A 115,343-nucleotide genomic window follows, 5' to 3' on the forward strand; every position below is an offset into this window, starting at 1 on the left:
GAGCTTTCACTAAAGGCCCTTCGACCTTCATGGAATTTTTCTCTTGCACTTCCTCGCCCGCGTAGCCCAGAAGTTTATCCAGCACACCGCGCGCCGCGCGCGTTTCTCGCAAAATAGACTCCGTGCTTTGTACGATGTCTGTTTCGGGAGACTTCGCCAGAATCATTTGCGAATAACCCAAGATAGAAGCCAAAGGTCCGCGCATTTCGTGCGCTAAGGCCGAAGCCACTTTCATCGAAGCTTGAACCTTTTCTTTTTGTACGATTTCAGGATCCTGCGCGATCACTTTTTCAGGAACCGGAGGCGCTAACGGACGAGACTTTGCCGCTTGCAATTCCTCTTCAAGGGTTGTGATTTGTTTTTCTGTCGTCGTTGTTAACCACAACAAAGCTGCCGCCGCAACGGTCATCAAGCCCGCGCCCATCAGAAGGAACTGCCACCACAACCCTGCACGCCCCTTCATCGCTTCCTTCAAAGGAGCCGAGCTCAACACAAGCAAATTACTTTGCGGAATCATCTCGTACATTCCGTAAAGATCACCCGATTTTAACTGAAACGTATTGCTGCCGTGAGAGGACCCGCTTTTTTGGGCCTCTTTGAAAACTGGATCATCGCGCATCACTGTTCCCAAATACTCGGGCACAGAATGACCCACGGTAAGACCGGTCGAAGTCACAATTGAAAACGAACTGAGGGCGCCTCTTTGCGCATCAATCACGGATTGAAAAATTTCGCCCGAACCAAATAATGCGTAAGCCTTGCTGCCCTCTAAAAATACCAACGCGACATAACGTCCACGTTGAGAATCCTGAAAAGGCTTCACATAAAAACGCAAATCCGAAGTTCTGTTCGCGATATTACCTACCGCGGATTTTACAAACTCCGTGGTCCAATTTGCGGCTTTGGAATTTTCTTTAGCGACGATGACTTGAGGCTCAAGATTGCCACCATTGACGGAAAAGGAAGCCGCCGCATAGTAAGGCGCCATTGCATTCCAGTTGAGCTTTCCTTTTTGGAAATTTTCTGAATTCAAAGTCGCGACAACTCTTTGCAGAGTTTTCAACTCTGTCGCCAAGGAATGATTGATCGCACCGACTTGTGTGCGCGTTTGGGCTTCCACCCAGCTCATTCTGTCACCGTAGACGAAGCTATCTGTGCGCCACAAAACAGCTCCGATAAAAATCGCGGCAACAGCAACGAGGACGGCGATGAGTTTTACTTTCATTGAGACGGTTCCTTCCCTGTAACAGTCCTCCGGCGGGGCCCAAAGCATCTTGCCTTGTCACTTCCGCTCGACGTCTTTGATTTTATTGTAGTTTTAGAAACTGGTAAGAATCAAGCAAGAGTCCTTTGCAAATGCCAACAAAAGCGGTAAGAAGATGCCACTATGAGTACTCATCGCTCGGATGTTTTGATTATTGGTTCTGGCTCTGCAGGATTGGCGCTGGCTTTAAAACTTTCCTCATTGGGAAAAGTGATCGTGCTTGCCAAAGAATCTGCGGGCGGAACGAACTCTGCCATGGCTCAGGGGGGAATCTCTGCCGTTATGTCAGAGGAGGACAGCTTCGAGTCGCATATCCAGGATACACTGGTTGCGGGCGCTGGCTTGTGCAAAGAAACTGTAGTTCGCAATTATGTAGAGCAAGCCCCTGAACGCATTCAGGATTTACAAAACTGGGGTGTTCATTTCGACGTTAAAAAAAGAGGCTCAGAAGAGACCAATGAAATCGATTTGACGCGCGAAGGCGGACACAGCTTCCGTCGCATTCTTCACTTCGAAGACCAAACGGGATTAGAAATTCACCGCACTCTTTTGGCCCGCGTTCGCGAAAATCCCAACATCACTTTGCTTGAACGCTTTTACGCCATTGATCTGATTGTGAACAAAGAAGTCGATCCGAATGACATGAACCCGGTTCATTGCATCGGTGCCTACGCTTTGAACAAAAATGATGGCGAGGTGCATACATTTTTAGCGAAGAACACCATTCTGGCTACAGGTGGTGCGGGAAAAGTTTACCTGTACACTTCGAACTGGAGTGGCGCGACAGGTGACGGCATCGCCATGGCTTACCGTGTGGGTGCTCGTATCGCGAATCTAGAATTCATGCAATTTCATCCCACCTGCCTTTTCCATCGCGAATCGCGCAATTTTTTAATTTCAGAAGCTCTTCGCGGTGAAGGTGGCGAATTGATCGATGCCGCTGGCCACCCTTTCATGCAGAAATATCACAAGCTCGGATCACTGGCTCCTCGCGACGTTGTGGCTCGTTCCATCGACAAAGAGATGAAAAAAACCGGTGCCGAATGTGTTTATCTCGACATGACAAAACTGGATCGCGAATTTTTGAAAAGTCGCTTTCCCACAATTTTCAACAAGTGCCTTGAGTACGGCATCGACATGAGTGAATCCCCGATTCCGGTGGTTCCCGCAGCCCACTACTTGTGTGGTGGCGTGCTGACAGACCTCCATGGTCGCACGGATGTTCCCGGCCTCTGGGCGGTTGGAGAAACGGCTTGCACGGGCTTGCATGGCGCAAATCGATTGGCCTCGAATTCCTTACTTGAGTGTTTAACGATGGCCCACAATTGTTCAGAGCAAATCAAGCAGCAATGGGACACGGATAAGTTCTTCCCGATGGATCCCAAACCTTGGACTCACCCCGAAGAATCGAATGATGACGAGATGATCGTTATCAACCACATGTGGGACGAGATTCGCCGCCTGATGTGGAACTACATGGGAATTGTCCGCTCTAACAAACGTCTGGAACGCGCTCAACATCGCTTGCAGAATATTTTGGCAGAGACGAAAGAATACTATTCTCACATGAAGATTCATTCGGACATCTTAGAGCTGCGCAATATCGCCATCGTTGCCAACTTGTCAGTGGAATGCGCCCTTCGCCGCCAAGAATCGCGAGGCATCCATTTCAATATCGATTATCCTGAATCCAGTCCGGAACCGCACGATACAATCGTGGTCCGGGGCCTGATTTGACTTGCCCGCTGATTGCTCTCGCGGCAATCTAAAGGGTATGTACAAAAGATCTGAAGGCTTTTTTAAAGGTTATCAGGACATCAACCTGTTCTTTCAAATTTGGGACAACCCCAATGCTCGTGGAACCGTTATAATCAATCACGGCCAAGGAGAACACTCGGAATCTTACCACCGCCTGATCAAAGCATTTGAAAATGATCAGTGGAGTTTTTATGGGTGGGACTTACGAGGGCACGGCCGCTCTGAAGGTCGTCGCGGTTACGTTGCGCAGTTTGATGATTACTGCAAAGACTATAAAATCTTTTTGGACATGGTTCTTAAGAACGAAAAAGTGAAACAAGGCCCGGTGATTCTTTTCTGTCACTCGATGGGTGCCTTGATTGAGCTTAAAACTCTTTTACGCAATCCCGATACTCGCTGCGATGGCATTGTTGTCAGCTCTCCGCTTTTGGGAGTTTCTGTTCCGGTGCCTGTTTATAAATCCAAAGGTGCGGTGATCTTAAACTCATTGCTGCCAACGATCACGATGGGCAACGAGCTCACAAATGATATGCTCACGCGCGATCCGGATGTGATTCGCGAATTTGAACAAGACGCTCTTCGCCACAATCGTATTTCCCCAGGGGCGTTCTTGGGTTTCCTTGAATCTTTTGAATACGTTCTGCCTCGTGCGAACGAAATCAAAAAGCCTGCTTTATTTGTCATCGCTGAAAACGATCCCGTAGTCAGCAGTTTGGAAGCAAAAAAGTTTTACGATAAGTTAGGCAGTCAGAAAAAAGAAATTTATATTTACCCTGAAGCAAAACATGAAGTCGTCAACGATATCATGCGCACGACAGTTTTTGCAGATATCAAAAAATTCTTAGACGGTTTCTTGGAGTCTAAATAATGAAATACCTTTTGAGCCTTTGTTTTTTACTCTCTGCATGTGCCAGCACTTACGAAGTCACTCCCGCAGGTCACACGATCAAAACTAAAGATGACTATATGGAAGTGATCGAAAAGTATTCCGATCAAGTGCGCCAGTATTCGGGCTTTTACAACACTTTGGATTTCCAAGCGACCTTGTTGAATTCAACAGTGGCTCAGGCCCAACTAGCTCAAAGCAGTATGCTTTATCAGTGGGATGAAAAACGTTTCACTGAAGAAAAAGGAAAGTACGAAAACCGCCTGAGCAAAGAAGCGGAAGTGTTTTTGAGCTTTTACACTCCAGAAAGAAAGAACGATGATCTTTTTAAAGATACGACGATTTGGAAAATCTTTTTGGATGTCGATGGCCGTCGCTACGAAGGCAAGGCTAAGAAACTTAAATTGCAGTTAGCAGAAATCGAAGGTCTTTATCCTTACCACAACCGTTTTTACACACCCTACTCTGTGATCTTCCCGGTTCCTATGCGCTCTATCGAAGGTAAACCGATGAAAATGACTATCACGGGTGCTGTCGGCTCTGGCGTTTTAAATTTCCAACCTTAATAAGTTTTTCTAGGAAGTCCGTCTGAAAAGGACGGACTTTTTTTTGCCTTAATTGCGCTTAAAGCGTCTTCCCACTTCAATATCAAAAAGTGGCTTCACGAATTTCGCAATCTTCAATCCGACACCCGTTAATCCGCTAGGTTCTAAAACCTCGATATCATGAAGAATCGCTTCACGAATCATTTGCGCGTATTTTGCGGGAGAAATCGACTCCGTCGGAATCACAAAATTCTTCGAGTACAAGGTCTCGATCTCATCAAACATGCGCGTCTTGATTCCCGGAGTGACCAACAACAATGTCGTTACGCCCGTGTCTTTCAGCTCCATACGAATGCAGTCGGTGAACGCCATGACAGCCGCCTTCGAAGCTGCGTAGGTCGAAGCACAGGGAAAATGCATATAGGCCGAAACGCTGGAGTTATTGATGATTTTACCGCGCTTACGCTCAAGCATTCCTGGCAACAATCCGTGCGTCAAATGAACTAAGGCATTCACGTTCACCTGAAACATTTTGTAGATGTCATCTAAGGGCTGTTCTTCTATCAAGCCACCGGTCAACATTCCCGCATTATTAAACAGGATATCAATCGAGGTTTCTTTTAGATTATGCAAAAGCGCATCGACACCTTGACGTGTCGAAAGATCCGCCTCCCACACTGTGACTGATTTAGCACCTGCCGCCTGAAGCTCTTTCACCAGACTGTCATCAGACTGCCTCATCACCAGATGAAGATTCGCTTTGTCTTCGGCGCACATTTTAGCAAAAGCTTTTCCAATCCCACGACTGGCACCTGTGATAAGAATATGACGGTTTGTGATTTCCATGCGGACTATCCTTCTTTGATGACGGTCTGAGGACTTAATCCCCAGGATTTCAGAATTTCGATTTCATCGGCGGCAGAAGTCGCTTTTTTAAACTTGGCTCCAGATTTTCCGCTCACGCGATTCTGACACGAAGGCCAGTTCTTGTGACGATACACCAAGCCTCCGATATTGCTTAAGTAACTGAAAGCTTCTTTCTTTTCACCCGGTGCGCGCATTTCTGGCAAAGCGGTGTCGGCCGGAACTTCCAGCATGTTGATCGGATAAGAGCTCAACGGCCCTTGATACAAGGACACGTAATCATTTTTTGAAAAGGCGACAGCGATGCGATCGCAGCGTTCATTACCAGGCGTGCCCACGTGGCCTCGAGAATATTTCCATTCGATTTTGTTTCCGGGACCGCGCGCTTGAATGATTTGCGCCAGTTCTTCCCAGATATCTCGATTAGAAACATCCGCACCTTCCGCGGTTTTCCAACCGCGCTTTTTCCAGCCCCAAATCCATTGCGTGATTCCACGAATCAAGTAAGTGGAGTCCGTATAGAAATGCACAGGACCTGGCACAGCAGAAATAAACTTTAGCGCCTCAACAGCGGCTGTCATCTCCATGCGGTTGTTCGTCGTAGAGCGCTCACCCGCTCCCAGTTCTTGCACCTGATCGTTCGGTAAAAGCACAATGCTTCCCCAACCTCCGGGACCGGGATTTCCAGAACAAGCGCCATCAGAGAATATCAAAATATAATCGCGTACTTTTATTGCCACAGCTCATGGTCATCGCGCGCTTTTCTTATGTCAATGCGCTGGATGCCAGAGACGGGCCTCTGACCAATACTTAGACAGGTAAATCTTATCAGGCTGCAATTTAAGGCCGTTGGCTTCTGGCACCCTCCCTGCAAAATAATCCCGAAGGAGAGTGTTTATGTCTTTTGCTATGCGCCCCCTTATCGGATTTTTGACGACAGTCTTGCTGGCAAGCCAAGCCTTTGCCAATGCATCTGTCACCTCTTCGACGACGCTAGTGCAACAACCGAAAAAACAAGGGCGCATGTGGAGTGGTTTTGTAAATGCCAGTCGCTCGACAAGTCCTTATGACTTTGAAGATGGCACTCGCCAGGACGCGATGGACTATATGATGCGTCTGAATCTGAAATTTAATGACAAGTTTTCTATGCGCGTTCAGGGTGGTTATTCACAAGACTTAAAATATCCTGAAAACAATGATTTCTCTGACACGTCCGTCAGTTTAGGACGCGCGCCAATGGCTTTAGGTAAAACAATCATGTTGGGTTACCGTGTGGCTACAGGTCTTCCTACTTCCAAAGATTCTCACACCCGTCAGAATCTGATTGCTTCTGTTTCCACAACAGTGAATGGCATGATCAATCCAGACCGTCTTATTTCGGGACTCGATATCGCCGGTTCTATTTCAGCAGGTCGCAACTTCCATCAGTACGAAACTGCTTTAGATGGCCGTGTGAACACGCAGTGGACCTCTTCGCAAATGTTTTCGATGGCGTACACTTTTACGACGGGTATTTCTGTCTCTGCAGAATTTCTTCACCGAAACACATGGTCTTACCAAAATGTGATGCGCGACACTTTTGAAATGACTCAAGAGATCGGCTACGAAATCAACTCCACCTTTTCCATCGCTGCGGGACACACAAACTCAGGTTCTTCTTTAAAACCTAACGGTGATGATTCCAATGTGCAGTTGATCAATGAAAACACTTCACTTGTTTACGCCTCTGCAACTGTAGTCTTCTAGGACTGCCATGAAAGCCTGGTTGGTAGCACTTCTTCTTATTCTAAGCTTCCAACCCTCCTGGGCCGGCACTCCTCTGGATATTGTCTTTGATATCGACTGGACCACCTTTTATACCGTTCACCCCGAAGACGCGAATGAACGCAGCTCCAAGAGTATTCAAATTGAGGGAAAAACCTACCGCCCCACCGATCATTTAACTGAAGTCATCGAACACTTATTGAAGACCCATCCAGATATACGCATCAGTTTTTTTAGTGGTGGAACGAAGTCACGTAATATGACTTTACTGGACAGCGTGAAGCTTTCTGATGGTCGGTCCCTCGTGGATATCAGTCACCGTATTCTCTCTTATGAGGATCTGACAATAGTGTCTCAAAACAAGACTTTGAAATTCTCTGAGCAGCATAAAAAAGTTTTGAATCAGGGAATTCCCGACTGGAATCCCAAGAACACTCTTCTGATCGACGATCAGCCTGAGTTCGCCGTGAAACCTTTAAAATCCGTTTCCTCTTTGGGTCATTTCAACTTCCAACAGAAATTTGATGTTTCACGTGCTGGAGAAAAATTCTTTCCGGCATCCGAGATCGAATGGAAGATGGAGCGCAACAAAGCCCTTGTCTGGTTGGCTCTTTTAGAAAACGCCATTGCAGAGTCTGCAAGCACAGGAAAAGATTTTTCATCCGTCGCCCAAGAGCTGTGGACTCGGGACTCAAAAAATCCTTTCATTTTAAAACAAGGGCAAGACCTGCTTCCTTCCTCAAAGGGACAGGCCTGCCGCAAGATTTTCGCACTCTAAATTTACTGCATTTCTTTTAAATACTTCAGAGTTATAAAGTGCATTGCCCGTGTCTTATCAAAATGTATCGAATACTTTTGCGGATAATAGCCTAAATGGGTGAAGGTCTTTGGCAACATCAGCTCTTGCTCGAATTTCTTTTTCTTTAGCAAAAACTCTCGCGTGATCATCGGCTCGATAAAAATCAGATTGGCGTCGTAGTAGCCATAGATGTAAGTCGTCGTAAAAGGCTTGCCGTTGTATTCGGGCGAACGCATATCCACCCAGTGCCAGCCCATCTGAGGAACACCTTCTGGGCCTCCGACATAGAACGGAGGAAGCTTATCGGGATCCGGCTGCTTCAAACAGATTTCGCGATCGGCGCCCATACAGGTGATAGCTTTGCGGGTCGCCTCATCAATGAAGTAGAAATGAAAATCAAAATGAGGTCGGTTGTAAATACCATCAGGCTCATGACCGTGCGGCATCCAGTCGATGACCATGTGATTGTAAGGCGGGATGTTCAAAACGGATGGAAGTTTGAGTGTGTATTCCCCTGGCTCATGTTGAGGCAAAGCATTCAGGGCACCCTCTGTTAAAGCCAATCCGACCGAGTACGGCGTACCATCTTCACCAATGTCCGCGAATGCCTTTGCCGTGCCCTCACCGAGCGCGACCTCTTCGCCGTAAACGATGAATCCATGGGCGTATATCGCTAGAAAAAACAGACCACAAAAGACAAAAATCCCTCTCATAAATCCCCCTGCTTTTCAGAATGAAATCCGAGATTTAATTCCAGGACAAGCTTCCACATGAACCGGTGTTTTAAATCAGAAAAACGGTGTCTCATTTTGAGATCTCCCTGAATTGTCCCCTGTATATTCTGTGGACGGCTTATCTGCCTGTAATGCATTTAATTCACGGCCGCAACCGGAAGCTCGTGGCACTTTCAGTGCATTTATATCCCTTAAGGAGAGTGTCTTTGTTCTAGGCCCATATATTCGATGTGGCGTCATGAGCAGTGACAATTTAGGAATGGAGAGAAAAATGGCTCACAAACCTCAGTACACAAAAGCATTTACGGCTTTGTTGACCTTCGCCCTCGTGGCCGCGGGTTGTACGAAAAAGCGTGATGCGACTTTACCGGATTCAGAAGCTCTAGAGATCTTTGCGATTTCTGACTTCGCGACCCCGTCGAGTGAAGGTTTTAAAGCCATCGCAAAATCCAGCGCGCGCGAGAAGTCTTTAGTTGAAGCAACTAGCAACAAGGCTTCAAACGAAAAAGGCTTGGTTGCAGTCGATACATCAGATTCTTCCATCCCTCAACGTTTGCGCTTCATGTTTGAAAACCTAGAAGTTTCCGGTCAGGAAGCTCAAGACTTCAAAATCGTGTTCGGCGTAGACTCTAAATACGTAACGGCGTACAAGCTGACAAATAATGTTGAAGGCTTAACTCGTCTTGAAAAGCAACTCGCTGTCTCTCCAAGCGAAGTTCAGCTTTCTATTGATTTACAAAAAGCCACTTCCTCTCAAGCTAAAAAAGAAATCATGAATAAGATGGCAACGGCGCAAAAAGCCCGTTCAGCTTCCTTATTGAACCGCGCTAACATCAACGTGCTAGTGCCTCTTTTCAAATATGACATCGCTCAAAAAGGTGTTCTTGAAAGAACAAAGAATGAATTAAGAGAAAGCACTTCGACATTGAAGCTGCGCGAAACTGAGTTCAGCCAAGCGACTCACATTCGTTTGAACATCACTTCAGACTCTCGTAAAGACGTGGGCAGCGTAGACCAAAAAGTCGAAATGGACCAAATCTTCACGATGGAGTCTTTGGATAACAAAATCCACAGAGCTGCAGACCTTCAATCTCGCTACAACTTCAACATGAAGTTCGTGGCTGACGATTCGCAAGTTCTTACGAAGCTTGATTCTGACGACATGAAAGTTTACGAACTAACAACGGTTGGTTCTTTGTCTGACGATGAAAAACGTCTTATCAATACAGGTCGCGCAGCGGGCGAAATCATCCGTTGCTCTGACTCTGGCGTGACTTCTGCGGATAAGAACTGTGTTCTTCGCTTGGTGGCGAAAGTTCCAGTGACTTATAAAAATGCTCGTCTAGTACTTGCTGACTCTAAAGAAAACACTTCTAACACGATCGAACTTCAAAAGGTCACTAAAGCGCAAGCTCAAGGCCTGGTTGAAATCGCTCGCGAAGTGCGTGCAGAGCGCGCTCGTCCAACAGGTATCATCGATCCTTTGAATACAATCAAAGTTGCGGATCTTAAGGGTGAGTTCTACTTCAGAAGAACTTTCGAAGATGCTTCTAATATGATGCTTATCGGTAAATCCGGAACAAGCGGTGATCTTTCAGTAGTAAAATTCGAACTTGAAAAAGACCGTTTGGTTGTTCGCAATCAAAAAGCCTTGATCAAGTACGAAGGTCAAACAGCGAAAGACAAAGAAGAGTTGATGTCTGTTCCTGTTAAATACTTCAAACTTGAGACTGTCGATGCTGATGGTGTGGCTCTTCACGTTCCAAAGTTGATTGACGCGAAAAAAGAAGATGCTGAATACGTAGAAATCGACTGGACGAAAAATACAATCCCAGTTGCAAACTCTCCGTTGGCTTTCTTCGACGCCGGTGAATGCTGGGCTGCAGAGACTTCTCAACAAGTCACTGATATGGATATGCGTTTAAACAACGATGGTATCTTGAACTTCTCTTTGTCTGGTTCTTACACGGTTAAACCAGGTTGCCATAATGCCCCAACAACGAACAACTACGCTTTGGGTTGGAATGTTCAATTCAACTACAACGTGATCGAGCGTCTTTCATTCAAGAAACGCACGAACGCGCAAGTTGACGATGCTCAATGGGCACCAAACATTGCACCGAACGTTCAAAGCTCTTTGAATTTCGCAACATTCACTATGGGTGAAACAATCACTTCAACTGATGTTCGTCCAGGCCGTGAAAACAGCGAAGTGTACCGTCCCGTTGTTCATGACTTCCGTAACGGCAAAGTATTGCACTACTGGGTTGGTGGTTTGAAAAATGCTCCTTCTGACAGAAAAGCTCTTATCACTCAAGCGGCAGTGGAAGTTGTTGCCGAATGGAATGAAGCTTTCCGCAAAGCTTTCAAAGGTACGAACCTTGAGCGCTCTGGTGACTACATCGTTCTTCACACAGGTGATGATGACACAGGCCACTTGGGTGACTTGGACCGCAACTACTTGTGGTTCTTTGACCAACCGACTGAAAACGGTCTTTTGGGTGTAGCACAACCGGCTCCAAATCCATACTCTGGTACCATCATCGCGAACAACGTGATGGTTTACTCTGGAAACTCTGAGATGGAAATCCGTCGCATGATGGAATCTTACAAAGAGTCTCGTGAATACGAAAAAATGTTGGACGAAGCAAAACAAGAGGCTTTGGCTGAATTCCAAAAAGAATTGGCAGCTCAACAGCAGCAACAAGGCTCTTCAGCAGCGGCTGAAGGTTCTGCGGGTGCAGCTTCGGGATCTGCAGCAGCTGAAAAAGTAAGATCTTTGACGAAATCTTACGGTTCCTTCGTACAGAAACTAGTGTTGTCTTCACGCCCAGTGGCGGCTCAACGCTTCTCTTCTAAGTACGCTTCGAACGTGGCTGTTAAGAAAGCTGGTAAGTCTTTGCAAGCTAAGGTTCTTAAAGGCAGAAACGTAGTTTCTGATGCGAAAGTGACTTCGAACAAAGATTTCACTCGCAGTGTATTGCAAGCCGCTCTTTCTCAAGAGTTAAAAAACGATCCAATCATGATGGAAGCGATCATCGCTCGTGAGTTGGCTCGCACTGAAAATGGCATGTCTCAACAAATGAAACAACTGTTGTTGAAACAAGCACAAATGAAAGAGATGTCTGCAAGATTTGACCAACAAGCTAAAAAACGTGGCGGTTGCTTCTTGTACACTCGTACTGAGTACAACGACAAGTTCTTGAACTCGGACTTCAACACTTTATTCAAGAAAGAGATCAAAGCGACACTATTGCATGAAGTAGGTCACGCGATCGGTCTTGTGCACAACTTCAAAGGTTCTTTCGATAAAGCAAACTTCAACTTTGCTGGCGAAGAAACAAACCGCAACTATACATCCATCATGGATTATATCGCGGCTCCAGAGATGGAATACCAGGGTCCAGGTACATACGACGTGCATGCATTGCGCGCGGCTTACACAGGTTTGGTTGAGTTGAGTGATGACATCAAAGCGATGGTTGCTAAAACAGGTGGTGTTTTGACGAACCAATCTAAAGTGTCTGTAAACACGGTAGGTGGTCAGTTCATCGCATTCCAAGATGTTAAGAAGATCCTAGGCTTCAGATATTTCTCTGATATGGCGAAACAAACTGTTGCTCAAACAGGTCTTTTGAAGCACTACGGTCAATGTAACGATATGGAAGTGGGTCTAGAGCCAGGTTGTGCGCGCTATGACCAAGGTGCTTCTGCGGTTGAAGTTGTTAAAAACGAAATCCAGAACTACCACAGATCTTACGCGACTTCTTACCACGCGTCTGATCGTTTGAACTTCGGATGGCCACAAAAAGTAAACGTGATCAGAAACTCTATCTCTAGATTCTCTACGATCCGCGCTTACTTGGATGACTACTTCAGAATGGTGATCTACCGTACGGCATTGTCAGACGCTGAAATGGCTGACTTCCGTGAGGCTTCTCACCTTGGATACGATTTCTTCCACGAAGTGATCCGTATCCCTGACACGAACTTGGCTTTCGGTAACTCGAAAGAAGAAATCAAACAACGTTTGATCCCAGTTCCATACATGTTGAACGAACCCGTTGTTCAAAACGGCCAGCAAGCTGTCGATGCTAATGGTCAGCCGGTGTTTAAACAAACTCCTGACGTGCGCATCCTTGAAGCTCGCCGTGTTTACGATGCGGCTCCGGCTCCGATGAGCGATCGTTTGGATACTTTGGGTATCGGTTACGACAAGCAGTTTGCCCTTCAGTTCTTGTTGACTGCAAATCCAGCAGCTATGACTGATGACTCGCAAACGGGTTGGATTGGTTACAACGAATTCGAACAATACTTCATGGGAGTTCAACATGCGGCTCAGTCTCAAAACATGTTGACGCTTCTTGAAATCATCTCTGGCACATTGAACGCGGGCTTCATGGACAAATACCACAACTTGCAGACAGTAGAATTGCCAGTGAATGTGAACAGAAACTTGCTTGATTCTGCAACTTTGGGTGGTTTGGCTGATACGAACCAATACCGTTACCCAGGTTTGGACACTTTCGCAGAGTTCTTCAAAGTGGGAACTTTGAAAGGTGGAAAAACAGTTAAAGATCGTTTGATGGCGACTCGTTACGGTCAAAGTTCAAAATCAGCTGCGGGTGTTAAGTTCTTCGCTGCTGATAACGCGATCGGTGCGCAGGTTCTAGTAAGCAAAGCGGCGCGCAAAGGCGCGCTTCTAGAAAACAAAGATACTTTGGCTCAAGGTATGATCCAAATGATCCAAGCAGATATGGAATTGAGTGCGAAAGTAGCTGCAGTTAAGAAAGCAGACGAAAAATTGAAAGACAAGGCGTTTGCTGACATCGTGGCTTCTTCTGAAGAGTTAAAAGCGGTAGCCGCAAAGGGTGATGCAGCAGCAGCCGAGCTCGTGAAGACATTGACAGCTTTGAACCAAAACGGCGCGATCGTGTCGGCTGAAGAGATCAAAGCAAATCCAAACTTCGCTTTGGATAAGCAAGTGTTGATGTTAAGAAGCATGACTAGCAGATCTATGTCGTACTTCACGCAAGTAAAACCAATGCTTGAGCAAGTTCCTCTAGAGCAGTTGAACAACGTATTGCAACAGTTGGCGGGTTTGAAATCAAACAACACGACTCTTGCAAATTCTTTGGATTTGCTAGCGCTAGGTCAGGAAGTTTTAGTTCAAGCCGTGTCTTCAGTACAAATCGTACTTAAAGACCGTGGCCCAGTGTCGGGTGATGTGGTGATGGGATTGATGATGGATGCGTCTCCATTGTCGAGCTCACAGCAAAACTTGATGTACGCGATCGAAGATCTTGCTCGCTACACAAGCATCTTAAACCCTGAGTACATCTACTAATACGAATTTTATATACGCGGCCCCGCTCTCTCCTGGGGTCGCGTTTTTTATTTTCCAAACCACGGAGTCCATAATGAAAAAAACAGTTCTCTTGGGTCTTTTATTGTTAGGAAGTTCTTCTGCATTTGCCAGCATACAGGACTATATCGGCCGCTATGATTTACAGCGCGAAGAACTTAAGGACGGGACATTCTGTTATGAAGGCCTGATTGTTAGCAAAGAGGGAAAAGAAATTTCTCTTTATCGTTCGGACATTACTGAGTTCGCGTTGGTCAAGAGTGAACTCAACTCATCTCGTGAAGTACGCAGCTCTCATGGGGAGGCGATGACGACAACCAAAGGTAAAGACTCCGTGACTTTGAAGGACGACGGCACTCTGGTTTTTCAATTTAGCGGTATTGAAAGCATTTTGGGTGTTCCCGCTTCCCGAGTGAAGGACGCTGTAGCTTTGAAACTTTCAGACGACAAGAGCACCCTGTTTGCGGTTCGTAAAACGGCGGACGGACTTGCGGGCTTAAATCGCGGTGAAGCTCGTTGCGTTTACAAACGTCAGTAATTCTCAATAAAAAAAGGGAGCTTTCGGCTCCCTTTTTTTATGACTTAAATTTAGGAAACAGTCCTTCGCCCTTCGTTACGAGCTTTTTCAACCAAGCTCCGAAACTGTCTTCAGGCCCCGGCAATCGCTCTGCTACAATCTTATTATCCGAATGCAACTTATCAATCGCGCGCTTCACCTGTTTTTGGCTTTCGTTGGTATGTTCAAAACGAACTCCCCAACCTTCACTGCCTGGATGATTCACACGATAGACAACCAGCCCTGAAACAACAGTTTCGTAATCATCAAACTTCCAGTAAACGTCGACCTTGTCACCCTCAGCAAGCTCTGGTCCCGCCGTCAGAAACAAACCACCTTGCGAAAGATTTTTAATGAAAGCTTTTGCGCCATTAACCGTTCCTTCTTGATTGAAGTTATAACGAGGAGCTGCTTCCCACCAACGCATGCGGGGATCGAAGTAAACTTGCTGTACAGAAGGCACGACAAAGTAGGCAACAATCAGAACATCGACAAGAAGAACTGCGATCAGAACCACCAACGTATTCCAGTTCATGCTTGTCCAATAACTATAAAGATTCGACAGCAGAACTAAAGCGATACAAGCAAGATACGCCCAGTAGCTCCAGCGGCGGCAGATGTAAATGAAGATGCCCGCAAGAATCGGTACGCCCACGTATAGAAGCAACAAAGGCTTCGGTAAAATCTCAAACCAATAAGTCCACTGCTGCGGAAGCGTACGTCCCGAGCGGAGGGCATTAAGAATAAGATTTCCAATGGGTGCGAAAACATGAAGAAGTGCAAGAACGATCAAGGACCAGGGTTTTCTTTTCATATACCCAAATGATAAGAAAGCCCTTGGTACTAGACAAGGGAAAACAAAAGTCAGGACTCCGACGACTGTATGTACTCGAGAAGTCTTTTTTCCATTCGAGAATTCATCTCTGCCAGACTGCGGACATTCTCTATCTTCACCAATCCCTCCATCGGATAAACAACAGCAAGATTGATTTTATGAACGCCGTCTAAATACTTCATTTGATAAAGAGCCCATGCATAGGCTTCTAACTGTTTAAACGCGGTCTCTGAATACCGTTGAGAGCCAGTTTTATAGTCCACCATCCACAAAGTATCATCAACGATGCCCCAAAGATCGATCTGACCTTGCATCAGAGCATCTTTAAAACTCAAAGCAAAACCCCACTCGACATGTCCCTTTTCAATGATCTCTAAAAGAGGAATGTCTTTGGTTTCAGTTAAGAACTGCAAAGGCTTTTTTAAATCTTCATCTGAAACCTTTAGTAGTTCTTCGTAAGAGGTGTATTTTAAGGCTTCAAACAATCTATGGGCATTCGTACCCTGCTGAGCCCGAGCTAGACCTTGCCCTAAAGCACCAGCTTTCGGAGTGTAAGCAGAGCCCGAGATCGCTTCCGGTGCTACGAGTTCCGTGACAGAGATAAATTTGCGTTTAGCTTCTACGTCTTCGCCTTGCCATGCCGGACGAAGATTCTTATGTTCCAATGCCTCGCTTTGCATTTTCTTTGGCAATAGGTTTTCCACGCGCACCACATAAGAAAAATCTTTTTCCTGATGCAGACCTTCTTCCAGGTTCAAAGGACATTGCGCGGCCCATGACTTCTTCCCGATCTTTCGGTCCCAAATTAAAGAGACACCGGATTTGGCGCGAGTCATGGCTACGTAAAGCACTCGATTGAACTCTTCACTTTCACGCTGACGAAGCTCTTCCGTGATTTGATCAGCTAGAATACTTCCGGTCATCGCTTGAGTTTCTTCATTGCGAACTTTCAGGGACCACAAACCATCTTGTTCTCTGATACTGAGCACAGGGGCGTGACTAGCGCGAGGATCTTGTCCCATGCCTGGTAAAATCACTTGATCAAATTGCAACCCTTTGGAGGCATGCACGGTCATGAAGTTCACACGCTTAGGCTCAATCACCGGCGTCGCATCAGCATCTTCCCCGCCTTCGTCCGTCGACAAAGTTTCAAGGCTAGAGTCTAAGAAATCTAAAAAGTTAAAGCCCGGTCGGCGTTCCTCTTGGCTAAGAAGTGCTACGACCTTCCACAGATTGGCCTCGCGACGTCCCGTTGAATCAATTTTTGCGGAATAATCAAAAAGTCCCAGGTCAATCAAAGCACGCTTAAAGGTCCAAGACAGTCCCTTGGTTTCACTTTGCGCAATCAAAGTTCTAAGAATGCGCAACGGATGAGTTTCATCTTTTTGCTCCAAAGGCTTTTGCGCCTCTTTCCAAAAGGAATGCTTGAAGCTGTGACAGTAACTTGCAATTTCACTATCCGACAACGCCAACCATGGGGATCTTAACAAAGCCACGAAATTGGCATTATCATGAGGATTCACCAAGAATTTCAAAATAGCCAAGGCGTCTAAAACTTCGCGACGCTCATAAAAACCACTGCCACTATGAAGCTGCAAGGGAACACCGTACTCTTGGGCCACCTTCGCAATATCTTCCAAAGTTTTATGAGTACGTCCTAACACGCAGATCTGTTCAGGGCTCACGCCTTCCGCCAGAAGCTCTTGGATACGGGCCACTGTCGTTAAAACCTCGGCGGAGGTTTCATCTTCCTCGCCTGTTTCGGAAAGTAAAACTTGCACAACAGGATCGTCATTTCCTTTGCGAATTTTATCTGGAGCCGGAGTCATAGCGGCAAACTGCTTGCTCAGCTTCGTAAAGTAGTGATTGAAGAATTCTAACACTTCTGGCGATGAGCGGTAGTTCGTCAGTTTGATCTGCACATCACCGTTTTGGCTTTGGATTTCGCTGACCTTTTCCTGGAAGACTTCCGAACGGGCTCCACGGAAAAGATAGATACTTTGTTGAGGATCTCCCACCACAAACAAAGGACGCTCGCCGATAAGGTGACGCAACAACCGCACTTGCACAGGGCTTGTATCCTGGTATTCGTCGACCATCCAAAAATCCCACTCTTGCGAAAACTTCACGGCAGCGTCTGGGGACTCTTGAATGATTTTGTACGATAGAGTCTCAAGATCACTCATAGAAAGCAGACCCTGCTCTAGTTTCGTACTCATAAAGTCACGACAGAAGAAAGCCGCGAGTTCATCAAAAAGTTCACAGTTCTTTTGATGCTTTTCCCAAAATACGGGACGATAGCGGGGCTCTTCTAAGAGCTTATCAATACGCTCACGCAATTCTTCTAATTCTTCATGAAGAGTGAGCGAAAATGGCGGCGTCGCTTTTCTGAACTGAGGTTTCGAAGTGTGTTCCCAGAAACTCTCCAGGCGTGCAAAGAATTCATCCCAAGACGACACTGTCCAAGAGAAGTTCGCTAAAGATTGAGCGTATTCCTGCCACTTTTCATTGGAGGCTTCTTGTCCGATCTCAGTGCAGACTCGCTTCAGCTTACCTGCGATATCTTTGACGACTTTTTCAGTTTCCTTTTGCATGTCCCCTTTTTCAATAAAGGTCATGTTGGGAAAGATCACATTTTCAGAGAAATACTTTAGCAAGGCGCTTTCCAGGGTTTGAAAGTCGTATTCTTCCAGAAGCTCTTGCAAAGAAGGATTTTCTAACAAGTACTTGCGCATGATTTTACGCGCGCCCTTGCGGATCTCGGAATCGCTCATGATTTTATAATCAGGCGTCAGTCCGATGCTCGAACCATAACGAGATAAGAACAGACTTAAAACCCCGTGAATAGTTGAAATCTGAACTTGCGACTTTGCACTGACATAGTGGAAAAGATCTTCACGTCCTTCGGATAAAGCTTTACTTAAAAGACGTTCTTTCAGTTCTTGCGTGGCTTTGCGCGTGAAGGTTGTCACGACGATGCGTGGAAACTTGCCGTTTCTTTCTTTAAAGTCGCTAGCAAACTTCAAAAAAGTTTGAGTCAACGTTGTGGTTTTACCCGCACCGGCACCTGCGCGCAGAATGGTGTTTTTTAATTCAGATGTGGGGCTCGACATTGTCGCCTCCATTCACAACCAGAACAGGTCTTAAAGTCCGCAGGTTTTGCCTGACTTTCACCTTTTTTGATGCGATCTAAAGTTCCCATAAGAACTGTGCTGAATTCAGAAAGATATTTTTCTTTGGATTCAGCCGTGGCATTTTTATCTTTCCGTTTTGAAGACGGAAACAAACCTCCGGCAAAATCTTCGATTTTAAATCCTTTGCGTTCGAAGTTCCTAAAGACGTAATAAAAAAGACCGATGACTTCTCCGCCAACGTCTTCTAGCAGGCCTTTTTCAATCACCCACATGTAAAACAAAAGTTGCAGCTCGCGGTTTTTAAACCACGAAGCATGAGAAGAGATTCCACCTGCGGAACTCTTATAATCCAGAACAACCAACTGACTGACACCATCCCCGTCAATACGGTCGATTTGACCAGAGATACGGAAACAGTTGTCTTTGGGTTCTCGAGAAATTTCTTCGGTCACTGGATCTAGATAAAATTCGAAACGCTTTTCTCGGGCCAAAGTACGTGTTTTCTTAAACTCATCCCGCCAACGCTTTTCAAACTCTAAAAAGCGCTGTCCTAAATGAATGTGTTTTTTCTTGAATGGTTTCCAAAGACGATCATCAGCGAAAAGAAGTTTCTTTTCCGTTTTGATTTCTTCTAGAACCTGGTCCAACTCTTCCGTGGTCCAATTAAAGCGCATCGGCTCTGCCGTCAGTTTTTCAAATAGAGCATGGGCCAACTGACCACGAGTTCGATGATCCACATCCAGATCAATATCAGGAAGGTCTTTTAATTTAAAATATCTTTGCGCTGCAAACACGAAAGGACACTCTAGGAAGCTTTCTACAGAGGACGCAGAGATTCGCGGTAAATTTGGCACTTGAATATTTTCAAGCTCCATCTTTCCCATATCCTGTTGAATGCGTCTTTCGATATTTTCTTTACGTGCATCCACCCAAGGACGCCCCGCAGTTTGATCAGAGTGCTGCAATTCATCCCAACGAGTTTCTTTAGGAAGATTTAAAGATTCGTGATCGCCAGATAAGCTCATCCAGAATGTGCAAGGAGAACAGAGGCTACCGCTTAAATCTGTAGCACCAAAACAGAAAATGTCGTGAGTGCTTTCAGCTTCTGCCAACAAACGAAGTTCAAAATCCAAATCACTTTGATCTGGATTATCCAAGTAGAAACCAATGTCTTTTGCTAACTCAAAATAGTCTTGACCCGAAAGCTGCGTTTTATTTCTGGCACGCAAAGCCTCGTCAGTCAGACCTACGAAGATACGGTACTGCGCCTTTTCACTATGCGCTGACATCAGCTTTGTCACCATGATGCCGCGAGGATGGCCTTTTTCTAAAGTGTACTCTTTAGCGGCCACGATGCTTTCAAGATAACTCAGCCATTCTTTCCAAATAAGTTTGGTCGAGCTAATGGCATTTTGTAAGAGCTCGCGCAAGATTACTTGCACAATGTCAGTCTCGGCTGAGTTCCAGTACATCAAGGCTTTGGCGACAAACTCGTCGCGACTTAAAACTCCAGTAAGATCCAATTGCTCGTGGAAGACCTTATAGACTGTTTCATTGCGGGCAAGATCTTCATTCACGTAAAGGCTCTTAAACAACGAACGGAATTCTTCATAGCGAAGCTCTTGAGATTCTTCTTTATCGAAGAAAGAAATTTCAAGGTCCGAGCTGGAAAGCCGTCCGCTCTTAGAGCGAAGTAAAGCCAGCCAACGTGTGACTGAGGGAAGACTTTGCGCTTTGTGCGTAATATCCTTTTGAACCGGAATGCCTTCTTCTTGCAAATACGACTGCAAAACCGGCCAGTAGGTTTCGATATCAGGAGCAACGATGGCAATAGATTCGGGGGACTTTCCTTCATCCAACCATTCGCGCACCTGCCCGACACTGTGTTTGATTTCGGCTAGCATTCCCGAAAAACGCATCACATCCTGGCGCTTTTCCTTTTTTACGACAGAAGGAAGCTCTTGCACCTTCTGACTTTGTTGGCGCAGATCTTCGTAAGGCTTTAGAAGGAAATGGAAATCTTTTTTCCAAGATGGATTCGGCTCTAAAACAATCACGTCCACGGAACGAGAAAGCACGCGCAGGATTTCGGCCTCGACACGTGAGATTTCCCCGCTCAGATCGACGATCAAAGGAATGTCCCAGACGCGTTCAAGCTCATTGAAGTTTTGCAAATAAGCCGTGATCCAGTCCGCAGTGATCACGCGGTGGTCTTGAAGGAGTTTCAGCGCACAGAAACGAGCGCGCAGATACCAATCACGCCAACGGTTCTTAGATTCAGGGTGAGTTTCAAACCACTCTTCAAGGCGGGACGTTCCCTCCGGATGGAAAAGCACCGCCGCCATTTGGTCGATATAAGAAAAGACCGTGTCCTCTGCGGAAGAGTTGACGCCAAGAACTTCGGCATTTTCATCCATAATGGTTCGCAGAAGAGATCGTGCAAAAGGATCGCTCACCAAACGCAAACCCGGATCTAAACGCTTCAACAGAATTTTCCAAAGATCACTGGCGCGCAAAACAGACTCATCAACATACTGTCTTTCGCGTGCCAGAATTTTTTGTTGAAGTTCGAATTTTGTGCGCAAGTCAGAGACCAACCACGATTGTGAACGTGGATTGTAGTTCGCAAAAATCTGTGCGATCTGAGTTCGACTTTCTATAGGAATGACTTGCAACATTTACGAATTACCGGCGTTGTTTAAGTTTACGTCTCTTGCCGTTATTATCCGTGAATTTGAAGTTTGCATCAAAGCTTAAATCAATACTGAGACTCGCCATATAACGGGAATCCCCGTCTTGGCCTGGATAAAGACCGGTCTCTTCAGTGTAACTTACAGCATCAAGATGGAATATGAGAAAATTCACACCCACACCGTAACTGAGGTAACCTTGATTATATCCCGCGCGCAAGTCGATCAGTGGAAGAGAGATCTCCGTTCCGACGTGCAGTTTCTTACCTATTTCGATTTCAGGATTCAAGAGTCTGCGGCCCTCGACGCCTATCACCCAATCAAGGCCAGGCAAATCCATTCCAACGCCCGCACCAAAGACTAAATTCTGCTCGATATGAACGGGCGCATCGTCGCCCTCTGTTTTCTTAAATGCCGTGTTACCGACGTCCTGCCACACAAGCGTGAGTGTTGGCTTTAAAATCGGCAAAGGAATCTCATGCAAGATCGCGAGATCCGCACCATACCCTTGCCCTTTGTTGGCAAAGCGATCACCTATATCCGACAAACTGCTCGAGTCTGCAATATCACTGATGCTCAACTCTTGCGTCGAGCCCCCTTGACGAGACACCCTCTTCACACTCATTCCAAAATAGGTGGAGGGGCCTAAAGAAAAGGCTGTCCCCAAATAAATGGCTTGATCACTGCGGAAGTAGGTTTCGAACTGCGGGAACGCTGGATTGTGAAGTTCGGCCGTCACTTCCGTATCGTACAAATAGCCGGCAGAAATTAAAGGCAACGAAATCGCCGCTTTCCCTACGCCTTGGGCCCACAGTTTTTTCCCATAGAACTGGTTGAATGTGGAAGGGTCATTGGCATCGATATTTTGCAAGTCATCCAAACTGTCGACCAAGGTTTTATTCGCTCCGGCCATTAAATCAATCAGCTTGATATCAATGGCGGCGGCTCTTTTTAAAGCTGCGGGATTAACGAACAAGGCATCCGCATCACTTACAAACGGCACTAACACTCCCCCCATCCCGCGTGCGCGAATAGAGCGTGTTGTTTCACCCAAAGACTGCGCGAAACTCTGTGCACTGAATGTCAGGATAAGTGCGGCAAAAATCAACTTCATGGAGCTTGCATCCCCGGACAACAATCCGCATTCACAGAAATAGTAGGAGGAGATCCCATCGTGTAGTTCACGACGATATCGGCGATATCACAAGCTCCTACACCAAGACTGCTGCTTTCAATCATACGACGAAAAATTCGACGCAATTTTGGAGTGACATCCGCATCTTGAGTTGTCGTACATACAATAGGATCTGCCACGTCTGCACCCAAACCGAAATCTTGATAAGTCGGTGTGTTTGAAGGCATTCCTAAATCAACCCAAGTCACTCCCATCGGAGCGCCATGATCTTGAGGCGTTCCAATAGGTGGAATAACCACGTCTGTTTGACAAAGGGTTTGGGCATCACCAAAAGAATCCCCTGCGGTTCCAGACGTCAATTCATCGCCTAAAGCGGTTAAGTTTTCAAAGACCAAACCGACACCCGTAACAATGCGATCGACTTCCGCGTCGCTGAGTTTTCCGGCGGCAGCACTGACAGTACAGGCTTCGACTCCCCCATCGGGCGAGCCGTCTCCAAGACCCGCAGCATCAGTATCAAATTTTGATTTTAATGTCGTCGCCATGCGAGTAAGTCCCAGGATGGCAGCAAAAAGATTTTGATCATTTGTTCGTTGTGCCGCCGTGGTTCCGATACTCATTAGAATGCCGATGGCGTTATCACAGGCCGCAACATCCGTCGCTTTTCCCGCGAAAATTTGCAGTGCAATTTCAAACATTTTCGTCGAAGAAACACCTTTAAGCGCACTGACTAAATCGAAGAACGAAATACCACATTTACCGCCATACGCATGCATTAAACTGGTTTTCACGTCATTGCGGGCCTGATAATCCGCTGACAATTGCGTCGTCATAATCGAGATCGCATCGTCCCAAGCAGAATCATCCATTTTCTTTTTTGCTTCCAAATAAAGAGCAGCATCTGAATCCGTAGATGCATATTCGGTCAAAACGTTTTCCTGATTACTACAAGAAGTCGCCACCGACAGAGAAATTAGAATGATAAAGAGATGTCTAAAATATTTCATGCCTCATCCTTAAAACCGGTAAGCAAACTTCATAGTATAACGTCTGTCTTCTTTAGGTTCGTCTTGAGTGCCGACTTCTTCGCCGTAAGATGCAAGCTGCCATTGAAAGTGTTCTGTAGAATACTCAAAGCCTGCGGTCCAGTATCTTTGATTATATCCTCCACGGAAAAAGAAGGCATCCCCGAAGTTCAATTCGAAACCACCGTGAATCAATTTGGCCTTATCCTCTTCATCACCTGATGTTAATAAGCCACGGTACTCTACCGTCCAAGCGGAACGAATGTTGTTCGAGTGAATCGGAAAGAGAGCCGCTGCCACATCGATGTCTTGCTTTATCAAATTGGGACGGTTGACTGTGTCTAATCGGATACCACTTGCTTGATCGAAGCTCGTGCCGCCCACATCACGCACGACGGCTGTCACCGTCGGCAGAAACTTCCAAGGCGCCGCCAGGATCAACCCAACATCCGTTGAAAGGCCGACCCCCTCACTTGCGATGGAATCATAATCCAGTGGACCTGTGGCACTCAAAGTTTGATTGTCCACTTCGATGCGGTTGATAAGTTTCGTGTTAAAGCCAAGCTTGATTCGTCCATCCCAGAAACGGAAGTTAAATCCCAGAATGAAGGCCACGTCATTACGATAGTAAGTGTCGATCGTCGTTCCATCGCCGGACATCTCAGCATCTAACAGATAATTTCCGTAAAGTCCCACACCGAAATTTCTGCCAACAAATGAAGGAAACACTTGAGCTTTGGCGTGATAGTACGAACTGCGCTTTTTGTCCAAGGCAGGCGCAACGTCTTCTAATGAAAAAGGATTAGAAAAGGCTTCTTCGCTGTAGAATCCAGGAGCGTTGTAACCCAGTTCAATTTCGGGGTCGATGATGGTGCCATAAAAATCTCGAAGTTTTCCCAAGGCTGCAGGATTTACTATCAATGCGGTTTCATCATTGGTAACAGCAATACAGGCCCCACCCATTGCTTGGCAGCGAACACCTGAATAAAAACTACGACGCTCTCGTGCATTCACTTCGTAAGTGAACGCCATCAATGCAAAAATTTGAAAGAGCGCGATCCACAAAATCCTTTTCATAGATACCTCGCTAAAAACACGTGGAATATATCAAAAGGCTTATCGGTTCAATGGGGGCTCATATTGAGACAAGAAGGAAAAATAAGGTCCTTGGTCGTGTAGAAGGGCTCTCTTCCGACTTTAAAAGCCAAGAAGAGAGTTGATGCGCGAAAGACGATTCAAGGTTTCCAACTGAGGTTTGCTGCGACCAGGTTGCAAATCTTCAGGCTGAAGGTCTTGCTCTTTCATGAATGCGCAGATGGATTGAGCAAAGTCCTCTTGAGACATTTCATCTTCCAATTGAAATTCAATTTCATATTTCTTTTGAATGAATGTACTACCGACAAAGTCTTCACCTTGAGTGATAGAAACTTCCACGCGTCCCCAACCCATATCTTGCAGGGCCGTCCACTTGATCTTTTTCGTCAAATGGCTCGCCGTAAAGTACCAGTGGTTATTTGCGGGCACAGAAAGCAGTTTGTCTAAAAGAGGAAGCTTGAGTCCCACAATTTGCTGGTGAAGTTTTTGAACATCATGCACAGCCTTTGATAAATCCGCTCCATTCAAAGCATCTAATTGCTCCACGACGGCACGCGCGAATTTTTCGCGATCATGGCTGTTCAATTTCAACTCTCCGACAGCTTTTTCTTTAACTTTGAAAGTCCACCCCTCGGAACACACTGAAGGCAGAATCGAGATCTTCGTGTTGGCCTGAAGAACAGCTTTCCCTTTCGTAGTTTTCAGACGGAACTTATACATCTCGGGATTGGGGATTAATAGGAAGCTTCTGCCATCATATATGTCTGCGTAATAGTCGATGCGCTCTTCGCCAGTGAAAGCATATTTTTTCAAAATCTTTTGAGCGGCGGCTTCTTTGAGGTTGAAACCCGCTTCGACTTGATTTTTTATACTGTCATCTTTCGCGTTCGCTAACGACGAGCTTACGACAACAGAAAGTATCGGTCCCAGCAAAGCCTTAGTCAGAGTCCTCATCACTTGCTTTCCTCTTTTTTGATTACGAACAAATAGTTTTTACTTCCGACCTCGGCATCATGCACGCCAAAGTCATTGTCGTTAACGATATAGACTTGACCATCCTTATCCGTCGTCATGCCTTCTAATTTTTCAAAATCTTGTAAGCCTTTTTCAGTCAGGTTCAAGACTTCGGTTTTTTCAATAGCTTTGACGTCTTTAGGAATTTTAAAAGATTCCAAAGCCAAAGATTCATGCACGACGTTGCTGGCTTTCGTGCGATCCATGGCAAAAACTCTTTGCCACGCTTTTTTGCCGGTCTTCCCGTTTTGCTCCAAGACCCAAATACGCTCGTCAGGTCCCACAGTCGCCGCTCCAATTTTACCGCCCTCTTTGCTAAGAGGATAAAAGTAAACGCCCACTGTTTTTTCTTTGATTGGATCAAACTCTAAGACCGGAGCCCGATTTTTATCAAGATCAGGAACGCCACTTTGCAGGAACACCAATAAGGTTTTTTCTGGTGTAAAGACCAAGGCTTCAAATCCACGGTTCAATTTTCTTTTAGCATAGAAATACGGAAGTTCCTCAATCCCCGTGCGCTCTTTGGAAGACCCCTTAGGAAGAAATCTTTTTTGCACAAGCCCGTCGGCATTCACCTTCAAAAGTGACGGCCCATACTCTTCACTCACCCAGAAATTCTTTTGCTCGTCTAGTGCCAAACCTTCTGGATCAAGTCCGATAGCATCGAACTTTAAAACAGTGCCTTTGGCATCCATCGGAGTTTCGTCGGCACCCGTTGGATTGACCTTAGGGTTCACATTCGGCAGACCGGTGATTAAAATCGGTTCAGGTTTCAATGTCACTTTGACCTTGAGACCAACGCTTTGAATGAGCTTCACTTCACCGTTTTTAAATTCAAACTTAAGAATTTGCGGATTGTAAGCGGGATGAAGAAAAGCTCTTTCAGGAGTTTTCTTATCACCCTTTTCTTTCCCGTTGGGTCCGCGATCCGTGATAGAGTAAAAAACACGTTTTTCTTTTGAGGACTCTGTCGGAGCATAGACAAGATCTGAAAGCCCTCCTAATAACACCTTACCTTCCGAATTTTCAAACAGGGGCTTTTCAGATTGGATCAAGTATTTCTCTGCCGGCGCCGCCTGAGCCACCGTCGAAACAAGCAGTGTTAATGCAATGTATTTACGCATTTTTGTCCCCATTAGTCTGGTATATGTGGTCAAGGACTTATCGACAATAACTAATCTGTCGACTGATAAAACTCTGACTGAATCCTAACAATAATTTTGGTGAATTTTCCAATATAAAAAGGCCATGAAGCTGACTTTCCGCCATCTCATTCTATTTTTGTTCTTTTTGATGTGCCGACCTGGTTTTGCACAAGAGGCGGTCAGCGTTATCAGGGATCCATCACCAAAAAAATCGTGGAATATCAAAGTCGAAATGGAAGCCAAGTCAACCTTCGATAAAGATAAGAACGTGAACGGATACACGACAGAGGCCGATCTTCAAATAACACGTATGTGGTCTGAAAATTACGGAACAGTTTTCGGTGCTCAAGTCGGACACAAAGTCGATGACGAAGAAACAAGGTCCCAAATGGAAGAAGCGACTTTAGGTCTACGAGTCGTTCAAGAGTTCTGGGAACTAAAATGGCGCACCCAACTGACATACAATTACATTCTTCGAGAAGAACAGCGCCTTAAAGACTTCCGCGATGGCTCTTTAATGTTAGATATTCGCACGAATATTCCGTTGCAACGCTGGGGTAAAGCGCGATTGCGATTGAAGCACGCCGAGTATCTTCCAACAAAGACGGAAGACGATATTGAAATTCGCCAAACCAAGCTCGAGCTTTCACCCTCTTATCTTTGGGGAAGATTTGCGACCGGATTTAAAAATCAAATCAGCCGTCTTTCCACATTTGCCGAGAACCTCCATACACTAGATGTGGCTCCTTTTATAAAATATGAAGGAGCTCATTTTGAGCCTATGCTTAAAATCATCTACCGCCCTGTGGAAAAATCCGCACAGTTTCACACAGCTCAAAACTGGGAATCACATCCCATTTATGCTTTAGAAATGGAAATGAATTTCTAGCGTCTCAAGTTAAGACGAAACTACATTCTTTTAATCAAAATCTGAGTTAAGGCCCCCCTTCGGATTCCGATAAGTACTAAGTACTTTCAAGACTTCATGAAGGAGACTTCAATGCAAATCCATAAATCTGCAGCTGTGCTAGCGACATTAAGTTTGGCTTTGGTCCTTACGGGATGTGAGGGTGAACAAACTGAAAAGGACATGATCGCAGAAGCCCAGTTCTGCCTTGATAAGGCCACAGATGAAGCTTCGGCGATGGCATGTACAAGTAAGATCACAGGTCTTAGTTCTCCACGTGCTTATGCACTTCGTTGTGCGGCTGGTTTCATCGCTGCCGAAGTGACGGACCCTGCAAATCTTTCCAATGCTCTGAATGCTATTCAAGACAACCAAGGCACGACAGCTCTTCTGTCGGCTTTAACATTTCCGCGCCAAGATCTTATGAATGATACTTTTGCCGCCTGCAATGCTTCCGGCCAAGATGGTTTAGCGTTGATTGGTGCCATGGCAAAAAGTGCGACCTTGCTTTCAAACCTTTCAGGTGGAGCCTTCGGTTCTTGCACTTCCATTTCTGACTGCGACGCGGCTCAAATCGAATCGACAATCAACAACTTGATCGCGGGCCTCACGTCTGGCGACCCTACTGAAGTGGCGGATGCCGAAGAAGCTATCACTCAGGTCACTGAGGTGGTACAGACAGTTTATACGACAACTTGCGGTGGTACACAGACAGCTAACGATGATATTTGTGGACAGATTAATACAGCTTTGGGTCAAGCCGGAGTTGATATCGCAACGACAGATCCAGCCGAAATCGTAGAGCTTGGAAAAAAGCTTTTGGAGCAATGGACTCAATAGTTCCCAAGTCAAAAGCCACAAAAAAAGGCTTCCCTGTGGAAGCCTTTTTTATTTTTAGACTCTGTGAGCTTAAAAATCCAGGTTCAATCTTGTCGCATACACCCGACTTTCAATCGGCGTATTTCTTGTCCCTACGTCGTCGGCGTAAGAAACAACATCCAAGTTAAAGATCCCTAGTTCGGCAGACAATCCCGCAGTCCAGAAACCTTGGCTCATGCCGACGCGGTATTGCCCTTTCCACCAGCTTGTCACTGTCCAATCAAACTCAAAACCTAAGTGAATGCCTTTTCTCCACGTGAAATCAGGATGTCCTAAATCACGCACATCAAGCACTCCGCGGCCGCCAAAGATCCACATAGACGGATATTCCCAGCGAGAGCCTAAGTCGAACACGCGGTGCAATTTTTCCGGCGTGCCGTTTTGTTTTTCTTTATTTACTAGTTGCATAGACTGGCCAAAGCCGGTTTCAGCAACGTTACGAACAACCGCACCGAAGGTGGGATGAGCTAGGCGAAGAACCGACCAAAACCCGGAATCAGGTAGCTCTGGCGTCCACAAGACACCAAGGTCCGCGTCGATGGTATAACCTTCCAAAAGATCTTCTTTAGAAACAATCTCGTCGCTAGCGGCTAAGTCTGTCGCACTGATCGGCTGACTGAAAAATCCACGGTTCACAAATTTCCCCGTAATACCCCATGAAAGGCGGCCATGATCGAACCAATGAAGATCATCGCCGTAAGCAAGACCCAAAGTGGTGTCTGCGTAAACCGTCGCATTTAAAGTCGGACCGACTTGTTGATGCATGGCCATTTCCACGCTGACATCCATCGGGATTAAAGCCACTCCCCAATTGGGGCGGACCCAAAAGCCTTCTAACGGAGCCAGTCTTAAAGAATAAACATCTCCATAGTGCTTTTGAATAAGTTCCAAATACGCCGTTTGCTTGTCGGTCTCGGACTGATTCGAAGATTCAATCTTTGAATACTCGTCATAGAAATCCAAAGCGCCCGGAGTCCCGGCGGCACTCAATGAAAGATTGATCTGACCGTCGTCTCTTCTGGCGAGACCCGCGGGATTATAAAAAATCGCGGAATAGTCATTGGCTACGGCAACAAAGGCATCACCCATCCCTAAAGCGCGAGGAGCTTGATAATGGTGATGAATAGTGGTGCTGATGCTTTCTGCCTGGGCAACAGGTCCAGTTAACAGCGCAAAAAGACCCGTGAGGAATAAAGATCCCCGGTTCGACATAAATTTGCCTCCAAATTTGTTAACAATGATTGTAGTCCTAAATTATACTTTGTCTTATGCGAGTTATTCTTTCTCTCCTTTTTTTGACCTTGGTCTTGAGCGTCTCTGTCTCTCAGGCAGCGCCGCAAACAACGACGACTTTAGAAACTCAACCCTTAAGTGGGGAAGATGATCCGTTGTTGGCAACACGAGATCCTGAGGCGCGTGCTTCCATCCCAACATTTTTGTTAGGAACATATTTGGGATTTGAAGGTGGAAACTACTTAGAAAGTGATGAGTGGGATCAGGGACCTTTTTTATCTGTCCGTTTTATCCCCGTCCAAGATGACTCTATCTATTGGGATTACGAAGTCGCGGTGAACACGGCAAACTTCGTAGGTTTGGGAGCCGGTTATCGCTGGTACTGCTGCCCTGATGACAGATTCAACCCTTATCTTCGCGCTTCCGCGAATCTGTATTTAGAAGGCGCCGATGAAATTGCAGGCCTGGTGGAAATTCGCCGCTGGCGCGCGCGGGCCTCTGTGGGCATGGGTGAGACTTTCAATGCTGAATTCGGAGTCGGTGCTGCCGTCACGGGGCCAGATTTATTTGCTCAGTTTGGTTATCAATTCGCGTTTTAAGCTTTCTCGGTTTTTAAGGTTTCTAACCACGCCAGCAACCTTTCGATTTCTTTCAAGAGGTGCTGTTCGTCCCGATTGTTATGCAAAATAAAATCGGCCTGCTGCTCTTTAAACTGAATAGGGATCTGCGAAGCGATGCGCATATCAATTTCATCATCCGTCCAATTCTGACGACGACGTAAACGCTCTTTTTGTTGTCCTTTTGTGCATGACACGACGACGACCGCATCGAACTGATCTTGTGCCTTGGTTTCGAAAAGCAATGGGATGTCGTACACCGCGACGGGATGATTCATATCTTCAAGAAGTCGACGACGGCGACGAGTTTCCTCTCGAATCAAAGGATGTAAGATAGATTCAAGACGATGCAAAAGCTCAGGATGACCGAAAACATGCTGTCCTAATTTGCGACGATCCAAAGATCCATCGGGTAAAAGGAAGTCTTGGCCAAAGACATCAATCACAGACTTCAGTCCAGGTGATCCGGACTTCACGACCTCTTTGGCAATTTCGTCCGCATCTACAACTGGAATAGAATGATCTTTAAGCGCACGGCTTACAGTGCTCTTACCGCAAGCTATACCTCCGGTCAGTCCTATCCATTTCATAGACAATTCTCCTTAAGGATTAGTTTTATTTTACCGATAGACCTCACAAAGGGGAATCAGTTTTCATGTCTCAAGCCGTAGAGCAGTTTGGTAAGTACATCCTTCTTGAGCGTCTCGCCGCAGGCGGTATGGCGGAAGTGTACCTATCTAAGTCAACGGGTGCCGTGGGCGTCAACAAGTTTGTCGCTATTAAACGTATTCTTCCCCAATATTCCGACCATCAAGAATTTATTGAGATGTTTAAAGAAGAGGCGAAGATCGCCGTGAACTTGAATCACGGGAACGTCGTCTCTATTTACGACTTCGGGGTTGAAAGAAGTCAGTTCTTCCTGGTGATGGAATACGTCGAAGGCCGAAACCTTCGCCAAATTCTGAATGAACTAAAAAAGTCCAACACGCAATTCACTATCGAGCAGATCGTCTACATGATGAAAGAGGTTGCGGCGGGATTGGATCACGCTCACCGTTGCCTTGACGGCACAACGGGCAAACCTTTGAACATCGTTCACCGTGACATGAGTCCGCAAAACATCATGGTGAGCTTCGAAGGCGAAGTTAAAATCATCGATTTCGGTATCGCTAAAGCAGAAACTCAATTGGAAGCAACAAAAGCTGGAACCCTCAAAGGGAAATACGGCTACATGAGTCCAGAGCAAGCCGACGGTCAATCCATCGACACGCGCACGGATATTTTCTCTTTGGGTATCGTTCTGTGGGAACTGTTGGCGAATGACCGCCTTTTCACTTCAAACAGTGAAGCGGCGATTCTTCGTAAGATTCGTGAGTGTCAGGTTCCTTCTATTCGTAAGATCAATCCTTCTGTTCCTCCGGAATTAGAAAGAATTGTTAATAAGGCTCTCGCAAAAGATAAAAGCCTTCGCTATCAAACAGCTGCGGCCTTGCACCGTGACTTAAACCGTTTCCTAAATACGCAGTATCCGGAGTTTTCTCCGCATGACTTCAGCGTGTTCATGAAAAATGCGTTCTCGGCGGCCTTCCTAGAGCAACGCCGTAAACTTGTTGAGTTTGCAAAAATCCAGGCGACAAACCCGGATGATAAAACCGTGGTCACGCAGACGGACATGCGCACACAAGCTCGTGCGATTCCTCAAGCGGCCCCGCCGATTGCTGACGAAGCCGAAGAAAAATTAAATATTGATACTTCGACAGATATTCGTGTGAATCTTGATAATCTGAAGACACCACCTAAACCGGCGATGCCTTCAGCGGGTCAAACGAACACGAACATCACACAAACTCGTACTTCCGCAACAGGAGCTTATGCTTCTGGCACAGGAACCATGACTCGCACACCATCAGCGATTTCACAAGGTGGCACTCGCACTTCGATTCCAAGATCGGCCTCTTCGTCTTCTATGGAGGACATGACAGGTCTTGTGATGAAGGCCGTGATTGGCTTGGTTGTGGTTGTGGGCGGCTGGTGGGTTTATAATAACTTCGTTGCTAAGAAGACTCCGAAAGCTCCTGCGGTGAGCGGTACTGTGACCGCACCGAATACTCCGAATACCGCTGCGAACGGTGGCACACAGCAGTTAGACATGGCCGCGACGTCTCCGGAATACACTGTGACTATTTACAGCAGTCCAGATCGTGCGCGTGTTGTGATTGATGGTGTTGATACAGGAGAATTCACTCCCGCTCGTAAAACGGTGAAAGCCAATACTCCATTCAGCCTTCGTTTGGTGAAAGAGGGCTACACAGATTTAGTGACAACGATCACCCCGACTTACGAAGCTTATTCTTTTAACGGCACTTTACAAAGACTTCCTCGTGTCGCATCCGTGATTATTAACATCGTCAACGGTGGAGCGAATCCAGAGCTTCGCATTGCCGGAGTTCCTGTTAATATTAAACCCACAGGTGATGCCTACTTGATTCAAGCGGAAGTGGGAGTAAAAATCCAAGCCCTCAACAAAACAACAGGGCTTTCTGCTGAGACCACTGTCACAGTGCCAGCAGACCAACGTAAAATTTTAGACTTGTATTTGAAGTAATCCCCTTCGTTATACATTGGGCAGCTAGGGAGTTTTCATCATGACGAAGCCAACCACTTTGGGCCATTCTATTCTTTCCATGCGCAACAGAAACCCTGCGCACGTGGCCGTGAAATTTAAAACTAACAACACTTGGCAGTCTAAAACCTGGGCCGAATACTATCGCGATATTGAGAATGTCGGTGCCGCTTTACTTTCCTTGGGAATTAAAGAAGGTGATCGCGTAGCTATTATGGCGAACACCCGTTATGAATGGTCCGTCATGGATTTAGCGATCTTTGGCATCAAAGCTATCACCGTTCCTATCTATCAAAATAATACCGCCGAAGATGTGGAATACATTCTTAATAATTGCGGAGCTAAAGTTTTGGTTTGCGAAAGTCGCGGGCCTTTAAAAACTTTCGAATCCGTGAAACACAATTGTCCCAAGGTTGAAAAACTGATTGTGTTTGAAAACACCTGCCCGAATCCCGATGCCATTACATGGAATCGCGTGCATCAAATGGGCGAAAGTCATTTGAAGAAACATGCGGATAGTTATCGTCGTCTGTGCGAAACAATTAAACCAGAAGATACCGCAACCATTCTTTACACTTCAGGAACCACCGGGCGACCTAAAGGCGTGATCCTGACTCACCTTCAAGCGTTTAGCGAAGTTTCAGAGGCTTTCCCTTACTGTGGCGCGAATGAAAAAGATATTTCTTTGAGCTTTCTTCCTTACGCCCACATCTTAGGTCGCATTGAACACTGGGGTCATCTGTATATTGGTTTCACGATGGCCTTTGCTGAAAGCTTAGAAAAGATTCGCGGGAATTTGACGGAAATCCGTCCTACGATTTTGGTTTCAGTACCGCGTATCTTTGAAAAAATCTATGCGGCAATTTGGGCGCAAGTTCAAACGCAACCCTTGAAAATGAAAGTGTTCTCGTGGGCCCTAGAAATTGGTCGTCAAGTTGGCGAGCACAAACTGAGCGGTCAGATTCTTCCCTTGGACTTATTAGTTAAGTACGAGTTGGCCCGCAAGCTGGTTTTAGGAAAAATCACAGACGCCTTCGGGGGCCGCTTGCGCTTTGCGATCAGTGGTGGAGCTCCGATTTCCAAAGACATCGCTCTGTTCTTTCATTCAGCTGGAATCCTGGTTTTAGAAGGCTATGGCTTAACAGAAACGACGGCCGCTATCACCGTGAATACTCCTTTTAACTATCGCTTTGGTTCTGTAGGTCGCCCAATTGGCGAAGTGAAGCTGAAGATCGCTGAAGACGGCGAGATTTTAGTGAAAAGTGATAAGGTCATGAAAGAGTACTACAACAATCCGGAAGCCACGAAAGAGGTCTTTACGGACGGTTGGTTCCACACCGGCGACATTGGTGAAATTCTTCCTGGTGGTGATCTTAAGATCACGGATCGCAAAAAAGATTTGATCAAGACTGCGGGCGGTAAATACGTGGCTCCTCAGAAACTGGATGGTCTTTTGAAATTGTCTCCTTACGTTGCTCACGTACATGTTCACGGAGATCAAAAGAAGTATATCGTAGCGCTATTAACTTTGGATCGACCTTCGGTTGAAAATTTGGCGAAAGAAAAAAACATCAGTTATACCGACTGGAATTCTTTGGTCGCCTCCCCTTTTGTACAAGAAATTGCACGTAAGGCCGTGGCCGATGCCAATTCACAATTGGCTAGCTATGAGGCCATAAAAAAGTATGCAGTTCTTCCCAACGAGTTTACTATCGAGGGTGGTGAATTAACGCCGTCTTTAAAAGTAAAACGTAAAGTCTTAGATCAAAAATTCAAGGATAAGATCGAGGAACTTTACTCATAGGGAGACCTGTGACTCTTGTCCCTCTGTTTCTTGTCGTCTTTGTAGATATTCTGGGAATGATGATGATCATTCCCCTTCTGCCATTCTTTGCGATGAAGATGGGGGCCTCTGTCTTCGAGACCGGTCTTATCACCGCCGCCTATGCTGTCATGCAAATTCTTTTTAGTCCCGTTCTTGGCAGGCTTTCAGACCGTTATGGCCGTAAGAAACTCTTGCTGCTGAGTCAGGTGTTTTTGGCAGCGGGATTCTTTCTTTTAGCTTCCTCCAGCAGTGTGACGATGGTGTTTATGGCACGCATTCTCTCGGGAGTGGGCGCTGGCAATTTATCTTTAGTGCAAGCTATGATCGCTGACTCCACTCGGGAAGAGGAGCGCACCCGCGCTTTTGGATTGTTCGGCGCTATCGTAGGATTGGGTCTTACGATCGGCCCGGCTTTAACAGGAATTTTTGCCAAAATTGACTGGACAGTTCCTATCTACGTGAGTTTTTCGCTCGCTTGTTTGAGTTTTCTTTTATGTGCGACATTGCTTCCGAACAAAATGCCGGCGACTGTCGCCAGGAAATCAATCAAAGAAACTTTGCGCAGTTTCTGGAAAACAACCGGCACGCGCCAGTGCTATTTACAATTCCTGCTTTTCTTCTGTTCGTTTGCTTTTCTTGTATCCGGTTTGGGTCTGATTATGGAAAGCCGGTTCTTCACTTCAGAGGGACGTCGCTATGGGCCTTCTGAGATCGGCTATCTTTTTGGAGTTCTGGGAGTGATCGGGATTGTTGTTCAAGGGCTACTTCTTCCTCGTTTAGAAAAAACTTTTGGCAATCACAATCTGACTTTGTCGGGATTCCTTTTAACCATCCTGGGATATTTGGGTGTAGGCTTCTTTCATAATGTCTATTTTTTCTTTTTTGCCTGCGGACTTTTCGGAATTGGGAATTCTTTGATACGTCCGACAATCACCAGTCGGCTGACAAAGTCTTTGCACAACTCAGATGAAGGCATCGCCTTGGGATTTTCCAGTTCTCTGCAGTCGTTCGCCCATGTGATCTGTCCTCCCCTTGGCGCATTCCTAATTCAACATCACTGGGTTCCCCAATTAGGTGTGCTGATGGCCCTTCTTTCTTTGATGGGTTACGTCATTGGGTTGCGAAATCAAGACACCGTTTCGACCCTGTGATAGCCTTTTTCTATGCTTCCTAAAAGACACCCCGTTCATATATTTGTTTGGATTGCCGTTGTGATCGGCCTTGCACTTTTTCTGCGGGCTTCGGTTCAACATTCTGCTCATGTCTTCACGAACATCTTTGTTTTCTTATTGAACCTGTTTATCTGGCTTGCCGTTTTGAACTTGAATTATCTGACTCAGAAGTTTGCGTTTAAAAAAATCGTTTGGATTTTACTGTTCATGCAGGCACTTACGATCTTTTCAGCCTATCATATGACCCAGCAAGTACTGCTTTTTGGATTGATCGCAAGTTTAAGCCTGAATCTGCTCGCTTACTTCGTGTATATGGCGAATGAGAAAAAGGTCGCAACAGTTGTAGTTCTTGCATCGCTGGCTTTTTTGGTCAGTCTTCTGACAACGCCGTTAGAATTTTGGCTGACGGCGGGATAGTTCTTTTTGTTATTACCCCAAGCTGATACTTTTACTTCCACGGTGGAAGTAAGCGTGAACGTCATGCTAGTTCCCGATTCAACTATACGGTCGTTCAATGTTTTCCAAGCTCAGAGCGATTCAGATTTAACATTCATTCCAAAAAAAAAGCGCAGTTCAAACTGCGCTTTTTTCTTCACCTTTTTAAATGCGAATTACAACTTCAGCTGTCCCGCTTCGAAAAGATCCAGACCTTTCATGATCTGTCTCATTTGATCGCTGAACACTGTGGACTTCGTGTCATCCAAATCAACGGTCTTACAAGGAACCGCGCCGACAACAGCTTTAAGCACGTTACATTTCACGATTGTCGCGCAAGTCGTATTACCACAAGCCACCGGAGTTCCGCTGAAGAAATTCACTGTGCGGTTAGACTCGTAAGCTTTGGTTTCAATCGCTTCACGGCATGCATTGCGTTTTTTGCTACTCTTATCCACCGGGCACATCCAGTCGACAACCGCGTTAATCATCTCTTGGCGAGAAGACTGTTTTGAAAGTGGCGTCACGGTCGGGCTTAGCAATGTATAGTGAATCAATGCTTGAGGGATCAAGCTTTCCACCGGTGAAAACACCTTATAAAAACCCAAACCTTTGCTGAATCTTCCAAAATCATCGTAATAAGCCGTATTCACAGGACGAAGACGAAGACACTTACGAGTTCCGCAATCAAGACTTTCACGGATCACACTCGTTGTTTGACCTATACGAGAAAGGTTTTCTGGGAAAGAACCAGGATTGTGCTCGTACCACTGACCATCACTCATCGGCTCGTGGAAGTCTGAAGACGTCATACTTCCAAACACAGGACGACGCCACAATTTCGCACCCGTTGGTGCCAACAACCAGCCTGAGTTGCAAGAGTTGAAAACAACGATCGCGTTCGGAGCTAAAAGACTGCCGATTTGCGCGAACTCTTCGTCTTCGTGATTGATACGATCACGTTTGTCTTGCAGACGAAAACCATTATATGTATTCGCGTGCCCGAAGAACTGCAGAGAACTAATAGGCGCATTTAAATATTTCATTGCCAAAATGAGACGGCTCTTCACAAGCTCATCCTTATCAGCCTTGCGGAAGCCAAAGCCCGCGCTAGAAAGCATAGAACGCTCAGCCTCGAAGTATTCATTTACCGGGCTGATAATCACACGCTGGCGCTCAGGAAAACGGTCTCTTGAGACTTTAGCCGCCAATATAGCGGTTTTCAAAAACTGGTTGCCCTGGTCTGCACCAAAACCCGCTACAAACACGTCTGTTGGTACGCCCGCACGGATCGTAGCCGGCTCAGAGGCAATAAAGTAGGCGTGTGCTTTTGGGGTAGCGATTCCTGAAAGGCACAGGAAAGCTCCAAGAATAAATTTGAAATTCATACGACCTCACTTCGTGATTTAAAAAGTGAGGCATTAACTATCATATATTGGGGAACATCTAAAGAACCGGTGACAAAGTCCGCCACCGCGATGAAAGATCTTCAAAGCCAAAAAGAAAGTGTCTAGAGACTAGACACTTTCTCGAGTGAAAAGCTTATAAATTACGGCAATAAAACGATTTGCGAGCTGATGACCTTGCGACCGTCTTTATCGATCGAGATCGCTTGTGCTAAGTAGTAAATACCGTGAACAAGCCCATCTAAGTTCACTGTGTGATCCGTCACTAAGTTCGCATCCACCGGAGTATAAATCTCTTCCCCGGTATACACATTAAGAATTCTCAACTGACTGTTGGCTGGAAGATTGGTCTTCCAAGTTAAAACCGCCGTTGGAGCCGCCGCAGAGACAACGACGAAATCAGACAATGCTAAGTCCACTTGCGGTTCTTCAGGGGGACATGGGTTCGTTGTTTGCGCAGGCATTTTGTAATTTGCCGCCGCAATTGTAGACCAACCCAATTGCTCTAAGAATTTCACCGGCAGCAATTTCTTACCGTTATCAGGATTGTAGAAGTACTTGTTCGACGCCACACCACACAATGGATTGCTGTTCTGTTTCTTCCAAGTATGTGCTTTTTTATGATGCTTCCAGATCATCACGTTGGCGATGTGATAGCGAGGCCCTTGGTAATAAAGGATCTTAATAGGGAGCTCTGTTTCTTTCTTCATTTCCACCGTGCGGAAAGCGCAACCCATGCGTGTCGAATGGTCTCCATCGTTGTTGATGATTTCATTCCACTGATTATTCTCTTTCACAAACACACGAGAACCGTCGTCAGACAACGTCGCAATTTCGTAGTGACCTTCTTTATCTTTGTCGGAAAGTTTGAGGACAGAAGTGTATTCGATAGCAAAGTTCTCAATCAACTTATGGCCTTGAGCATCCACCAAGAATTCACCATTCACGTTTTTAAAACCCGCCGTAAATGGCGACGTAGGAACATTCACGTCAGCAAAGTAAAGCTTGGCATCTAGCTTTAAACCTTTGTTGTAATAGTCCATCACCCCTGAAATCTTTTGACCCATCTCTGGAGTTCTTAGAATCAGCTTTCCCAATAATCCACTTTCGGGTGTCGTCCCCGCATTTTGAGAAAGCGGAGTACACACGGTGTTTGCTGGATCTTCAAAGGTTACATTTTCAAGGGGCTTTGAAGCCGGTGCTCTATTAACGCCCGAAAAGGAGCATTTAATTTTTTTAAGGTGCCCACGCTCATAGCGGATGTCTTTTATAAGCCAGCCCGCCTCGGCCGAAAAGGATAATAGCAATGCCATTACTATCAGTGATTTTCCCATTACACGTACCTCTTGGTTTTTCCTATATCTATAAGTTTAACAAATAAGGAAAAATCATGGAGATAAAATGATGATGCTGTTTGAAGATGAGATGACTCCGTCTACGACTGAGACGGAAATTAGAGGCCTAACTTCTGTTTGATCAATTCGAGATCTTTTTTCAGAGCCGCATTTTCTTTTTCTAAGTTCTGCATGCGCTGTTCGTTTACGACTTTGGCTTCTTCTAAAGATGCGATCTTACGCTCGAGTGCCACGATCTGTGATTCCTGCGCTTTGCACATGCCGTAAAGTTCGTGAGTGCTTTCGATCAGTGGTGCGACGAGTTTGGAGTACGCAACCGATTTGTATCCATCAATGTCCGTGTTCACAGCCTCTGGATAAACGGCTTCAACTTCTTGGGCAATCACGCCAATGTCTCGCGCGTCCGAAAAATTCCTTTCAGGGAAAGCTTCTTTATCCCAATTATAGGAAACACCACGGAGTTGAAGAACCTTGGTGAGGGCTCCATTTAAAATACTAATATTCTTTTTGAAACGACGGTCTGATGTCGATGTCCAAGCGGACGTGCCTCCCGCGGCACCGTTAACGTAGAGCTTGTTTGACGTCGCGCCGACATGATTGATCACCACTCCACCGTCTGGATTCATAGAAAGTACAGGTCCTCCCGAAATTCCGTCATGCCTGAACGATAAAGCCCCGGGCGAACCATACGTACCGCCTGCACTGCCAACTTGATAGACGCTCCAGCCTCCTCCCGCACTCTGCGACCAGAGTCTCACGCCAGCACCAGCCGTATTCGATGCAGTTCCTACAACAGCTAGAGGCGTGATTGCGGAATCATCGGTTACATGGAGTTTATAAGCCGGAGCCCCTGCGCCTATTCCGACTTTACCGTCATTTGCAACACGCAATCCATAAATAGGAGTCGTTCCTCCATTAGGATTCACTACTAAATCAAGCCCCATCCCTTGCGCAGAAGCAGAATGATTTTCTGTCGCGTAAATTCTCACACCCGCGTACCCAACTGGATCAATAGCATTACGACCATAGAATACACTGATGCCCTCGTTTGCCAACGGATGCAGAGGGGCTGCGCGAGTCCCACGTGCAGTATATCCGTAGAATGCAGAGTAATGAGTGGCCGTGTTAGATACCGTCGTAGAAGAGATGATAGAAGAGGCACCTTCATCAAGTACATCCAGCGTTGTTTGCGGGTCAGTTCTACCTATTCCGACAAGCCCAGAAGGAGTAATTGTTACCTTCGTGCCACCCGCAGTTTCCAAATTCAGCGGATAGCTGTCATTAGTTCCAAGCGTAACCGCAGAAGCAAAAGAGTTTCCATCCTTAACAATAGCTCCTGTATTTCCAATATTCGCACACGTCGCCATGCCGGTCGCATCAAACGAAACTAGTTGGCCAACTGTACAACTAAAACCATTGATTGCGGATCCCGATCCGTTAGCGATCAAAAGTCTATTTGCAGGTAACGAAGCAGCGCCTGTTCCCCCTTGAGTGACAGGCAAAGTTCCAGTCACATCGGCAAAACTCATCATCACCGGTGACCAGTTTGTTCCATTGTATTTTAAAAACTGTCCGTTACTAGGCGTTGTTGCTGCGATATCACGTCCTTGCAGCTTCACCACTGTCGGGTTCGGATAAGTGCCCGATAAATCCCCGCCGGCAGTCCCCGTGGCGCCGGTAGATATGCCAGAGCTTAAAAGCTCCCAGCTGGAACCACTATCACGATAAATTTTTTGCGTGTCCGTCGTCACGTAAAGGCGACCCGCCGTTCCCGCAGTTGGTTTTCCTGTATCTGTACCCGATTGAATACTCGGAGTGCTGCCCGCGTTTCTCACTGCATCGGTGATACCGTAGCCAGCTAAAGATGTCGGCGTCCCGCCGGTGATTTGCGACCACGGAAGACCCGGAATGTCCGTCGCAGTTAAACTTCCACCTGAAGTCACGCGCCCTTTTCCGTCGACTGTCACCTTGGAATAAGTTCCGGCAGTTCCCACTGAGCTCAAAGTTAAAATACCGTTTGTTGCCAATGAGGCGTCACCACTTAATGGCACCGCCATCGCCTTATTACTGCCATCACCTACAAATATATTTCCGGCAGGCAGGGTCCCTGAAAGTTTATTATTAAACGTATTCCAATCACCCATACTCAGGTAACCACTTTCGGTTCCACTGGCCTGAGCAATGGAAATCTGCGGAGTCGTCGTCGGAGTCGTCACACTCAAGGGAGCGGTTGCAGCCACGTTCGTGACCGTTCCCGTGCCTCCACCGCCTGTTGCAGAGATCGTAATTGAACCCGCTCCGCTTGTGATATTGATACCTGTTCCCGCAGTCAAAACCCCGGGCTGATAAACCGAACCATTTCCTATCAAGATGCTTCCGTTTGCCGGTGCCGTGGTCGGGAAAATATTTAGAATAGAATCCAGAGTTGTATAACGAGCAAAAAGGCTATCCACATTCGCTTGAGTCGTTGTCGCGTTGACATTCACAAAATCAGACGCCTGCTTATCTCCCAAACGCTGTGCTTGAATCGCGTAAGGAACAGAAGTGATTGTCACATCAGGAGTTAAAACTGTCGCTCCGACGGTAATACGCAAAGAACGAGATGAGGAGTTGCCGGCAGCTACAGATGATGAACCTTCGCAGTTCACCGTTCCACTTTGCGCAAAAACACGCTCTAAAGTATTCGACGTTGAGTCGGACCTATTTCCCGTTCCCACGATCACGCTGAACTGCCCCACAGAACCGGGAGTCACCGTTTGCGTTTCACGATATAAAACACAAGATCCACTTTGCAAAATTTCAAAGGTCACTGTTTGTGCTGTCGTGATGGGAGTGTCCGTTGCATCCGTCAAAATACCTTCATACGTCAACATCGGCCCCGGGCCGGTTGCCGCCACGGCTTGAACACTTAAAGAAAGAAGAAGCGCTAAGATCGACTTCATTGAGTGATCCTTCCGCGAATCTTATATCCCCCGCCTGAAGCCACATGCTGATCTTGCGCGCGCACACGACCACGTAAATGCAAGCCCGTTCCGGTTTGCACCTGTGATCCAGCTAAAATCTCGTGAGACATAGGCGAAGACGGAACGTATTTCACATTGACGGTGCGATAGATGAAATCACCCACGCGTGGTTGGGCGCGGAACTTCACCGACACGGTATCCCCATTCGCGAAAGTCATCGAACTCCAAGGAGCTTTTGCGTCAGAAAGGGTGATTTCGAATTTTCCGTTTTCGCAGGAGTTCTTCGCCGTCGCTTGGTAATCCGCAGGATTTAACCACGTCGTACCACCATCAAAACTCATTTGCACTTGGCCTACAAAAGCGGAGCACTCTGCCTGCAAAGCCACGGAATTCATGCTCGCAGTGATCACATGATTGTTGGTGAAATTGAAGCCATCAATAGAACGTAAGATAGAGACCGTTGGATTCGTATCCGTACAGCCCGCCACCAAAAGAAAGATGCTCAAAATGTTGATCTTACTGACGTTCCAATTTTTCATCGACCCCTCATTTATCGGTAAAAACGAGGGGAAGCTTTAAGTTTCAAACTGAAACGATCTCGGAATGAAACACTATTTTTTACGGAAAATATGAAACTGATAGACCCCAGTGCCGTCTTTGCTTTGGGCCCAAAGATTACGATCAGACAATGGCTCCCAATTTTTCGTATCAATGGCTGTCGGCGCTCTCATAAACGAGCGAATGACCATCTGACTTTGGCTTCGAGTCTCAGGTGAAAGCTTTTGTAAAATCTGATTGGCGTCAAGCTCTGACAGATAAGAAATCGTGTCTGACAAAGAGATAAAATCATAAGCATGCTTAGGAAGCTCTTCCAAAAGATTCCCGTGAAGATAACGGACTTGTGTACTGGACTTTTTGACAGCCTCTACGGTTTCAAAGTGTGCTTCTAACGGCAAACCTTCCTCATAAGCAATTCGGCCTAAAAACAGAATTTGCATGAAGTAGTTTTTACGAACCAACTGAGTCCTGAAAATACGATCGAACTCTTCCATAATAAATTGAGAAGGCGCGCGCTGCTCTGTTCTATGCTCGGACTTCCCGCTGAAATGTCCCTTGTATAAGAACTTATTGAAAACATACTCGCTGGCAGCGACTTTGATAAAACTATTCCAACGGATTTTCGGCCAATGTTTTTCATAAAGCTCGATTTGTTCTTCCAAGCTTTGCGCCGCAAAAACTTTGCTGAAATCGCATTGCAATACTTCGCGAAAAAGATATCCCAGTTTTTGGAAGTGCGACTCCCAACGTCCCAGCAAGATGAAACCTCTGGGCTTCCAGCCCGACACACGTTCGTTCCAATATTTTTTTGCGTCCTCTGACAAGGTCAGCTTTTTATAAAGGGCTTCACGATCGTCGCCTTTATCACTCCCCGCCTGCAAAGCTCCACGATATCCCATAAAGAAAAGATACTCTTCATATGTTAACGTCTTCATGGCTTGTAAACGCAGTTCACAAAGATAAAGCTGACTGACCGACATGTCGATCACATCCAAATACTTCGGATTTTTCGCCATCAAAGGCAAACAGCGCGCCCCAGAGCCGGCGATACTGAACACTCTTTCCACCGCATTTGGCAGAAGATCATACTCGATACGCGTGTCTTCATTGGACAAGGTGTAATTCAAATCAGAAAAATATTCTTTTGCCATGAATGCTCCTTAAAACGCTAAATTTCCACTTAATTCTAAACGTAAACCCACCACAGTGCCACCGGTGATCTCTTCATAAATCTTATATAGACCACTGACGCCGGCATAATTCTGCACAAAGCCCGACACCGTAAAATAATCCGTAATATTGTAACCGTAACTAAAACTTCCGAAATTGCTTTCCGCATCCGGGTTATAGAATGCCTGAAGCTGCACATCGTGACGGTTTGGGTTCCACTGTCCCGTCAGGTAATAAGATGTCTCGTAAGCCAATCCGTTCGTCACCAAAGTTTCATAACGACTGACTTGAGTCAGCAAGATCCAGTTCCCCCAAAAGATATCACAACCCAATGTTGCAAACTTTCGGTCCTGTTGATTTTCTAAGGCTTTCCGATCATGAACGTATCCCAATTCAAATTTTGGAACAGCGTTTTCAAACGCATAGTTCCCCGTGACGCCGTAGTGATCGGTGGTAAGGACTTGCGCAGATAAAGCCGAAAATGCAAAGTTTCCCCAATTCCATTTCACGCGCCCACCGAAGCTGGTGTTCTCTTCGACATCGGGTTGAGGAATAGGTACAGGATAATAAGACTCAGCAAGCTCCCCCACACCCACAAACTCCAAAGAGTAAGTTTCCCGCGCATACGAAAAAACAACTCCGGTGGAATGAGTGAGCTGATCGGCCAAGGGATCAAAGAACAAGCGGTTCCATCGGCGTCCCGTCCACACATCCAAGGAGGGAACAGTCCAACTTTCGCTCCAACGCAAAGCCTGACGTCCCACCCGCACATAAAAAGAATCGAGGTTGAATTCAAAGTAAGCTTCTTGCAGATATCCATGGGAAGGCGACCTGCGCACGAAAGCCTGATCTTCATTTCCTTCAAACTCGCCAAAGCCTTCGATGAAAATTCCGAAAGGCCCGACAGTCGAGTTCAGCTTCCCTTTGACAATCAAGCGGTTGGCCAACTCTTCTTCTGTACCTTGAATATACTCATAGCGAGGCGCGACCGTGAGGTCCGCCATCGCGACGGCTGAATTTAAAAGAAGGATCAGAAGAAGGCCAAATCTCACTACTTCATGCTTTCCATGTTACGAACGGTAAAAAAGGATTCACCGAAAGTCTTTTTACCCATGGCAAGAATGCGCACGAAGCTGACTTGTTTATTTGTATCTTCGATTTTTAAAGTCGTCGGGCGCGTCGCACCGGCGATACTTTTGTAGTCTTCAAAAAAGGCTCTTTTAAGAACGGTTTTTCCGTTCAATCCCAAATATTCCGCACGCAATGGTTCGAAGTTCCCTTTTTTCAACCAAAGACGAATCCACGCATAAGTCAGATTGTCTTTGTTGCCTTTAAGAAGAAGCTGCACTTCTTTGCCGTTGTCGGCTTCTTTCGTCACATCGTAATCGCCGTACCAGCGCGTGCGCGAGATATCGCCATTAGAAACTTGACCTGAAAGTTTTTGCGCCAAGGACAAACGCATTGAGCGCTTCAAGTTAGGAACATAAGCGTGGAAGTCACGATCCAACATCAACATATTGCGACCCTTGTCCCGAGCCGGTTCTTTAGTAACGATCAAGGTTTTATCTTGGCCCTGCAAAAAAACTTGGAATACTGAATTGTTTTCCGGAGTCTCTACACGGATTTTCATTTCATAAGATTCTGCAGGATTGCGAATATTGTCGGCCTTTTTAACCCACTCTGCGGGATTTTCTTCCGCGACCGCATGAACTGCAAATACAAAGGTGCACAAGGCTAAAAGTGTCTTCATGACATCTCCTATTTATTTCTTTTTGAAAGAGCCAGTTGTCGTGTGAGTTCAATTTCCTTATCCGTGATAATTCCTGTATGACCTTGAATCGCCGCCAATTGAACTCCGTGGCGACGGGCCATTCTATAGATCTGCTTAACCTTATTCCATTCAATATCGCGGCCCATGGTAAAGGCCTCGAATTGTCCTTCCAAAGTCAGCAACGCCGTTTCCGCTAAGCACGCATAAACCGCTTTACCTGGAAGTCCCATATCAAAATCAATTTCCACCGGGCCCGGCAAAATCACTTCGCCCGATTCGATGATTAAAACATCCGGTCTTTTCTTCGCGTCTTCAATGTCAAAATCCAAAGGGCGAGAACAATCACAAACAACCGCGCCCGGTTTTAGCAACATGACGTCCACGATTTTATGATCGAACGCGGACGTCGCCGTCACAAGAACATCCGCCTGTGGAGCAAGCTCGTTGGCATCTGTAGCAATTGTGATTTCACAATCCGGAGCCATTTTCTGAATCGTCTCTTTCAGTTCTTGCAGACGATTCATACGTGGCGCAACCAGGCACAATTTCTTAAATACCAATGAAAGAAGTTTTGCAGAAACTTGCCCAATAGAACCCGTGGCACCAATGACCATCGCCATCCCGTCAACCATACCCGTTCGCGGATCTTGATTCAAAAGACGCATCTTCTTAACGACGTCATTTAATGCCCAGAGAGTCGCTGAAGCACTTAAACTATTTCCCGTTGTGACTGGAATCGGACTGTTTTGATTAATTGTGATACCTTGGTCACCGACAATCTTCGTGTAAGCGCCAAGGCCGATCATTTTTGCACCGCGATTGGCGGCATCGTAGCAGATGCCTTCGATCTTGCGGTACACGACTTCAGGATCCGTATTCTTCAAAACTTTCGGGGTCGCCGGCAAAGCATAAATAATACCATTGATCTCTTTACCCGATTCTTCGCTGATAACATGTTTCACGTGACCATGAACGAAAGGTGGAACCTTCGATGCCATTTTATCAAATGAATCATTCCACTCTTTCGGCATGTACTTCAGTGCAGAAAGTCCCGGCACACGCATAAAGTCACTATGAGAAAGAGCATGAATGACAAACGCAAAGTCCGGTTCTTTTTCACTTAAAATTTTATTCTTAACGACGTTGATGCCCTTAGAGATCTTGGCTTGGGTGGATGTATTGCGAGTCATGACATACTTGCGCGCCACTTGACGGATTTCTGTATCTTCCGTCATCAATTGTTCCCACTCTTCAATACTTAAAGGCGCGGTGCGGTTGTGCACCAATCGCAAAGTCGCATCCAAAACCGAATAGTTCATGTAAGGATGAACGCGGTAATTTTCTGGAAACAGATTAATAATGCTGCGAGGATTGTACTTCTTCACTTCAGCTTCCATCAAAGGATGCGAAGACCAGATGACCAGATCTTTTCCGCGTACAAACTCTGTCGCTGCCGAATCAAACAGCAGTAAAAATGGAAGATCGCAGAAAACGTACTGAACATTTTCAACTTGCGCCGCTAAAGAAGAGCGACTCATTTTTTGCAACTTCGTTTCTGCCAAAGGAGTATTGTTACGAAGATCCTTGAAGTTTGCGACATTCAAAACCAGCTTTGAAAGTGTCATCAAACCCGGAAAAGGTTGAATCAACCAAGGCACACCTAAAAGAGAATAAGCATCACCAATATAAACGGACTTGCGATAGCGATGACGGATGTACTCTTCCAATTCGGCACAGAAAACCGCAGATGGAAAAAAGATGCCGCCTTCAGGTTGAATCTTCCCGGACTCAATATTTTTAACTAAGGAATTGATGTTCGCAATTTCACGAAGTCCCGTCCCGTCGCACAAAGGTACCGGCGAAGGAATCCCCATGATTTCTAAATACTGGCGATGAACATAGCTTTTTTGCTCAAGCTTGATCACCGGAGGCAGACTGGTTAAAGCAAAGGCATCCACTTGATTACGAAGCGTTTCAATCAGACGGCGCACACCATCCACAGAGAAATTCACACTGAAGCGCTGAACCTCAAAGTGACTGCCATTGAATTCAAATTCATAAGCCGCATCCCAGTGCGGTCGGCCGAAACTAATTTCGGCGATTCGATACGAATGCTTCATACCCGCTCCAAAATGCTTGTTCATACTCTTTAAACTCAGGACACCATGAAGGACCTAAAACTTTGCGAGTCGCTTCGGTGTCGTAAGTTGGAAAATTCATAAGATAAAAAAGTTCTTCTTCAGGAAAACGCGCCACCAAACTTGAAACCTTCATCATCAAAGGTTTTGGCACTTTGCTGACAAGACTAATGCCCTTATTGGGGATTGCTAAACGCTTTAACGTGGCCGTATAAAGCTCTTTCGCTGTTAAGCCATATGTTGGTGTGACGTGAAAGCTCTTATAACCTTCTGGCTTTTCGGTTAAGGCCCATTCGCAGAATTTTACAATAGCTTCCGCAGCTTTATCTACCGGAACGATCGGCATTTTCACCGATTCATTTCCTGGCAATGGCAACGCCGTGGGAAGTGATTCAATCAAGGGACGGATTTTTTTAAAAGATTCTGGAGCATGATAAGGTCCGTCGATACGCTCGATGCGACCTTTCTGAGCATCACCGACGAGAACACCCAAACGCAGGTTGATACGTGATTTTATATTCTTCACCGGCCAGTTGTGTAAAACCTGCTCGCCCAACGCTTTCGAATCTGAATAAGCATCAGGGAAGGCTTTTGAAAAATTAAGATCGTAAGGCTTCACCATCGAAAGCGTCGAGTTGATAGCCGCTGCCACTGTGCTGGTGTTGATGAAATACGGAATCTCTAAAGCTTCAGCGACTTTCAATGCGATTCCCATCGCCGAAATATTATGTTGAAAACAATCAACATAAGATCCCTTCAGGTCGTAAAGCCCTGCCATGTGCACAATAATGGAATATTTTTTCGAGCGAAGACTTTCGAAGTTAAGATCCGCGTTCCAGTGAGTCAGGTCCCCCTGGACTTCTGTCTGGCCCGAACGAGACAAGACGTCTACTTCGAATTTTTCACGAAGAAGTGGAACGACCAATTTTCCGAGAAAGCCAGTGCCCCCGGTGACGAGGATACGAGGTCTGCTCACGGAGCCTCCAGAAATATCATTATTGTCGGACCATGATAGGAAGTCCGCGATGTAAGCAGCGGATTGAAATTTCCTGCACGTCCTTAAGAAGAATCTCGCCATCCCCAAAGAAAGTCAAAGAGCGGCGGGGGTTCTGGCTCTTTAGTCTGAACTCTCGAAGTTCGAAAGTTTTAAAGGCATTGAATTTTTCTAAATTACCTTTACGAATTCGCAAAGCGGCCATCGCATGTTGCTGGGCTGTTTTAGTTTCAGATAAAAGTAAGTTCACGGTTCCATCGGTATTGGACGTATAAGGAGCGGGTAAAAAGCTCGCACCAATGCTTTGCTGATTGCTGACTAAAACGATGGGTGAATTTGTCTCGACGTTGACCTTGCCCGGAATTTCAATTTCAAGACCCCAACCATCGGGATTCCAAGTGCGAATCGCTTCGGCGGTCATCATCGAATAAACACCAGGTCCCATTTTCTTTACCGCATAATAACTTTTTTCTGCAAGATAGCGGAAAGCTTTTGCTGATTTGGGACAAGTCGAAAGCGTGCGAAGATGATTTCTAAATTTATTTGCAAGTTCCGCAGCCACAGCCGGAAGGCCCAAGCCTCCGTTAGTCAACATATAAGCTTTTTGTTCAGGAGAACTGACTTCGATAACATCGATATTCTTCACAACACCTTCAAAGATATTGCGAACCGCACGGTCAATGCGGTGAGAGACTCCAATTTCATGAGCCAAATCGTTCGCAGTTCCCGAACGTACTATAGTGATAGGTGGAATCTTACTTAAGTCATCATACTTCATTAAACATTGAAGCGCGACATTGATGGTACCATCACCGCCACAGATTATGATGGCGTTGGTTTTATGAGACATCTCTTCATTAAGGAAATCCGCCATCTCCGTCAGCGTCTGCGGACGGCTGAAACGAAGGTCACAGCGAAACAATGCTTCGCGTACTTTCGCTTCAATCAGATCTGCATTCACAGACCCGGCTTTTGAATTTACCAGAACGGATACTCTCATAAAATTTAGTCCTCGGTGGAACACAAAAGCAATTCTTATACCTAAGGTTCTTTGGAGTCATGAGCGCTAAAATAGAATTGGCACTCTAGAAGATGACCAAAAACGTCACTTTGGCACCGTTGTACAGACAGTGGACACAATAAGCAAGAGTCAGGATGTCACCGACTCATATATCTAAGAGATGGACACTGTGTACCCACATTTGAAACGCGTAATGAAAAAAATCAGAGGAAATTCAGAATAAAAAATCCCGCGAGATCGTCGCGGGATTTTATTAGAAAAAAGATTTCTTGCGAATCTATGTCGAGCGAAGCAGCTCTGGGATCGACTTCTTCAGAAGTTTCACCGTCGGATAAAGACTTGCTAACACAGTTGCAATCATCGGCAAAAGAAGAGCCTGCACATAGTGCGGAGCCATAATATCTAAATACACGATAAACTGACGCGTGATCCCCGGCGCTGGCGGCATCGGAATTCCTCCGCGCAGTAACGTCTTATCAATGAGGACCGCCAGGCAGATTCCTAAAAAGCCCCCCAGGATTCCTAACAAACTATTTTCAATAAGCAGAATGCGGAAAAGGCGCGAGCGTTTTTCACCGTTAGCGCGAAGGGCACCCATTTCTCCGGCTCTCTCTAAAAGTCCGACAGAGATCACGTTGAAAATACCCATCGCCACGATCACCAGAATAATGGAGCGAATGAAAGCAAACTGCGCATTCAAGAAGTCGACAGAGTTCTGATAATAGTTTTTGTCTAAGATTTCAAAGGGAATGGCTTCGACATTCGAGTTGGCATCGTGAATGTCTTTTTCAACTTGAGGCCAGGCTTCCACACCTTTTGTTGCTAAAGAAAACATCTCAATGCGATTTGTATCTAAAAGCTGATGCGCTTGCTTCAGATCCACACGGTAAAAAGAGTCATCAATCACTTTCTTACCGGTAAAGAAAATACCTGACACTTTAAGATCAGCCCCATTCAATTGGTTATTCACGGTTTGAGTTAATAACGTCACCGTATCACCGACTTTAGCGTCTAAACTTTCCGCCAACCCCTTACCCAAGATCACTTCATCGACACTTTGTAAATTTCCGCCAGAAATAAAATTCATGTCAGTGAAAAACGCGTTTTCTCTTTCGGGAATGACGCCCTCCCCTTTACCACCTAAGGTGATTCCGCCTTTGACGATAAAAGAGTAAAAAGAAACCCGAGGAAAGACTTGAGTCACTGACGATGACGAACGAATTTGTTTTTCGATCTCTTCCGGATTTTCAAACCAAGCCTTCCAAGGAGTTTCATGTACTTTGCCGAAATAGTTTTTCGGAAACACTTGTCCATAGCCGTAATAGCCGTGAATAACGTTTTCACGATATTGATTCATCACACCCGAATTAAAACCTTGATAAATCAAAAGGCCGGCGGCACCAAGCGCGACAGTACAAAGGCTGGCCAAAGTTCGGCGGGGATTTCTAAAAAGATTGCGCCAAGCAATTTTAATCAGCTCAAACATTAGCGACTCTCCTGGATGCGACCATCTTTCATCGGATAAACAGACTTAGCAAAGCTCACAAGATGCGAATCATGCGTGGAAAAAATGAAGCTGGTGTTTTCGGCTTTTTGCAGTTCTTTAAAAGCATTGATGGTTTTTTCTGCGGTGACCGAATCCAGATTCGCCGTCGGTTCATCTGCTAAAACCACGACCGGTTTCTTAGCAATAGCACGGGCAATGGCGACGCGCTGACGTTGCCCACCCGAAAGCTCCAGTGGTTTTTTCTTGGCGTGATCCGCCAGCCCCAGAAGGTCTAATGTTTCTAACGCCGTTTTCTGAGCTTCGGCGTGATTATAGCCCAAGGAAGGAAGAAAATAAGATGTATTTTCTAACACCGTCAAAGTCGGAATCAGATAAAAAGACTGAAAGATGAAGCCGACTTTATGCAGACGAACTTGTTCTTTTTCACTTTCTTCAAGACGAGTCACATCTTCACCAGCGAACTCAATATGACCATTCGATGGAGTGTCGATCAATCCTAACAGATTCAGCAAAGTCGTCTTTCCAGTGCCACTGGGGCCTACAATACAAGTGAAGCAGCCCTTTTCCAGTTCCAGATCGATGCCCTTAAGAACAGGAACCTGTTGTTTATTCCAAAGATAAGAGTACTCAAGCCCACGAAGACGATACAGTCCACTCATGCTGGTGATTCCTTACATGTAAAAGCGAAAGCCCAAAGAAATAAAACCGCCCGAAAAATCCAACTCGCGTTGTTCACCGGATGTATTTAGGACCGCGTCTCCACTGCTTTTCGCACCAGAAAACGTTGTGACATCTTTCGAGTATTTTAAATTATCTATTTTTAGCTGACGATAACCAAACTCGACAAGAATGGTTGTCGTGTCTGACAAATTACCTTCATAACCTAAAGAAGCTTGCAAAGAAGTTCCCGAACCTTTGGACTCGGCTGTGTGGTCGGCGACACCCGGGAACGCCGTTTGGCCGTCCGCGGTTAAGGTGTAGGCATTTTTCATCGTGACACTAGCAAGGCCTGCGGTCGCGGAAATGAAGGAACGATAACTTGCTGTACTTTGCAAATTAACTTCAACGCCCACCTTCGGAACATATCCTAAAATCTGACTGTTCGCCGAGTACAGATCCGCAGTTCCATTATTTGCCGTTGAATCCAATGTCGAAGGTTTTAAAATTTCAAAACCAAAGCGGAAATTCAAGTAGCGAACTGAGTAGAGAAAACCGAATTCACCGGAGTAGTTGTAATTCACTCCCCCGCTGTAGTTAATGCTAGAGCTGGCTTCGCCATCCAGCCCTTCCGTCCCGATAGCCGAACCTCCCCCTGAAACCAGGAAGTAGGCGGCGAAAGTTTCTTTTTGAATATTGAACACTCGTGCTTGAGCCGTGCTCGTTAAAAGCAAAAGCGGTAAGAGCCAGAACTTCATCACGGTCTATTCCGTAATCAGATCGATAACGACTTTGCTTGTCGTTTTATTGCCAGCCACTTGATAAACGCGCACTTTTGTATCTTTCTTAAGATCCAAAGTCAGATTCAAAGAGCTGTCGATTGGATCAAGACTCATCGATGTTTTTGTTACGGCCATTGAGTTTTTCATCAATCCCGATAGACGAGTTTGATCGATGTTCGCATTCGGCATCTGTGAAAAATCAATCACCAAGCGCGAAGGATTCTTTTTCAGTTCGGCAAAATAATAACCTGGAAGTCCCTTGATCGTACCCCCATTCAAATCGCCGATATCCATCACGATACGTTCTACTTTTTTCTTTGTATCCGCCGTGCGACGAACATCCATCAAAGTGAAACCCGTGCCGGCGATTCCGCCGAAACTCACACCTTGACCTTGAAGAATTTTAGAAACCGGTTTTGCCTTTTGTGCAGGAACTGCGGCAACTGCAGGTACGGCCAACATAACGGCCCAAGAGAAAGCAAAAACACATCCGATGTTTTTCATGATCGACTCCTTTCGATGCTCACCTAAAAGAGTAAAAGAAGACCCCTCCCCTGCCAACCCTAAAACTAAAAGGCACCTGCTTTTTAAAAGTACCTGCTTCTTTTCTGTCATGCAGAGCAGTACAAAAAAGAAGCAGGCACCTTTGGGCGCTGGGTGCCCATTTTGGGCACCTGGATTGGAAATTTTGCGACTGGATTCGAATATATCCCAGCTGGAGAAATTCTCATAAGGCACCAAACTTGAACCTTAGGTCACTGTTGAAAGAACTATTTAAGGAGCCACTTATGAAAAAGTTGGTTTATTTTGTCTTTGCTCTGTTCCTCGCAGCCTGCCAGCCGGGCGATGATGGTGGTGCGGGGACTACAACAGTAGTAACGCCGTTGAACACAGGCTGTTTAACGGGACAAGCCTATTGCAACAATACGGTGTATTCACAGTACTACGGATTTATTCCTTATCCGGGCATGTTCAACTACGCGTACAACTACACAAATTATTTTAACCAATATGGTTTCTGCGGTTGCCCGGCAGGATATTCTGCAACTTACAACGGAAGCTTCGGCTTAGGTTGTATTCATAATGATCTGATCAACCCTTACTACAACACTCTTTACTACTGGCAGTGGGGTTACACTTGGGGCTACACGACTGCAGCTCCACAAACGACGATCAATATTCCACAAATCTCAAACGTACCGGGAGCAAGTAATAGTGCCAGCGCCTGCAGAAATAAATTAACTCAGAGCTGCCTATTGGATCAGGGAAACACTTGCGGCGCAGGGGCGACGTGCCGCCAAGTGATCTACGGATCAAATCTTGGAGTATGTACTTACTAGAGCGAGTGCGGCACTCCTCGACCGTTTTTACGGAATAATACGCCGCAATATCATGGGCCCTTGGACGGATAAAACCACCAAGGGCCCTTTCCATTTTTAGACGCCTTTTTACACCCAATTTTTGCTTTATTTCTGCTCTGGTTCGTGAAAGAAAAGAAGAGTCTTTTAACTCTCTTGGAGGCACATCATGAGCAATCCTCTTTTACAACCTTTTACCCATAAAGACCAAGCTGTTCCCTTTGATCAAATCAAGGTGGAGCATTACCTTCCGGCTTTGGATGAAGCGATCAAAATTTCGAAGGAAAATATCGCTAAACTGAAAAGCAATCCTGCTGCTCCTGACTTCGAAAATACCATTGTGGCTTTAGAAGCGGCTTCTGAGCTTCCGGACCGTATTACAGGGATTTACTCAAACCTTGAAGTGGCGCACGCAGATGAAGCTTTGCAAGCGTTAGCGAAAGAAATTTACCCCAAGGTCACTGCCTTTGCGTCTGATGTTTCTTTGGATGAAGAAATCTTTAAACGCGTGAAAGCCGTTTACGATAAACGCGATTCTTTGAACTTGAACAAAGAACAAGCGCGCTTGTTAGAAAAAACATATCTTTCTTTCACTCGCAACGGCGCTTTGCTTTCTGAAAAAGACAAAGAAACTCTTCGCAATATCGATCAGGAACTTTCTGTTCTGGGACCAAAGTTTTCTGAAAACGTTTTGAAGGCGACAAACGCCTTTGAAATGTTCTTGGATAAAAAAGAAGACGTCGAAGGCATCCCTGAGGGCATCCTTGAAGGAGCTGCGGCCATGGCGGAAGCCAAAGGCCAAAAAGGCAAATGGCTTTTCACTCTTTCAATTCCGTCTTACCTGCCATTCATGACGTACGCGAAAAATCGCGCGCTTCGTGAAAAAATGTGGAGAGCCTACGCTTCTCGTTCTTACAAAGGAAACTTCGACAACCAAGAAATAGTTTTGAAGATCGTACAGCTTCGCGATCAACGCGCTAAACTTTTGGGTTTCAAAACTCATGCTGATTTCGTATTGGCAGAGCGTATGGCGAAGAATCCTCAAACAGTGACTGAATTCCTTTCTAAGCTTTTGAAGGCTTCTAAAGACGCCGGTAAAAAAGATTTAGCGGAAGTGACAGAATATGCGAAGAAATTAGACGGCGTTTCTGACATCCAGCCTTGGGACTTCGGTTACTATTCCGAGAAATTGAAAGAAGATAAATACGCTTTCAATGAAGAAGATCTTCGTCCTTACTTCCAACTTGAAAAAGTTGTCGATGGTGTTTTTGCTCACGCAAAGAAACTTTACGGCCTGACTTTCAAAGAAAACAAAGACATCCCGGTTTATCATCCAGAAGTAAAAGCTTACGAGATCTATGAAGATAAATCTGGTAAGTACATGGGTCTTTTCTACACAGACTTCTTCCCGCGCGAGACCAAAAAAGGCGGCGCTTGGATGACTCAGTTCCGTGGTCAGGGCTTGCTTAATGGCGAGATGAAACGTCCTCACGTCAGCATCGTGTGTAACTTTACGAAGCCGACGCCAACAAAACCTTCTCTTTTGACTTACGATGAAGTGCGCACATTGTTCCATGAATTCGGTCACGCTTTGCATGGCATGTTGTCTGAAGTGACTTATCAATCTTTGAGCGGCACCAATGTTTACTGGGACTTCGTAGAACTTCCATCGCAAATCATGGAAAACTGGGTGGGTGAAAAAGAAGGTTTGGATCTTTTTGCTCGTCACTATGAAACCAATGCGGCGATGCCAACAGATTTGATTGAAAAATTAAAAGCGTCGCAAAAATTCCAAGCGGGTTATGCGTCTTGCCGTCAGTTGCAATTTGGTATGATGGATATGGCTTGGCACTCAACGGATCCTTCGACAATCAAAGACGTCGATGCGTTTGAAGAAAAAGCTACGGCCGAAACCCGTCTCTTCCCTAAGATCGATGGCGCGAATAGCTCTTGCAGCTTCAGCCATATCTTTGCAGGTGGATACTCGGCGGGATATTACTCTTACAAATGGGCGGAAGTGTTGGATGCCGATGCCTTTGAGTTCTTCAAAGAAAAAGGTTTGTTCAACGCCGAAGTGGCTCAGAAATTCAAAGACAATGTTCTTAGCAAAGGTGGAACGGAACACCCAATGGAACTTTACAAAAAGTTCCGTGGCCGTGAGCCAGATCCAAATGCGCTTCTAAGACGTGATGGTTTGATCTAGTGAGTGCAAAAGTTTCGATGAGCAAAAACAGTAAATTAGTTCTAGAAGAAAATAGCAGCATTGCTTTAGTTTATCGCTTAGAGACGGCCCAAGCCGTCTCTTTAGCAAAGAAGGTTTCTGATTATTTGAAAGACAAGGGCTTTGATGTTTACACAGGCCCTGATCAAAAAATCATTCCCGGAACCAAAGCCGCAAAAACTAAAAAACAGTTGGACCAGCTTAAGCTGATCATCGTTCTCGGCGGAGATGGAACTTATCTTCGCGCCGTACGCCTGCTTGAAGGCCGCAGCACGCCGATCTTGGGCTTTAACATGGGGTCTTTGGGCTTCCTGACAGCCCACAGTGCGGAGTCCGTTTTTGATGTCATCGATAAAACTCTTGCGGGAAAAATGGTTCTTCGTCCCCGCTCTATGCTTTTTGCGAAAATTCTTCGTCGCGGTAAAGTGCGTGAAGAACACCATGCGCTCAACGACATCGTGATTGAAAGAGGCTCGATGAGCCAATTGATCAACACGGCTATTTATTCAGAGAAATTCCTGGTTAGCGAAGTGAAGGCCGATGGTTTTATCGTCGCCAGTCCTTCGGGCTCGACAGCGTACAATCTCGCTGCGGGCGGTCCTTTGCTTGATCCAGAATCCCCGGTATTTGTGATGACGCCTGTCGCGCCTCACTCCTTAACGTCTCGTCCTTTGATCTTCCCTGATAATAAAGAACTTTCTTTCAAGCTTGATGGGAAAACTCAAAAAGCGCACTTCATCGTAGATGGTCAAAAGATGACGGAACTCACGCCTCAAGACGAAGTGATTGTGACAAAATCTTGTTACGATCACATGATGGTGCGTGAGCCTAATCACAACTACTTCCACTTGCTTCGCGAAAAACTTAAATTCGGAGATCGCAGCTAGAAAGCTAGTTTGCAGGAGATATTATGTTACTAGAGCTGAAAGTTTCTAATTTCGCCATTATCGAAAACTTGCACATCACCTTCAAAGAGGGACTTAACATCTTGAGTGGTGAAACGGGTGCCGGTAAATCCGTTCTTCTTAAAAGCCTCAGTCTTTTGATGGGCGGAAAAGCCTCTAGCGACACAATCCGCACCGGAGCTTCTCAAGCGACGATCGAAGGCTCGTTTGATATTAGTAAACGCTATGACATCATCGACAACTTAAAAAGCATGGGCATTGAAGTGGATGAAGACACTTTGATCGTTCGTCGTGTTTTAAGTGCGGGTGATAAATCGAAAGTTTATTTGAACGGCAGTCTTAGTACATTGAACAGCTTGCGCGACATCGTGGCTCCCCTGGTGGAGCTAGCAGGTCACTCGGCACCTTTGATCGAAATGACCGGTCAACATGAAAACCGCAATTTGATGTCCAAAGCTTACCACTTAGATCTTTTAGATCAGTATGCGGGCACTTGGGATAAGCGTCTTTTGTTCACTGAAAAGTACAATCGCTATCACGCCATCTTTGAAGAAATCAAAAAATTAGAAAGCGATGCCAAACAAAAGGCGCAGCGTTTGGATTTCTTAATTTATCAGCGCGATGAAATTGCGAACTTGGATTTGTCTCCGGGTGAAGACCTTGAGCTTGAAGTGGAAGTAAAGAAGCTTAAAAACTCTTCGCGCATTGGTTCTTTCGTCGATCAAGCCGAAGAAGCGCTTTACACCGATGATGATTCGGCGATCAGCCGTTTGAATGCGGTTCTTAAAAAAGGCCTTGAACTTGCGGGCGTGGATCCGCAAATCGCGACCAAGCTTGAAAATCTTGAGCAAGCAAAAGCTTTGATTGATGAGACCGTTTACGAGCTTCGTCAGTATGCTTCAAAGATCGATGCCGATCCTCAGCGTTTGGAAGAAGCGGAAGGTCGTTTGAGCGATCTTCGCAAATTGCAGAAGAAATATGGCTCAACAGTAGATGATATTTTAAAAGCCTTGATGGATATGGAAATTGAAATTTCCAATCTGCAAAACTCTGAATCCAAAGTGGAATCTTTAAAGAAAGAAGCTTCAGCGATCTTAAAAGAGCTAGAAACTTTGGGAGCCGATCTTCACAAGCGTCGCTTGAAAGGTGCAGATTTGCTTTCAGAAAGCGTGAATGCCGAGCTTTTAGACTTAAACATGAAGGGTGTGACCTTCCACGTACAAGTTGAAAAGATGGAGCTCTCTTCTTCGGGCATGAGTGACGTGGAATTCTTGAGTCAGACTTCCGCAAAAGATGTAAAACGTCCTTTGGCGAAGTTTGCTTCTGGGGGCGAATTGAGCCGTATCCTTCTTTCTTTGAAGCGTGTGGTGGGCTCTACAAATCAACCTCGCACTTATCTCTTCGACGAAGTAGATACTGGTGTTTCCGGTGAAACAGCCGAAAAAGTCGGAAAGAAACTAAAGACCATTGCTAAAGGACAGCAAGTGATCTGTGTCACTCACCTTCCGCAGGTGGCTGCCTTTGGTGACGCTCACTTCTTTATTCAGAAATCTCCGCAAAAAGGTTCTGTGGCGATGCTTGTGTCAGAACTCAAGACAAAAGATCGTGTGCAGGAACTGGCTCGCCTTATCAGTGGCGAGAAAATCTCTAAGACTTCTGTCGCCCACGCCGAACAACTTTTGGCAGAGGCTCAAGCCTAACAGCTGATGAAGAATTCGTAAGTAGAGCCTCCTTATTTCCCCAAGTAAAATGGGAGCAAATAAGGAGGTTTTTTTATGATTCTGGTCATGGGAGCCACGGGTAATATTGGCTCTAAAATCGTTACCCACTTACTAGCTCACGGTCAAAAAGTGCGTTGCGTGGCCCGACACTTTCCCAATAAAGAAAACTTCCAAGGTGCAGAACTCGCCCAAGGCGACGCAAATAATGTGAGCTTCTTAATGGATGCCATGCTCGGTTGCTCGGCAATATTCACCATGATTCCACCGAACCCCAAAGCCGAAGAGTCGCGTTTCTATCAAAATAAATTTGGCGAAGTGATTGCCGAGGCTATCGAGGAAGCCGGTATCAAAAAGGTCGTCAACTTAAGCAGTGTTGGTGCGGATTTAGAAAGTGGCACAGGCCCCATCTTAGGATTGCACGATCAAGAAGAGCGCCTGAGTGAAATCACTCATGCCGACATCATGCACTTGCGTTGTACTTACTTTATGGAAAATCTAAATAATAATATCTCAAGCTTGATCGGAATGAACCGTTTCTTTGGCACAATCAATGGGGATGTTCCGATTCCTATGGTTGCGACTCGAGATATTGCCGCTCGTGCCGCCTTCCTATTGATGAATCCTGATTTCAAATCTCACAATGTCGAATATTTGTTGGGAGAAAGAGATATTTCCATGAACGAAGCCGTTAAGATTCTGGGAAATGCAGTGGGACGCCCGGATGCTGAATATGTCGAAGTGCCACCGCAAGAAATGCGCAATTACTATATTGGTGCAGGATTGAGTGAAGACTGGGCCGATGTTTATCTCGAAATGGAAGAGGCCTTCGGGAACGGAACTATCGCAGGAACTTTCCAGCGCAATAAAATCAACACGACCGCTACTTCTATCGAAGAGTTTGCTCGCACTACTTTTGCGGATGCTTACAACAAAGCACTGGCAAAACAAAATCAAGTGCGCTTTCAACAGACTCAACGTGGCGGCGAAGCCCGACCTTAGTCTGAGTCGACGTAGAGCCTCTTGGAAATCCAAGAGGCTTATACCCACCCTCCCCTCGACGTGATAGCCTAAATCCCATGAAAAAAATCACTTACGCTGTTTTACTTCTGGGAGTTTCCTGCATGCACAAAGATCTTCAATCTTATCCGCAACCTGAAAAAGTTCCGGTGACGCTTAATAAGCATGGAGACGCAAGAACCGATGAATACTTTTGGCTGCGTGAACGCGAGAATCCAAAAGTCATTGATCATTTGAAAAAAGAAAATGAATTTACGGCCCAGGCAATGAGTTCGGTGAAATCTTTGGAACAAACACTTTTCTCGGAGTTAAAGTCTCGTGTAAAGGAAGATGAATCTTCAACGCCCGTCAAAGACGGCGATTACTACTACGCCGCTCGCTACGAAAAAGGTCAGCAATACCCGCTTTATGTTCGCTACAAGGGTTCACCAAAAGGGACGGAAGAAATTCTTTTGAATATACCGGAACTAGCGAAAGGACATGACTTCTTTGAATCTACAGGGCCACGCATGAGTCCCAATCACAAGATTATGGCCTATGCAGTGGATACAGTGGGACGTCGCTTTTATACCGTGTATTTCAAAGATCTTGAAAGTGGAAAGCTTCTGCCTGACACAATTCCCAACATGACCTCAAATCTTACTTGGGCCAATGATAATGAAACCGTATTTTACGCCGAACAAAATCCAGAAACTTTGCGCAGTGAAAAGATCTATCGCTACAACTTGCGCACGCAAAAGAAGGACTTAGTTTATCACGAAAAAGATGAAACCTTCAGTACTTACGTTTACAAATCATTGTCAAAGAAGTTCATCTATATCGGCTCTAGCAGCACACTAACGACGGAAGTTCGATTCATTGAGGCTAACAAACCCACTGAAGCCTTCCGCGTCTTCAATCCTCGTGAACGCGAGCATGAATACTCGGTGACGGACGATGGCGAACGCTTTTACATCATCACAAATAAAAAAGCTAAAAACTACAAGCTGATGACGACGGACCTTTCTCACACGGATGCTAAATCCTGGAAAGACCTGATTCCACATCGCGCTGACACATTCTTGCAAGATGTGACAGTGTTTAAGAACTATTTGGTATTGGATGAAAGAAAGAATGGATTAACTCAAATTCATATCACTGACAAAAAAGCCAAAAATGCTTATTTCATCCCGTTTGCAGACGGCAGTTATATGGCTTCCGTCGGCGACAATCGCGAGTTTGATGCTGAATGGGTGCGCTATGATTATGAATCCATGCGCCTACCCCCTTCTGTTTATGAGTTCAATATGAAAACTCACGAGCAGGTTCTAAAAAAAGTGCACGAGGTTCCTAACTACAACCCGGAACTTTACAAATCGGAACGCATCTTTATCACGGCTCGTGATGGCGTGAAGGTGCCTGTCTCATTGATCATGAAGAAAGATCATAAGGCTGATGGCACGTCTCCTCTTTTAATTTATGGATACGGCTCTTATGGGGCCAGCATGGATCCCTGGTTTAGCAGCGACGTCTTTAGCTTAGTGGATCGCGGTTTTGTTTTCGCTAAAGCACACATACGTGGAGGCAGCGAAATGGGACGTGAATGGTATGACACGGGGCGTACGATGAATAAGAAGAACACTTTCAATGATTTCATCGATTGCACGGAAGCCTTGGTAAAAAATAAAACCGCTTCTGCAAAGCGCGTTTATGCCATGGGTGGCAGTGCCGGTGGCTTATTGATGGGAGCTGTGATGAATATGCGTCCTGACCTTTATCAAGGTATTGTGGCGCAGGTTCCATTTGTGGATGTGATTACAACAATGCTGGATGATACGATTCCACTGACGACAGGCGAATATGATGAATGGGGAAACCCCAACGAAAAAGCTGCGTATGAGTATATCAAATCCTATTCACCTTATGACAACGTCAAAGACCAAGCTTATCCGAACACTTTAGTGACAACGGGTCTGCATGATTCCCAAGTTCAATATTGGGAACCTGCAAAGTGGGTCGCTAAACTGCGCGATCATAACAAAGGACCTTCCCTGATTCTGCTTAAGACGAATATGGAATCAGGTCATGGAGGCGCCTCCGGGCGCTTTGAACAATTGAAGGAAACGGCGACCGAGTATGCCTTTATCCTGATGGTGAATGAGAACGTAAAATAAAAAAGGCCGAGTGAAAACTCGGCCTTTTTCTTTTAAATTTATCTAGAAATCTTAGTTCACGTCTTCAACGATGATCAATGCACTGAACGTGTTAAACTTCATCAATTGACCGGTTCTGCTATGTACGATCTCTTGTTGAGAGATGTATTTCACATTTCCATTTTCATCTAGAACTGGAGTTCCATCCAAATTCACCGCCGGAACCACAGAGCGCTCCGTTTCTTTCACGCGGAAGAAAAGGTTCTCAGCCGTTTCTTTGTCTTGACGGATGCAACCACCTGAAGCGCGGCTTCCCAACATGTCTACGTAACCTCTGTAGACTTGGTGAAGGGCCAAACCGTTTTCGATATCAAAGAAAATCGCATAGGGCATATCTGAGTCCCAAGAACTTGATTTATGGTCTTCAGACAAATATTTCGGAGTGTAATATCCCGTAGGTGTTTGCGACCAATAGGATTTTGGAGGCGCGCCTGTGCAAACTTTGTTTTTACGGCGAAGTTCAAAACCTTCACGGCCTGTAGAAACCTTCGTTTTATGGATCAAATAGCCGTTTTCGTAAACCTTCATCGTTTGGGCTTCGTAACCGCGAGAGGCTTTGTTCACTACGATGACATAACGAAAACCACGCATCCAAGGTTTTGTATCAAAATCGCTTTCAGAAAAACGACCTTTAAAATGCTCCGGTAACTTTTCTGTCGTCTGCTTCTCAAACGCCAATGTCTCTGCGTATTCCTGCTCGTTGTATTTACAATCGTTAAACGTGTTTTTAACTTTACCCCAGAACGACGCCGACGCTGTCTGAGATACCACCAACGTCATTACGATGGCGCCATACTTCATTACGTTCATAAAAACTCCAGTCCATAAAAATAAATGACGAAAACAGGAGAGCAATTACCCTGCCAAGAAAATAGGCATTCAGAACAAAACTAAATAGAAACCGCCAAAAACGGATTTTCGTTTTCACCCGTGAGCGGCATTTTCGCTAAGAAGTTCTACATGTAATTTTTACTTTATAACGATTTTAAGAGGAAAAGAGCAGAAAAAGGCAGCCCCTCTCAGATGGGGCTGCTCTTAAGAATCTTTAAGTCAATTTGCGAAGAACGTAGTGAAGAATTCCGCCGTTCTTGTAGTACTCAAGCTCAACAGCAGTATCGATGCGAGAACGCACTTTGATTTCTTCTGTTTGGCCAGTGCTGCGAGTGATGCGAACAGTAAGATCTTGCTGAGCTTTCATGCCCGCTTCAATACCCACAATGTCCAAAGTCTCGGATCCGTCTAAATGCAAAGTTTTGCGATCTGTGCCCGGATGGAATTGCAATGGCAAGACACCCATACCAATCAGATTGGAACGATGGATGCGCTCAAAGCTTTCTGCGATAACCGCTTTAATTCCAAGAAGACGCGTTCCTTTTGCCGCCCAGTCACGAGACGACCCAGTACCATACTCTTTACCAGCAACAACAACCAAAGGTGTTTTTTCAGCCTGATACTTCATCGAAGCATCATAGATCGCCAAAACTTCACCGGATGGAATATGCTTTGTCATTCCGCCTTCAACCAATCCACCCAGCATTTCATTTTTAATGCGAATGTTGGCAAATGTCCCGCGCACCATAACGTCGTCATTACCGCGACGAGAACCGTAAGAGTTGAAGTCCTGTGGTGCAACGCCCTTACCAATCAAATAACGACCCGCCGGAGAATCTTTTTTGATACTTCCCGCCGGAGAAATATGATCCGTCGTGATGGAGTCTCCCAAAATCGCGAGAACGCGCGCGCCCTTCACATCCGTTAACTTTTCTGGCGTCATCGTCATGCCGGCGAAGTACGGTGGATTTTTGATGTAAGTACTTTCATCCCATGAATATGTTTGCGAAGACGTCGTGTTGATTTTCTTCCAGTCATCTGTTCCCGCAAAAACGTTTCCATAACGAGAATCAAACATCTTTGTTTCAACAGTTTTATTCACAAGATCTTGGATCTCTTGATTGCTTGGCCAGATATCTTTGAGATAAACAGGTTTCCCGGCCTTATCTTCGCCAATGGCATCCTTCGTAATATCAATGTGCATGCTTCCCGCAAGTGCGTGTGCCACCACTAACATCGGCGATGCTAAGTAGTTTGCTTTAACATGCGGATTGATACGACCTTCGAAGTTGCGATTTCCCGAAAGAACGGACGCTACAACCAAGTTTCCTTTTTCAACCGCTGTCGCAATTGGTTGAGGCAACGGGCCCGAGTTACCGATACACGTTGTACAACCGTAACCTACAAGGTTAAAACCCAACTGATCTAAGTATTTTTGCACGCCGGATTTTTCTAAATAATCTGTCACGACTTGCGAGCCCGGAGCTAGTGAAGTCTTCACCCAAGGTTTTACTTGCAAGCCTTTTTCAACAGCTTTTTTCGCCACCAGGCCGGCGCCAATCATCACGGAAGGATTTGAAGTGTTCGTGCAACTTGTAATAGCGGCAATGACGACGTCACCGTGACCAACCGTGTAGCTTGCGCCTTCCACGGCCATCTGCGATTTTTCTTTGGATGTCATATTGTCAGCAACTTGAAATCCTGAAACCAATTGGCTTTGGAAATCTTTTTGCGCATTTGATAACACCACACGATCTTGAGGACGCTTCGGTCCCGCCAGTGAGGGCTCCACAGTCGAAAGATCCAAATCTAAAATATCTTGGAAGAAATAATGCTTTTCATTTTCTTCAGAACGCCACAAGCCTGTCGCCTTAGCGTAGCTTTCTACAAGTTCAATCGTTTCTTGAGGGCGGCCCGACAAGCGAAGGTACTTGATCGTCTCTTCATCTACGGGGAAGAAACCACAAGTAGCGCCATACTCCGGAGCCATGTTCGCGATGGTCGCACGGTCAGCAAGAGGCATAGACGCCAAACCGGATCCAAAGAACTCTACGAACTTTCCGACCACGCCTTTTTTGCGAAGCATCTGAGTGATCATAAGAACTAGATCCGTCGCCGTAGCACCTTCTTTAAGTTTGCCATGCAAGCGGAAGCCAATCACTTCAGGGATTAACATGCTCAACGGTTGCCCCAGCATCACCGCTTCGGCTTCAATACCACCAACGCCCCAACCCAAAACAGAAAGGCCATTCACCATCGTGGTGTGGCTGTCTGTTCCGACAAGTGTGTCTGGAAACGCGTGACCGTGAGAATTCCACACAGTTTTACCAATGTATTCAAGATTCACTTGGTGGCAAATACCCGTACCCGGAGGAACGACTTTGAAGTTTTGAAACGCGTTCTGGCCCCATTTTAGGAACACATAGCGCTCGTGATTTCTTTCGAATTCCATTTTTACGTTTTCATCAAAAGAACGATTGGTTCCGAATGAATCCACCATCACCGAGTGGTCGATCACCAGATCCACAGGAACTAACGGATTGATCTTTTTCGGATCACCGCCCAGATTTTTCATCGCGTCTCTCATCGCGGCTAGGTCGACAACCGCAGGAACACCCGTGAAGTCTTGCATAAGAACGCGCGCTGGGAAGAAAGAAATTTCGCGAAGCAAAGATTTAGGATCCAAGCTAAGAAGAGAGTCGATATCTTCTTTCGTCACATGCATTCCATCTTCGTGACGAAGAAGATTTTCTAGCAGGACCTTCATGGATACAGGAAGTTTTTGAAGATTCGGGTGAGAGATTTTTTGTTGGTTGAAAACCGTATAGGATTTCGCTCCCACCTGAAGAGTTTCTTTTGTTTTAAAGCTGTCTTTGGATTGAATGTGCATAAGACGTCCCCCGTCTTAATTCCACTCCCCTCGCAGGATTTTATCAAGCCAAAAAGCCCCGATCTGGGTTTTCACATCCGAGACTTTTCCCTCTTGAACCAAATGCATGAGGTCTTCTGGCTTTACTTCGACGACCTCAATAAACTCACCATGATCCAGCTTCTGCTGCGCAAAATTCAGCTCGCGTGCTAAGTAAAGATCTATGTGTTCGTTGGAATAACCGATGACGGGATGAATCGTTGTTAAGAATTTCCAGTCCTTAGCTTGATAACCGGTTTCCTCTAAAAGTTCGCGTTGTGCTGTTAATAAAGTTTCTTCATTAGGATCCCGTTTTCCCGCAGGAAATTCTAGAAACACCTGCTTAACCGCATGACGGTATTGGTGAATCATCACGACGTTTCCATTCGGAAGAAGAGGTATCATCATCGCCGCACCTGGATGAAGGATGTATTCGCGAGTGTAAGTACGACCATCGGGAGCCTGGACCTGATCCTGTTCTACGCGAAGGAATCGGCCTTTAAAAATCTGTTTCGTCGAGAGCGTTTTTTCTTCAAGATGCTTCATAAAACAAAGAGTCTCATACCGAGAAGGCGTTGTCTCATTATAACTCCCCTGGACAAAAGATGATCCCGTCCTTTGTCCTAAACCTGTATAATGTTAGTTGCATACACTATGTAGATTAAAAGATTCTAATAGTGATTCAATTATGGTGGGAATCAGGAGGATTCTTTTATGAAGACGTTGAATAAAGTAGGACTTTTTCTTTCAACAGTTCTCGCTGTCTCGGTTCTGAGCGTCCAAGATGCAAACGCGCAAAGAAGATTCGGTGGCGGCCGTGGCCTTTCGGGCGATATGGCGTTGGGCATTGGTATTTCAACGGTGTCAGCGGATCAAGACGACTTGAACGGCGCGATTGATGACGCTGTTAATGCCAGCGCAACTAATGCAAAGAATCTGGGCTCAGCTTTAGAGATCTACGCAAACTGGAGCTATCGTTTTAGCGGAACGATGTACGCTTTTGTCTTCCGTCCATCTTATTTCATGCAAAAAACTGACGGCAGCAACTCGTATAAATACGAACTGACCGGTTATACGGTCTTCCCTATCTTCCGATTATACCCATTGGAAAACTCTTTCATTAAATTCTATATGCAGACGGGCCTTGGTTATGGAAGTCTCAACGGCAGTATCACGGCCGGAGCCAATAATCTTGATTTCAAGGGCAGCGCTTTTGGAGCGATGGGTGGTATCGGGGCTGAATTCTGTTTCACAGATACACACTGCTTAACAGTCGAAGGGAATATGCGCTATATGCCTATCGAAAGAAACGTATCCACAGGTGGAAATTGTACAGGGGGCACGATCCCTGGCATCAGCCAATGTGGTGATGGTTCTGAAGTCGAAAGAGGCAACTCTGACTTAAGAACGACCATGTCAGGCGTTCAGGGCCTTATTGGCTATACAATGAATTTTTAATTTAAATTGTTCCTATGTCCGATCACCTAAGGGCTCCATCAAGGAGCCCTTTTTTTATATTCTAGTTAGGAATAATAACTTATTTACTATGACCCTTTAAATTCCTGGGGCCCTTTTGTATAAACAGCCCCATGAAAACACTTATCTCTTTCCTGCTTTTATCTTTGGCCTCTATCTCTCAAGCCGCCGTTGAAGGCAGTTCAATTCCTAACGCTCACGTGGTCTACACTGAAGGCGACATGGCCGTTATTCGCGGTAAAGCTCCCGCCAATAAAAAACAAATAGAAGAACTTCTGGCTTTGGGTGTGGAAGAGTTTTTAATCTTTAAAAACGACACCAAAGGAGAAGTGGCAAAACAGATCACCACTTTACAAAGTTTGGGTGTCGCTAAAAATTCCATCACCCATATTCCTTTTCTTTGGAAAGATCTTCACGACTTTAACTCTTCCTGCAAAATGACGATGCAAGCGTTGCGCACGATTGAAGAAGCGGTCGAAGATAATAAGAGCATCTACTTTCATTGCACCGTCGGAGAAGATCGTACAGGATACCTTGCGGGTCTTTGGGGACTTTGGGTAGGCACTTATAAAACTGTGAAACAATCCGTGAATGAAGAACTCTGCGCTCGCGGATACGAGGCGGGAAATCCGCGCAAACCCTATCGTGATGTGGTTTTCAAGATTCGCGAAACTTTAACTCCGACTTATTTAAAAATGACGATGATTCTTTCAGAGGCTAAGCAAAGAGGTCTTTCGCTGGATGAATCTCTGTGTAATGAAGAACCAGAGTTAAACGTAGATGTGCAGAAGTTCTATTGCTCTAGTAAAAAATAATTACTGCATTCCATTTAATAACGATGAGTTCCCCATATCCGAATACGCGCGGGTGCCGTTGGTAAGAAGCATCGGCTCTGCCGTTCGCGAATACAGATAAGACTGATTGGAATAGATTCGGTTGGCTCCGGCAGACAACTGCCCTTCGGTTCGCTCAAAAGAAATATTCAAGGCTTTCGCCAGCATTCCCTTCTTACGATTATTGTTTTCCATCTTACTTAAAACTTTATCTAGTTCGAGCTTCAGTTCAGCGGCCGCTAACGCATCTCTTTTATCTTCCGCTTTTACGATGCGGCTTCTTAGTTCTGAAGCCTTTGTGGGCAGGGCCTTATCTAGAATAAATTCCGCCTCCAGCTTTTCTTTAGAGACAGTCTGGCACGCCATCATAAAGGCGCACAGAACAGGAATTAGGAATTTAAAGTTCGATGTTTTCATAGCCACCTGCAGTTATTACTGCAAAGTGTGCCAAACGCATAAAGGCTGTCTCAAAATGAGATCTGGCTTTCATCTCGAAGAAAGACAAGTTTCAGATGTTTAACGAGCTGGCAGGTGTTGCCGTTTTAGGACTCTAAATAGACCCAGTTCGGTTGGCCGTCTTTGATATGAAAGACCTTAACTTTTTCTTCGAACCACGAGCCCAAATTCACCGTGCGCACTTTTCTGCCGCGAATATCAACGACATGGTCATCAAAGACATGCATATGGCCCGAGATAATAATATCGAAAGGCTTTTCTTGATAAACCTTTTCCGTGTGGGCCCGAATCATCTGCACTAGCTGAGATTCGTTGGTGGCGCGATAGTGACCACTGCGCGCGCGACTGCGTTTGCTCGCTCGATTTCCGACGTAATCCCAGAACTTACCGGGAATGATGTTGCCCAAAGGTTTGATGTAAGGGTTGCGGATGATGCTTCGGTATTTTAGATATTTTTCGTCCGCCAGATTGATGAGGTCACCATGCTCACAGCGAACGATAAGCCCGTCCAGATTGTAGTACTGGGCCTCAACGTGAACTTCGACGCCTAATTGCTTTTGGAAAAAGCCTTCGACGTGAACATCGTGATTACCCTCGATGTAGGTGATGCGGGCTCCGGCTTTGCGGAGATCTCGCAGCGCTGCGATTAAATCCGGAAACTTTTTAGCGAAGTAGGAATGCCCACCAACCCAAAGGTCGAAAATATCCCCCAGCATGAAAAGGTGAACTTGCGAAGGATTTTGCTGAAGCAAAGAACGCAAAAAGCGCAACAGGATTTTCCCATTGCGCTCTTCTGCGGATTTTAAGTGAATGTCAGATAAAAACCAGGCTTCCACTATTCTTTATTCAAATCAAAACCTTGTTTCTTGCGAATGAACGCGGGTACTTCAAGATTTTGGCTAGAGAATGGAGAGCTCAACACTTCGCGAGCCATGCGACGAGCTTCTTCCAAAGATTGCTGTTCATGATCCACGTTCATAGACAACTGTTCAGGGTTGTTATGACGAGCCTTCAAGTCTTGGCTTTCTTTGAAAGCACGCGCTTTCGCTAGCAACATATCACGAGGAGAAACTGCCGCTTCAACTTGTGGTTGAATTGGAGTTGCTACTTCTTGTTGTTGTGGCTGAGGTTGTTGGACCATCATATTTTGCGCCGCTTGCTGCGCCACTTGCGGAGTCACCGGAGCTACTGGCGGAACTACAACCGTCTCAGTTACCGAGGGACCCTCCTGTTGTGGTTGCGTAAAGTTCATCACGTGGGATTGAACAGTCGCAATCGGTGGCAACTCAACAGGGGCCGCTTGCTGTGGAGCTTGCGGCATCTGTGGCATAGTCGGCATTTGAGGCATCTGCGGCATTTGGAATTGCGGCATTTGCGGCATCACCGGCATTTGGGGCATCTGTGGCATCTGTGGCATCTGAGGCATTTGCGGCATCATGTTCATTCCGCCAAATTGTGCCGTGGCCTGTTGGTTCAAGAAATTCTGCATTTGATTTACTTGAGCCATGTCGTTCACAAGTTTCACATCGTGAGAATCGAAACCAGTTGCGATCACAGTCACGCGAACTTCATCACCCATGTTATCATCGATAACCGCACCGAAGATGATTTCTGCATCTTCATGAGCTGCTTCAGTGATAAGAGTTGTTGCTTCGTTCACTTCATATAGAGAAAGATCAGATCCACCCGTGATGTTCACGATGATGCCAGTCGCGCCATCGATTTTAACATTTTCAAGAAGTGGAGAAGAAATTGCAGCTGTCGCAGCTTCAACAGCGCGGTTTTCACCTTTCGCTGCACCAGTACCCATGATCGCGATACCTTTAGAAGACATAACTGTGCGGATATCTGCAAAGTCCAAGTTGATCAAACCGCGGATATTGATAAGGTCGGAAATACCTTTCACCGCTTGAAGAAGAACTTCGTCTGCTTTTTTGAAAGTCTCTAATAGAGGAGTTTTTTCAGCTGCGATAGAAAGTAGTTTTTGATTCGGGATAACGATCAAAGTATCTACGTTCTCTTTTAGTTCCTGCAAACCGCCTTCAGCGTGTTTACCGCGTTTTTTACCTTCAAACAGGAAGGGCTTAGTGACCACACCGATTGTCAAAGCGCCAAGTTCGCGCGCAATCTTCGCAACAATCGGAGCGCCACCTGTACCTGTTCCGCCACCCATACCCGCAGTGACGAACACCATGTCCGCGCCTTCCAATTTCTCAACAATTTCATTATACGATTCAATCGCAGCTCTGCGACCCACATCTGGGTTTGCACCTGCGCCCAAACCTTTAGTCAAATCAAGACCCAACTGAATTTTGTTAGGAGCTTTATTTGCATTCAAAGCTTGGATATCTGTGTTGGCAACGATGAACTCAACACCGGTCATGTTAGACTCGATCATTGTCGTTACAGCGTTGCTTCCGCCACCGCCGACACCGACAACTTTAATATTCGCTCCGATATTGATATTTTCCTCTAGCTCAAACATTCGACCCTCCCCTATTAATACCGCCAGCCCAGGCTACGGCGGTGATGCAAGTAAAAAACTTTTTAAAAAATCTGTCCGAAAAAATCTTTGATCTTCTTCGTGATACCGTCGAGAGACTCGCCGATGTTCACTTCTTGCTGCTGATGACCTGCCTGCAAATCTTTTCTTTGTGCTAGTGCATACAACAACAGTCCGACGGCTGCTGAGAACTCTCCAGATTTCACAACATCTGTCAGACCGCCGATTTGCTGAGGAGTCCCTCGACGAACCGGAATATCAAAAATAAACTCACCCATCTCAATCAGACCATCAAGTTGACTTGCGCCGCCGGTAAGAACGATTCCCGAACCCAACATTGGCATCAAACCACTCATGCGCAAATCGTTCGCGATCAAGTTCAGAGTTTCCTCTGCTCTTGCTTCGATCACGTCTGCTAAGTCTTTGCGAGGAATCACGCGGGCTTTTCTGCCGCCGACACCTTCGACCTCGATAGTTTCATTTTCATTCACCATAGAAGCCATGGCGCAGCCATGCTTCTTCTTTAAAGCCTCTGCCGCAAACTGTGGAGTGCGAAGTCCTACAGCCACGTCATGAGTGAAGTGCTGACCACCCACCGGAATTGTCGATGAATGCGCCACACTTCCGTTGACGAAATACAAAGCGTTGCAAGCGCCGCCGCCCATGTCGACAACACACACGCCCAGATTTTTTTCGTCATTAGAAATAACTGCGGTTGCTGAAGCCAATTGCGCCAGCACCAAACCAGAAATTTTAAGTCCCGCTTTTTCAACACATTTCACCGAGTTGTTGATCGCGCTTTGGCTGCCCGTCACGATGTGAACGTTGGCTTCTAAGCGGATGCCTGACATACCCACAGGATCTGTGATGCCGTCTTGGCCGTCGACTTTGAATTCTCTTGGAAGAATGTGCAGAACCGTGCGATCTGCCGGAACCGCTACGGCTTTTGCCGCTTCGATCACGCGATCAATTTCTGAAGGAGTCACTTCGCGATTTTTAATTGCGACCATGCCCTTTGAATCAAAAGAGGAAATGTGCGTGCCCGCAACGCCGACCCATACCTCAGAGACGGAATAGCCAGACATCAATTCTGCTTCTTCTTTAGCTTTTTTAATGGATTCCGTTGTGGCCTCGATATTCACCACAACGCCTTGGCGAATGCCCGTATTAGGAGCAGTTCCTACGCCAGCGACTTCGATTTTTCCGTCGGAATTGACTGTGCCGATCACAAAAGAGACTTTGGTAGACCCAATGTCCAAACCAGCCAATACCGGTGCCTTCGGTTTTGATGTACTCATCCTTAAGTCCTCACGGATGCTTAATCTAATGTTGTAGAACCACCCGATAAAATCATTTCAAAGGGTTTTCAAAGCGAGCTTGACCCGACTTTGATCGGTCCTCCAGACTTAAGCTTAGGGATCCTTACGCAACCTGACAAGGACTTTCTTAGACAGATTCGCATCTATGACGCGCGCGTCAAATTGGCGAGATTCGAGATAGTCGACGACTTGTGAGACTCGAGCGGCCTTGAGTGAAACTTGGTCTTCGCCCATCTTCACTTGAATTCCGGTCTTTATCATCGTCATCCAAAAACCTTCTTTAGAGTCGTGGCGAATTTCAGAAATCGTTTTTTTACTGAACGATCCTTCAGCAGGAATTTGTTCGATCACTTCCACTGCTTTTTTTCTAAGCTCACTTTTCTTCTGAAAACTTTCGCCGTCTAGAAGAGCCACATCAGGAGCTTGCTTGGTTTCAACAGGATCTAAAAAACTTCCGTCTTTAATAATAGGTACAAGTTTTCCACCCTTACCCATATAAAGAAGTTTCACTTCATAAGGACGTACGCGCACAGCAAGAGTCGCCGGCCAGCTGCGTTTGATATTCAGTTGCTCCACCCAATTTAAATCCGAAACTTCACGAGAGATTTTTTTAAGTTTGATGTTCCAAAGTGAAATGCCCTTGTACTTCGCCAAAGACGCTTCAAGACGGTCTACATGAGGCTTTAAAAATTGTTCTTGGCCTGCCGGAGGGTTTTCAAGAATGACTTCGATTTTCGTGATATTGAAGAAACCATTTTTATTAAGATAAAAAAGGGAACCCGCAAGAGCTACAGGCAAAACAATAAATCCAAAGATGAGTTGTAAAACGAGCTTCTTCACGAGGTTCTCCGAGCAAATCCTTTGCTGTCGTAGATTTTAGACTAGCAAGACCCGGTGCTACTTTGAAGCTATTTAAGTGAGGAGATTTTCTTTCCCGCCGGAAGCAAGACCTAGGTCCCAGCGCTTCAAACACTTTCTTCGCTAAAGTTGCGAAATAAATGCAGAACACGAGTTCTTAAGTATTTTTTTATTCTCTCAACCACCGATAGAAAGATTACCAAGGAGACATCTATGAGACTGGGGACGAAGATTATTTTAAACGTGGGTTTATCCTGTGTGATCTGTACACTTGCCGCGGTTGCCATTTCTTCGTCAAAGGTTCATAACCAAGGGCGCCACCAACTAATTGAAAAATCTCAGGCTATTCTTTCGCGTCTTGAAGCGATCCGTAGTTACATCGCAACCCAGGGAAAGCTTGAAAATGATTTTGCTCACGCAGTGACAAGATTTCCCGACGGCAAACTTCCAGAAGAAGAGCGTCAAAGCTTATTGCGCAAAGTTCCTATTTTTGCATCAATTGTCGTGGGATTTGAAAATGCCAAAGACGACGGCTACCAGTTTCGTGTGTTTGCAGACAAAGCACGTCGCGAAGGCAACAAAGCAACTTCTAAAGAACTTGAGATCCTCAAAAAATTTGAGGCCAATAAAGACTTGAATGAAATTGTCGAAGACACAGACCATGCCGTGATCGTCTATCGCCCCGTACGTCTTTCAGCCGCACAAGGCTGCCTTCTTTGCCACGGCGATCCGGCGACGAGCCCCTGGAAAAACGGAAAAGATATCTTAGGTTATCCAATGGAAAACTGGAAGGACGGTCAACTTCACGGAGTTTTTGCTATCACCGCATCCACGGAAGAAGTTACCGCGGCAGCGATGAATACGACTTATTCAATTCTAGGCTGGGCTCTGTTAATCACTGTTTCGATTCTAGTTATTTCCATCATCCTTGTGCGTAAGCCTATGGCGGCTTTATTGGAATCTATCAGTTTACTAAATGTCGCCGGCACGCAAGTTTCTAGTACGGGTCAAGAGATCCGTGACTCGAGTCAAAACTTAAGTAATGCCGCTGTCACTGCGGCAGCCTCCATTGAAGAGACTTCCGCCTCCACAGAAGAAGTGTCCAGCATGGTTAAGATGAATACAGAGCACGCCAGCAAAGCTCGTGATCTAGCTCATCAAGCGCAGGAAAAAGCGCGCATTGGCGAAGAAGAGGTTCGTAAGCTGACTGTCTCTATGAACGAAATCACGACAAGCTCGAAAAAAATTGAAGAGATCATCACAGTGATTGACGACATCGCATTCCAAACAAACCTTCTGGCATTGAATGCTTCCGTTGAGGCCGCTCGCGCGGGAGAGCATGGTAAGGGTTTTGCCGTTGTGGCGGACGCTGTTCGCAGCTTAGCGCAAAGAAGTGCGACCTCCGCGAAAGAGATCTCTACATTGATCAATGAAAGTGTTACGAATATTGAAAAAGGCCAAAAGGTCGTTCAATCTAGTGAAGTCTCTTTGAAAGAGATTGTTAAGACCATCGAACATCTTTCTACTCTTAACGACGAAATTTCTACTGCCAGCAGTGAACAAGAACAAGGCATCGTTCAAATAAATAAAGCGCTTTTTGAAATGGATAAGATCACTCAAGCCAATGCGGCCGCCGCAGAAGAATGTGCCGCGGCTTCAGAAGAATTGGCCACTCAGTCCACCGTCATGGACGAAGCCGTTAAAAATTTGAACCACATCATTACTGGTAAAAACGCAGCCTAACCTCTTCCAATTATTAATTTTTAGACACAATCAAATCTGAGTTTACTATCAAACTCAGATTTGTTTTTATTCAATTCGGGCCTCCTAATATATTTAAACGCACAGAGAAACAAAATTCCCTCCCAAGGCCTAGCCGCTTTTTTACGACCCACTCAGTTTTCGCTGTCTAAATTTGTAACTTATGTGCAAGGAACACGAGTTCGATAAGGAGGACATCGAAAAAACATCGTAATTTAAGGAGCGACCCACATGAAGTTTAACGCCAAGGTTATGTTGAGCATTCTTTTAGCCTGTATCATCTGCACCACCGCGGCCGTTCTTGTTTCTACATCCCGTATTTCTTTACAGGGTGAAACGCAATTAATCGAAAAATCACGTGCCATACTTTCCCGCTTAGAATCGGTTCGCTCGTACATCGCCTCTCAAGGTGGACTGAAAAATACAATTCAAGACGCTATCACGGAGCATCCGGACGGAAACTTGTCGAAGGATGCAAAGCTGACAATCCTAAAACAGGTTCCTATCTTCGCCGCGATGAAGGTAGGTGCAGAAAATGCTTCAGAAGAAGGATACACTTTCCGCGTGTTTTCAGGTGAGCCTCGCAATGATGACAATCGCGCCACGGATACTGAGATGGCCATCCTTAAAAAATTTGAAGCGGACCCTTCTCTTAAAGAACTTTCTTCAACCACAGAAAACGAAATTATTGTTTATCGTCCCGTACGTCTTTCCGAATCACAAGGCTGCATGAATTGCCACGGCGATCCGGCTCAGTCTCCGTGGAAAAATGGCAAAGATATTTTAGGTTACCCAATGGAAAACTGGAGAGATGGAAAACTCCATGGCGCCTTCGCCGTCATCTCGAGTAAAGCAGAAATCAAAGCCGCGGCGGCCAATGCCACTTGGTACATTGTTGGTTGGTCGACAGGTCTTTCCATCCTCGCCATGTTTATCGCCTTTATGTTCTTGAAAAAACCGATGAAGGCTTTAGCGGGTATCGCAGAAAAGCTGCAAGAAACAGGTTTAGGTGTTGCCCAAGCCAGCCGCGAAATCACGAAGTCTTCACAAGATCTCAGCACTGCAGCTTCAACGGCTGCCGCTTCTATTGAACAGACGACTTCGGCGACCGAAGAAATGTCGAGCATGATTAAGCTCAACGCCGAACACACTCGTGAGGCGAAAAATTTAGCGGAAGATGCGCAAACAAAAGCGCGCGCTGGTAAAGACGAAGTTGAAAAACTGATCTTCTCCATGGGCGAGATCGCGAAGAGCTCAAAGAAAATCGAAGAAATCATTACAGTGATCGACGATATCGCCTTCCAAACAAATCTTTTGGCCTTGAACGCGGCCGTGGAGGCAGCTCGTGCAGGTGAACAAGGGAAAGGTTTTGCCGTCGTCGCTGAGGCCGTTCGTGCGTTGGCACAAAGAAGTGCCACGTCCGCGAAAGAAATCTCAGATTTGATTCGTGATAGCGTCGAAAAAATCGAAAACGGCCACGAAGTCGTTCAGGCCAGCGGAACCATGTTGACAGAGATCGTTCAACGCATTGAAAAGCTGACTTCGGTGAATATCGAAATCTCTACGGCAAGTTCAGAACAGGCTCAAGGTGTGACGTCGATTAACATGTCCATCAACGAAATTGACCGAGTCACTCAAGGCAATGCCTCTGCCGCTGAAGAATGTGCGACCAATGCAGAAATCTTGTCCGATCGCTCTGCCCAAATGCACTCGATGGTTCAAGAGTTGACGCAAATTATGGAAGGTAAGTCGGCCAAGGGAGAAACGTTACACGCTCCTATCCCTCGATCAACGTCAACGGCACCGACTAAGAAGTCAAACCCTGCACCAAAGACAGCAGCGCGTGCCTCGAAGCACCACGATGACTTGTTACCCTTAGACGATGCTTCTTAGTTGATAAATTTTCTTTTCTGCTAGCAAAAGGACGAATTCTCAGATTGAGACTTCGTCCTTTTTCGTCACCTGTCAGCCTTTTTTACTCTCAGAATCAGCACCGCCTTACTCGATGTGGATAAGAGCTTGCACTCTTTATGCGCATGAAGACATGTCTGCTTTTAATCTTAGGATCCCTTCTATTTTCGGTCGGCGCCACAGCCGCTCCGAAAAGAATCTGCACGATGACTTTAAACTCTGAAAACGAGCGCGAAGTTCTAAGAAGTCTTTATGCGGGCAGCGATGTCGAAGTCACCGAACTTGTTCCTGCGAACAAGGATCCTCAATGGCTACAAAAAGCCTGTCAAAGCGGTATTGAATGCGATGTGCTTTTAGTATCGGGACATTTCGGTGGAGTGTTTTTCGGTGAAGGGGTCAGTACCACATTAGATCTTAAAGAAATTGAAAAGCTCAGTTGTGAAAATGCGTGTCCCGGCATCTTGAACAAGCCCAAAGATGTTTTCTTGATGGGATGTAACACTTTGGCGACCAAAGTCCCCGACAAACGCTCCATTGAAGAATACGTCGAAGTTCTAATTAAAAACGGTTTTCCACGTGATCTCGCCGAGCGCGTCGCCTTTTCTCGCTATTCCGATTACGGTATGAGCATCAGCCAGATTTTTTCTTCGGCTTTTCCTCAGTCGGAAAGACTGCACGGATTTTCGAGCACAGGTCCCATGGGCCGTGTTGCAGGTCCGATGATGCGCAGAGCTCTGAAAGATATTTCCAAAGAAACATTTTTCACGAAAGGCCCGAACATCCAAAAGTTCAAAGATGTTTTTGCAGGAACTAGTTACCGTATTGTAGAGCCTAAAAAAGAAATGGATCCGAACTACCGCCATCTTGCTTGTAAGACATATTCGAAAGATACGACTCACAACAAAGAAGCCATCGAGTTTATTTCTCAGAAAACGAATTTAAAAAAATACTACGAGCCTCTTTTAGAAGCCTCTGAAAACCCGTCCTTTTTAGCCCAATTGCAAAACACCGTGCTTCCTTCGCCGGAAATCACCAGAAATTTTGAAAATTTCTTCGCACAAATCAGTTCAGCAAAATCTTTACCGATGAAAATGAAATTCCAATTCTTGGAATTGCAAGCCAAGCTCGGTTTGATGCCAGAGATGGTAAAACGAGAACAACAAGAAAAACTCATCCGTCAAAGATTAGCAAACGGCTTGAACTTCATCATCACCGACCAGCTTTGCACAATGAAAGACCATCTTAAAAACATCGAACTTAAGGGCGATTGGATCAAGCTAGACAAAGTAGGCATCCCCTTCATGCCCAGAGTCGCTCAGTGCTTTGGCTCTTACGACACACGCATGGAAGATTTATTAAAAGCGATGGCAACAATGGATGACCCTTCGTGGAGACGCGAAGCCGTTCGCGCATTGGCTCCCCGCCTAACACCAATAGAAGTCCAAGATCTTTTGATCGCCTCTTCAGCATGGCCCGTCCGCGACCACCAAGACATCCTGTACACTCTAAACCAAAAACAACAAGACCCCTTACCACCCATGGCCCAACATTGCATGCTTAAAGCCAAACGCCAAGACACAGCAGATTCACGCGACGGCTACCGCTGGGGCTGCTACAAAGAGTTCGAACACCTGATCGACACCCCAGCAAAGTGCCACCAAGTCGCCGACCAATTCGAAACCAACAGCGTCTCAGGCATAGACTGGAACTGCCTCACCAGATTCAATTCAAAAATCCATTTAGGCGCCTGCCTAGCTTCAGCCGACCGCAACCAAGACCCAGAAAACTCCGACGACATCCGCTGGTACTGCTGGAGCAAACTCCACGACCAAAACCAATTGAGCCGCTCCGAGTGCTTAGCCCTAGCCTCCTCAATGCGAATCCAAGGCAACCGCTTCAAAGCCAACTGGAACTGCATGAACCGCCTTTAAAAAACAAAACCATGAGGCACCAAAAAAAATCCTCGACGCAAAAAACGCCGAGGACTTTGTTATTTAATAATTTGAAATTCTGAACATCGTAGGCTGCGGATTTTAAAGCTGATTTAAAACATCAAGCCCGAGCTTCCATCCGTCGCCAGCCCCTAAGGTGACGAAGACATCGCCTTCTTTAAGAAGACCCAGCACTTTCTGAGTCGCCTTCTCATCACGAAGGAAATAAGAGGCATTGGCATGTTTCATATCCAAAGCCAGCTTTTCACTGCTGATTCCCGGAATCGGCGCTTCACCCGCCGCATAGATATCCGTCAGAAGAACCGTGTCTGCTTCTTTGAAAGCCGTTGTGAAATCATGCCAGCAGTGTTGCGTGCGTGAATAACGATGTGGTTGGAAAAAGACGACCAAGCGTTGACCCGGATACTTTTCACGGAAGGCTTGCAAGACTGCGCGCACTTCTGTGGGATGGTGACCGTAGTCATCGTAAATTCTGATGCCGCGTTTTTCGCCTTTGAAGTGAAATCGACGATCCACCCCCTCAAAGCGCTGAAGACCTTTTGCACAAGTTGCAAATGGAATTCCGGCGGCAACACCCGCACAAATGGCGGCTGTCGCATTCAAAGCATTGTGACGACCTGGAACTTTCAAACTGAATTCGCCCACTAAGTGGCGCGTTCCTAAAAGACGGTCACTGCGATACAGAGAGTAATTGCCTTGCTCACCAGAAAGAACCAGATCGTTCTTTTCATCAAAGCCGTAGAATAAAATACGTTTTGGGAAATTTTCAAAAATCTGACGGATCACGGGATCATCACCGCAAGCAATGACTTTTCCATAGAATGGAACCTTTTGAGCAAAGTCATAGAAACTTTTTTGCAAGTTTTCAAAAGTCTTATAGTGATCCAAATGGTCGGAATCCACATTCGTGATGATCGCCACTTCCGGAGAAAGTTTTTGGAAACTGCCATCAGACTCATCAGCTTCAGCAACCAACCAGTCACCAGATCCCAACATCGCCGTTGACTTGATCAATTCAAATCGTCCCCCGACAACAATCGTCGGACTTAAATTAGCTTCTAAGAAAATTGCTGACGTCATTGACGTCGTTGTTGTTTTTCCGTGAGTTCCTGCGACAGCGACTCCACGCTTAAGACGCATGATTTCCGCCAAAGCTTCAGCTCTTGGGATTAAAGGAATTTGACGTGCACGGGCTTCAGAGATCTCTGGGTTTCCGTATTGAATGGCACTAGAGTAAACCACCACATCCGCATCGCCAACATTGGAGGATTGATGTCCTTTAAAGACTTTCACTCCAATTTCGCGAAGACGTTCCGTGTTGGCGTTGTCTGCGATGTCACTTCCTGAAACTTTTGCGCCGATATTGTGAAGAAGCTCCGCGAGCCCACACATACCGATGCCCCCGATACCTACGAAATGAAATTTGGCCTGTTGTAACTTCATTGCAAGATTTCCTTTGCGATCGTGGTCGCCGCTTGAGGGATGTAGAAGTTCTTTATATTCTGAACCATCTGTTCACGCAAAGCTTTATCGTTTCTTAAAGATTGAACTTCTGAAATCAATCTTTCCGGAGTTAAATCTTTCTGTAAAATCATGCGACCTGCATTTTTTGACACAAGACTTTCAGCATTTTTTTGCTGATGATTGTCGGCCGCTGGCAAAGGAATAATGATCGGGATAATCCCGAAAGCCGCAGCCTCAGCGATAGAGCTCGCACCACCTCGGCTGACGATGATGTCGGCCCAACGATAGTATTTTGGCATGTCGTAGATGAACTCCTGTGGCTCAACACTGCATGGAGCTCCACGATATTTTTCTGAAATGGTTTTAAAATCCAAAGATCCCAACTGATGAACGACAGACAAGTTACGAACCCAATCCCCACCGGACATGATGGCGTCGCTTAAACAGTTATTGATCGCACGTGCACCTTGGCTGCCACCGAAAGAAAGAAGATGGAAGTTGTCATCTTCGCGTTTTTCGGTCTGGGCGTTTTCGATTTCTTCGCGCACGGGCATTCCGGCTTGAATCACGTTATCGCTCTTTAAGTGTTTCTTGGCTTCAGCAAAAACAACGAAGCACTTATCAACGAAACGCGCCAGAAGACGATTTGCCATTCCTGGCATCGCGTTCGGTTCCCAGATGGCCGTATTAAAACCGATGATACTGGCAGCCAGTACGAAAGGACCCGAGGCATAACCGCCCACGCCGATCACGTACAAAGGCTTCAGTTGCCCCAGCAGGCGAATCGACTGCCAAACGCCCAAAGGAATTTTGAAAAGAGTTTTTAGCTTTTGAAGGGGACTTTTGACGTTCAGCTTACCGGACTCAATCAAGTGAAGGGGGAAACCTTCGCGAGGAACAATTTTCGTTTCTAAACCCATCGCCGTGCCGACAAAATGAACTTCCACACTGGGATCCATTTTTTGAATAGCCCGCGCGATTGCTATACCAGGATAAATGTGACCACCGGTCCCACCACCCGCGATCACAATCGTCTTTTTACTCATTAGTTTTTCACCTTCGCATGTGTCCAGCGTGATCCGAATCGACGAGAAAATTTATCCTCTTCAAAAGAGTTTTCGATGTTCAGGATCAAACCAAACATAAAACACAATGATACCAAAGAACTTCCACCGTAACTCAAGAATGGCAGAGTCAGACCTTTCGTCGGAAGAAGTCCCATAACCACCCCCGCATTGATAAAGACACTCAGTCCAAAAGTCACTGACAAACCTAAAGCCAAAGCTCTTTTAAAGGGTTCTTCAGCTTTCACTGCGATCTGGATGCCGCGGAAAACTACGAATCCGTACAGAGCCAGAATCGCCACAAAACCGATGAAACCCATCTCTTCACCCAACACCGCCATTGTGAAATCCGTGTGCGCTTCAGGTAAGAAGAACAATTTTCCTTGGCCTTGTCCCAATCCTGCACCCGTCAAGCCACCCGAGTGAAAACTGAGCATACTCTGAATCACCTGGAAGCCCTTCTGAGCAGGATCGGACCAAGGATCCAAGAACGCCAAAACACGCGCCCGACGGTAAGGAACCGACATCACCAGAAAATAAAACGCAGGAATCAAAACCGCAAAGGACGCAATAATGTATTTCCACTGTAAGCCGAACGCAAAAAGCAATGTCACGCCCACCATCATGATGATGGCAAACGTTCCGAAGTCAGGCTGCTTTAACAAAAGCGCCATAGGGAAAATCATAAAGAGCACAATCCAATGCCACTTCACACGCGCTAAGAAGTTTTCTTGGCGGACCACAAGACTTGCGAATAAAAGACTGAAAGAGATCTTCAGCAATTCGCCCGGTTCAAAACGAATTCCAAACGGAAGCTGAATCCAGCGCATCGCCCCACCAACACGAACTCCTAAACCGGGAACATACGTCGCTAAGACACCTAACGTCGCTAAAAGCCAAAAGGCCCAACCGTATTTTTCGATGTAGCGAAAAGGAATATGAATGGTGGCAATCAGAACAGCAAACGCGATCAGAGCGAAGATGAACTGTCTTTTGAAGAAGAAAAGACCGTCCCCGTAAGATTCGATCGCGAAAATAAAGCTGGAGGAATAAACTTGGACAAGGCCAATACCCAGAAGAGTGATGATGGCTAAAAACAAGCTGCTAGACAAATATCTCAACATAGATGGGACTCCCGACCTTTAGTTAATCAGAAGTCCAATTTATCGTCTATGAATCTGAATTTGGGTTTTTAAAAGCTGGACCCGCTTATTCGGAGATCACGTCAGCGTTAGGATCTTCAGTTTCCACCTTAGGAGCCGGCGTTGAAGTCGCCTTCTTGGCAGTCACCGCGCCCTTCTTTGTCGAAGCACAGCAGTAGATCACGCCGTTTTGGTCCGAAGAGTTTTTGTAGTTCGTGATTGAGAAGTTGCGGTTAGCGTCGCAACGACGTGCCATTTGCATGCTTAGCTCCACGTCCAAGTCAGGATTCAAATCACCACTGACGAACTCACAGTACATTCCGGTGCTTGCTGCTAGTTTTTCACGTTGCTCCTGGCGAGCTTTAAAAGTTCCGGAAGCACAACCGGAAAGAAGAAGAGCGGACGATGTGAAGAGGATGAAAAGACGTTGGGACACTTAAGCCTCCTGGCTAAAAGAAGACCGTCCTTCTTGGACGGTCTGATGCTTGTGAGCTGCTTCAGCTACGGGCGCGCGTGCGCGCGCCCTGCGCTCTGCCGGCTGCCGCCGGTCAATGAAACTTTCTCACGATTTCTTTGAAATAATCGCCGCGCTCTTCGAAACTGTCAAACATGTCGAAGCTTGAGCAGCCTGGAGATAGAAGAACGGTGTCACCGATTCTGGACTTTTGGTAAGCGATAAGAACCGCCTCCTCAAATGTACCGATCAAGAAAGTTTCAGAGAAGTCACCAAGGTCACGGTTGATTCTTTCTTTGGCTTCCCCGACTAAGATCAAGGTCTTGACCTTTCTTTTTACGGCAGTACGTAAAGGCTCGTAATTCAAATTCGTATCTTTACCACCCGCGATCAATATCACGTTTTCATCGAAAGTATCCAAAGCGCGAAGAACCGCGTGCACGTTTGTTGCTTTAGAGTCGTTGTAGAAAAGAACTCCGCCGACTTTACGAACGTACTCGATACGGTGAGGAAGGCCCGTAAAGGTGTCGATCACTTTTTGAACAGCCTCGCGAGTTGCTCCGTGTTCACGAGATGCCAGGATCGCGGCCATCACGTTTTCAACAGAGTGCTTCCCGCGCATTTTCATGTTCTTGATCGTGAAAGTTTCGATCTCTGGACCTGTGCGAACACGGATCTCATCACCGATATTCACGGCACCACCGATGTTCATGATTTGTGGTTCCAAAGCCGGTTTGCGAGAGAAGTAGAAAATTCTTCCGCGTTGAACCGCTGGATCACGCGCCAACTCAACAACCGCGTTGTCGTCAGCATTCAAGATGCTTGTTGTCGCTTGATTTGTGTTTTTGAAAATACGTCTTTTGGCGTTTACGTACTCTTCCATAGAGCGATAACGATCCAAATGATTTTCAGCCAAGTTCGTGAACACGATGTTCATGGGGTTGAACGTGTCACAGTGTTCAAGCATGAAGCTAGAAACTTCTGCGATCACCACTTGCGCTTTTTCTTCAGAACGCAAGTAATCAACCAAAGGTTTTTCATTCGCTCCACCCACCCAAGTTTTAATGCCGGATTCTTTAAGAATCGCTTCGGTGATTTTCGCAACAGTCGTTTTACCATTTGTTCCTGTCAATCCAATGATAGGTTCTTTGATAAAGCCTGCAGAGAATTCAAACTCGCCCGTAATGCGGATACCTTGAGATCTTGCGTAATCGAAGATTTTCAAATTGCTAGGCACGCCCGGTGACAAGATCACAAGATCTTGCGCAATGAAAGTTTTTGGACTGTGACCGCCCAATTCAAACTTGATTGGCAAATCACCCAATTGCTCTAACTGAGTCGAAAGTTCAGGTTTGGATTTATGATCCGTCACTGTCACTTGCGCGCCATGCTTAGTCAGGAAGTGCGCCAAAGAGGCCCCCGTCTTACCAAGACCGACGACAAGAATTCTTTTATCTTTTAATTCGCTAAACTCTTTATACATTTTCTTACCTCAACTTCAGAGTCGAAAGACTTAATACTGCAAGCAAAATAGAGATGATCCAGAAACGCACGATGATCTTTGTTTCTGTTAGACCACCCAATTCAAAGTGATGGTGAATCGGTGCCATTTTAAACACACGCTTCCCGGTCATCTTAAATGAAATCACCTGAGTGATGACCGACAACGCTTCAACCACGAACACACCACCAAGAACAACCATTAAAAGCTCATTCTGAGTGATCACGGCCATGGTGCCCAAGAAACCGCCCAATGAAAGCGATCCCACGTCCCCCATGAACACTTGTGCGGGGTACGCGTTAAACCACAAAAATCCCATTCCTGCAGCAACAATCGTCGCCGCGACCGGAGTTAATTCACCCGCCCCGATCACATGCGGAATTTGCAGGTAATTCGCGATTGAAAAGTGGCCTGTGACGTAAGCGAACAAACCTAAAGTCGCCGCAGAGATCATCACCGGAACAATAGCCAAACCATCCAATCCGTCAGTTAAATTCACCGCATTAGCTGTGCCCACAATCACTAAAGATGCGAACACGATGTAGAGATAGCCAAGCTCCAAAGAAACGGACTTAATAAATGGAATTGTCACCGCTGTGCTTAGTCCGTGATAGTGAACCAAATAAGCGATCACTCCACCGCTGATTAAAAACTCTCCGGCCAAACGGATTTTACCAGAAAGACCTTTGGAGTTTTTCTTACTCACTTTGAGCCAATCATCCATGTAACCGATCAAACCAAAGCCCCAAGTGATAAGCAGCACCGCCCACACCAAAGCATTCGTCATGTCGACCCAAAGAAGACACGGAATCAAAGTGGAAAGAAGAATCAATCCTCCACCCATTGTCGGTGTTCCCGCTTTTTTCTTATGCGTTTGAGGACCATCATCGCGAATCGCTTGCCCAAAGTGCTTCATCTGCAAACGACGAATGAAGTAAGGTCCCCACATCCAACACAGCAAAAAGGCCGTGAAGAACGAGATAAACGTACGGACAGTTAAGTACCTGAAAACATTCAGAGGCGAAAACTGATCCGCCATCGAATAAAGCCATTGATAAAGCATGCTGAAGATATCCTCTGTAGTGACTTGTAAATTTAAATTTCCTAGGAACTTAAAGGGTTTAGCATGAACAGATTCGCAAAAGCAAGAAAAACTTTATAAGTATATGATATTACTGCTGTTTTAAAAATCTTATGAGAGATGACAGTCGTCATGTTACTGACATTTAGAAATGATAAAATTGAAAAGTGATGAAGGAGGTCCGTTGTGAAACTCGTATTGAAAAATCACATAAGTCGTAAGCTAATCACTGTGCCTAAAACAGCCACAGCTGCAGAGGCACAACGCTTGATGGCCAACTATTGGATTCGTCATCTGCCGGTGATGGATGAAGAAGATGATTATATTGTCGGAATGCTTTCGGACCGCGATTTAATGCGGGCTTCTTCTGTAGAAGTGACCGTCGACAAAATTATGACCTCACCTATTAAAACCTTCGACATCGACACTCCCATTGATGATGTCGTGGAGGCGATGATTGAAGAAAAAGTCTCGGCCTTTTTAATCACTAAAGAGGATGAAGTGGTAGGTATTGTCACGACAGAAGACATGCTTGTCGTTCTTCATCAAGTACTGAAAAAAGAAGATACAAGCACATGGAATTTGAGCGAGATCTTAGTAAATCCGGCCCTGCAACGAGCCGCCTACTTGGTAGGTCAAGCGGGTATCTAACATTGATAAGGGGGATTGTATGAATAAAGAAAAAACTACGAAACCCAGATTCGCCAGTCATAAAATGAATTATGGAAAAATGAATGAACGTGATGCCCGTGCTTCGGGCTACACAGACAAACAAGGGCGCGCCGTCGACATGGCAAAGCCTGATGTGGAAGGCTCACCGACGGGCGCTTATACCGACATCGGTGCGGGACGCTCCTCTGTGGTTCATCCCTCACCTAAAAAAACGGAAGACCATCACTAGTGCTTTAAGATGGATTTTTCTTCAGGATGTTTTTCGAACCATTTTTTGACATAAGGACATGTTGCGATCACTTGGGCGTTTTCTTGCTTCGCTGTTTTAAGGGCTTCACGCACCAATTGATCCGCAACATTTTTCCCTCGCGCCTCTGGCGGCACTTCCGTGGCATACAAATCGAAGACATCCCCTTTACGACGATAAAGCAGATGAGCTTCGCCGCCTTCAACCATCGTCAAAAATTTGTGACCCTGAACATCGTGCTTAAATTCCATGTCCAACCTCATTGTTAAAAGTGGTGACTTTATTGTGATAACTAAAAAACAAATCAGCAATATAAGACTTCGTGTAAAATAGCGTTACTGGTAGTGCAAATTCACAGAAGGAGATTTCGATGCAAATGGATTCCATAGACCTGCAATCACTTCGACTGGCTAAGGAACTTTTGGAAAAACCGGGAATCACGGCGCGCATCGCCGCTAAGATCGGAGCCCCCGTTGAAAAAGGCCTTTCACTTTTACCGGACAAAGTTCAAAAAACGGTGCATAAAGCAGCGGAAAAATCCATTCACGTCGCCTATGACCTTGCGATGCGCACCATTCCGCCTACGAGCGAAAAGACTTCGCACAATTTGGGTCATAAGCTTGCGGTTGCAGGGACTGGCGGCGCAGGTGGTTTTTTCGGACCGGCTTCCCTTCTTATCGAACTCCCTATTTCCACGACTTTGATGATGAGATCCATCATCGACATTGCCCAAAGTGAAGGTGAAGACATTTCTGACATTGATACAAAACTAGCTTGCCTTGAAGTCTTCGCCTTTGGTGGACTGAGCACGGCCGACGATGCGGCTGGTTCGGGTTATATTATGACTCGGGCCGCTTTATCAAAAGCCTTCACGGATGCAGCCAAAGCCTTTCTTGGTAAAAGCCTGGCAGAGGAAAGTGCGCCCATCATGATGCGACTGCTGGCCAGTGTGGCATCACGTTTTCAGTTGGTGGTTGCCGAAAAGGCCGCGGCCCAACTGATGCCTTTGGTGGGAGCATTGGGTGGGGCCACGGTGAACGTTATTTTTATGGATCACTTTCAAGACATGGCTCGGGGTCACTTCGTTGTACGACGATTGGAAAGAAAATACGGTATCAACGAAGTACAGACAATGTATCGCGAATTGGCTATTTAGGAAGGCGGATAGTAAACTCACTTCCCACATTCATTTTGCTGGTAACCGTGATCGTTCCTTCATGGGCTTCGATCACAGCGCGAGCGATGGCCAAACCCAATCCAAATCCCGATTTCCCTGGAGACCTCGCCGTATCAGCACGATAAAAAGGCTCAAAGATATGAGTTAAATCTTTTTCGGAAATTCCGATCCCTTGATCTTTCAACTTCAACACCCAATGATCGCAGTCTTTTTGTAAAGAAATAGTAAGTTCATTGGCTTCAGAAGGTTTTGCGTACTTCATCGAGTTTTCAATGAGATTGCGCAGAACACGCTCCATTTGCATCGCGTCCATGTGCAGTGAAGCTTCTGCAGGCATATTGAGATTCACCTTCAAAGCCCCTTCGTAATCAGAGACGACATTAGAAATAAGCTCGCTCAAATTCACATTGGATTTTTTTAGCGACTTCGCCCCTTCCTTAAGACGATAAGATTCTAAAATCTGATGAATGAGTTCTTCCATCTTAGAAAGATCATCTTTTATAGATGACTTCATTTTTTCATCGGCCAAAAGATCTACAGCAACCCCGACACGAGTCAACGGACTGCGCAGTTCATGACTGACATCACGAAGAAGTTGCTCTTTAGCGACGATCATTTTTTCAAGGCCATCGGCCATGTTATTAAAAGAGTCGGCAATAAGACCGAATTCGCCGCGATGATTTGTTTTAATACGATACTTCAAATTCCCTTCCGAGATTTTATTAACTCCTTCAACGACGACTTTGATCGGCGACATCATCCAGCGAATCGTTAAAAAACTGATGGCCATGATAAAGAAGATAAAAGAGGCGACCCATAAAAAAGGAAACAACCACGCGCGCGGAATTTCATCATAGGAAATAAACCAAACAGTCCGTGGCGTGACTCCTTTCACCTCCGCAAAGTAAAAGCCGTTGGTTTTTCCTAAAGAAAGTTTATTTGAAAAATCCTTATCCATTTCTTCGGTGGTCGCAAAACTGGGAAGCCCCTGGCTGTCAGCCAGTTGTTCAAAACCTTCCCGTCGTACACGCAATTGCAAGTCTTTATAGAGACGGCGTATGTCGTCCTCGGTTTGAATCTTGGCGCTCAAACTCTGAAAATAATTGGCAGCGTTGTTTTCTATCACGGGCGACAAAGATTTTTCGGGGCTTAATGAATGTCCCAAAAGAGCCAAGCCTCCGACAATCAAAAGCGAGGTCAGAAGAAAGGCCAGAAACACTTTGATAAGAAGTTTCATTCCACGGGGCTTCACAGTGTTTCCTCCACAGGAGCGATAAAGCAATAACCTTCTCCCCACACGGTGCGCAAGAAGACCGGAGTCTTAGCTGGGTCTTTTAATTTTTGTCTTAGACGGCTGATGGCGACATCGATGCTGCGGTTGTAAGCTTCCCAATCCACGCCACGAAGTTCATCCATAATACGATCCCGGGAAAGGCTTTGACCCGCGTAAGACATTAAAAGTTTCAATAATTCATACTCGTGTGTGCTGAGATTTAAATTCTGATCTTCTAGGAAAGCCGTGCGAAGCTGCGTATCCAGCACAAGAGATCCTGAGCGCAGTTTGTTTCCGCTCACTGAAGTCTTTTTATACCGACGAATCAGGCTTTTCATTCGCGCCACAAGCTCACGAGCTTCAAAAGGCTTGGGCAAATAATCATCCACGCCGAGCTCCAGTCCTAAAACTTTGTCAGAGGTTTCTCCGCGAGCTGTGAGCATCAGAATCGGAAGATCACTGAATCCACGAATTTTTTTGCACACCTCGAAGCCATCCATTTCAGGTAGCATCACATCTAGAATAATCGCATCGAATTTTTCGCGCTTTAAAGCAGACAAAGCTTCAGAAGGAAGGGTGAACTGCACAGTTTCCAGCTCAAACTGACTGAAATACTGCTTCAACAGCTCTCCTAATTTTTGATCATCATCGATCAGGGCAATGCGATTCATAGCTGTATCTTAATCTATTTATGTATTTCGTGAAAGCCCCAAAACCCTGAATAATCAAGCAGTTACAATTTGTTACAAATATTAACAATCCGGCAACCACTTCGCCCTCGGAACCACCTAAACTTGTATTTAAGAAACCCACTCATCCGAAGGAGTTGATATGAAAATCGTAAGTAAAAGAAAATGGCCTCGTGTTTTAGGCGTTGTCTTAGCGGTCGCTGGAGTTGGTCTGATGACGGGTTGCCACCGCAGTCCGGAAGAACGAATCAATGCCGTCAGCGAAAAAATCGCGGATAAGTTTGATTTCAATGAACAACAAAAAGCCTTATTGAATGATATCGCCGCTGACGTGAAAAAAGACTTCGCGGAAGAAAAAGCCGTTCGTCAGTCTTTGTACGGTGATTTCAAAACAATGCTGCTTTCTGAAGAACTTGATAAAGCCAAAATCAAAGAAGTGATCAAACAACGTCAGGCGCGCATGGACGCAAGAACGGATAAATACATTGATAAGGTATCCGCTCTTCATAAAAGCTTAACGCCTGAACAGAAAAAAGAACTCGTCGAAAAAATCGAAAAGTTCCATAAGAAGTGGGAGTAATTTATGTATTTCGCGCTTTTTACCAGAGCGCTGAACCTGCCAAAGGTTCAGCGTGTTACTGCTTCTCCGCGAAATCTAAAGGTTCACAAGGGAACACAAAACGTTCCAGCTTTGTCCCGCGTGACGCCTTCACTACCGCGATATCTCCAGATTTTAAAAACTGACCCAGATCCTGGCCTGAAGATTCCTTAAAATCTTTTTCGATCAGGGATGGATTCTTATAGCCGACTTTTTGCAGGCCTTTCCCGAAGGCCTCATAGTCGTCACCGATAAAATAAACCTTATCGAATCCCGCTTGCCCCACCCAAGTGCCCAGCTCTTCGTGTAAGGAGGCTGAGGCACTTCCTAGTTCACGCATTTGCCCGAAGACACCTACTTTGCGACCAGAAACCGTCAACAGTTTCATATTATCGATCAAAGCTTTCATACTGTCAGGATTGGCGTTGTAAGCATCAAAAATCATCTGCGCGCCTGATTTCAAATTCACAAGCTGATTGCGTCCCCAATTTGTTTTGCAGTGAGGAAGACCTGCCCACACCTGAGAAGGGCTCATTCCTGCCGCGAGCCCCAAAGCTGCTGCTGCCATCAGATTCGTCAAATTCTGAGATCCAAAGACTTGAACATTGGCAGAGCCTGACTGACCGCCGATGCTTCCTTTGATTGATAGTTCGCCCATGCTCATGGAAGCAATCGTCAAATGCACATCGGCACGAGGGTCTTCTGATGAAAACGTCAGAAGTTTTTCGTGTGGGTATTTTTCGGTCGCTCGCACGTACATGTTATGAGTTTGCGTGTTGTCTAAATTGTAAATACGAAGAGTGTTAGCCCCAGAAGCGATATAGATTTCTTCTTTAGCTTCAGCAACTTTTTCAATTGTACCGAAGAATTCCATGTGCGCACGTCCCACCATCGTGCAGACAACCACATCGGGTTCCGCGATGTGCACTAGCTCTGTGATTTCTCCGGCGTGATTCATGCCCATTTCTACAACGGCGACTTCGGCGTCCGCTGGAATTTGCAACAAGGTGAATGGAACACCCCAATGATTGTTGAAAGAACCTTTGTTGTAGTGGACTTTTTTAACAGAGCCAATCAGGGCAGCCGTGAATTCTTTCGTTGTCGTCTTACCATTAGAGCCCGTAATGCCCAAAACTTTGGCTTTAGATTGACGGCGCGCCCAAGTTCCCAACTGCTGAAGAGCCTTTAATGTGTCAGGCACTTTCAAAATAGTCACTTGGCCCTTTAATTTTTGTACAAGATCGCTGTCTTCATGAACCAAAAGTCCTGAAGCTCCTTGCTGAACCGCTTTATCTAAAAATTGATGTGCATCGAAAGCTTCACCTTTGAGGGCGATGAAAAGTTGACCTTTTAGATCCGCTCGTGTGTCCGTTCCGATTCCTTGAAATTTATCTTCTTTCAGTCCCAGAGTTTCAGCTCCGGTGACTTTCACAATGGTTTGCACATCCATGGCTCTCATTGTTTTTATCTCCCTTGTAAGGCTTCTTCGGCCACTTTCACGTCACTGAACGGGAATTTTTCTTTGCCGATGATTTGATAGTCTTCATGGCCCTTGCCCGCGATCAAAACAACATCGCCCGGCTGAGCCTTTTTCATAGTCTGATGAATGGCTTCTTTACGATCAACATAGACAGTGGCTTTTGATTTATCCGCGCCGGCAACACCAGCCAAAATATCATTGATAATACTTTGCGGGTCTTCGGTGCGAGGATTGTCTGAGGTGATGACCACATGATCCGAAAAACGCAACGCCATTTGCGCCATCAAAGGACGTTTTCCTTTGTCTCGATCGCCACCGCAACCAAATACCGTCCAAATTTTCGCTGGAGAATTTAAGTTCTCGCGCACTTTCGTTAAAGCCGTTAAAACATTTTCTAAAGCATCCGGAGAATGGGCGTAATCAACAAAGACTGCAAGATCCTGCTTATTGGGAACGGACTGCAAACGCCCCGGAACTCCCGTGAAACTATCTAAAGCGCTGATGCAAATATCCAACGGGATTCCTGCCGATAAACCCGCCCCTAAAGCGGCCAAGGCATTCATCACGTTGTGTGTGCCGGACATAGGAAGACGGATTTCCCCTTCCCCCATGGGCGTGTGGACTTTGAAATGAGTCAAAGCAAAATCCATCTTTAAAATTTCATAGCGAATATCGGAATCTTTGGAACCATATGTCCAAAGCACCGCGGGATCCGCCACTTTCAAACGACGTCCATACTTATCCGCTGTATTCACAATCGCGTAACAGGGAGACTTTTCGGTCTTCCAAAGAAGATCCGTGAAAAGTCTTTGTTTCGCTTCAAAATACTGATCCATGGTTGCGTGATAATCCAAGTGATCGCGCGTGAGGTTTGTAAAGATCACGGTATTGAATGGCACACTGTCGACACGCTTTTGATCAAGAGCATGGGAAGAAACTTCCATCGCCACGGCCATCGCTCCGTCATCACGGAATTCTCGCAAGCGTTTTTGTAAAAATACCGGATCCGGTGTTGTCATCTCAGAAGGCCAGACTTTATCTAACAAGTGATGATTGACGGTGCCGATAACTCCTGTCGGAATTTTTCCGGCATTCAAGATCGCTTCAGTCATGTAAGTGACGGAAGTTTTTCCATTCGTACCTGTAACACCGACACAGAAAAGTTCCTGCCCCGGATCCAGATAGAAGCGACTGGCTAAAAGATCCAAAGTCTCGCGCGAGTTTTCTGTTTGCCATACAAAACCGGCATATCCCGCGGGAACCTTCGATTTATCTTCAACGACCAAAGCCGCCGCCCCTTTGGCCACGGCATCGCCTAAGAAACTATGCCCATCCAATTTACTGCCACGGATTGCGACGAAAACAGAGCCAGGAACAACCAGACGTGCGTCATTAAAGACACCGCTGACTTCCGCCTCAGACAAAGTGTAATTCGAAGTTCCTGGAATGATGGAAAAGAGATTATTCAGTTTCATAGACTCGGTTTCAAGAATAGCGTATGACTAAGTTATGAGACAACTCGGAAAGATACATTGCCAAGAAATAAATAAAGACGATAACGCGCCCTGGGTGATCTTCTTCCACGGCTTTGGCGCTGATTGTAATGACCTCTTTTCTTTAGGAGAGATGATTTCCACGAAGAAAACTTACAACTGGCTTTTCCCGAATGGAATTTTAGAAGTTCCCATTGGTCCGGCATGGATGGGACGCGCCTGGTGGACGATCAATATGATGGAAATCCAAGAAGCGCAATCCCGCGGTGAACATCGTGATTTTAGCAACGACACTCCGAAGGGTCTTTCTAAAGCTTACGATGCCGCCATGGAAATGATTCGCCAACTCAAAGTGCCTTGGAACAAAATTGTGCTGGGTGGCTTTAGCCAAGGTGCAATGCTCGCCACCGAGCTTTACCTGCGTGCGCCCGAAACGCCAGCAGGACTTGTCATTATGTCAGGCACCTTGCTGCACCAGGAAGAATGGAAAAAGTTGGTGCCAGCCCGTGAAGGACGGCGTTTCTTTCAAAGCCATGGCGAGATGGATCAAGTTCTTGGCCACAAACAAGCACAGAAACTAAATACACTTTTGAATCAAAATGGAATGAAGGGCCCCATGCTGAGTTTCCGCGGCGGTCACGAAATCCCAGCTCCGGTGATTATTAAAATCGGCGAATATCTAAACTCGATTCAAACTGACTAATAAAGAATGCAGCCATTCCCGTGCGGGTTTTGACTGAAAGCCCGCCGTCTTGGCTTTCTCGACGTTTAAAAACCAATCTTCAGAAATTCCATAAGGTGACCAGTTTTCTGGCGATGGCTCCGTCAGAAGCTGAGCTTTCTGTCCCGTGATGGACTCAATATCATTCACAAGCTCTTTCAAAGGAATGGCATCTTCAGAGGCAAAATTAAAAGGTCCTTCATGCTTCGTATGCACAAGCCACAACAGCGCTCGCGCCGCATCTTCAGAGGTGATAAAAGAAAATTTGGCGTTTAAGTTGGGAAAATACAAAGGTTGCCCCTTTTTTATTTTCTGAACATGACCTAACAATCTCCCGGTGTAATCGTCTTCTCCAACAACGACGGGGAAGCGGGCAAAAGAACATTTAAAAGGTGCGTTCGTGGCAAAATAATTTTCTGCCGCTCTTTTGCCTTCTCCGTATTCTTCAGCGGGATTCGTAGGAGCGGTCGGTTGATAAAGATAGGGGTTGTAGTCTTCCTCTTGAAGATCTCCACCTAAGGCATACACTGACATGGTCGAAGTCATGATGTAGTAAGAAGTTTTTTCCGCAAAAATTTCGCAGCTCGCAGCGGCTTCTGCGGGAGTCATACAGACCTGATCGACGACAACATCAAAGCTCAAAGAACCTACGGCCGAAGCCAAGGACTCTTTGTTTTTTCGATCCCCTTTTAAGCGATGCACACGGGCGCCGAAATCATCTTCCTGTTGCCCACGGGAAAGAACCCAAATTTCATGACCTTCGTGAATCAAAGAATGCACCAGTCTTTTACCGAAGTAGCGAGTTCCACCTAATACCAGAATCTTCATGCTGAAACGTCCTTCTGAAGCGTCAAAATTTTTGATCTTAATTCCGCAGCTGCGACCTGCATGGATTTCAAATCCGGCACTTGCAGCAGTTTTTCAATGTACTGCGACTCAGCCACTGGCAAATCGCGATACAGATATCGCAACCCGAAGTCATGCTTTTGTGGGGTCCTATGTCTACGCACCAATTGCACCCACATCATCACCAGTCTCTGATAGAACGTGTAGCTGTCAATGTACTTTCCCCGCAGCGATTCCTTTAGAAAAGTTCGGTACAGAATTTCAAATCGCGCAATCCATTGAGACCATTCGATATTTTTTGAACTTTCATAGCGAGGCTGTCGGGACGCTTGCTTAAGAATATCTGTTTTATCAAAAAGCACCTGAGGAGAACCGTGACGTTCGACATTGAAATATTCGGAATAATCCTCCGGAACCAAAGACTGAAAAACGCCAACATCTAAATAATAGGTCTCGGAAGTTTGATCTAAGACATAAAATTTCTGAGCAAAGTTTTTCCATGGGGAATCTTCCACCTTCCAAATATGGGTGATGGCAGCCATCTTCTGAAGTGTGTCTTCCACAGTTTGGAAAATTTCATCGGGAGCCGTACTTATAATGACAATATCGGTATCAGAAAGATCATCCTCGAAGCCGGTTGCGGAAGATCCCCCCAACCAAGCTCCTTCTGCATAATCAGACTGCTGAAGATTCTGAACTAAGGATTGAATGATTTTATTTTTATCAAATTCCATCGCCATACAGAAAGTATGGCGGGTCGATGAAAGGATCTCTAGAGAGAATTTTAAGTACTACGATATAAGACGTGAAGTTTTAGCGGGTTAACTCTGCTAAAACATCCCAACCGAACTTTTCGATTTTTGCGTCTCCGATCCCGTAAACGGATTTCATTTCTTCCAAATTTCGTGGATTCTTAACTGCCAGGTGCTTCAAAGTCTGATCGCTGAACACCACAAAGGCCGGAGCATCGAGCTCTTTGGCTTTGGCTTTGCGCCATTGACGAAGAACTTCGTAACGCTTTTCCTGAATCTCATCCAAAACAAAATCCAAATCGGAAGCTTTAGGTTTCTTGGATTTCTTTAAGGACGTTTTGATTTTTTCTAATGTTTGATCCAAAACCAAAGAAGGCGTCAGTGGTTTTAAGATACGACGAGACGATTTCGGATCACAGTTATCACAGTGCCCACAGCGTTCAATACGCTGAGAATCCTTGTAATAAGTCAGAATCTCGGCATGACGGCATTCGCCACCTTCAGAGTAATTTACTAGAGCTTCTAAGTTTCTCCAGCGGGCGCTTTTTATTTCCTCGGGGGCTTCCGAACTGTGAATGAAGTAAGACTGCAGGCCTTTATCCTTTTTCGAATACAAAGCCATGCATGTCGACTCGGCACCATCACGACCACCCCGACCCATCTCCTGGTAAAGAGCGTCGATATTAGCTGGAATTTGATAGTGAACAACCAAACGCACATCCGGTTGGTCGATGCCCATGCCGAAAGCGTTTGTGGCCACAAGAATACGAAGATCCCCATTGGCATAAGCTTCTTGGGTTTGCGCGCGAACTTCAGCCGTTAAACCCGCATGGTAAAAACCCACTTGCTTAAATTTCTTTTGCAAAAGAGCCGCTGTCGTTTCCGTCACCTTGCGAGTCCCGCAGTAAACGATAATGCGCCCCTGAGGCGTAGACTTAATGCTCTGAAGCAGCAATTCCAGCTTCGCCTCTTCGTTTTCACAAAGCTCCACCTGATAGTAAAGATTGGAGCGATAAAATCCATGGACCATGCGTTCTGGATTTTTCAAATTCAAATGCTTTGAGATGTCATCTAAAACGGTCGGTGTCGCTGATGCCGTCAACGCCAGGATCGGCACATGTGGGCAGATTTTTTTAAGAATACTTAATTGTGCATACTCCTCTCGGAAGTCATGCCCCCACTGAGACACACAGTGAGCTTCATCCACCGCAAAAAGGGCGATTTGACGATGCTGAATCCATTTCTGAAACCCTTCCTTCTGTGCTCTTTCCGGAGAAAGATACAAAACGAAAGCGCCGCCTTTGTTCAACTCTGCAAAAACATCGCGTTTTTCATCGTCTGACTGACCAGAGTGCAAGCATCCCGCCGGAATACCCAGCCTTTGTAAAGACATGACTTGGTCCTTCATCAAAGCGATCAAAGGCGAAATGACGATCACGAGTTTTTGAAAGTGAACAGCCGGATATTGATAGCATAAAGATTTACCGCCCCCCGTAGGCAGAACGGCTAAGACATCTTTTTTGGCTAGCACAGCATCGATGATCTCTTTTTGCCCGCGACGAAACTGCGGAAGATTGAAGTACTTTCTTAAAAGATCTGACTGCGACGCCTGCTGGATTTCCATACCCGTGTACTTTCTGTGAAAGAATTCAGCGAGGCAACAACAATCTGGCCTTCGCTTTGAAACTATTCGAGCAAAGAATGAACTGGGAATAGCTTTTAACTGGGGAGTAAAAGGCTGACACAAGTGGCCGATGTTTGAAGAAACCTCGGACAAAAAAAAGGGAAGATCACTGCAATCTTCCCTTTACTTTTATTTCATTATAACCGTGATTTCTTTTGTTTCCGGCACCAGGGAACCCGCATCCGGAATTGTATCTGCGACAACACCTTGACCGACAAATTTCACTTTCAAGTCTTGACCGTTGATGCGACGAAGTACTTCACGAGTCGTCATGTTCTTTAAGTTCGGAACTGTTTCGCCCGTAACCACTTCGGTGGCTTTGTCTAACTCTGTCGCCGTTAAAACTTCTTTGGGTGGAATTTTCACAACTGGTTTCGGTTCAGCAGCAATACGACGAACTTTTTTATCGACTGTCGAAACTTCGGCCATTGGAAGTGGGGCAATCCCTTCTTTACGAACCGCGTACGAAGCCATGCGCGAGAATAAAGGAGCCGCGACCGTCGCACCGTAATAGGCTTTGCGGGGAGAATCCACCGCCACGTAAATTACAAACTTCGGATCATTCGCAGGAATAAATCCGCCAAAGCTAGAAATGTAGGCGCCCTTGAGGTAACCCCGTCCGTTCGGATTTACTTTTTGAGCCGTTCCAGTTTTACCACCGACCATGAATCCATCCACACGAGCATTGCCACCCGTACCACCCGTAGTAGTGACCCCAACAAGCATCGCACGCATCTGAGCGGCTTGCTCGGCAGTAAGAACGCGACGGATGGGTTTCACTTCCGTTTCTTTCAACTCTCCAGTTTCGGCGTCACGAATGCTTTGAACGATGTAAGGTGTGTTCAACACCCCTCCGTTGGCAATGGCTGCAAATGCATTCGCCACTTGCAAAGGAGTCGCTGAAATACCGTGACCGAAAGAGATATTACTCAATAAGTGCTGTCTCCAAGGAAGGGCTTGCACCATGCCGCGAGCTTCACCCGGAAGATCTACGCCCAGCCTTTGACCAAAGCCAAAATCCAAAAGACCTTGGCGAAGTTTGTCCGATCCCATCTTAAATGCGATCTTCGTAGTACCGACATTTGAAGAAACCGCGAGAATCTCGCTCACTGTCAGATCTTCGAACTTTTCTTTCGTTTCCGCTTCACGAATGATGCGATCACCTACCTTGAAGCTTCCTTTTTCACAATAGAACTTCGTGTTTGGTTGAATCAAACCGTCACGCAAAGCGGCCGCAATCACGAAAGTCTTCATCGTTGAACCCGGCTCAAAAGCATCGGTCACGATTTTGTTACGGCGATGCTCGCCCGGAGCCTTCATCGCTTTATTAACGTCAAACGTCGGTGCTGAAGCCAAAGCTAAAACCGCAGAAGTTTTTGCATCCAGGATCACACCCACGGCATGATCGGCTTCAAACGTAGAAACCGCATTGGCGAGTTCACTTTCAAGTCGGTATTGAAGTTCAGAGTCCACGGTCAGACGAAGCTCACTGCCCTCTGGATTTTCAATAAACATCAAACCATCGTTGATTAGGGGACGTCCGCGAGCATCTCTCTTCACGGATACTTTCTTTTGATTACCCGCAAGAAGTTGATTGTATCCAAGCTCTAAGCCTTCAAGCCCCTGACCTTCAATTCCCAGAAATCCCAAAGTCTGCGCTAACAATGTTTCGTTCGGGTACACACGGCGCCACTCTTCAACGAAAGAAAGGCCGCGAATATCCCAGGATTTGATTTCATCCGCCGTCGCCTGATCCAACATACGCTGAATCCAAACAAATCGACGATTGCCATCTTTGATTTTTGCATAGACGGATTCATAAGACTGATTCAAAGCCTTCGCCAATTTTTTCGCAGCGACTTTGCGATTCTCAATAATTTTGGGATCTGCATAAAGAGAGTACGCTGCGGCTGACATCGCCAAGTCACGTCCATTGCTATCGACAATGGCTCCGCGGCGGGCCTGCAACGTGACCTTGGTTTGAAATTGACGGTTCTGCAACGAATTCAATCGGTCGTTCGGAAGAAATTGCAAATATCCTGCACGCAGGATAAGCGCCGACCACAGAACCAATATACCAACAAAGATGATGACAATACGTGATTTCAACTACAGGTCCTTTTTCGCAATGTCTTTATTCACTACTTTTTCTACATCATTCGTCACGGGGCCCGTTAAGTGAATGATCTGATTGGCCTGCACCTTTTTAAGAGTGAACTTCTGCTGAGCCATCGTATCCAAAAGTTGGGGGCGTGTGATTTTCGCGAGCGCAATTTCTTTGGTGCGTTTTTCTTCCCACACTTTTTTATGCTCGCGAGTCAGCTTCAAAACGCTATAGCCCATGCGGCGTTCTTCCATTTGCAGGAAGACGATGGAAAACAAAGTAAAGATGATAACTAGAATGCTAAAAAAAGGTTTTAGCTGCCTAAAGTTTTCCGAGCTCATCCTGAGCACTCCTCTCGAAGACTCTCAATTTCGCGGAACGCGAGCGAGAGTTTTTGTCACACTCTTCCTGAGTGGGAACGATCACTTTTTTATAAACGGATCTGCCAAGATCTTCCGCCTCTTTAAAGATATTTTTCACAATACGATCTTCCAAAGAGTGGAAAGAAATGACGGCCAAACGGCCACCGGGATTCAAAGCTTTCATCATCGCGGGCAAAGCTTGTTCGACAACTTCCAGTTCCGAATTCACTGCCAGGCGCAGAGCCATAAAATATTTTGTAGCGGGATGATGACCTTTGATTTGCCAGCCATCAACGCGTTCAATGAGGCCCGCAAGCTGACTGGTTGATTGGAATGCTTTGGTTTTGCGATCGTTAACAATCGCGCGTACGACACGAGCCGGACGATACACTTCGCCGTACTCTCTGAAGATTCGAATGAGTTCATCCTCTGAAGCCGTATTCACAAGCATCTCTGCTGTCATTCCTTGTTGCTGATTCATTCGCATATCTAGGGGGCCATCGTGATAAAAACTAAAGCCTCGTTCGGCCTGGTCTAATTGCGGAGAGCTCACACCTAGATCTAAGAGCATCATATCAAAGTTATTTAGATTGTGTTCTGAAAATTGAGAGAAATTTCCATGTATTATCTTTAACTGGCCTTGCTCGACTTCCGTCTGGAAGCGGGTTTGCGCGAAGCCGATAGCTGCTAGATCTTGGTCCATGACCGTGGCTTTCATCTGGGGAATCACATAGCGCATCGCTGAGTAATGTCCTCCACGCCCGAAAGTTCCATCGAAGTAAGTTGGATTTTCTTTTTCACGATAAGGATAAAATGCGGCTAACACTTCTTGCAGTAGAACTGGATAGTGCTCAGGCGAGAACTCAAATGGCAGCTCGACTTTGGGCGGGATCACTTCTTCTTTGATCTCTACTCTTTCGCCGGATTTCGGTTTGTACTTTTTCATAGCTGCGGACTCTCTGATCTGTAAGGAATTCCCGTGAGATTTCAAGGTATGAATTATTCTATTGAGCGTCAAGTCGCTTTGTCTTAACCTGATTTTATGTTAATCAACTGTCCACGCTGTGGATTCCAGCAACCGAAAGATAAATACTGCGCGCAGTGTGGCGTCGATATGGAGAACTTCAAACCCGCGACACCCCCGATGTGGAAAAGGGTTTTTGGAAATCCCCTGGTGCAACTGTCGCTTTTAGTTGTCGTTGCTGGTGGCGTCGGAATAAGTCTTTACCAAAAAGGACAGCAAAATCTTGAGCGTCGTGTGAGTTATTTAAAATCCACGGTGCAAATCAATCCCTCGTCCACCACTTCTGTTGCCTCTTTAGCCGAAACCGTTGATTCAGAGCCCACAGAACAAGCTTCACAAGAACCTGCAGGGACTGCTTCTGATAATGATGCCAGTGATGGCTCCGTGAGTGCCTTTAAAGTGGCTCCGGCTGCAGGGGCAAATCCAACGGCGACGGCAACTCCGACAACGACCCCTGCCGAAAAATCTGCGCGCGCGGGAGCTAAAGACGGTTCGCACTTGATCGTGTACTACGCTGAAGTGGGACGTGGCAGTCTGAATGCTATCATGGGCGCCAGCCGCAGTACCGGTCAGTTCATGAACTTTAACGACTATGCCGCAGGAATTCTTCCCACGGTCGACTCAAATATCAACCGCCCGCAGATCACAATTCTTCATAAAGAAGATCGCGCCTTGGATGGAGCACGTACGCTTCAGTGGTCATATTCGATCAAAGATCGCCGCGATCCGTCCGTGGAAATTGGTCTGACGACTTTCTTTGAGATCAGCGAAATTGAGGGCAACATCCTTCGCGGCAATTTGGAAATTCAAAGAACTTGGAAGGACCCGACTCCGGCTGGAACCTTTGAGGTTCAGCGCAAATCCTTTCCGGCGATTTTTGAGATCGGTGGCCGCACTGGATTTTTCTTAGCGGGAGTGATGCCTCCCCACTCGAATCTTGAAAACGAAGACGAACTGACAGCCATTGATGTTTTCAAAATTTTGCGCTCGCCACGCTTTAGAGCCGGTGACAGCGAGTTTGTGATTTTCATCGAGTTCGTTAAAGGCAACTAATCACCAAAGGTCATTTATGGGATTTCATCAAGAGCTGGGACACAAATACGGTTCTCAGGTGCACATTATTGACAGCCCTTTTCTGAGTGGTCTTCTAGCCCGCTTGTGCTCTTCGGACTGCTATCAACCGGAAATCAACCGCATTGTGGAAGTGCTTTACACTCACTTGATATCCATCATCATGAATAATGAGTTCAAGCTTGAAAACTTCACACAACCCACGCGTATGACGGATGTTCATCCCGATAAAAAGCTTCAGGGCGTGCGTTTATCTGATGAGCAAAAGGCCGTCAGCGTGAATCTGGCTCGAGCAGGTACTTATCCTAGTCACATCTGTTACAATGCCCTGCATTTTTCCCTAAAACCTCAAAATGTCCGCCAGGATCATATCTTTGCCGCGCGGGTGACGAACAACAAGGACAAGGTCACCGGGGCCGAATTTGGCGGGATGAAAATCGGTGGCGATGTCAAAGACGCCCATGTCATCTTCCCGGACCCCATGGGTGCAACGGGAAATACTATGATTACAGCGGTCGACCACTATAAAACCCATATTGAGGGACCCGCGAAAAAGTTTATCGCGTTAAACCTGATAGTAACCCCTGAATATTTGAAGAATGTTCTCACCGCCCACCCTGATGTCGTGATCTATGCCTTAAGGCTTGACCGAGGACTGTCTTCTGCGGCAGTTTTAGAGGCTATTCCTGGGGAATTTTGGGATCAAGAGCGCGGTCTGAACGATAAACAGTACATCGTGCCTGGCGGCGGCGGCTTTGGCGAGATCATGAACAACTCTTTTGTGTAGATATGGAGAGAGCACTATGACAAACCTTTCACTGAAACCTTACATCACTGAAGAACAAATTCAGGCAAAAGTAAAAGAGTTGGGCGAGACTCTTTCTAAGAAATTTAAAAACGAAAAAGTTGTCGCAGTCTGTGTCTTGAAGGGCTCCTTCATGTTCTATTCAGATTTGATCCGCAACATCAACGCCGACATCACTTGTGAGTTCTTTGGCGTGGCTTCTTATCACGGTGGTACTTCTTCTTCTGGCGAAGTGAAAGTGACGTTGGACCTTGCTAGCCCGGTTGAAAACTGCCACGTGATTTTGGTGGAAGACATCATCGACACGGGCCTAACAATGAACTACTTGAAGAACGCGATCCTATCGCGCAAACCAAAAAGCCTGACAACAGTGTCGCTTTTGGAAAAGCCGGATGCTTTGAAAGTAAAATGCGAAATTGACCATGTTGGTTTCAAAATTCCGAATGATTTCGTTGTCGGTTATGGCTTGGATTACCAAGGTTACTACCGCAATCTTCCTTACATTGCGCAAGTTCAAAACTTCCAGTAATTCTTCGTTCAAAGTCAGATAAAAAAGGGAGCGCTCAGCTCCCTTTTTTATTTTGTTAATTCGCAAAACCTTTTTTGCATCTCAACAACCTCTCCCCTTGAAACATGACCAGTCAGCGCCTCAAGCTAAAATCATTTTTATGGATGAAGCAGGCACGCCGACACGATATCTAGTTTGTGAAGTTTGTGGCTATCATATGCCTGTTCCTGTGCATGTGCGGGCGACGATTATTTGTGATCGCTGTGGCAGTCGCAACACCAGATTAAATCCCAAGTCCACTAAGCTGACCGCGGCATTTTCGTTCACGGCTTTGATTCTTTATCTTCCCGCGAACTTTTTTCCCTTCATGACTTTAGAAATTTACGGAAATCGCACAACGTCGACAATTTGGAGTGGAATCGTTCAGCTTTCAGACACTGGTTACTGGCCTATCGCGATCATCGTGTTTCTAGCGAGCATTTTAATCCCGCTGATGAAGCTGATCATTCTGTTTTATTTATCGGCCACCGCCAAAAACAATCAGAATCCCCGTTTTAAGACTACGCTCTATCACATCGTGGAGGCCATCGGGCGCTGGTCTATGTTGGATATTTTTTTATTGGCTGTTCTGGTGGCGGTGATGAAATTGGGAAATCTGGCGGAGGTTCGTCCTGAAGCAGGTTCGATTATGTTTTTGCTTGTCGTGATATTTACAATGCTCGCTTCGGCGTACTTCGATCCACAAATGTTATGGGAAAGAGAAAGCGATGACTGAGACAGTAACAAAACAAAAATTAAAATCTCTGAGAGCCGGATGGTATATCTGGTTATTTCCGGCCTTTGCGATTGCCATTTCGGTTTGGCTTTTCTGGGACTATTGGCAACAAAGAGGTCCCCATATCAAAATTTCTTTTGAGGACGGATCGCAAATCCAACCGGGGAAGACACAAATTCGTTATCGGGGTGTGACTATTGGTGATGTCCAAAAGGTCACTATTTCTGAAGATAAAAAAGATGTGATCGCCCACGCCATTTTACAGAAACACGCCGAAGAATTCGCCGTTGCTGGCACGCGGTTTTGGCTGGTGACTCCGAAGGTCAGCTTGCAAGGCGTTTCCGGTTTAGAAACGCTGATCGAAGGTGCCTACATATCCGTGGATCCCGGAAAAATTGGCGGCGAATTAAAAACTGAGTTCAAAGGAAAAGAAGGTGGCGAATCGAAAGATCCGTTAGAGGACACGAGCACTTACCAGTTAGAAACCAATGACCTTGGATCCGTCAGCGCTGGAGATTCTGTGACATTCAGAGGAATGAAAATCGGAACCGTAACCAAAGAAACTTTGTCTAAAACGGGTCAAACCGTTCTTTTGCAAATCAATATTTTGAATCATTATGTCCGAGTCATTAGAACGAACACTGTTTTCTGGAGATCATCAGGCATTAGCGCGAAGTTAGGACTGTTCAAATCGGAACTAAAAATTGATGCCTTGGATACTGTTCTTCGCGGAGGTATCGAGTTAGCAACACCTTCGCCGGCGGGAGAAATCGCAAAGGCTCAAGCTAAGTTTCCTTTGCAAGCAGATCCTCCGAAGGAATATGAAAAGTGGAACACTGTTCTGGAATAAAAAAGGGCCCACATGAGGGCCCTTTTTTTTAACGAAGATCAAAGAACAAAAATTCTGTTTCTTTATTGGCTTTTATATTCAACATCGTCTCGTTTTCTATCGCCAAGGCATCACCCGATTTTAGAGTTGTGCCGTTCACAACTAGCTCCCCTTCGGCCAACTGCACATAGGCGCCTCGGCCAGGACGAAGAGAGACTTGCTGTTCAACTCCAGGTTCAAAGATTGCGGCATAAAGGTCGACGTCCTGATTTATTTTTTGACTGTCTCCGCGTCCATCTTTAGAAACCAAAAGCTTCAATTGATTTAACTTTTGTTCTCGTGTGAAAGATTGCTGAGTGTATCCCGGTTTTGCACCGACAACATCTGGCAAAACCCAGATTTGAAAAAGCTGAAGCTCTTCACTGTCGGAAGGATTGTATTCGCTGTGACGAATGCCTGTTCCCGCGTGCATAGTTTGAATTTCGCCGGCCTTGATTTCACCGACGTTTCCTAAACTGTCTTTATGAGCCACCGTCCCCTTTAAAACATAGGTGATAATTTCCATGTCTTTGTGAGGATGCGCAGGAAAGCCTGCGGACTTTGCGATCCAATCCTGATTGATCACGCGAAGATCGCGAAAGCCCATAAACTGAGGATCATAGTAATCACTAAACGAAAAGGAATGCCGAGATTTCAACCAGCCGCCAAATTCTGCATAGCCTCTGTCTTCAGATTTACGTAAATACATCATATTAGGCTCCTTTCCTTTCCATAAGATGTGCACGAAGTAGGCAATGGCAAGCCCTCATGACACGATACAGAACATTGGACCCATGCGATATGCCTGTATTTCCATAGACAAAAAAGACAGCTTCAAAAATACTGTCATTGGGCACCTCTCAGGGAGGATCGATGAAGCAGTACCACGATCTTATTAAATTCGTTCTTGAAAATGGCACAAAAAAAGAAGACCGCACTGGCACCGGAACTATTTCAACTTTCGGTTATCAAATGCGCTACAACCTTGAAGAAGGTTTTCCTCTTTTAACTACCAAGAAGTTACATACGCGCTCTATCTTTCATGAGCTTTTGTGGTTCCTAAAAGGTGAAACAAATATCAAGTATCTTCACGACAATAAAGTGACGATCTGGGATGAGTGGGCTGACGAAAACGGTAACTTGGGTCCGGTGTATGGGAAACAATGGCGTTCGTGGGAAACTGCGGATGGTCGCACGATTGACCAGATTACCAACGTGGTTGAACAAATTAAAAAGAATCCAAATTCGCGCCGTTTGTTGGTCGTGGCGTTCAACCCTGGCGACGTAGATAAAATGGCGTTGCCGCCTTGCCACGCCTTCTTCCAGTTTTATGTCGCTAACGGAAAACTTTCTTGTCAGCTGTATCAACGTAGCGCGGATATTTTCTTGGGCGTGCCGTTTAATATCGCGAGCTATGCATTACTAACTCATATGATCGCACAGGTCTGCGGCTTGGGTGTTGGTGATTTCGTTCACACTTTGGGTGACGCTCACCTTTATACGAATCACTTAGAGCAAGCTCAGTTGCAGCTAACTCGTGACTTCCGTCCTCTTCCTCAATTGAAATTGAATCCCGATGTGAAAGACCTTTTTGCGTTCACATATGAAGACATTGAAATCGTAGGTTACGATCCGCACCCAGCAATCAAAGCGCCGGTGGCCGTATGATTTTAACCCATATTGTGGCTTGCTCAAAAAATCATGTGATCGGAACTCAAGGCGGTTTGCCGTGGGATCTTCCGGAGGATATGAAATTTTTCCGCGACACCACAAAGGGTCACATTATGATTATGGGAAGAAAGACTTTTGATTCTTTCAATGGCCGCGCTCTTCCCAACCGCTACCACATTGTGATCACGCGCGATCCATCCAAACAAAACTTTCCCTCGACGGAATCAAGTCCCGTCGTTTTTGTTTCTTCGATTGAAGAGGCCGTCGCCCATGCAAAACCACTGACGGCAAAATGGGGAGATGAAGTTTTCATTATCGGCGGCGGAGAAATCTATAAACAATCCCTGCCGATCACCAACAAAGTCTATCTAACCCTTATCCATCAAGACTTTCCGGGCGACACCTATTACCCGCAAATTGACGAAAATGTTTTCACACTGAGTGCACGTCGTGATGTGGAAGTGCCAATTCCATTTTCGTTTCTTACCTACATTCGCAAGTAGGGTCTAGATTTACAGTCTCATTTTGAGAACAGGGAATTTTGGACTCTACGAACGCGATATTTCCTCCGACAATAGAATCAGCAACCATGCCTTTCGGAGTCGCGATGAAAACGTCCAAACGATTTGCCACAAAAGAAACTGCGAAGATCGAAGTTTACGGGCATATTGGAATTCTGGTTGCGAGCCTCAAAAATCTTTCTGAAACCGGCGCTTTTCTTGAAGTCTCTCAAGGTGATTACGTCCCTCAAAAAGGGGACCTTTTGAACATGACCGTCCAACTTGACAGTCTTCGTCGTACTCATAACGTCGCGGCCGAGGTTGTTTGGAGCAAAGGTTTGGGACTTGGCATTTGTTTCATTAACAAAGAACAGGTTCTGGAAAGAATGATGGCCAAAGCCGTTGGCTTCTAATAAAATCTGTAAATCATGCAGATCCGCACAAAAGTTGACTTAAGCTCATTTAACACTCTTCAATTGCGTTCCCAGGCAGAACACTATGCCGAGCTTCATTCGCCGTCGGATCTACATGCCATTCAAGATGACGCCTCTTTAAAAAAACTGACTTGGAACATTCTGGGCGGAGGCAGCAATCTGGTATTGCCCTCTTCGATCCCCGGCTTGGTTTTGAAAGTGTCCAATCGAGGTAAAGAACTTGTCGCCGATGACAAAGACTTCTGGTTCGTCAAAGTCCAAGCCGGTGAAGTTTGGAATGACTTTGTTCAGTGGACTTTGCAGCAAGGTTTCTGGGGACTTGAAAATCTATCCCTTATCCCTGGCACGTCAGGTGCGGCACCGATTCAGAATATCGGCGCTTATGGAGTCGAGATCAAAGACACTCTTTGGGAAGTCACCTGCTTGGATTTAAAATCCGGAGAAACCAAAGTTCTTTCGAATAAAGAATGCCAGTTTGCTTATCGCGATAGCTTCTTTAAACAAGAAGGTGCGGGTCGCTATCTTGTCTGGGATGTCACGTTCCGTTTACCAAAGAAAAATGTTTTGCATTTGGAATACGGAGACATCCGTAAAGAACTTGAACGCCAGCAATTAGCGGCGGATCCTCGCACCATTGCCAATGCCGTGATTCACATACGTCAAACGAAACTCCCTGATCCACGCGTGATTGGTAACGCCGGCAGCTTCTTTAAGAACCCCATCGTTTCTAAAGAAATGCGTGATTCAATCTTGATGAAGCATACGGATCTGGTGAGTTATCCTTATCTAGATGCCAACTTTAAGCTTGCTGCCGGATGGTTGATTGATCGTGCAGGCTGGAAAGGAAAAAAACTGGGACCGGTCGGCATGTTTGAAAAGCAGGCTCTGGTATTAGTAAACCACGGCGGCGCTTCCGCTGATGACGTGTGGAAGCTTGCCAACCAAGTCAGTCTGGACGTAAAAAACATGTTCGGTGTTGAAATCGAGCCTGAACCTATTCGCTGGTAAAATCCTCCTAGACCTAAGGCCGTGTGCACCGACTAAAGACTTGTACCTCAACATAGATCAAAGACACTAAGGTATTCCTGACAGCAATGTCAGAACCCAAGGAGGGGTTATGAAAATCACCAAGGTGCTCGTTGCGGCCGCATTTATTGCCGTAGGCTTTCTGCCTTTTCAAAATGCACACACTGTCGATTCCACTCAGTATTGGATGAAAGTTCGCGCCAAAGATAAATTCGAAAGATCTTTGATCGCAAACACCGGTCTTGCCATTGAAACTACTCGCGAAGATTTCGTCGTCGGCGTGGGAAGTTTGGAAGAAAAAAACGCGATTGAGCGTTTGGGCCTTTTAGAAGTCAGTTTTCCTTTAACAGATGCCATGGACTTCCCGGCGAAAGACGCTGCTTTCCACAACTATGCAGAGATGACCGAAAAGCTTCGTACGTTGGTGAATAATCACAGCTCTATTTCACAAATGACTTCGATTGGAAAATCCATTGAAGGCCGTGATATTTGGGCTATACGCATTTCAGGAAACCTCGCAGAAGCTGATACGCTTCCCGCAACCGTATTCATGGGCGGACATCACGCACGTGAACATCTTTCGATCGAACTTCCCATTTACTATGTTGAATATCTTTTAACAGAATACTCCAAAGGCAACCCACGTATTCAGCGCTTGGTGAATGGTCGTGATATTCACTTCATTCCGATGGTAAACCCCGACGGAGCAGAATACGATATTTCGACGGGAAGTTACAAATCCTGGAGAAAAAATCGCACACGCAATAGCAACGGCACATATGGTGTGGATTTAAATCGCAACTACGCCTATGGCTGGGGTGGCGAAGGCGCTAGCACAAGTCCTAACAGTGAAACTTATCGTGGTCCTCACGCTTTCAGTGAACCTGAGACTCAAGCTATTAAAAAGTACGTCGACACTCACGAAAACATCACGATCCTTCTTTCGTTCCACACGTACTCACAGTTGATCTTGTATCCTTGGGGTCACGTGTATGAAAGCATCGCAAATACCCAAGACAAACAAGTTCACGAAACAATGGCCAGAAAGATGGCCGAGTGGAACGGTTACACTCCCCAACAATCTTCTGAACTCTATATCGCGAGCGGAGACACGACAGACTGGTCCTATGCAGAACACAAAATCATTTCTTTCACTTTCGAATTGGATCCCGGAAACAGCGGGTGGGGCTCGGGTGGTTTTTATCCCGGGGCGGGTGTGATTCCCGAAGTGCAAAGAAAGAACCTAGAACCGGTTCTATATTTAATTGAATACTCTGATAATCCCTACAGAGCCGTAGGATCTGGAAACGGTCCGATCTTTAAGCCCTAAAATAAAAAACCCAGCTTCACGCTGGGTTTTTTATTTTTATCGTGTTCCTTCAAGAGCTTTTCCGCGCAGTCTGACATTGGACCCGCTAAATTCTTTCGCCCGTTTTTCTTTTGAACCCAGATGTTCATTCACAAAACTTTCACACTCACCTGCTAAAGGATCACCGGAAGGCTTCTGACAGCAGCGAATCATGGCTGCCGGAAGTTTATTTAGTTTTACCTGAGGATCTTGCGCCATAGTTACAGAATAATCCGATGCACTGTGACCCTTGTTAAATCTTGTGACCTCTTCTCCATTGATCCAGATATGAGGACCTTCCCCTTTGTTACATGTGATTTCAACTGTCGATTTTGGAGTTTGCGCCAGCATTTCACTGATTTCTTGAATGCTCGAAAGAGCTTGGCTGTTTCCGTACTGGGAAAGACACTTTTTCGTCATGTCTTGATTCTTGTTGAAATAATAATTGTCACGACAGCGCGCCAGTGGAGACTCTGACGAGGCTTCGCGCACAAGCCACAACGAGGCCGCCATAGAAACTTCGAGACATCCTGAACTCACCACCATATTGCAGGTCAAAGAAGCCTGAGCATAGGGAAAGAACAAAGACCATAAGCCCGCCCCTTTTGACTTTGTCGGCAATAGCTTCATACTGACCAAGCGGCGCAAGTAGGACATCTTTTCTTCTAAAGACTTATAACGATCAACTTCGATCTTGTGACCGTTCACCAAGAACTCACCGCGAAAATAGTCCGTGATTTCCACAGAGATCTTCGTGCCATCAGAAAACTTGTAGTTAATGACTTGATCCTCGCTGGCAACTTCGGGCATCTCGACCCAGAGCTTTTTTTGAATGAGGCTTTCCAAATATCTCACTTCGCTTTCACTCAAGCGAGGTTTCAATTTTTCTAAGGCTTCCGTGGGAGACTTGATTCGCGAAAGGCTGAGAGCAGTGTCAGCGATGATCTTTTTTTCAACGTCCTGTCGGGGCGCCGCAAAGGACGCGATAGAAAAAAACAAACTGAGGATCAGTGCAGAAACTTTCATGGGAACCTCTAATTGTTATGACCCTTATCGTATCGGTTTGTTACACACCTGACTTTAGAAAGGGCGTCCTCTAGCCCCGCCATTTTCGCCCCCTGTCTCGAAGTTAGACAGGGATCCTTGCCTAAAAACAAATATAAAGAAGCATACGGCGCCCTGGTTTTGCACTATACAGCCATGAGGGAAAATTCGTATGCGCCAATTCAAGCTGTTCGTCGCCTTCATACTATGCTTTTCATTTACGTCGGCCTATGCCCAAAGCCTTTGCCAGGTTACTGGTAAAAGTCGATTGGCTATGGATCAGCGTGATGACTTAAGACTGAAATGTCTGAAACAGAAAAAAGCGCAGCTCAATGTTTCTTCCTGTTTAAACATCGCTAAAAAGATGGAATATTCTACCAACGCTGAAGACGCTCGCTTAGTTTGTCTTTATGATCTTCGCGGCATTACGATCAAAGAGTGCCACGCTATTTCAAAAAGCATGGAATACGCCGACACCGGCGATGAAGTTCGTTGGGAATGTCTTCGCCGTTTCAATCGTTCTTTGACGAAAAAACAGTGCAACACTTTCGCAAAGAACATGGCGTATCCCGCTAACACTCAACGAGCGGAAGTTTACTGCGCGCAAGAGCTCGAGTGACCGAACTCTAATATAGATCACATTCAATACTAAGAGCCTGTTCATTACAGGTTCATTACAATTCTGTAAAAAACCAGACTTGCCCCTCTATGCATTGCTCCTTATTCTGTCCTCATAGGACACGAATCCAAAAGTGCGTATTTAGAAGGGATAACTCGGTCATGACTCAATCTATTGAGAAAGAAAAAGCAAAGAAAACTAAGATCATCGTGAAAGCTCCGACACAAGAACGTTCAAGGCAAACTGTAGCCACGATCTTAGATGCTTGTTCTCGTCTTCTTATTTCAGAAGGCTTCTATTCTATTACTACAGACAAAATCGCGAAAGAAGCCGGCGTCAGTATCGGGTCTCTTTACCAATTCTTCGGAAACAAAGAATCCGTCGTTCAAGCTGTGGTCAAAAATATCGTGGAAGAAGATAAACGCATTATCAGCGAAAAAATGCGTGCGATTTCTCCATTGCCACCTGAACAGCGTGTAAAAGCGATGATTGAACTGGCTGTTGAAACAATCCGCCGCAACTCTGAGCTTCGCGCGAAACTGACAACGATCCAATATTATGTTGCTGAGGCATCTTATATGTCCGAGTCGATCCGATTCTTCCAGGAAGTTGTTCGTTACAACCTTCCGCAGATCCCTGGTCGCGACATGGAAAAAGTGTCTTACCTCGTAGTGAATGCTTTCATCGGCTTGGTGAATACAATGTCTATCGATAGACCAGAAGCTATTCATGATGCAGGCATCGTGCAAGAAATCACGCAAATGTTCTTCAAATATCTAGATATGGAACCTACTACCACAGCAACAGCCTCCGTAGGCGCGCGTGCTAAAGGCGACTTTATCTAAATTAAATGATCACCCAGAAAATAAAAAAGGGAGCGAAAGCTCCCTTTTTTATTTTCCGTTTTCGAAAAGTCTCTTAGCGACCTTTCTTATCTTCCATCGCCACTGTACGATCTTTTCTTGCCAACGAAATCAATGCCACATTGTATTTGTCTTTAGGAACTGAAATCACCGTTTGCGCTGGGATTGGATGCCCTTTGCGTGCCTTGTGTGTCAGATGTGGGTTGTAAACCTGTGCCTTAGAATCATCGCCATCAAACCAGCTGACGATTTCTTTGTACTTCACAGACACCGGAAGTTTTAAATCTTGCGCGGGCAATGGTTTCGACCAAACCACAGAACCGTAATACTTGTTGGCGTTTTTTTCCACTTCAAGTGCCGCCAGGAAGCTTGCATAGAAGTTACGTGAAGCAAAACCGAAGCTCTTACGAGAGCGCACATTTTGAATCAACTCCCCCAACTCGCGAGTTTCATAACTCTTTGTCATTTTTAGAACGCCCGTAGGTCCATGGTTGTAACCCGTCACCGCCAAAGGCCATGATTCAAGCATCCCATAGTTTTGACGAAGAAGTTTCGCTGCTAGCTTCGTTGCTTCCAAAGGATGATTTCGTTTATCCACCACCGGAGAAATCATTTTATAAGGACGAGCCGTGTAAGGCATGATTTGCCAGATACCGCTCGCTCCTACTTTTGAGCGCGCCATGATATTGAATGAACTTTCCACGAAAGCCAAACGAGTCAGCTCGACAGGAACTTTGCTGTCTCTGAAGATTTTTTCCATGTCTTCAAGATAGCGGCCGGAATAAAAGATCGCGTCTTGCATGCGGTCTTTTTGACCTAATTGAAAACGCAGACGTTCACCTTCTTCAGGAGTCGCCAAACGAGCCGCGATGATCTTTTTAACTTCATCGACTTTCTTTTGCTTTTCGCGCTCGGTCTTTAAACCTTTAAGGTCGACGATTTCATAAACGGTCTCTACGTTTTCCGCATCATGAATCACGCCTTGTTCCGTCGTGTACTTCGTATAGACGTCGATCCAAAACTGAACCTGTTTTTCCATACCCTTAGGAATCGAGAAGGCCGATTCGTTGTACCCTAAGGCAGCTGATTGATCGGCAAAAATAGGCGCACGCCAAGGACGAATCTCCTCAGGGCTTCTGCCTAATACTTGCGGCACTACTTGCGCAGCAATATCGCCTTGCGCTCCCGCGATTGGAGCAACAGATAAAATCGCGTATAAAATTGAGACACTCAGCTTTTTCATCGAACGTCCACCTTCCTGGTTCTCATTCGGCTTATTTTACTAGATAGATAAGTAAATTATCAAAAAACGCACGAATCTTTGTTTCATCCGTAGACCCGTTATAAACAAACGAAAACGTGACCACCCGACCATCCTCTAATCCCGCGTAACCCGCTAAGGATACGACGTTCGTGAGGAATCCCGTTTTAGCACGCACCCAACGTTCTGCCGCTGAGTTCTTCATTCGCTTTTTGAGCGTGCCATCGACGCCGGCAATGGGCAAGGACGTAAGAAATTCGGGCTGGACTCGGAAATCATCACGCAAGTGGTCTAAAACTTTCCACATGGCAAAAGATGAGATTCTATTTTCACGCGACAGACCCGACGGCGAGTTTATCTTATACTGATCCGCCGGAAGACCGAGACTTTGCAAATGCTCATTGATGACTAGCACCCCGTCCGCCAAAGTCGCACCTTTTGTTTTTTTCGCAACGCCCAAGTTCTTTGTCAGCATTTCCGCCACGTAGTTGTTCGAAAACTTGTTCATGTCAGCAACCATCTGCTCAATCGGTTTGCTTTCCGACTCAGCTAAGACATCTGACTTCTCTGGTGTGACACCGTTCTTCACTTCTCCGGTGAGTTGAATTCCGCGCTGAGCAAGAAATGCTTTCAAATTGTACCCTGCCCAAAGGTCGGGCTGCTGTACGTTTTTGAAAACCACGATCTCTTTCAAGCCCTGTCCGATTGAACCGCCAACGATAATCACATCGCCGGGAAACTTTTTATCATCTTCACGATCAGCCAAAAGATTATTTCCAGATCCGGAAACTGTTTTTGAGCGATTGATCAAACGGATGTATTCGTTTTCGGGATCAATAAAAACTTGCGCATTAGAGCCTACACCATTGGGTCGGACGAAAATATTCACCGAGTTCCAGTTAAAACTCATCGCTCCCACCGGAGCGTCGTACGCGCGATCGACGCGTTCTTTTTGTCGACTGAGGTCGTAACGGACTTTGTCAAAAAGAGTGTCGTCAACGACGATATCACCTTCAATTTTCTTTACGTTATTACGAGTGAAAGCATTGACCAGATACCACATGTTTTCAGAGACGAAAGAAGGATCACCGCCGCCTTTTAGATAGAGATTCCCTTTAAGAACACCGTTTTTTGGTTCTACATTCGATAAAAGCTGCGTTTTAAATTTGTGACCCGGAGGAAAGTGCTCTAGGACGGCCGAAGCCGTGGCGATTTTGGAAATAGACGCCGGGATCATCACCTTCGTACCGTTGGTGTCCAGAAGAACTTTCATTTCCTCCCCTTCACCGACCGTCGCATACATGCCTAAGTCTTTAGCATCCACACCGAACTTTTTTAAAAGGGCCTGATATTCTTTTTGCAGATCCGCGAATTTATCTTTGGATTCGGTCCCCGATGCTTGAGCGTTGGCGAAAACAGAAAAAAACAGAATGGTGGCGATAAGATATTTCAAGTCCAGCTCCCCTCGGGCTTACCCGTCTAGGTATAGTAAAGGCTGAAGTTTTTCTTCGCAAGAACTGGTGTGAATTGTTAGACTGAAGTGCATGAAAAAACGCGAATGGCTTATAGTGATTCTTCCTTTGCTCGCAACCTGGCTCGTGGACCGTGTCACGAAAATCTGGGCGACAGGAATCACACAGCTAAAATCTTTTGGTCCGGTTCACTTTGTTTTGCATCACAATCACGGCGCGATGTTGGGATTGTTTTCAGATTTGCCGTCTGTACTAAGAATCGTGTCTCTTTCTACGGGTGGAGCTTTCCTTCTTTGCACCTATGCTTTGATTCAATACCTTCTGCCGATCAAATCCTTAACTTTGCGAAGCGGTCTTTCTATTCTTATTGGCGGGATCATTGGCAACGTGACCGATCGGATTATCTG

100 protein-coding genes (2 of these 100 cut by a window edge) are annotated in these 115,343 nt (G+C 45.9%); 43 read left to right on the forward strand and 57 right to left on the reverse strand.

Annotation, left to right across the window (positions count from 1 at the left end; translation table 11 throughout):
• A protein-coding gene (locus ACLWBD_RS13905) for an ATP-binding protein (RefSeq protein WP_413568603.1) crosses the window boundary here: on the reverse strand, positions 1-1,225 show its 5' portion. It extends 1,082 nt beyond the left edge of the window; only the first 1,225 of its 2,307 coding nucleotides appear in the window; its start codon is at positions 1,223-1,225; its stop codon lies beyond the left edge, outside the window.
• A gap of 162 nt (positions 1,226-1,387) precedes the next feature.
• Between ACLWBD_RS13905 and nadB the strand changes: the two genes are divergently transcribed.
• Genes nadB through ACLWBD_RS13920 form a run of 3 tightly spaced genes read left to right on the forward strand, consistent with a single transcriptional unit; the run spans position 1,388 to position 4,474 of the window.
• Positions 1,388-3,001, forward strand: coding sequence for an L-aspartate oxidase (gene nadB, locus ACLWBD_RS13910; protein WP_413568604.1), 1,614 nt, complete (start codon positions 1,388-1,390; stop codon positions 2,999-3,001).
• 37 nt (positions 3,002-3,038) lie between these two features.
• On the forward strand, positions 3,039-3,890 hold the full coding sequence (locus ACLWBD_RS13915; protein WP_413568605.1) for an alpha/beta hydrolase: 852 nt from the start codon (positions 3,039-3,041) through the stop codon (positions 3,888-3,890).
• Positions 3,890-4,474 carry a hypothetical protein gene (locus ACLWBD_RS13920; protein ID WP_063204974.1) on the forward strand — a complete coding sequence of 195 codons (585 nt, stop codon included), beginning with the start codon at positions 3,890-3,892 and terminating at the stop codon, positions 4,472-4,474. Before ACLWBD_RS13915 ends, ACLWBD_RS13920 begins: the two co-directional genes overlap by 1 nt.
• Positions 4,475-4,522: 48 nt before the next feature.
• Here ACLWBD_RS13920 and ACLWBD_RS13925 read toward each other — a convergent pair whose 3' ends face one another.
• The gene (locus tag ACLWBD_RS13925; protein WP_063204975.1) at positions 4,523-5,299 is read right to left on the reverse strand and encodes an SDR family NAD(P)-dependent oxidoreductase; all 777 of its coding nucleotides are present in this window, start codon (positions 5,297-5,299) and stop codon (positions 4,523-4,525) included.
• 5 nt (positions 5,300-5,304) lie between these two features.
• Positions 5,305-6,057 carry a ribonuclease HI gene (rnhA, locus tag ACLWBD_RS13930; protein WP_413568606.1) on the reverse strand — a complete coding sequence of 251 codons (753 nt, stop codon included), beginning with the start codon at positions 6,055-6,057 and terminating at the stop codon, positions 5,305-5,307.
• Between the two features lie 157 nt (positions 6,058-6,214).
• Here rnhA and ACLWBD_RS13935 point away from each other — a divergent pair, with 157 nt between their 5' ends.
• Together ACLWBD_RS13935 and ACLWBD_RS13940 are read left to right on the forward strand one after the other, a co-directional pair.
• Complete coding sequence (locus tag ACLWBD_RS13935; protein ID WP_413568608.1) at positions 6,215-7,063, forward strand: hypothetical protein; 849 nt, start codon at positions 6,215-6,217, stop codon at positions 7,061-7,063.
• Positions 7,064-7,070: 7 nt separating this feature from the next.
• Complete coding sequence (locus ACLWBD_RS13940; protein ID WP_413568609.1) at positions 7,071-7,859, forward strand: hypothetical protein; 789 nt, start codon at positions 7,071-7,073, stop codon at positions 7,857-7,859.
• 2 nt (positions 7,860-7,861) lie between these two features.
• Here ACLWBD_RS13940 and ACLWBD_RS13945 read toward each other — a convergent pair whose 3' ends face one another.
• A complete protein-coding gene (locus ACLWBD_RS13945) occupies positions 7,862-8,593 on the reverse strand; it encodes a DUF5602 domain-containing protein (RefSeq protein ID WP_413568610.1) in 732 nt (243 codons plus the stop codon).
• Between the two features lie 292 nt (positions 8,594-8,885).
• Here ACLWBD_RS13945 and ACLWBD_RS13950 point away from each other — a divergent pair, with 292 nt between their 5' ends.
• Positions 8,886-13,961: a zinc-dependent metalloprotease gene (locus ACLWBD_RS13950; protein WP_413568611.1), complete on the forward strand. Its 5,076-nt coding sequence runs from the start codon at positions 8,886-8,888 to the stop codon at positions 13,959-13,961.
• A gap of 73 nt (positions 13,962-14,034) precedes the next feature.
• A complete protein-coding gene (locus tag ACLWBD_RS13955) occupies positions 14,035-14,517 on the forward strand; it encodes a hypothetical protein (RefSeq protein ID WP_063204979.1) in 483 nt (160 codons plus the stop codon).
• Between the two features lie 37 nt (positions 14,518-14,554).
• On the opposite strand, the gene ACLWBD_RS13960 is transcribed toward ACLWBD_RS13955, so the two are convergent.
• From ACLWBD_RS13960 to ACLWBD_RS13995, 8 genes are all read right to left on the reverse strand, one after another.
• Positions 14,555-15,349, reverse strand: coding sequence for a PilZ domain-containing protein (locus ACLWBD_RS13960; protein ID WP_413568613.1), 795 nt, complete (start codon positions 15,347-15,349; stop codon positions 14,555-14,557).
• Positions 15,350-15,399: 50 nt separating this feature from the next.
• A complete protein-coding gene (locus ACLWBD_RS13965) occupies positions 15,400-18,483 on the reverse strand; it encodes a UvrD-helicase domain-containing protein (protein ID WP_413568615.1) in 3,084 nt (1,027 codons plus the stop codon).
• Positions 18,459-21,182 carry a PD-(D/E)XK nuclease family protein gene (locus ACLWBD_RS13970; RefSeq protein ID WP_413568617.1) on the reverse strand — a complete coding sequence of 908 codons (2,724 nt, stop codon included), beginning with the start codon at positions 21,180-21,182 and terminating at the stop codon, positions 18,459-18,461. The genes ACLWBD_RS13965 and ACLWBD_RS13970 overlap by 25 nt, the downstream gene beginning before the upstream one ends.
• Before the next feature lie 7 nt (positions 21,183-21,189).
• Positions 21,190-22,308, reverse strand: a complete 1,119-nt coding sequence (locus ACLWBD_RS13975) for a hypothetical protein (protein WP_413568618.1) — start codon at positions 22,306-22,308, stop codon at positions 21,190-21,192.
• Positions 22,305-23,336, reverse strand: a complete 1,032-nt coding sequence (locus tag ACLWBD_RS13980) for a hypothetical protein (protein WP_063204984.1) — start codon at positions 23,334-23,336, stop codon at positions 22,305-22,307. The genes ACLWBD_RS13975 and ACLWBD_RS13980 overlap by 4 nt, the downstream gene beginning before the upstream one ends.
• 9 nt (positions 23,337-23,345) lie before the next feature.
• Complete coding sequence (locus tag ACLWBD_RS13985) at positions 23,346-24,431, reverse strand: hypothetical protein (RefSeq protein ID WP_253696392.1); 1,086 nt, start codon at positions 24,429-24,431, stop codon at positions 23,346-23,348.
• A gap of 120 nt (positions 24,432-24,551) precedes the next feature.
• Positions 24,552-25,403 (reverse strand): hypothetical protein, encoded by an 852-nt coding sequence (locus ACLWBD_RS13990; protein WP_413568619.1) that lies wholly within the window; start codon positions 25,401-25,403, stop codon positions 24,552-24,554.
• Positions 25,403-26,587, reverse strand: a complete 1,185-nt coding sequence (locus tag ACLWBD_RS13995; protein WP_413568621.1) for an esterase-like activity of phytase family protein — start codon at positions 26,585-26,587, stop codon at positions 25,403-25,405. Before ACLWBD_RS13995 ends, ACLWBD_RS13990 begins: the two co-directional genes overlap by 1 nt.
• Before the next feature lie 124 nt (positions 26,588-26,711).
• Here ACLWBD_RS13995 and ACLWBD_RS14000 point away from each other — a divergent pair, with 124 nt between their 5' ends.
• Together ACLWBD_RS14000 and ACLWBD_RS14005 are read left to right on the forward strand one after the other, a co-directional pair.
• Entirely contained in the window at positions 26,712-27,497 is a 786-nt protein-coding gene (locus ACLWBD_RS14000) for a hypothetical protein (protein ID WP_063204987.1), read from the forward strand.
• A 111-nt stretch (positions 27,498-27,608) separates the two neighbouring features.
• Positions 27,609-28,355 (forward strand): hypothetical protein, encoded by a 747-nt coding sequence (locus tag ACLWBD_RS14005; RefSeq protein WP_063204988.1) that lies wholly within the window; start codon positions 27,609-27,611, stop codon positions 28,353-28,355.
• Positions 28,356-28,424: 69 nt separating this feature from the next.
• On the opposite strand, the gene ACLWBD_RS14010 is transcribed toward ACLWBD_RS14005, so the two are convergent.
• Complete coding sequence (locus tag ACLWBD_RS14010; protein WP_063204989.1) at positions 28,425-29,606, reverse strand: conjugal transfer protein TraF; 1,182 nt, start codon at positions 29,604-29,606, stop codon at positions 28,425-28,427.
• Between the two features lie 56 nt (positions 29,607-29,662).
• Between ACLWBD_RS14010 and ACLWBD_RS14015 the strand changes: the two genes are divergently transcribed.
• On the forward strand, positions 29,663-30,226 hold the full coding sequence (locus ACLWBD_RS14015; RefSeq protein WP_063204990.1) for a hypothetical protein: 564 nt from the start codon (positions 29,663-29,665) through the stop codon (positions 30,224-30,226).
• Here ACLWBD_RS14015 and coaE read toward each other — a convergent pair.
• On the reverse strand, positions 30,223-30,834 hold the full coding sequence (gene coaE, locus ACLWBD_RS14020) for a dephospho-CoA kinase (RefSeq protein ID WP_063204991.1): 612 nt from the start codon (positions 30,832-30,834) through the stop codon (positions 30,223-30,225). The two genes, ACLWBD_RS14015 and coaE, sit on opposite strands and share 4 nt — an antisense overlap.
• A gap of 65 nt (positions 30,835-30,899) precedes the next feature.
• On the opposite strand from coaE, the gene ACLWBD_RS14025 reads away from it, so the two are divergent.
• From ACLWBD_RS14025 to ACLWBD_RS14040, 4 genes are read left to right on the forward strand one after another with little or no spacing between them, the layout of a single operon-like run.
• The gene (locus ACLWBD_RS14025) at positions 30,900-32,849 is read left to right on the forward strand and encodes a protein kinase domain-containing protein (RefSeq protein WP_413568623.1); all 1,950 of its coding nucleotides are present in this window, start codon (positions 30,900-30,902) and stop codon (positions 32,847-32,849) included.
• 40 nt (positions 32,850-32,889) lie between these two features.
• Positions 32,890-34,671: an AMP-dependent synthetase/ligase gene (locus ACLWBD_RS14030; protein ID WP_063204993.1), complete on the forward strand. Its 1,782-nt coding sequence runs from the start codon at positions 32,890-32,892 to the stop codon at positions 34,669-34,671.
• A gap of 8 nt (positions 34,672-34,679) precedes the next feature.
• Entirely contained in the window at positions 34,680-35,843 is a 1,164-nt protein-coding gene (locus ACLWBD_RS14035; protein WP_413568624.1) for an MFS transporter, read from the forward strand.
• Positions 35,844-35,855: 12 nt separating this feature from the next.
• A complete protein-coding gene (locus ACLWBD_RS14040; protein ID WP_413568626.1) occupies positions 35,856-36,281 on the forward strand; it encodes a hypothetical protein in 426 nt (141 codons plus the stop codon).
• Between the two features lie 194 nt (positions 36,282-36,475).
• Here the strand turns inward: ACLWBD_RS14040 and ACLWBD_RS14045 are convergent, their stop codons facing one another.
• The 14 genes from ACLWBD_RS14045 to ACLWBD_RS14110 form a co-directional block, all read right to left on the reverse strand.
• Positions 36,476-37,687 (reverse strand): hypothetical protein, encoded by a 1,212-nt coding sequence (locus ACLWBD_RS14045; protein WP_413568628.1) that lies wholly within the window; start codon positions 37,685-37,687, stop codon positions 36,476-36,478.
• Positions 37,688-37,848: 161 nt separating this feature from the next.
• Positions 37,849-39,018, reverse strand: a complete 1,170-nt coding sequence (locus tag ACLWBD_RS14050; protein ID WP_413568629.1) for a hypothetical protein — start codon at positions 39,016-39,018, stop codon at positions 37,849-37,851.
• 140 nt (positions 39,019-39,158) lie between these two features.
• Positions 39,159-42,002: a tail fiber domain-containing protein gene (locus ACLWBD_RS14055; RefSeq protein WP_413568630.1), complete on the reverse strand. Its 2,844-nt coding sequence runs from the start codon at positions 42,000-42,002 to the stop codon at positions 39,159-39,161.
• Complete coding sequence (locus ACLWBD_RS14060; RefSeq protein ID WP_413568631.1) at positions 41,999-42,562, reverse strand: hypothetical protein; 564 nt, start codon at positions 42,560-42,562, stop codon at positions 41,999-42,001. The genes ACLWBD_RS14055 and ACLWBD_RS14060 overlap by 4 nt, the downstream gene beginning before the upstream one ends.
• Positions 42,563-42,634: 72 nt before the next feature.
• Positions 42,635-43,732, reverse strand: a complete 1,098-nt coding sequence (locus tag ACLWBD_RS14065; protein WP_413568633.1) for a DUF3419 family protein — start codon at positions 43,730-43,732, stop codon at positions 42,635-42,637.
• A 9-nt stretch (positions 43,733-43,741) separates the two neighbouring features.
• Entirely contained in the window at positions 43,742-44,803 is a 1,062-nt protein-coding gene (locus ACLWBD_RS14070) for a hypothetical protein (RefSeq protein ID WP_413568635.1), read from the reverse strand.
• Positions 44,803-45,501 carry an outer membrane lipoprotein-sorting protein gene (locus tag ACLWBD_RS14075; RefSeq protein WP_063244227.1) on the reverse strand — a complete coding sequence of 233 codons (699 nt, stop codon included), beginning with the start codon at positions 45,499-45,501 and terminating at the stop codon, positions 44,803-44,805. Before ACLWBD_RS14075 ends, ACLWBD_RS14070 begins: the two co-directional genes overlap by 1 nt.
• 8 nt (positions 45,502-45,509) lie before the next feature.
• Positions 45,510-47,642, reverse strand: a complete 2,133-nt coding sequence (locus ACLWBD_RS14080; RefSeq protein ID WP_413568636.1) for a dehydrogenase — start codon at positions 47,640-47,642, stop codon at positions 45,510-45,512.
• Positions 47,611-48,636 carry an SDR family oxidoreductase gene (locus tag ACLWBD_RS14085; protein ID WP_413568639.1) on the reverse strand — a complete coding sequence of 342 codons (1,026 nt, stop codon included), beginning with the start codon at positions 48,634-48,636 and terminating at the stop codon, positions 47,611-47,613. Before ACLWBD_RS14085 ends, ACLWBD_RS14080 begins: the two co-directional genes overlap by 32 nt.
• A gap of 19 nt (positions 48,637-48,655) precedes the next feature.
• Complete coding sequence (locus tag ACLWBD_RS14090; protein ID WP_063244230.1) at positions 48,656-49,654, reverse strand: diacylglycerol/lipid kinase family protein; 999 nt, start codon at positions 49,652-49,654, stop codon at positions 48,656-48,658.
• Between the two features lie 298 nt (positions 49,655-49,952).
• Positions 49,953-51,161: an ABC transporter permease gene (locus tag ACLWBD_RS14095; RefSeq protein ID WP_373998158.1), complete on the reverse strand. Its 1,209-nt coding sequence runs from the start codon at positions 51,159-51,161 to the stop codon at positions 49,953-49,955.
• Positions 51,161-51,841 (reverse strand): ABC transporter ATP-binding protein, encoded by a 681-nt coding sequence (locus tag ACLWBD_RS14100; protein WP_413568641.1) that lies wholly within the window; start codon positions 51,839-51,841, stop codon positions 51,161-51,163. Before ACLWBD_RS14100 ends, ACLWBD_RS14095 begins: the two co-directional genes overlap by 1 nt.
• Positions 51,842-51,853: 12 nt before the next feature.
• On the reverse strand, positions 51,854-52,597 hold the full coding sequence (locus ACLWBD_RS14105) for a hypothetical protein (RefSeq protein ID WP_413570739.1): 744 nt from the start codon (positions 52,595-52,597) through the stop codon (positions 51,854-51,856).
• A 6-nt stretch (positions 52,598-52,603) separates the two neighbouring features.
• Positions 52,604-53,125: a hypothetical protein gene (locus tag ACLWBD_RS14110; RefSeq protein ID WP_253720966.1), complete on the reverse strand. Its 522-nt coding sequence runs from the start codon at positions 53,123-53,125 to the stop codon at positions 52,604-52,606.
• Positions 53,126-53,409: 284 nt separating this feature from the next.
• On the opposite strand from ACLWBD_RS14110, the gene ACLWBD_RS14115 reads away from it, so the two are divergent.
• The 6 genes from ACLWBD_RS14115 (at position 53,410) to ACLWBD_RS14140 (ending at position 61,996) form a co-directional block, all read left to right on the forward strand.
• Positions 53,410-53,961 (forward strand): hypothetical protein, encoded by a 552-nt coding sequence (locus tag ACLWBD_RS14115; protein WP_063205008.1) that lies wholly within the window; start codon positions 53,410-53,412, stop codon positions 53,959-53,961.
• A 187-nt stretch (positions 53,962-54,148) separates the two neighbouring features.
• Positions 54,149-56,182: a M3 family metallopeptidase gene (locus ACLWBD_RS14120; RefSeq protein ID WP_063205009.1), complete on the forward strand. Its 2,034-nt coding sequence runs from the start codon at positions 54,149-54,151 to the stop codon at positions 56,180-56,182.
• 17 nt (positions 56,183-56,199) lie between these two features.
• On the forward strand, positions 56,200-57,087 hold the full coding sequence (locus ACLWBD_RS14125; RefSeq protein WP_063205010.1) for an NAD(+)/NADH kinase: 888 nt from the start codon (positions 56,200-56,202) through the stop codon (positions 57,085-57,087).
• Positions 57,088-57,110: 23 nt separating this feature from the next.
• Positions 57,111-58,805 (forward strand): DNA repair protein RecN, encoded by a 1,695-nt coding sequence (gene recN, locus ACLWBD_RS14130; protein WP_063205011.1) that lies wholly within the window; start codon positions 57,111-57,113, stop codon positions 58,803-58,805.
• Positions 58,806-58,880: 75 nt separating this feature from the next.
• On the forward strand, positions 58,881-59,825 hold the full coding sequence (locus ACLWBD_RS14135) for an NmrA family NAD(P)-binding protein (protein ID WP_063205012.1): 945 nt from the start codon (positions 58,881-58,883) through the stop codon (positions 59,823-59,825).
• A 77-nt stretch (positions 59,826-59,902) separates the two neighbouring features.
• On the forward strand, positions 59,903-61,996 hold the full coding sequence (locus tag ACLWBD_RS14140; RefSeq protein WP_063205013.1) for a S9 family peptidase: 2,094 nt from the start codon (positions 59,903-59,905) through the stop codon (positions 61,994-61,996).
• 51 nt (positions 61,997-62,047) lie between these two features.
• On the opposite strand, the gene ACLWBD_RS14145 is transcribed toward ACLWBD_RS14140, so the two are convergent.
• From ACLWBD_RS14145 to ACLWBD_RS14155, 3 genes are all read right to left on the reverse strand, one after another.
• Positions 62,048-62,845 (reverse strand): L,D-transpeptidase, encoded by a 798-nt coding sequence (locus ACLWBD_RS14145; protein WP_063205014.1) that lies wholly within the window; start codon positions 62,843-62,845, stop codon positions 62,048-62,050.
• A gap of 235 nt (positions 62,846-63,080) precedes the next feature.
• Positions 63,081-65,756: an aconitate hydratase AcnA gene (acnA, locus tag ACLWBD_RS14150; protein WP_413568643.1), complete on the reverse strand. Its 2,676-nt coding sequence runs from the start codon at positions 65,754-65,756 to the stop codon at positions 63,081-63,083.
• Between the two features lie 15 nt (positions 65,757-65,771).
• Positions 65,772-66,320 (reverse strand): NUDIX domain-containing protein, encoded by a 549-nt coding sequence (locus ACLWBD_RS14155; RefSeq protein WP_413568644.1) that lies wholly within the window; start codon positions 66,318-66,320, stop codon positions 65,772-65,774.
• 168 nt (positions 66,321-66,488) lie between these two features.
• Here ACLWBD_RS14155 and ACLWBD_RS14160 point away from each other — a divergent pair, with 168 nt between their 5' ends.
• Positions 66,489-67,232 (forward strand): hypothetical protein, encoded by a 744-nt coding sequence (locus ACLWBD_RS14160; RefSeq protein ID WP_413568645.1) that lies wholly within the window; start codon positions 66,489-66,491, stop codon positions 67,230-67,232.
• 131 nt (positions 67,233-67,363) lie between these two features.
• Positions 67,364-68,065: a tyrosine-protein phosphatase gene (locus tag ACLWBD_RS14165; protein ID WP_413568646.1), complete on the forward strand. Its 702-nt coding sequence runs from the start codon at positions 67,364-67,366 to the stop codon at positions 68,063-68,065.
• Here the strand turns inward: ACLWBD_RS14165 and ACLWBD_RS14170 are convergent, their stop codons facing one another.
• The 5 genes from ACLWBD_RS14170 to ACLWBD_RS14190 form a co-directional block, all read right to left on the reverse strand.
• Positions 68,066-68,500 carry a hypothetical protein gene (locus tag ACLWBD_RS14170; protein ID WP_413568647.1) on the reverse strand — a complete coding sequence of 145 codons (435 nt, stop codon included), beginning with the start codon at positions 68,498-68,500 and terminating at the stop codon, positions 68,066-68,068.
• Between the two features lie 125 nt (positions 68,501-68,625).
• Complete coding sequence (locus ACLWBD_RS14175) at positions 68,626-69,375, reverse strand: UDP-2,3-diacylglucosamine diphosphatase (protein ID WP_413568648.1); 750 nt, start codon at positions 69,373-69,375, stop codon at positions 68,626-68,628.
• Positions 69,375-71,024 carry a cell division protein FtsZ gene (gene ftsZ / locus ACLWBD_RS14180; RefSeq protein WP_413568649.1) on the reverse strand — a complete coding sequence of 550 codons (1,650 nt, stop codon included), beginning with the start codon at positions 71,022-71,024 and terminating at the stop codon, positions 69,375-69,377. Before ftsZ ends, ACLWBD_RS14175 begins: the two co-directional genes overlap by 1 nt.
• Positions 71,025-71,086: 62 nt before the next feature.
• Entirely contained in the window at positions 71,087-72,340 is a 1,254-nt protein-coding gene (ftsA, locus tag ACLWBD_RS14185; protein ID WP_413568650.1) for a cell division protein FtsA, read from the reverse strand.
• 114 nt (positions 72,341-72,454) lie between these two features.
• The gene (locus ACLWBD_RS14190) at positions 72,455-73,201 is read right to left on the reverse strand and encodes a cell division protein FtsQ/DivIB (RefSeq protein WP_063205022.1); all 747 of its coding nucleotides are present in this window, start codon (positions 73,199-73,201) and stop codon (positions 72,455-72,457) included.
• Between the two features lie 231 nt (positions 73,202-73,432).
• On the opposite strand from ACLWBD_RS14190, the gene ACLWBD_RS14195 reads away from it, so the two are divergent.
• From ACLWBD_RS14195 to ACLWBD_RS14205, 3 genes are all read left to right on the forward strand, one after another.
• Complete coding sequence (locus ACLWBD_RS14195; RefSeq protein ID WP_413568651.1) at positions 73,433-74,962, forward strand: methyl-accepting chemotaxis protein; 1,530 nt, start codon at positions 73,433-73,435, stop codon at positions 74,960-74,962.
• Between the two features lie 249 nt (positions 74,963-75,211).
• A complete protein-coding gene (locus tag ACLWBD_RS14200; protein WP_413568653.1) occupies positions 75,212-76,873 on the forward strand; it encodes a methyl-accepting chemotaxis protein in 1,662 nt (553 codons plus the stop codon).
• A 143-nt stretch (positions 76,874-77,016) separates the two neighbouring features.
• On the forward strand, positions 77,017-78,822 hold the full coding sequence (locus ACLWBD_RS14205) for a hypothetical protein (RefSeq protein ID WP_413568655.1): 1,806 nt from the start codon (positions 77,017-77,019) through the stop codon (positions 78,820-78,822).
• Positions 78,823-78,924: 102 nt separating this feature from the next.
• Here ACLWBD_RS14205 and murC read toward each other — a convergent pair whose 3' ends face one another.
• The 6 genes from murC to mraY form a co-directional block, all read right to left on the reverse strand.
• The gene (gene murC, locus ACLWBD_RS14210; RefSeq protein WP_063205025.1) at positions 78,925-80,286 is read right to left on the reverse strand and encodes a UDP-N-acetylmuramate--L-alanine ligase; all 1,362 of its coding nucleotides are present in this window, start codon (positions 80,284-80,286) and stop codon (positions 78,925-78,927) included.
• Positions 80,283-81,353, reverse strand: coding sequence for an undecaprenyldiphospho-muramoylpentapeptide beta-N-acetylglucosaminyltransferase (murG, locus tag ACLWBD_RS14215; RefSeq protein ID WP_063205026.1), 1,071 nt, complete (start codon positions 81,351-81,353; stop codon positions 80,283-80,285). Before murG ends, murC begins: the two co-directional genes overlap by 4 nt.
• The gene (gene ftsW, locus ACLWBD_RS14220) at positions 81,353-82,495 is read right to left on the reverse strand and encodes a putative lipid II flippase FtsW (RefSeq protein WP_063205027.1); all 1,143 of its coding nucleotides are present in this window, start codon (positions 82,493-82,495) and stop codon (positions 81,353-81,355) included. The genes murG and ftsW overlap by 1 nt, the downstream gene beginning before the upstream one ends.
• Positions 82,496-82,580: 85 nt before the next feature.
• Complete coding sequence (locus ACLWBD_RS14225) at positions 82,581-82,949, reverse strand: hypothetical protein (protein ID WP_413568658.1); 369 nt, start codon at positions 82,947-82,949, stop codon at positions 82,581-82,583.
• A 112-nt stretch (positions 82,950-83,061) separates the two neighbouring features.
• Positions 83,062-84,450 (reverse strand): UDP-N-acetylmuramoyl-L-alanine--D-glutamate ligase, encoded by a 1,389-nt coding sequence (gene murD, locus ACLWBD_RS14230; RefSeq protein ID WP_063205029.1) that lies wholly within the window; start codon positions 84,448-84,450, stop codon positions 83,062-83,064.
• 4 nt (positions 84,451-84,454) lie between these two features.
• Positions 84,455-85,531: a phospho-N-acetylmuramoyl-pentapeptide-transferase gene (gene mraY / locus ACLWBD_RS14235; RefSeq protein WP_063205030.1), complete on the reverse strand. Its 1,077-nt coding sequence runs from the start codon at positions 85,529-85,531 to the stop codon at positions 84,455-84,457.
• 204 nt (positions 85,532-85,735) lie between these two features.
• On the opposite strand from mraY, the gene ACLWBD_RS14240 reads away from it, so the two are divergent.
• Both ACLWBD_RS14240 and ACLWBD_RS14245 read left to right on the forward strand, forming a co-directional pair.
• A complete protein-coding gene (locus ACLWBD_RS14240; protein WP_063205031.1) occupies positions 85,736-86,200 on the forward strand; it encodes an HPP family protein in 465 nt (154 codons plus the stop codon).
• Positions 86,201-86,219: 19 nt separating this feature from the next.
• Complete coding sequence (locus ACLWBD_RS14245) at positions 86,220-86,450, forward strand: hypothetical protein (RefSeq protein WP_063205032.1); 231 nt, start codon at positions 86,220-86,222, stop codon at positions 86,448-86,450.
• Here ACLWBD_RS14245 and ACLWBD_RS14250 read toward each other — a convergent pair.
• Complete coding sequence (locus tag ACLWBD_RS14250; protein WP_063205033.1) at positions 86,447-86,719, reverse strand: GNAT family N-acetyltransferase; 273 nt, start codon at positions 86,717-86,719, stop codon at positions 86,447-86,449. The genes ACLWBD_RS14245 and ACLWBD_RS14250 overlap by 4 nt on opposite strands.
• A 119-nt stretch (positions 86,720-86,838) precedes the next feature.
• Between ACLWBD_RS14250 and ACLWBD_RS14255 the strand changes: the two genes are divergently transcribed.
• Positions 86,839-87,624 carry an EcsC family protein gene (locus ACLWBD_RS14255; protein ID WP_216635245.1) on the forward strand — a complete coding sequence of 262 codons (786 nt, stop codon included), beginning with the start codon at positions 86,839-86,841 and terminating at the stop codon, positions 87,622-87,624.
• Here ACLWBD_RS14255 and ACLWBD_RS14260 read toward each other — a convergent pair.
• On the reverse strand, positions 87,617-88,897 hold the full coding sequence (locus tag ACLWBD_RS14260; protein WP_413568661.1) for a sensor histidine kinase: 1,281 nt from the start codon (positions 88,895-88,897) through the stop codon (positions 87,617-87,619). The two genes, ACLWBD_RS14255 and ACLWBD_RS14260, sit on opposite strands and share 8 nt — an antisense overlap.
• Positions 88,894-89,589 carry a response regulator transcription factor gene (locus ACLWBD_RS14265; RefSeq protein ID WP_063205035.1) on the reverse strand — a complete coding sequence of 232 codons (696 nt, stop codon included), beginning with the start codon at positions 89,587-89,589 and terminating at the stop codon, positions 88,894-88,896. Before ACLWBD_RS14265 ends, ACLWBD_RS14260 begins: the two co-directional genes overlap by 4 nt.
• A 160-nt stretch (positions 89,590-89,749) precedes the next feature.
• Here ACLWBD_RS14265 and ACLWBD_RS14270 point away from each other — a divergent pair, with 160 nt between their 5' ends.
• Positions 89,750-90,187, forward strand: coding sequence for a Spy/CpxP family protein refolding chaperone (locus ACLWBD_RS14270; protein ID WP_063205036.1), 438 nt, complete (start codon positions 89,750-89,752; stop codon positions 90,185-90,187).
• Positions 90,188-90,242: 55 nt separating this feature from the next.
• Here the strand turns inward: ACLWBD_RS14270 and ACLWBD_RS14275 are convergent, their stop codons facing one another.
• Both ACLWBD_RS14275 and ACLWBD_RS14280 read right to left on the reverse strand, forming a co-directional pair.
• Positions 90,243-91,664 (reverse strand): UDP-N-acetylmuramoyl-tripeptide--D-alanyl-D-alanine ligase, encoded by a 1,422-nt coding sequence (locus ACLWBD_RS14275; protein ID WP_063205037.1) that lies wholly within the window; start codon positions 91,662-91,664, stop codon positions 90,243-90,245.
• Positions 91,665-91,669: 5 nt separating this feature from the next.
• Positions 91,670-93,160: a UDP-N-acetylmuramoyl-L-alanyl-D-glutamate--2,6-diaminopimelate ligase gene (locus ACLWBD_RS14280; RefSeq protein WP_413568663.1), complete on the reverse strand. Its 1,491-nt coding sequence runs from the start codon at positions 93,158-93,160 to the stop codon at positions 91,670-91,672.
• Between the two features lie 34 nt (positions 93,161-93,194).
• On the opposite strand from ACLWBD_RS14280, the gene ACLWBD_RS14285 reads away from it, so the two are divergent.
• Positions 93,195-93,881, forward strand: a complete 687-nt coding sequence (locus ACLWBD_RS14285) for an alpha/beta hydrolase (RefSeq protein WP_063205039.1) — start codon at positions 93,195-93,197, stop codon at positions 93,879-93,881.
• On the opposite strand, the gene ACLWBD_RS14290 is transcribed toward ACLWBD_RS14285, so the two are convergent.
• The 6 genes from ACLWBD_RS14290 to rsmH form a co-directional block, all read right to left on the reverse strand.
• Positions 93,858-94,727 (reverse strand): NAD-dependent epimerase/dehydratase family protein, encoded by an 870-nt coding sequence (locus tag ACLWBD_RS14290; RefSeq protein ID WP_063205040.1) that lies wholly within the window; start codon positions 94,725-94,727, stop codon positions 93,858-93,860. The two genes, ACLWBD_RS14285 and ACLWBD_RS14290, sit on opposite strands and share 24 nt — an antisense overlap.
• On the reverse strand, positions 94,724-95,485 hold the full coding sequence (locus ACLWBD_RS14295; RefSeq protein WP_063205041.1) for a hypothetical protein: 762 nt from the start codon (positions 95,483-95,485) through the stop codon (positions 94,724-94,726). The genes ACLWBD_RS14290 and ACLWBD_RS14295 overlap by 4 nt, the downstream gene beginning before the upstream one ends.
• Before the next feature lie 73 nt (positions 95,486-95,558).
• Positions 95,559-97,121, reverse strand: a complete 1,563-nt coding sequence (locus ACLWBD_RS14300) for a RecQ family ATP-dependent DNA helicase (protein WP_413568665.1) — start codon at positions 97,119-97,121, stop codon at positions 95,559-95,561.
• Between the two features lie 189 nt (positions 97,122-97,310).
• Positions 97,311-99,290: a penicillin-binding transpeptidase domain-containing protein gene (locus tag ACLWBD_RS14305; RefSeq protein ID WP_063205043.1), complete on the reverse strand. Its 1,980-nt coding sequence runs from the start codon at positions 99,288-99,290 to the stop codon at positions 97,311-97,313.
• Complete coding sequence (locus tag ACLWBD_RS14310) at positions 99,291-99,626, reverse strand: hypothetical protein (protein WP_063205044.1); 336 nt, start codon at positions 99,624-99,626, stop codon at positions 99,291-99,293.
• Positions 99,607-100,593: a 16S rRNA (cytosine(1402)-N(4))-methyltransferase RsmH gene (rsmH, locus tag ACLWBD_RS14315; protein ID WP_063205045.1), complete on the reverse strand. Its 987-nt coding sequence runs from the start codon at positions 100,591-100,593 to the stop codon at positions 99,607-99,609. Before rsmH ends, ACLWBD_RS14310 begins: the two co-directional genes overlap by 20 nt.
• Positions 100,594-100,689: 96 nt before the next feature.
• Here rsmH and ACLWBD_RS14320 point away from each other — a divergent pair, with 96 nt between their 5' ends.
• The 5 genes from ACLWBD_RS14320 (at position 100,690) to ACLWBD_RS14340 (ending at position 104,680) form a co-directional block, all read left to right on the forward strand.
• A complete protein-coding gene (locus ACLWBD_RS14320) occupies positions 100,690-101,724 on the forward strand; it encodes a hypothetical protein (RefSeq protein WP_413568668.1) in 1,035 nt (344 codons plus the stop codon).
• 16 nt (positions 101,725-101,740) lie between these two features.
• The gene (locus tag ACLWBD_RS14325) at positions 101,741-102,529 is read left to right on the forward strand and encodes a uracil phosphoribosyltransferase (protein ID WP_063205047.1); all 789 of its coding nucleotides are present in this window, start codon (positions 101,741-101,743) and stop codon (positions 102,527-102,529) included.
• A 16-nt stretch (positions 102,530-102,545) separates the two neighbouring features.
• Entirely contained in the window at positions 102,546-103,076 is a 531-nt protein-coding gene (gene hpt / locus ACLWBD_RS14330) for a hypoxanthine phosphoribosyltransferase (RefSeq protein WP_063205048.1), read from the forward strand.
• A 139-nt stretch (positions 103,077-103,215) separates the two neighbouring features.
• Positions 103,216-103,830 (forward strand): paraquat-inducible protein A, encoded by a 615-nt coding sequence (locus tag ACLWBD_RS14335; protein ID WP_253696404.1) that lies wholly within the window; start codon positions 103,216-103,218, stop codon positions 103,828-103,830.
• Positions 103,823-104,680, forward strand: a complete 858-nt coding sequence (locus ACLWBD_RS14340; protein ID WP_413568671.1) for an MlaD family protein — start codon at positions 103,823-103,825, stop codon at positions 104,678-104,680. The genes ACLWBD_RS14335 and ACLWBD_RS14340 overlap by 8 nt, the downstream gene beginning before the upstream one ends.
• 28 nt (positions 104,681-104,708) lie before the next feature.
• Here the strand turns inward: ACLWBD_RS14340 and ACLWBD_RS14345 are convergent, their stop codons facing one another.
• Complete coding sequence (locus tag ACLWBD_RS14345) at positions 104,709-105,410, reverse strand: pirin family protein (RefSeq protein ID WP_063205050.1); 702 nt, start codon at positions 105,408-105,410, stop codon at positions 104,709-104,711.
• A 161-nt stretch (positions 105,411-105,571) separates the two neighbouring features.
• Between ACLWBD_RS14345 and ACLWBD_RS14350 the strand changes: the two genes are divergently transcribed.
• The 5 genes from ACLWBD_RS14350 to ACLWBD_RS14370 all read left to right on the forward strand — a co-directional run bounded on the left by ACLWBD_RS14350 (position 105,572) and on the right by ACLWBD_RS14370 (position 109,659).
• Entirely contained in the window at positions 105,572-106,366 is a 795-nt protein-coding gene (locus ACLWBD_RS14350; protein ID WP_063205051.1) for a thymidylate synthase, read from the forward strand.
• Positions 106,363-106,872, forward strand: a complete 510-nt coding sequence (locus ACLWBD_RS14355) for a dihydrofolate reductase (protein WP_063205052.1) — start codon at positions 106,363-106,365, stop codon at positions 106,870-106,872. The genes ACLWBD_RS14350 and ACLWBD_RS14355 overlap by 4 nt, the downstream gene beginning before the upstream one ends.
• Before the next feature lie 104 nt (positions 106,873-106,976).
• The gene (locus ACLWBD_RS14360) at positions 106,977-107,282 is read left to right on the forward strand and encodes a PilZ domain-containing protein (RefSeq protein WP_155722488.1); all 306 of its coding nucleotides are present in this window, start codon (positions 106,977-106,979) and stop codon (positions 107,280-107,282) included.
• A 15-nt stretch (positions 107,283-107,297) separates the two neighbouring features.
• The gene (gene murB / locus ACLWBD_RS14365) at positions 107,298-108,311 is read left to right on the forward strand and encodes a UDP-N-acetylmuramate dehydrogenase (RefSeq protein ID WP_063205054.1); all 1,014 of its coding nucleotides are present in this window, start codon (positions 107,298-107,300) and stop codon (positions 108,309-108,311) included.
• Between the two features lie 109 nt (positions 108,312-108,420).
• Positions 108,421-109,659: a M14 family metallopeptidase gene (locus ACLWBD_RS14370; RefSeq protein ID WP_413568675.1), complete on the forward strand. Its 1,239-nt coding sequence runs from the start codon at positions 108,421-108,423 to the stop codon at positions 109,657-109,659.
• A 36-nt stretch (positions 109,660-109,695) separates the two neighbouring features.
• On the opposite strand, the gene ACLWBD_RS14375 is transcribed toward ACLWBD_RS14370, so the two are convergent.
• Positions 109,696-110,703, reverse strand: a complete 1,008-nt coding sequence (locus ACLWBD_RS14375; protein WP_413568677.1) for a hypothetical protein — start codon at positions 110,701-110,703, stop codon at positions 109,696-109,698.
• Between the two features lie 190 nt (positions 110,704-110,893).
• On the opposite strand from ACLWBD_RS14375, the gene ACLWBD_RS14380 reads away from it, so the two are divergent.
• Together ACLWBD_RS14380 and ACLWBD_RS14385 are read left to right on the forward strand one after the other, a co-directional pair.
• The gene (locus tag ACLWBD_RS14380) at positions 110,894-111,340 is read left to right on the forward strand and encodes a hypothetical protein (RefSeq protein WP_063205057.1); all 447 of its coding nucleotides are present in this window, start codon (positions 110,894-110,896) and stop codon (positions 111,338-111,340) included.
• 161 nt (positions 111,341-111,501) lie between these two features.
• Positions 111,502-112,185 (forward strand): TetR/AcrR family transcriptional regulator, encoded by a 684-nt coding sequence (locus ACLWBD_RS14385; RefSeq protein WP_063205058.1) that lies wholly within the window; start codon positions 111,502-111,504, stop codon positions 112,183-112,185.
• Positions 112,186-112,258: 73 nt separating this feature from the next.
• Here ACLWBD_RS14385 and ACLWBD_RS14390 read toward each other — a convergent pair whose 3' ends face one another.
• Together ACLWBD_RS14390 and dacB are read right to left on the reverse strand one after the other, a co-directional pair.
• Entirely contained in the window at positions 112,259-113,446 is a 1,188-nt protein-coding gene (locus ACLWBD_RS14390; protein WP_413568679.1) for a lytic transglycosylase domain-containing protein, read from the reverse strand.
• A gap of 31 nt (positions 113,447-113,477) precedes the next feature.
• The gene (gene dacB / locus ACLWBD_RS14395; protein WP_413568681.1) at positions 113,478-114,917 is read right to left on the reverse strand and encodes a D-alanyl-D-alanine carboxypeptidase/D-alanyl-D-alanine-endopeptidase; all 1,440 of its coding nucleotides are present in this window, start codon (positions 114,915-114,917) and stop codon (positions 113,478-113,480) included.
• 91 nt (positions 114,918-115,008) lie between these two features.
• On the opposite strand from dacB, the gene ACLWBD_RS14400 reads away from it, so the two are divergent.
• A protein-coding gene (locus ACLWBD_RS14400) for a signal peptidase II (RefSeq protein ID WP_063205060.1) crosses the window boundary here: on the forward strand, positions 115,009-115,343 show its start. It continues 598 nt past the right edge of the window; only the first 335 of its 933 coding nucleotides appear in the window; its start codon is at positions 115,009-115,011; the stop codon falls past the right edge of the window.

Origin of the sequence: Bdellovibrio sp. HCB117, assembly GCF_047305915.1 — a bacterium.
In the GTDB taxonomy this organism is placed as follows: Bacteria; Bdellovibrionota; Bdellovibrionia; order Bdellovibrionales; family Bdellovibrionaceae; genus Bdellovibrio; species Bdellovibrio bacteriovorus_B.

What these genes read in the sequence shown, in the direction of transcription:
- ftsW (WP_063205027.1), bottom strand. Translation starts at nt 82,495, where the DNA reads ATGTTGAGATATTTGTCTAGCAGCTTGTTTTTAGCCATCATCACTCTT.
- ACLWBD_RS14390 (WP_413568679.1), bottom strand. Translation starts at nt 113,446, where the DNA reads ATGAAAAAGCTGAGTGTCTCAATTTTATACGCGATTTTATCTGTTGCT.
- ACLWBD_RS14030 (WP_063204993.1), top strand. Translation starts at nt 32,890, where the DNA reads ATGACGAAGCCAACCACTTTGGGCCATTCTATTCTTTCCATGCGCAAC.
- ACLWBD_RS14195 (WP_413568651.1), top strand. Translation starts at nt 73,433, where the DNA reads ATGAGACTGGGGACGAAGATTATTTTAAACGTGGGTTTATCCTGTGTG.
- ACLWBD_RS13985 (WP_253696392.1), bottom strand. Translation starts at nt 24,431, where the DNA reads ATGAAAAGGATTTTGTGGATCGCGCTCTTTCAAATTTTTGCATTGATG.
- murD (WP_063205029.1), bottom strand. Translation starts at nt 84,450, where the DNA reads ATGTATAAAGAGTTTAGCGAATTAAAAGATAAAAGAATTCTTGTCGTC.
- recN (WP_063205011.1), top strand. Translation starts at nt 57,111, where the DNA reads ATGTTACTAGAGCTGAAAGTTTCTAATTTCGCCATTATCGAAAACTTG.
- ACLWBD_RS14125 (WP_063205010.1), top strand. Translation starts at nt 56,200, where the DNA reads ATGAGCAAAAACAGTAAATTAGTTCTAGAAGAAAATAGCAGCATTGCT.
- ftsZ (WP_413568649.1), bottom strand. Translation starts at nt 71,024, where the DNA reads ATGTTTGAGCTAGAGGAAAATATCAATATCGGAGCGAATATTAAAGTT.
- acnA (WP_413568643.1), bottom strand. Translation starts at nt 65,756, where the DNA reads ATGCACATTCAATCCAAAGACAGCTTTAAAACAAAAGAAACTCTTCAG.
- ACLWBD_RS13980 (WP_063204984.1), bottom strand. Translation starts at nt 23,336, where the DNA reads ATGAAATATTTTAGACATCTCTTTATCATTCTAATTTCTCTGTCGGTG.
- ACLWBD_RS14295 (WP_063205041.1), bottom strand. Translation starts at nt 95,485, where the DNA reads ATGGCGATGGAATTTGATAAAAATAAAATCATTCAATCCTTAGTTCAG.
- ACLWBD_RS14040 (WP_413568626.1), top strand. Translation starts at nt 35,856, where the DNA reads ATGCTTCCTAAAAGACACCCCGTTCATATATTTGTTTGGATTGCCGTT.
- ACLWBD_RS14310 (WP_063205044.1), bottom strand. Translation starts at nt 99,626, where the DNA reads ATGAGCTCGGAAAACTTTAGGCAGCTAAAACCTTTTTTTAGCATTCTA.
- ACLWBD_RS13975 (WP_413568618.1), bottom strand. Translation starts at nt 22,308, where the DNA reads ATGAAGTTGATTTTTGCCGCACTTATCCTGACATTCAGTGCACAGAGT.
- rsmH (WP_063205045.1), bottom strand. Translation starts at nt 100,593, where the DNA reads ATGAAAAAGTACAAACCGAAATCCGGCGAAAGAGTAGAGATCAAAGAA.
- ACLWBD_RS14105 (WP_413570739.1), bottom strand. Translation starts at nt 52,597, where the DNA reads ATGAAGTTCTGGCTCTTACCGCTTTTGCTTTTAACGAGCACGGCTCAA.
- ACLWBD_RS14205 (WP_413568655.1), top strand. Translation starts at nt 77,017, where the DNA reads ATGAAGACATGTCTGCTTTTAATCTTAGGATCCCTTCTATTTTCGGTC.
- ACLWBD_RS14385 (WP_063205058.1), top strand. Translation starts at nt 111,502, where the DNA reads ATGACTCAATCTATTGAGAAAGAAAAAGCAAAGAAAACTAAGATCATC.
- murB (WP_063205054.1), top strand. Translation starts at nt 107,298, where the DNA reads ATGCAGATCCGCACAAAAGTTGACTTAAGCTCATTTAACACTCTTCAA.
- ACLWBD_RS14065 (WP_413568633.1), bottom strand. Translation starts at nt 43,732, where the DNA reads ATGGCAAAAGAATATTTTTCTGATTTGAATTACACCTTGTCCAATGAA.
- ACLWBD_RS14115 (WP_063205008.1), top strand. Translation starts at nt 53,410, where the DNA reads ATGAAAAAGTTGGTTTATTTTGTCTTTGCTCTGTTCCTCGCAGCCTGC.
- ACLWBD_RS14380 (WP_063205057.1), top strand. Translation starts at nt 110,894, where the DNA reads ATGCGCCAATTCAAGCTGTTCGTCGCCTTCATACTATGCTTTTCATTT.
- ACLWBD_RS14200 (WP_413568653.1), top strand. Translation starts at nt 75,212, where the DNA reads ATGAAGTTTAACGCCAAGGTTATGTTGAGCATTCTTTTAGCCTGTATC.
- ACLWBD_RS14055 (WP_413568630.1), bottom strand. Translation starts at nt 42,002, where the DNA reads ATGAAGTCGATCTTAGCGCTTCTTCTTTCTTTAAGTGTTCAAGCCGTG.
- ACLWBD_RS14250 (WP_063205033.1), bottom strand. Translation starts at nt 86,719, where the DNA reads ATGGAATTTAAGCACGATGTTCAGGGTCACAAATTTTTGACGATGGTT.
- ACLWBD_RS14350 (WP_063205051.1), top strand. Translation starts at nt 105,572, where the DNA reads ATGAAGCAGTACCACGATCTTATTAAATTCGTTCTTGAAAATGGCACA.
- ACLWBD_RS14320 (WP_413568668.1), top strand. Translation starts at nt 100,690, where the DNA reads ATGTTAATCAACTGTCCACGCTGTGGATTCCAGCAACCGAAAGATAAA.
- ACLWBD_RS13995 (WP_413568621.1), bottom strand. Translation starts at nt 26,587, where the DNA reads ATGCGTAAATACATTGCATTAACACTGCTTGTTTCGACGGTGGCTCAG.
- ACLWBD_RS14275 (WP_063205037.1), bottom strand. Translation starts at nt 91,664, where the DNA reads ATGAGAGCCATGGATGTGCAAACCATTGTGAAAGTCACCGGAGCTGAA.
- ACLWBD_RS13925 (WP_063204975.1), bottom strand. Translation starts at nt 5,299, where the DNA reads ATGGAAATCACAAACCGTCATATTCTTATCACAGGTGCCAGTCGTGGG.
- ACLWBD_RS13955 (WP_063204979.1), top strand. Translation starts at nt 14,035, where the DNA reads ATGAAAAAAACAGTTCTCTTGGGTCTTTTATTGTTAGGAAGTTCTTCT.
- ACLWBD_RS14005 (WP_063204988.1), top strand. Translation starts at nt 27,609, where the DNA reads ATGCAAATCCATAAATCTGCAGCTGTGCTAGCGACATTAAGTTTGGCT.
- nadB (WP_413568604.1), top strand. Translation starts at nt 1,388, where the DNA reads ATGAGTACTCATCGCTCGGATGTTTTGATTATTGGTTCTGGCTCTGCA.
- ACLWBD_RS14170 (WP_413568647.1), bottom strand. Translation starts at nt 68,500, where the DNA reads ATGAAAACATCGAACTTTAAATTCCTAATTCCTGTTCTGTGCGCCTTT.
- ACLWBD_RS14045 (WP_413568628.1), bottom strand. Translation starts at nt 37,687, where the DNA reads ATGAATTTCAAATTTATTCTTGGAGCTTTCCTGTGCCTTTCAGGAATC.
- ACLWBD_RS14255 (WP_216635245.1), top strand. Translation starts at nt 86,839, where the DNA reads ATGCAAATGGATTCCATAGACCTGCAATCACTTCGACTGGCTAAGGAA.
- ACLWBD_RS14120 (WP_063205009.1), top strand. Translation starts at nt 54,149, where the DNA reads ATGAGCAATCCTCTTTTACAACCTTTTACCCATAAAGACCAAGCTGTT.
- ACLWBD_RS14080 (WP_413568636.1), bottom strand. Translation starts at nt 47,642, where the DNA reads ATGAAGCATTCGTATCGAATCGCCGAAATTAGTTTCGGCCGACCGCAC.
- ACLWBD_RS13915 (WP_413568605.1), top strand. Translation starts at nt 3,039, where the DNA reads ATGTACAAAAGATCTGAAGGCTTTTTTAAAGGTTATCAGGACATCAAC.
- murC (WP_063205025.1), bottom strand. Translation starts at nt 80,286, where the DNA reads ATGAAGTTACAACAGGCCAAATTTCATTTCGTAGGTATCGGGGGCATC.
- ACLWBD_RS14245 (WP_063205032.1), top strand. Translation starts at nt 86,220, where the DNA reads ATGAATAAAGAAAAAACTACGAAACCCAGATTCGCCAGTCATAAAATG.
- ACLWBD_RS14095 (WP_373998158.1), bottom strand. Translation starts at nt 51,161, where the DNA reads ATGTTTGAGCTGATTAAAATTGCTTGGCGCAATCTTTTTAGAAATCCC.
- ACLWBD_RS14160 (WP_413568645.1), top strand. Translation starts at nt 66,489, where the DNA reads ATGAAGACGTTGAATAAAGTAGGACTTTTTCTTTCAACAGTTCTCGCT.
- coaE (WP_063204991.1), bottom strand. Translation starts at nt 30,834, where the DNA reads ATGAAATGGATAGGACTGACCGGAGGTATAGCTTGCGGTAAGAGCACT.
- ACLWBD_RS14300 (WP_413568665.1), bottom strand. Translation starts at nt 97,121, where the DNA reads ATGGAAATCCAGCAGGCGTCGCAGTCAGATCTTTTAAGAAAGTACTTC.
- ACLWBD_RS14100 (WP_413568641.1), bottom strand. Translation starts at nt 51,841, where the DNA reads ATGAGTGGACTGTATCGTCTTCGTGGGCTTGAGTACTCTTATCTTTGG.
- ACLWBD_RS14050 (WP_413568629.1), bottom strand. Translation starts at nt 39,018, where the DNA reads ATGGCATTGCTATTATCCTTTTCGGCCGAGGCGGGCTGGCTTATAAAA.
- ACLWBD_RS14340 (WP_413568671.1), top strand. Translation starts at nt 103,823, where the DNA reads ATGACTGAGACAGTAACAAAACAAAAATTAAAATCTCTGAGAGCCGGA.
- ACLWBD_RS14280 (WP_413568663.1), bottom strand. Translation starts at nt 93,160, where the DNA reads ATGAAACTGAATAATCTCTTTTCCATCATTCCAGGAACTTCGAATTAC.
- ACLWBD_RS13945 (WP_413568610.1), bottom strand. Translation starts at nt 8,593, where the DNA reads ATGAGAGGGATTTTTGTCTTTTGTGGTCTGTTTTTTCTAGCGATATAC.
- ACLWBD_RS14265 (WP_063205035.1), bottom strand. Translation starts at nt 89,589, where the DNA reads ATGAATCGCATTGCCCTGATCGATGATGATCAAAAATTAGGAGAGCTG.
- ACLWBD_RS14060 (WP_413568631.1), bottom strand. Translation starts at nt 42,562, where the DNA reads ATGAAAAATTGGAACGTCAGTAAGATCAACATTTTGAGCATCTTTCTT.
- ACLWBD_RS14110 (WP_253720966.1), bottom strand. Translation starts at nt 53,125, where the DNA reads ATGAAAAACATCGGATGTGTTTTTGCTTTCTCTTGGGCCGTTATGTTG.
- ACLWBD_RS13965 (WP_413568615.1), bottom strand. Translation starts at nt 18,483, where the DNA reads ATGTCGAGCCCCACATCTGAATTAAAAAACACCATTCTGCGCGCAGGT.
- ACLWBD_RS14010 (WP_063204989.1), bottom strand. Translation starts at nt 29,606, where the DNA reads ATGTCGAACCGGGGATCTTTATTCCTCACGGGTCTTTTTGCGCTGTTA.
- ACLWBD_RS14145 (WP_063205014.1), bottom strand. Translation starts at nt 62,845, where the DNA reads ATGAACGTAATGAAGTATGGCGCCATCGTAATGACGTTGGTGGTATCT.
- ACLWBD_RS14360 (WP_155722488.1), top strand. Translation starts at nt 106,977, where the DNA reads ATGAAAACGTCCAAACGATTTGCCACAAAAGAAACTGCGAAGATCGAA.
- mraY (WP_063205030.1), bottom strand. Translation starts at nt 85,531, where the DNA reads ATGCTTTATCAATGGCTTTATTCGATGGCGGATCAGTTTTCGCCTCTG.
- ACLWBD_RS13950 (WP_413568611.1), top strand. Translation starts at nt 8,886, where the DNA reads ATGGCTCACAAACCTCAGTACACAAAAGCATTTACGGCTTTGTTGACC.
- ACLWBD_RS14335 (WP_253696404.1), top strand. Translation starts at nt 103,216, where the DNA reads ATGGATGAAGCAGGCACGCCGACACGATATCTAGTTTGTGAAGTTTGT.
- ACLWBD_RS14075 (WP_063244227.1), bottom strand. Translation starts at nt 45,501, where the DNA reads ATGAAGACACTTTTAGCCTTGTGCACCTTTGTATTTGCAGTTCATGCG.
- ACLWBD_RS14270 (WP_063205036.1), top strand. Translation starts at nt 89,750, where the DNA reads ATGAAAATCGTAAGTAAAAGAAAATGGCCTCGTGTTTTAGGCGTTGTC.
- ACLWBD_RS14290 (WP_063205040.1), bottom strand. Translation starts at nt 94,727, where the DNA reads ATGAAGATTCTGGTATTAGGTGGAACTCGCTACTTCGGTAAAAGACTG.
- ACLWBD_RS14140 (WP_063205013.1), top strand. Translation starts at nt 59,903, where the DNA reads ATGAAAAAAATCACTTACGCTGTTTTACTTCTGGGAGTTTCCTGCATG.
- ACLWBD_RS14015 (WP_063204990.1), top strand. Translation starts at nt 29,663, where the DNA reads ATGCGAGTTATTCTTTCTCTCCTTTTTTTGACCTTGGTCTTGAGCGTC.
- ACLWBD_RS13990 (WP_413568619.1), bottom strand. Translation starts at nt 25,403, where the DNA reads ATGAGGACTCTGACTAAGGCTTTGCTGGGACCGATACTTTCTGTTGTC.
- ACLWBD_RS14370 (WP_413568675.1), top strand. Translation starts at nt 108,421, where the DNA reads ATGAAAATCACCAAGGTGCTCGTTGCGGCCGCATTTATTGCCGTAGGC.
- hpt (WP_063205048.1), top strand. Translation starts at nt 102,546, where the DNA reads ATGACAAACCTTTCACTGAAACCTTACATCACTGAAGAACAAATTCAG.
- ACLWBD_RS14325 (WP_063205047.1), top strand. Translation starts at nt 101,741, where the DNA reads ATGGGATTTCATCAAGAGCTGGGACACAAATACGGTTCTCAGGTGCAC.
- ftsA (WP_413568650.1), bottom strand. Translation starts at nt 72,340, where the DNA reads ATGAGTACATCAAAACCGAAGGCACCGGTATTGGCTGGTTTGGACATT.
- ACLWBD_RS14155 (WP_413568644.1), bottom strand. Translation starts at nt 66,320, where the DNA reads ATGAAGCATCTTGAAGAAAAAACGCTCTCGACGAAACAGATTTTTAAA.
- ACLWBD_RS14000 (WP_063204987.1), top strand. Translation starts at nt 26,712, where the DNA reads ATGAAGCTGACTTTCCGCCATCTCATTCTATTTTTGTTCTTTTTGATG.
- ACLWBD_RS13920 (WP_063204974.1), top strand. Translation starts at nt 3,890, where the DNA reads ATGAAATACCTTTTGAGCCTTTGTTTTTTACTCTCTGCATGTGCCAGC.
- ACLWBD_RS14025 (WP_413568623.1), top strand. Translation starts at nt 30,900, where the DNA reads ATGTCTCAAGCCGTAGAGCAGTTTGGTAAGTACATCCTTCTTGAGCGT.
- ACLWBD_RS14355 (WP_063205052.1), top strand. Translation starts at nt 106,363, where the DNA reads ATGATTTTAACCCATATTGTGGCTTGCTCAAAAAATCATGTGATCGGA.
- ACLWBD_RS14090 (WP_063244230.1), bottom strand. Translation starts at nt 49,654, where the DNA reads ATGAGAGTATCCGTTCTGGTAAATTCAAAAGCCGGGTCTGTGAATGCA.
- ACLWBD_RS13970 (WP_413568617.1), bottom strand. Translation starts at nt 21,182, where the DNA reads ATGTTGCAAGTCATTCCTATAGAAAGTCGAACTCAGATCGCACAGATT.
- ACLWBD_RS13940 (WP_413568609.1), top strand. Translation starts at nt 7,071, where the DNA reads ATGAAAGCCTGGTTGGTAGCACTTCTTCTTATTCTAAGCTTCCAACCC.
- ACLWBD_RS14165 (WP_413568646.1), top strand. Translation starts at nt 67,364, where the DNA reads ATGAAAACACTTATCTCTTTCCTGCTTTTATCTTTGGCCTCTATCTCT.
- murG (WP_063205026.1), bottom strand. Translation starts at nt 81,353, where the DNA reads ATGAGTAAAAAGACGATTGTGATCGCGGGTGGTGGGACCGGTGGTCAC.
- ACLWBD_RS13935 (WP_413568608.1), top strand. Translation starts at nt 6,215, where the DNA reads ATGTCTTTTGCTATGCGCCCCCTTATCGGATTTTTGACGACAGTCTTG.
- ACLWBD_RS14285 (WP_063205039.1), top strand. Translation starts at nt 93,195, where the DNA reads ATGAGACAACTCGGAAAGATACATTGCCAAGAAATAAATAAAGACGAT.
- ACLWBD_RS14135 (WP_063205012.1), top strand. Translation starts at nt 58,881, where the DNA reads ATGATTCTGGTCATGGGAGCCACGGGTAATATTGGCTCTAAAATCGTT.
- ACLWBD_RS14375 (WP_413568677.1), bottom strand. Translation starts at nt 110,703, where the DNA reads ATGAAAGTTTCTGCACTGATCCTCAGTTTGTTTTTTTCTATCGCGTCC.
- ACLWBD_RS13960 (WP_413568613.1), bottom strand. Translation starts at nt 15,349, where the DNA reads ATGAAAAGAAAACCCTGGTCCTTGATCGTTCTTGCACTTCTTCATGTT.
- ACLWBD_RS14345 (WP_063205050.1), bottom strand. Translation starts at nt 105,410, where the DNA reads ATGATGTATTTACGTAAATCTGAAGACAGAGGCTATGCAGAATTTGGC.